This window comes from Bacillus cereus group sp. MG1 (genome assembly GCF_040460035.1).
GTDB lineage: Bacteria > Bacillota > Bacilli > Bacillales > Bacillaceae_G > Bacillus_A > Bacillus_A cereus.
The window spans coordinates 5,242,837-5,358,179 of the sequence record NZ_JARVGY010000001.1 but is presented as its reverse complement, the minus strand read 5'-3'; the positions used below and the strand labels follow the sequence as shown (position 1 = coordinate 5,358,179).

Sequence of the window (115,343 nt, the reverse complement as noted above, 5' to 3'; positions counted from 1 at the left end):
GAAGATATAACAAAACAGGCATTATTCGAAGGGAAAAAGGTAAGAGGCTATGTTTCTACTGTATTTGGATGTCCTTATGAAGGGGATATAAGTGTCGCAGCAGTTGACGAATTATGTAATCAACTATTTTCATACGGCATTTATGAAGTTTCTCTTGGGGATACAATCGGTGTAGCGAATCCATTACAAGTAGAACAAGTATTAGAACATCTATTAAAGAAGTATGATGCTTCGCAGTTTGCCATGCATTTTCATAATACGTATGGAATGGCTCTAGCGAATGTAGTTAAATCATTAGAATACGGTATTACAACGTTTGATAGTTCTTGTGGTGGACTCGGGGGCTGCCCTTATGCACCAGGAGCATCAGGTAATGTTGCCACTGATGACCTAGTACATATGCTCCATAAATTAGGAGTCCAAACGAATATAGACGAAGAAAAGTTATTGAGAGCTAGTCAATTTATTCAAAGTAAGTTGAATATCCAATTACCGAGTCATGTGTATAGAGCGCTTCAACATAAAACGATAAGTAGGTGAGAAGATGCTACAATTACAAAACATTTCAGTTGATTATGTAACACCTCACGTAGTAAAGATTTCGTTAAATCGTGCAAGACAAGCAAACTCATTATCTTTGGCATTATTAGATGAACTACAAACGATATTAACTCAAATAAGTGAAGATTCAAACGTACGTGTAGTTATTTTGACTGGTGCTGGTGAAAAAGCATTTTGTGCTGGTGCAGATTTAAAAGAGCGTGCCGGTATGAATGAAGAACAAGTTCGCCATGCTGTTAGTATGATTCGCACTACTATGGAGATGGTTGAACAATTACCACAGCCAGTTATTGCTGCTATAAATGGAATTGCACTTGGTGGTGGTACGGAATTAAGTTTAGCTTGTGATTTTAGAATTGCTGCTGAATCTGCAAGTCTTGGTCTTACTGAAACGACACTTGCAATTATACCAGGAGCAGGTGGTACACAGCGCTTACCGAGATTAATTGGTGTTGGTAGAGCGAAAGAATTAATTTATACAGGTAGACGTATTTCAGCGCAAGAAGCAAAAGAATACGGTTTAGTAGAATTTGTTGTACCAGCTAATTTACTTGAAGAGAAAGCGATTGAAATAGCAGAGAAAATTGCTAGTAATGGACCTATTGCTGTTCGATTAGCAAAAGAGGCAATTTCAAATGGTATTCAAGTTGATTTACATACCGGATTACAAATGGAAAAACAAGCGTATGAAGGTGTAATCCATACGAAAGATCGAATAGAAGGATTACAGGCATTCAAAGAAAAACGCAAACCGATGTATAAGGGGGAGTAAATATGTTAGACCAAAAACAACAATCTAATTCATTTGAAGAACGAGTTGAAACAATTAAACAAGGCGGGGCACCGAAATATCATGAGCAAAATAAAGCAAAAGGAAAATTATTCGTTCGAGACCGTTTAGCGCTTCTATTTGATAATGGCGAATATGTAGAAGATGCATTATTTGCTAACTGTGAACAAACAGGCTTACCTGCGGATGGCGTTGTAACGGCAACGGGTAAAATACATGGTCGTACTGCGTGTGTAATGGCCAATGATTCTACTGTAAAAGCTGGATCATGGGGATCACGCACAGTTGAAAAGATTTTACGTATTCAAGAAACAGCTGAAAAACTACGTGTTCCGTTATTTTATTTAGTCGACTCTGCTGGAGCGCGTATTACAGATCAAGTAGAAATGTTCCCAGGGCGCCGCGGTGCAGGAAGAATCTTCTATAATCAAGTGAAGTTATCAGGTAAAGTTCCTCAAGTATGCTTGTTATTTGGACCTTCTGCAGCTGGTGGTGCGTATATTCCAGCCTTTTGTGACGTTGTAATGATGGTAGAGGGAAATGCATCTATGTATTTAGGATCTCCTCGTATGGCTGAGATGGTTATCGGTGAGAAGGTAACTTTAGAAGAGATGGGCGGAGCTCGTATGCATTGCTCTGTATCAGGATGCGGAGATGTTTTATGTAAGACAGAAGAAGATGCGATTACACAAGCAAGACAATACATTTCATATTTTCCAAACAACTATTTAGAAAAGACTCCATTGGTTACACCTCAAGAACCGAAACAATTCGATAAAACGTTAGAACAAATCATTCCAGAAAATCAAAATGCTCCTTTCAATATGAAAGATCTCATTAATAGAGTTATTGATGAGGGTTCATTCTATGAAGTAAAAAAATTATTTGCTCAAGAGCTAATTACAGGCTTAGCACGTATTGATGGTAAGCCAGTTGGTATTATTGCAAATCAGCCGCGTATGAAGGGTGGCGTATTATTCCACGATTCAGCTGATAAAGCTGCTAAGTTTATTAATTTATGCGATGCATATCATATTCCATTATTATTCCTTGCGGATGTACCAGGATTTATGATCGGTACAAAAGTAGAGCGTGCCGGTATTATTCGCCACGGTGCAAAAATGATTTCTGCAATGAGTGAAGCAACTGTACCGAAGATTTCTATCGTTGTTCGTAAAGCATATGGCGCTGGTTTATATGCGATGGCAGGTCCGGCATTTGAACCAGATTGCTGTCTGGCATTACCGACAGCCTCTATTGCGGTAATGGGTCCAGAAGCTGCGGTTAATGCTGTATATGCAAATAAAATTGCAGCTTTACCAGAAGAAGAGCGTGCTAGCTTCATTGCTGAAAAACGTGAAGAGTATAAGAAAGATATTGATATTTATCATTTAGCATCAGAGATGGTGATTGATGGTATTGTTCATCCAAACAATTTACGTGAAGAGTTAAAAGGACGTTTCGAAATGTATATGAGTAAATATCAAGTATTCACGGATCGTAAACATCCTGTATATCCAGTTTAAAAGCCCTATTTAGGGCTTTCTTGCTCAAAAAGTTAAGGAGGGGAAAACATTGAAACAAGCAGTTTGGTTTCCAACAGAAGAGTACAAGGAAAAAACACGTTTATATGGTTGGATGAAATCATTGGGATATGAAGATTATGAAACTTTTTATAATAAATCTATTGAGGAAACAGCTTGGTTTTGGGGAGAGGCAGAAAAAGCAGTTGGCTATCAATGGATGAAACCTTATACAGAAGTATTAGATTTAGAAAATGGTACACCGTTTGCACAGTGGTATAATGGTGGAACATGTAACGTTGTAGAATCAGCTTTATCCCGCTGGCTTGCGGATGAAGAGACGAGAATACAGCCAGCACTTCAGTATGAAGGGGAAAATGGAACTTCAAAATCATTTACATATGAAGAGCTTGATAACTGGGTAAGCCGTGTTGCCAATGGTTTGAAACACGCGGGTATTGAAAAAGGTGACCGTGTAACAATTTATATGCCAATGATTCCAGAAACAGTTGTTGCGATGCTAGCTGTAATGAAAATTGGAGCAATTATTTCACCAATATTCTCAGGCTTTGCGTCTGATGCAGTTATGACACGTGTGCAAGCGGCAGGTTCAAAAATGATTATTACCGCAGATGGATTTTCACGCCGAGGTAAAATTGTTTCTTTAAAAGATGAAGTAGATAAAGCTTGTGAACATTGCCCAACTGTTGAAAAAGTGGTAATCGTTCGTCATGCAGGAAATGATTTTACACCACATAACTATGACTTTTCGTGGAGTACGCTAGAAAAAGAAAAACCATTCATACATGCCGAAGAAATGCAAAGCGATGATCCATTAATGCTCATTTATACATCAGGAACGACTGGTAAGCCGAAAGGAACAGTACACACGCATGCAGGATTTCCTTTGAAAGCAGCCTTTGATGCAGGATTTGGAATGAATATTAAACAAGGTGATCGTGTATTATGGGTAACTGATATGGGCTGGATGATGGGGCCATTTCTATTATTCGGTTCACTCATTAATGGAGCAACGATGGTTATGTACGAAGGTGTTCCAGACTTCCCAGAAGCAGACCGGTTATGGGAGACAGTTGATAAATATGAAATTACTCATCTAGGTATTTCGCCAACGTTAATCCGAGCATTAATGGCAAAAGGTGATGAGTATGTCAATAAACATTCTTTAAAGAGTTTGGAAGTATTCGCATCAACAGGAGAACCTTGGAATCCTGATCCATGGATGTGGCTGTTTGAAACAGTTGGAAAAGGAAATGTTCCAATCTGTAACTACTCAGGTGGAACTGAAATCTCTGGTGGGATTTTCGGTAATGTTCTTATTAAGCCAATCGCACCGATTAGTTTTAACGCATCTTTACCAGGAATGGCAGCTGTCGTACTGGATGATCAAGGTAAACCAATTCGAGATGAAGTCGGAGAATTATGCTTAGAGAAACCTTGGGTAGGTATGACGAAAAGCTTCTGGGAAGATGATGAACGTTACGTGAACACATATTGGTCACGTTTTGAAAATAAATGGGTCCACGGTGACTGGGTCATTTACGATGGTGAACAATATATCATCACAGGGCGTTCAGACGATACGTTAAATATTGCAGGTAAACGTATTGGACCTGCTGAATATGAATCTATTCTTGTGAAACATAACGATGTAATTGAAGCTGCTGCAATTGGTGTACCTGACGAAGTAAAAGGTGAAGTTTGTCATTGTTTTGTAGTATTAAGAGATCATGTAACATTCACAGGAGAATTAAAGAAAGAATTAATGAGTTTAGTAAACTCTCATATTGGAAAAGCGTTGTGTCCTAAAGATATCCACGTTGTAGAAGATTTACCGAAAACACGTAACTCTAAAGTAATGCGCCGTGTTATTAAAGCAGCTTACTTAGGAAAAGAGTTAGGTGATTTATCATCGCTTGTAAATCCTGAAGTAGTTCCGTTTATTCAGGGGTTACAGTCTAGTAAATTATAAAGTTAGAAAGGATCTCTGTATAAATAGAGATCCTTTTTTATGTTTATAAAAAGAAAAGAAGTGAATTTGATGAAGAAGAAAAATTCTACTATTAGTGTTAAGTATGTCTGTTTTATAGTTTTTATTAAAATACGATACTGTGGCATGTTTATTCATTGGAGTAATTAAATTTTGTTAAGGATGAAATTCAATAAAAGCGTTATTTTAATAGGCTGTTACGAAATTTAATTTGAAAGGCACATCCAAATGATAAAAAAAGAGCACTATAAAATCAGTGCTCTTTTTATTAGAAATTGCTTAGTTCTTAAAAATAAAATCATTACGGACAATTCACAATGGTAATAATGACGCTAGCCATTGTTCCAGGAGAATCAAGAAGTGAAGCAGTAACGGTTACTGTTCCAGGCCCATTAGCGGCTAGAAATACAGCGGTAAAGTTACCTGAGGCATTGGTAATGACAGCAAGAGGAACCATGAAAGCAAGAGATGGGTTACTAAACGAAAAACTGACCACTACCCCTGGAGTAGGAATACCGTTTACTAATACTTGACCCGAAAAAAATAAAGTATTATTTCCTTGAGTGGATACACATGCTGTGGTTTCGTTAGAAGTCAAGGTAATAGATGCAGGTCCAGCAGGAAGATTAAATCCAGTTGGTCCAGTTGGTCCAGTTGATCCGGTTGGTCCAGTTGATCCAGTTGATCCAGTTGATCCAGTTGATCCAGTTGATCCAGTTGATCCAGTTGGTCCGGTTGATCCGGTTGATCCGGTTGGCCCAGTCGGTCCAGTTGATCCGGTTAATCCAGTAGCTCCTGTAGAACCGGTGGGACCGGTAGGGAATTGAAAAGGTTGAACAGTTGGAAGTGTAGGTCCAATAGAACCGGGATTAAGTGCAGCAAAAGATAAAAACTCGTCCATTATTTATCACCTCTAAAAATCGTATTACTAATAGTAAATGTAATGATAGAGCAAAGTGAAACGGACAAGCGGTTTTATTTTAACAAATTAAACAAAGTAGTTATATGATAGAAAGAGAGATTAGTATGATTCCTTTAGAAATTAAATATAAAAAGGCGATTATCTTCAAATCGCCTTTTAGGTAATGCCGTGTAATTTTATTCAGTTATTTGAAATATAGTTTCATTCGGTTTGGAAAATCCATACAGTTTCCTTGCGAATTTTAAAATTTCTTCTTCACTACTTGTTAAAGCCTTGACATCCTTGTTAAGGGAATGACCATCCTTCTTTACAGAAGATAATTTTTGTTGTTCCGTATTAAGTGTGATTTGTTTTTCTTTAATCATTTCTTGTTGGTTATTCAGAGAATATTGAAGGACAAAAATTATAGGTAATATAAAAGCCAAAGTAGTTATAATACGGCGTCTTGTTTTTTTTATACTACCTTGTTGGGTATTAGGATTCACTTGCTGTGAGGGTATATTAGGATTCACTTGCTGTGAGGGTATATTAGGATTTGATTGGTGTGATGATACTTTTGGGATGTTTCCCATTAAAATGCCTCCATTACTGATTGTCGAATTTAAACCGTTTAATAGTATTATAAATGTTCAATAAGGATTTTAGAAGATATTTTAATATAGGTGAGTTTTGTAAAGTTTAAACAAAATCTTTATTTAAATAAAAGAAACCCCGCTTGTCTCTGGGGTTTCTGAAGGCAATGAAAGTACTCGACTAATTAAAGATTCCATGAATTTTTTGCTGAAAATACTGGTGAATTCGTCTGAAGTAATGAGGGCATCTAAAGCTTTATACGTACGTGAAGTAATTAAAAATCGATTTATAAGAGTTAGCTTGTTTTTTCTTAATAGCCCACCTAATCAGTAAAGACATATGTCTGTTGAAATCTTTACGTGTTCATTGATAAAAAGCTGATTATATTCAGTCAGCTTTTTGTATAATACATTCTAGTATTTATCGGTTCCAAAAGACATATTCTTTCCTTTAAGTTGGCATCGAAAATATTACCAATTTTTCCTTTTACAATGGCAACAAATAAAGAAACATTTACAACGACACTTATTTCGTTTAGAACTCCAATCATCATCACGATGACACTTTTCTTTAGATTTCCACCAATCATCATTACAATGTTTTTCCTGAGAACTCCAATCGTCATCACAATGACACTTTTCTTTAGATTTCCACCAATCATCATTACAATGCTTTTTCTGAGAACTCCAATTATCATCACAATGATGCTTTTCTTTAGATTTCCACCAATCATCACAACAATGCTTTTTCTGAGAACTCCAGCAATCATTTTTCCAGGACATTTATTTCTACCTCCTTTCAATAGTGTTCATATTATTCTATGTTTTAATAAAAAAATGGCTTGTTTATTAACCTACTATTTTATCTTTATATGATAGAGTGTCTTCTACTCGATATAGAATTCATACAAACTATGCTAATTTTTAAGAGAAAGTGGAGAGAACTACTACTAGTTATGGTATTTTTCAATAAACACTTGTTGAAGAAAATGTTCTAATTACAAATAATATCTTATTTTCGAGTACGCTTTTTAAATGTATATTTCACAATGAAAAATGGGAAATCCACAAATAAAGTCTATGTATATGTGAGTTAATGGGAAAATCTAGTGTGTTTTTAAGGGGCGTCTTATTTAAAAGAAAAAAGGTTTGTTTTAGAAAGTGGTGTCTAAACATTAAATGGAGTAGGACTAAATTCACGGCCGCTCATTAAAAAGCTTTTAATTAGGAGAAGTCTGTTTTTATAATGAATAATGAAAAGAAAGTTTGGTACAATTGTTTGTTTTTTTCTTTTTATGTGTTTGCCTCGTACCCTTTTAAGCTAGTGGACATACTTTACTAATAGAAAGGATTAGGGGGTGAGGTATTGGGTTCTCGATTTAATAATTGTAAAAAGAAGTGTACATGTAAACAAGATGATTGTTGGGAAGTATTCGAAGAGTGTAAAAAAGAACAGCATGAGAAATGTGATAATTCTTGTGTACAAGGAATTAGAGATGAACTTAAGAAATTAATTAATCGAACAGTTCAAATTAATACAGAGGGACGTACTTATGTAGGTACTGTTTCGTCTGTAAGTTGTGATGTAGTTAGGCTTGCGGCTATTCCTGGATCGGTTGGAGTAATTATTTCCATTTGCAAAATTGAAGCAATTTTCCCACCGGTTACAACGGTTACTGCTGACTTTGATTTTAATGGTATTGATGTAGCAAACAAAGCATAATTATGCTGCTTTTTTGTAAAGCCATTCACATGAATGGCTTTATTTTAATTTTATATAAAAGGAGAATATATTCTTTATATAGAAATAAGTTTGAGGTTATAAAGCATGATGTACGAAAGGAGCAAGGAAGTGATTAAACTAGAAAGCTTTAAGAAATCTGATTTTAAACAATTAATAAATTGGATTAATTCCGAAGAATTTCTAATACAATGGTCAGGAAATGCATTCACATTTCCTTTAGACGAACAGCAATTAGAGAAGTATATAGAAAGTGCAAATACACTCGCTTTCAAAGTGGTAGATGAAGAGACTTCAGACGTTATTGGACATATTTCGCTTGGGCAAATAGATAATATTAATAAGTCCGCTAGAATTGGAAAAGTATTAGTTGGTAATACGAAGATGAGAGGACGTTCTATAGGAAAACATATGATGAAAGCAGTACTTCATATTGCTTTTGACGAATTAAAACTACATAGAGTAACTCTTGGTGTGTATGATTTTAATACATCGGCCATTTCATGTTACGAAAAAATAGGGTTTGTAAAAGAAGGCTTATTAAGAGAGTCAAAAAGAGTAGGAGAAACGTATTGGAATTTATGGGAAATGAGTATGTTAGAATATGAATGGAAGAAGTAGCAACGATAGTGATTTATAATTATATTATGTTAACAAAGGGGTTTGGTGAGTATAGTGGATAATAAAACAAAAATAATTTCAATTGCAGCTGTTTCGGGGGGAGGTAAAACTACAATTACAGAAAGATTAAAGCATAAGTTTAAAAACTCAAAAGCTCTATATTTTGATAGTTACACATTTGATAAATCTCCTGCTGATATTTGTAAATGGATTGATGATGGGGCGAATTACGACGAGTGGGTATTAACACCATTAATTCATGATATTGAGCAACTTATACAAAATAATACCTTAGACTATATTATTGTAGATTATCCTTTTGCATACTTAAATAGTGAGATGCAAAAATTCATTGATGTAACTATATTTATTGATACGCCTTTAGATATTGCGATGGCTAGAAGGATTTTGCGAGATTTTAAGGAAGGTACAATAGATGAAATACATAATGATTTGGAACATTACATGACATATGCGAGAAAAGCTTATTTAGAGGCAATTCATACTGTTAAGCCGAATTCAGATATCATATTGGATGGTTCTTTATCTGTAAGTGAAATAATTAATCACGCTGTAGAGGAACTTGGCCGAAGAGAAGTGATTGTCAATGGTTAAATGTATAACAGATGCTGTTAGGTGGATAATTGAAGTAAGGGAGAGATAAATGTGTACACTTTATTTCAATATAATTGGCAAGTAAGAGATGATTGGTTTAAGTGGTGTGAACAACTTTCAGAGGAAGATTTACTTTGCAAACTGGGGGCATGTTAGAAACATTATTTCATATTGTAGATGTAGAGTATAGTTGGATTAGTGCTCTTCAAGGATAAGAAGATAGAGAACAGCAATTTAAAGATTATCAATCGATTCAAAAAGTGAAAGCGTTATTTAATTTATATAAACGAGAACTTGAAGTTTTTTTGCAGTCATAATTATCTAGCCTAGAATGCTAGCACACTTAAAATAAGCCGTATAAAAAGTTAATCATTGTGTGCTTTGATTATATAATGTCGGCGAAATAAATAGTGTGAAGGACAGCTATCTTAACAAGTGTTTCATGTAACGTTCATATACTTTAATTTTTATAATTAATTAAATTTGAATTTTGTTTGTTGTTAAGAAAAGGTGAGAAGAAAATAAAAAAAGAGGGCTAATGCCCTCTTTTTCTTTTAATTTGGTAATTAATCACAGATTGGTATCCCAAGCACTCTTAGAGCTAATGCTACTTGAAGGGAAATCTCTAATCTAGCAATTTCAATACCAGCTACTGAAAGAACTAGAAAAGGTTGTCCGTTTACAAATACAACGCAACTATCCATAGTTAAACCTCCTTTCTAGTAATTTACTATAGTATATGAGTAGAACTTTAAAATGTAATAGTTCAATTGTTGGATTTAATAGAATTAATAGATTAACCCATTTAAACTAAACAAACGAACACAACGAAAGGAAACAGAGATGGATGTATGCCTCAAAAAACATAGGTTTTAAGACATGTAATGGGATATGAAATTCATCATATTGGTCAGCTGTCTGTATGGGCGAGGAAGTTAAACTTGCAACCAGTTTCAGCAAATTTGAAGAGGATGATAGAATTAAAAACCGACTTGCATCTTAAGCGCAAGTCGGTTTTATATATATAAGAAGATTTCTTAATTGAAATCCTCGGATTTTTTCTGACGTATATGTAAAAACATTAAGGTGGTAATGATTAAAAAAATCATTATAGTTTGTATAATTAAATTTTTAAACTGAAGCAATATTGTCCAAGATGTAAGGGCGTCTTTAAAAGCTTGGAGTGCAGAGTACGAGGAAGGATCAAAACCATACTGTAGCAACTTTTTTGTTTCAATAAATGAAATGTTTTCTTCATCTGCATCTAATATTACTGAAATTAGTCTAGTATCTCCAAGTTTTGCTGTACTGACAAAACTATAATTACCGTTAGTTGAAAAACTAGTTTGTAAGCCATCAACACCTTGAAGTTTAATGTTTTCATTAAGGGAATATATCATTTTATTCGTATTGAAAACCTGGGAATCTTTGAAGGTAAATTGGTAAGAGGTTAGTTTCGTAATATTCAATACATCTGGAAAATCTTTTACTAATTTTGCTGCTAGTTTAGCTGCGTCTATCGCTGTTGTAGTTGATTGTTTATCTGTATCATTATTAATTCCAGTAGAGTTTAGAAATGGAGATGGTTGTAATAACTTTAGTTCTTTTGCTTTTTTATTCATTAATACTGTAAAGTTATCTTCATTTCCAGCAATGTGTTCTGCTAGAGCGAGTGCAGAACGATTATTCCCTGCCAGTAGCAATGCATGAAGTAAATCACGAACCGTTGTTTTATCATTCGATGTTACTTGTATAGGGCTTGTTTCTACTCGGAAAACTTCGTTACTTATTTGTACTAAGTCATCTAACTGTATCTTTCTATCATTTAGTTGCTCCAATACGATATATTCTGTCATTAATTTAGATAAAGCAGCTGATTGTACTGGAGTTTCTTCATTTTTTTTATAAACAATTTCACCTGAATTAGCATTTATTAAAATAGCTGATTTAGCTTGAATAATCGGACCATTTACATAAAGGTAAAAATATAAAACGATAAGTGCAGTAATGAAAAAAGATAATAATAAAATAGCGAATTTTTTTAAGAATTGCATAAGCGATCCTCCTATTATGACATCAATACTAGTATTGTAAAAAGGAATGCTTAATTAGGAAGAAAGAAAAGGTAAAGAATTTCTAAAGAATTATAAAGGATTATTAAATTTTGGGCATTAATGGAAAAAGTTCAATTTCTTATATGATAAGAAATTGAACTTTTTATTTATAATATTAACATTTGTATGGGAGTAGTTTTACAGTGAATGTTGTTTTTTCATCATCACTATATACTTCAATTGTTCCTTTATGCAATTCGACTATACTTTTTGCAATAGCTAATCCAAGTCCAGATCCACCAGTGTTTGTAGAGCGAGATTTCTCAACGCGATAAAAACGTTCAAAAATATGAGGTAAATCCGTACTAGGAATAGGTTGTCCGTAATTTGTTATATCAATTGTAATCATATTATTGCTTTCATAAGCAGTAAGGTCAATATAGCGACCTTCGCTTCCATAAGCGATAGCGTTTATAATAAGATTTTCAAACACACGCACTAATTTTTCACCATCAGCTAATACCATGAGCTTTTGAGATGGGAAAGAAGGTCGACATTCTATATTTGCTTCTTGAAATTGTATACGGAATTGAACAGTTAATTGTCCAAGTAACTCTACTATGTCAATAGGAACAGAATACAAGCTTAACTCTTTATTTTGAACACGTGTATATTCGAACAAGTCATTCATTAATGCATTAAGACGAGTTACTTTATCGTAAATGACTTGAATATAGTATCGCAATTCTACTTCATCTCTATAATTATCATGATGGATTAAATTTACGTATCCAACTATAGAAGTAAGGGGAGTGCGTAAGTCATGTGATACATTTGTAATAAGTTCACTTTTTGCTTGTTCCGCTTGTCTTTCTTCATCAATGGAGACTTTTAATTGTTCAACAATTTCATTGACCCCGATTGCTAATTCTTCTAGATAATTATGATTTACAATAGAAACTTTATGATTGAAGTTTCCATTTGCAATATAACGAATTTCTTCTATCATTTTTTTAATACAAGTTTCATAGTAAAGTTTTTTCTCGTGGCGATAAAAAATGTAAAGATAGGATGAAAAAATAGAAAATAAAAACAAATAAGATACAATCATCATCCATAACGATTCTTTAATCCCTTTATACTTTTCATAACCAAAAATTCGAATGAATTCTTTACCGAGTTCAGTTAGAGTAAGTGAACTCTCAATTACACTCGTAACGAGGCGATAAATAATTAATTCAGTAATAGGCGTGAGTGTGATAGCTAATAAGAGCCAAAAAATAAGTTTCCATTTAGGGATATCTTTTAATATATCAAATGCTTCATTTCTCAATTTTATAGCCAACTCCCCAAACAGTGTGAATAAATTTTTCTCCATTTATTACTGTTTCAAGTTTATCCCGTAAGTTGCTAATATGGACCATTACAGTCTTATTCGAACCGTAACCATCTTCATTCCAAACGCGTTCAAAAATTTCTTCTGAACTAAATACTCTTCCTGTATTACTTGCAAGCAAATATAAAATATCGAATTCAATAGAGGTTAGTTTAATATACTCTCCATTTACTTTAACAGTATGATTATGTTTGTGTATTTCAACAGAGCGAATACGAATAATACCATCTTCATTCTTTTGCGAAGTAGCGTTTTGGAAAGATGATCTTCGTAATAAAGCTTTCACTCTTGCTACTAATTCTAATGGATTGAATGGCTTGATCATATAATCATCGGCACCTGTCATAAGACCTAATATTTTATCCATATCTTCTGCTTTTGCACTAAGCATTAGAATTGGTACAGTATTATTTTCACGCACTTCCTGACAAACTTCTAATCCGTTTCGCTTTGGCATCATAATATCCAAAATCATAAGGTCAACTTCATATGTAGAAACCTTTTGCAATGCTTCATCGCCATCATAAGCTTTATAAATGTTATAGCCTTCATTTCGCAAATAAACAGCAAGTAATTCAACAATTTCTTTATCATCATCAATAATTAATATGTTTTTATTCATTGTGTAGTTCCTTTCCTTACAAATCATCAACATTACTATAATATCAAACATTTATGTACTTGTAGCGATGATTCTGTATAAAATTTCATGTAACGTATTAAAAAGGAGTAAAAAGATTAATAACGAATATAAAATAACAAGGATATTTAGATTCTACATTATAATGAAAGGTAGTTATAAGGGGATTTTCTATGTTATGTAATGATATATATTCATTTACTCAAACTGGAAAAATAGAAAATGATATTAAAGCTTTTCTACTAAAATATAATAAAGAGTTTACATATAAACATTCAATTCGTGTAGCAAATGAGGCAAAAAAGATTGCAGAAAAGTTTCACGTAGATAAAGAAAAAGCAGCACTTGCAGGATATTTACATGATATTAGTGGCATTTTTCCGAACGAGGAGCGGATTACAGTTGCTGAAGAATTTGGGATAGAAATAGTGGAAGCAGAAAGAAAGTTTCCTATGATTATTCATCAAAAACTATCGAGAGTAATCGCAAAAGAAATATTTAAAGTAGAAGATGAAGAAATTTTAAATGCAATTTGTTGCCATACAACGTTGCGTAAACATGCAACGAAGATGGATTTAGTATTATTTGTTGCAGATAAAATAGAATGGGATCAAAACGGGACACCACCATATTTAATAGAAATAAAAAAAGGATTGGCAAAATTTTTGGAAAAAGCAGCTTTTGTATATATTTCATATTTGTGGGAAAGGAAAGATACATTTAAAGTTATACATCCGTGGCTAGAAGAAGCATACTGGGATTTAAAAGGAATTGTACAGTAGAAAGGACAAGGAAATGCAATTAAAAGAATATATGAATCAAACATTTCCAGGAGTTACATTAGTACCCTACTTATATTCTTAGTGACAAATGTTTATAGATTTAAAAAGGAAAATATAAAAACTCCACAGAAAATAAATGTATACAATAAATATATTAAGAAAAGAGATTTAAGATTTCATATAAGATAAGAAACGTTACCGTTTTTATTTGAAGATGAAGAAGCAGATTTATATTGTACATATCATTTTTCTTTAAAATGCCTTGCGGAACATATTAAATATGAATCGCTTATACAAGTTGCTAATCATGAGGATTTCTTTGATTTATATCCTCGATTTGGACGAAAAAAAGAAATTTCTTATCCAAATGTATTTCTCATAAATGCAACGAAAGATATTGTCATGTTTATGTATGATGATAGAGGATGTGAAGTAATTGCGAAGAATAAAGAAATAATACGAGATTTATATAAGAAATACAAAGAATGGATTCCAGATTATGAATGAGAAAGTATAGATAACTCATTTAAATGACAATAGGGGAAGTGAAGCGTGTAATGAAACGTATTGCAATTGTATCTGCATGGGAACCAGAACTGACGTATTTGCATCAACATTATCCAAGTGAACGTGTTGAAAAAAGAGCAGCTTGGGAATTTCATTTTCATACTATTAATGAGCTGGAAATTATATCAGTTGTTACTGGTGTCGGTAAAGTAAGCTGCGCTAGTTGTGTACAATTGTTAATTAGTGAGTTTCAGCCAGATGAGTTGTTTATGACAGGAATATGCGGAAGTTTATCAAACAAGGTGCAAAACGGTCATATTGTAGTGGCACTAAGCGCAATACAACACGATGTTACTGCTGCTGGTTCAGGGGAAGATGTTTTTAATTTATATAACGGTAGAACAGCACCTATTGAAACAACAAAATCACTTGTAAGAAGAATAAAAAAAATACGATCGTATGATCCGATACATTTCGGCACATTTTTATCAGGAGATCAACGTATTCGTAGTTCGGAAATGAGATATTTACTCCATACCGTATATGGAGCATTGGCAGTTGATCAAGAAGTAGCAGCTTTCGCCTATGTGTGTCAAATAAATAAAAAACCATTTCTCTGTTTAAAAGCTGCTTCAGATCAGGCTAATGATAAAACGAAAGAAGAACAAAAAATCTTTAAAATGCTAGCATGCGAAAGAGCATGTGAGCATTTAATTGCTTTTTTGCGTGTTTATGAGATTAATGTAGTAAATAATAGATAGTTTGTTATAAAACAAATTAAAAGTGAGTTATATGTAGGGAAATGTCCGTTCATTTCAAATTAAGAGCTGAAATTTATAATAGATGGAATATATTATATGGGTACACGTTGAGGTTAATACAAGCAATTGGAGGGCAATTTTATATGATTCAATATAAAAGGTGTAGTGAAGTAAATATTGATTTAGTATATGAAGCTTTTAAAGATGGATTTTCCGATTATATTATTAAGATGGAAGTTTCAAAAGGGGATTTTATACACCGTTTTTTGGGACCAGAAGGTAATTTGCTAGAACATTCTTTTCTTGCTTTAGAAGAAGGCAAATCTGTTGGCGTAATACTAGGTGGCATAAAGGATTATGAAAGTATAAAGACTATGCGCTGCGGAACATTAGCGGTTCATCCTAATTACCGCGGTATTGGTGTGAGTCAAAAATTATTTGAACTGCATAAAGAAGAGGCGATTCAACATGGATGTAAGCAACTTTTTCTCGAAGTCATTGTAGGAAACGACCGAGCGATTCATTTTTATAATAAGTTGGGCTATGAAAAAGTGTACGATCTTTCTTATTATAATTTAAATGATTTGACTAAAATAAAGAATAAAGTTTGTAAGGATATTGAAGTAAAACAATTAGAATTTCCAACTTTTAAAGATGAAATTCAGAAATGGTTAAACTTCCATATAAATTGGCAAAATGATATTGATTATATCAAAAAAACAAATAATGTATTTTATGGTGCATATGTTGATAATGACTTAAAAGGCTCTCTATGCGTAACTGAACAAGGTAAAATTAGTTTTATTTTCGTAGACAAAGGTTATAGAAATATTGGTGTTGGGATGAAATTATTACAAGTAGCAAGAGAAGAATTAAATTTATCAAGTTTATCAATTGGGTTTCCTAACAATAATTTATTAGAGGGTTTTTTTAAGAAATGTGGATTTGAAAAGAATTCTTTAGCGCAATATGAAATGTATTTATTACTCTAAGAGCGGAAAGATTTATTCTTTTCGTTTTTTATTTTGCTGTTATGTTGGTAAATGCTCCGCAATTATAATTTATAATGAGAGGGATTTTGTTTATCCTTAAGTTATTTTTTTAATTGTCAATTTCTTGCTAATAATTTTCTTTGTATAATATTCTAATTTTATGTAGAATAGATACGATGGGAGGGGATGAAATGAATAATGGATTAAAGTTTAAGATTTTTGAATTGCATTGTCTCGTTCAAAAGACTTATTCTGATATTAAAATAGCATGTGATATTGCTATTTATCAAGAAAACACTTCTAAATATTTAATTTCATTAGGATTTTTAAATAAATCATATATGACTTATATAGAAGCAAAAAGATTCTATCGCGAAAATGAAGAGCTTGTAAGTGTAGAATTTGATAATTTTTTTGATATGTATGATAAATTAGAAAATGAATTAAAACAAGTTATTTCAACTGAAGATAAAAATCCTTCATCGCTTCATAACAGATTTGATCAGTTTCAGCAGAAAGTTGAAAATATAAATGACCTAATAAAAGTATTGCAAAATGCTCGTTAATGAATGCTTTTTTCTTTTTTGTATAGAAATTATGTATTAAAAACATTTTAGGGATATTATATATTGAAGAGGTGGCTTTTGTAGATTACAAAAGTCATCTTTTTATGTTAGGAATAGATTGTATACATTTTAGCAGTTTCATATAAATAATAGAAATTTATACGAGGTAAATACCATGAGAAATAAAAAAGAAATAGCTATAGTTGCATTAACAACAGGATTTGTTTTAACAAGTGTAACACCATATAGAGTAGGTCATGCAGAGGAACCTGGTCAAATGCAAGTTGAAATTCAAGAGGATTCGTTCCGTACAGGTGATCTTACACAACCATCAAAAAAGGCGCCAGAGAATGTAGTGAAAGATGCACTTAAGGAAAATACGGAGCATGCTTTGTCTCCAAAACAAGTTAGTGCAGAAACAGGAGTAGATTACAAGGTTCTTCAAAAACGTGGTTCTTATGATGGAACTACACTTGTGCGCATGCAACAAATATATGAAGGAAAAGAAGTGTATGGCCACCAGTTAACTGCTCACGTAGATAAAAAAGGTATTATTAAAAGCATTTCAGGAGCTAGCGCACAAAATTTAACACAAGAAGATTTAAAGAAACCTATTAATTTATCAAAAGAAGAAGCGAAACAATATATTTATAAAAAGTACGGAAACGACATTAAATTTATTTCTGAACCAGAAGTTAAGGCGGTTATTTTTGTTGATGAAAATCATGGGCAGGCTAGCAATGCATATCAAGTTACATTTGCTGCTACAACACCAAATTATGTATCTGGAACTTATTTAGTGAATGCTCATAATGGCGATATGTTAAAAGATATGGTACAAGAATCAAGTTTGAAAATAAGTGAAGAGTATGTTGAATCCGTTAAGGAAAATAAAACTAGCAATTTCACATCATTAACTGGAACAGGAAAAGATGATTTAGGCGTAACTCGTACATTTGGTATTTCTAAACAGACCAGTGGGAATTATGCGCTTGCTGATTACACAAGAGGGCAAGGAATTGAGACATATGATGTAAATTATAGAGATATTACAAATGAAGAAAGTTATTATCCTGGCATACTAGCAACTAGCGCTTCAACAACATTTAATGATCCAAAGGCGGTAAGCGCTCATTTCTTAGCAACAAAGGTATATGATTTTTATAAAGAAAAATATAATCGTAATAGTTTTGATAATAAAGGAAAAAAAGTAGTTTCAGTTGTACATGCATGGGATTCTGGAGGAACAAATGATCCTGAAAATTGGGAGAATGCATTTAGTACTAATATTAATAACATCAGTATGCTTTTATATGGAGATCCTATGGTAAAAGCGTTCGATATAGCCGGTCATGAATTTACACACGCAGTTACATCAAGTGAATCTAACCTTGAATTCTCAGGAGAATCTGGGGCAATTAACGAGGCATTATCGGATATTATGGGAACGGCTATAGAGAAATACATAAATAATGGGGAATTTAACTGGACAATAGGAGAGCAAACTGGATCGACTTTTCGTAATATGAAAAATCCAACTGCAATTAATTTTTCAGAAGGACTACCGTATCCCGATGATTATAGTAAATATAATGATTTAAATGGAGAGGATTATGGAGGCGTACATTTTAATTCAAGTATTATTAATAAAGTTGCGTATTTAATTGCACAAGGTGGTACTCATAACGGTGTAAATGTAAATGGTATTGGTGAAGATAAAATGTTTGATATTTTCTATTATGCAAATACTGATGAATTAAACATGACTTCTGATTTCTCTGAATTGAAATTGGCATGCCTTAAAGTTGCAGCTAATAAATATGGAACGAACTCAATTGAAGTTCAAGCAGTCCAAAATGCTTTTGATGCGGCAAAAATTACAGGAACGGTGAAAGAAAACGAAAAAACAGCAGAAAACCAAGCTCCAGAGTTAACTGTACCGTTTACGATTACACTACGTGTAGGTGATACGTTTGATCCAATGAGAAATGTAAAAGCTGTTGATAAAGAAGATGGTGATTTAACAAATAAAGTAAAGCATAAAGGCGATGTAGATACTTCAAAACCAGGTACATACATTGTGGAATACTTGGTTGTTGATTCTCAAGGGGGGAATGCAACGGCTACACAGACTGTAATTGTAGAGGGAAATGGCGAAACATCAGATTTAGAACCTAAATTAACAGTGCCTGTTGGAGCGACAATTCATGTAGGAGATTCATTTGTTCCAATGGCAGAAGTATTAGCTATCGATAAAGAAGACGGTGATCTTACTTCTAAAATCAAAGTTGATGGTGAAGTAGATACAAATAAAGCCGGTACTTACGTATTAAAATACACAGTTACAGATTCAAAAGGCCATGAAGTAACGGCGAAGCAAACTGTAACGGTCAAAGTTAGAGAAGAAGTTAAAAATGATAAACCAATACTAAAAGTACCTGCTACAACTTCAATTACTGAGGGTGATCAATTTGATCCGTTGATAGGAGTATCAGCTACTGACAAAGAAGACGGTGACCTTACTTCTAAAGTAGCGTATGAAGGAACTATAGATACAAATAAAGCCGGTATTTATGAAATAATATATAGTGTAAGAGATTCCGTGGGTAATGAGGTAAATACGATACAAAAAGTATTAGTGAAAGATAAAGAAACTAGCAAACCTAATGGTCTTGCTAATAAGACAAATAACAATAATATCTCAAATAACAGTAATACCGATAAAAAAGAATATACATATAAGGAGCTGCCAAAGACGGGTGTAAGTACAACTAACAGTGCAGCAATCGGCATATTGATGATTATTGCAGGTACAGTACTCACTTTGATTCGCAAATTTAGAAAGATACAAAAATAATAGTAGGGATCATTCGTTTGAAGAAAAGAGTTCAGTATTCAAAAGAAATAAAGTAGAAAGTAAATAAAACGAAATATGGATTTTTTACTTATTAAGATTTTAATAGTTAAGCGGTACATTTGGCTTTTATAAAAATTTGCAGTTGGATACTATTCTGTCTACAGAACTATATTACATAAAAAACACGTTACTATTCTCATTAAAATAAAAGAATAGTAACGTGTTTTTTAATTTGAAAATAGTATAAATCCTATAGCTCATGAATATAGGAGTACTTCTAATTTGCCATTGATAAGTTACTGAAAACACTTTGTTTTAATGGAAGTGTCACTCTAAATGACAACATGAGATTTCCGGTATTTACCAGGTGTTTCATTGGTGAATTTTTTAAAAATTTTAGTGAAATAACTTTGATCGCTAAAATTAAGCGAAGCGCATATATCTGATAAGGGATAGGTGGTGAAAGTTAATAATTTCTTTGCTTCTTCGACTCGTTCACGTTGAATGTACTCAATTAATGAAATACCGACTTCTTTTTTAAATAATATAGATAAATAATCTGAATTCACATTTGCAAATTTAGCAAGTTGTTTAACAGATATTGGATTGTAAATATTTTTAAAAATGTAGTTTTTACAAATAGCAATAGTCTGTGAATGTTGCTGTGTTTTTTGTGCCTTTACACGGTCTGCAAAGGTACAAAAAGCATTTTTTAATAAATCCCAAACAGATTCTTTGTCTTTTAAATCTTCTGTTCTTTGAATATGTAAATCATAAATTTTGTAAGCAATCCCAGATGGAAGTCCCCCTTTTATCGCATATCTAGTAGCGAGCGTGATGGATGAAATACAAATGTTTTTATGACGTCTTAATTGATGGAATGAAGATAAAGATGAAAGAGTCTCTTGTTGGAATTCGTAATAATATTTGAGTACGGTTTCTTTATCCCCGTCTTCTATAGAACTAAGTAGTTGCTGCTCTATATATAAATTATGATAAATGGATTCGTCTTTTTGCATTGAAATATATACATCTTCGTTTAAGATGCTGCTATGACTTATATGAAGTGAGTCACTGTTATTTGAAAAGGTGCTTACATCTGAATTTTTTTTATAGAGAATGTTATAGAACAATATCGCTATATTTACAAAGAAATTTTGATCTTTGACTGACAATGAAAAATAATGGTCTCTTGTTCTTTTATAATTTGGAATAAAATTAAGGTTACTATCCGCTTTACTTGTAGAAAAATTTACATGTGTCAAGGGCCCAATAATAACAGTACCGTTCACCATATAATCGCTCTTTATGTGAATTAAAATAAAGTGCCCTAGATATTCGTGAGTTCTGAAGATGGGGGAATTATATGTATCATTTCTCTGAAAAAGCATATGTAACTGTTCTATTTTTGATGTATATAACGAATGTGAATCATTTTTGGATTTAAATTCTAAAAGAATATTTTTGTTACAATCTAAAAAACAAACTGGAATTTCGAAAGATTGAAAAAACATATTGCAAATGTACTCTATCTCAACTAGACTGAGTTTTTTAGTCATATTCTTCCTCCTTACAGTTATGCGTAATAGTTAAATAAACATATATTCCTTTTTCATAAGTAGATACGGAAAACCTTTATCAATAAAAAATATAAATAAAAGTTATAAACTTCTAAGAATAATACCATAATTTAACATGAATAGCACATATTATTTGAATATACAGGTAATAGTTTTGGACAGTAACGTAAAATATGAATCGTCACACTTATTTGTTGGTTATTACTTATATGTATTAAAAAATGATTAAGATTGGATTTTAAATAGGGATAGGAAGTGAGATATGAATAGATTGACAGTAAGTGACTAGTCGAAATTAGCAGTGAAAGCTATTATGTAACAAATGTAATGATTCTTGAAATAGGGATATACGTGTAATTTAGGGGAGAAAATTACATATATCATGTGGAGAGACAACGTAATAATAGAAGATAAGAAAAGTGAATAAGTGATTGTAAACAATGGATTGTTGGACGACTATGTTTTATGTTATTCGTTTAAATCTGATACTTGGCACACTATTGCTTTTAAGAAGGTAATAGTAATAAAGAAATTTTTAAAATGATAGAAGTAGTAAAGGGGATAAGAGAAATGAAAAAAATATTTAGTGTGCTTTTAGTGTTATTCTTAACATTTTCTACATGGTCTAGTGTATTAGTAAAGGCAGATTCACCATCTAAAGGTACTTTAACGATTCATAAGTATGAACAAGAAAAAGATGGAGCGCAGGGACTAGAAGGTGACGGTTCTGCAAATCAAGAGGTGCCAAAAGATGTGAAACCATTAAAAGGTGTAACGTTTGAAGTGAAAAGGGTTGCTTCTTTTGAAAAAATTTCAAACGATGGGAAAATCGTAAAAGAAGACGTGAAACCTGTAATGGGAGCCACTCCAAATCAAGTAGTAACAGATGATAACGGACAAGCTGTATTAAAAGATCTTCCGCTAGGACGTTATGAGGTGAAAGAAGTGGCAGGACCTCCACATGTTAATCTAAATCCCAATACGTATACAGTGGATATCCCATTAACGAATAAAGAGGGTAAGGTGCTAAACTATGATGTTCACATGTATCCCAAAAATGAGATTAAACGTGGTGCAGTGGATTTAATAAAAACTGGTGTAAATGAAAAAGCATTAGCAGGTGCAGTATTCTCTTTATTTAAAAAAGATGGTACAGAAGTGAAAAAAGAGTTAGTAACAGATGCTAATGGTCATATTCGCGTGCAAGGATTGGAGTATGGTGAATACTATTTCCAAGAAACAAAAGCTCCGAAAGGCTACGTAATAGATCCAACTAAACGTGAGTTTTTTGTTAAGAACTCCGGAACAATTAATGAAGATGGAACTATTACTTCTGGTACAGTAGTTAAAATAGAAGTGAAAAACAATGAAGAACCAACAATTGATAAAAAAATTAACGGAAAATTGGAAGCGTTACCGATAAATCCGTTAACTAATTATAATTATGATATTAAAACATTAATTCCAGAAGACATTAAGGAATACAAAAAATATGTGGTAACAGATACTTTGGATAATCGTTTAGTGATTCAAGGAAAGCCAATCGTGAAAATTGATGGAGCAGAAGTAAATGCAAACGTTGTTGAGGTAGCTATAGAAGGTCAAAAAGTAACAGCTACAGTAAAAGATTTCACAAAATTAGATGGTAAAAAAGAATTTCATTTGCAAATTAAATCCCAAGTAAAAGAAGGAGTACCATCTGGTTCGGAAATTTTAAATACAGCAAAAATACATTTTACAAATAAAAATGATGTAATTGGAGAAAAGGAATCTAAACCTGTAGTTGTTATTCCGACAACTGGAATAATTGAGTTAACAAAAATTGATAGTGCTAATAAGAATAAATTAAAAGGTGCAGAGTTTGTACTTAAAGATAATAATGGAAAAATAGTTGTCGTAGCAGGAAAAGAAGTAACAGGTGTATCAGATGAAAATGGTGTTATTAAATGGTCTAACATTCCATATGGAGACTATCAAATTTTTGAAACGAAAGCACCAACATATACAAAAGAAGATGGTACAAAAGCATCTTATCAATTATTAAAAGACCCCATTGATGTAAAGATTAGTGAAAATAATCAAACGGTTAAATTGACGATTGAAAATAATAAAAGTGGATGGATTCTTCCGGTAACGGGTGGCATAGGAACGACTCTTTTTACTGTAATAGGCCTTACGTTAATGCTTACAGCGGCATTTGTTTTCTTTAGAAAAAAGTTTGCTAGAAATTAAGATTTTAGGAACATGTAACTATGGAAAAAGGGGAGAAGCAAAATGCTTCCCTCTTTTCGATATTTAAGCATATACAGAGGTGGAAATATGAAACGAAATCTTGTTTTGGGGGGTATTTTTTTATTTGGATTAGGTATTTTTTTATATCCTACTATTAGTAATTGGTTGGCGACTCGTGCACATTATTCTGAGATTAGCTCTTACGATAAGAAGATTAAAGCATTACAAAAGAAAGAAGTCGAACGTAGGGAAAAAGAAGCAGCCGAATATAATAAACAAGTTCAAACTTCTGCGAAAACATTTACAGATCCATTTTCTGAAAAAAAAAGTAATCATCAAGCGTATGCTGATGTGTTAAATTTAGGAGATGTAATGGGGTATATTGAAATATCGAAAATTAATATAAAACTGCCAATCTATCAAGGGACCTCTGAGGAAGTATTGGGTCGCGGGATAGGTCATTTAGATTTTTCTTCGCTCCCGGTAGGTGGAGAAAGTACGCATACTATTTTAACAGGGCATCGTGGTTTACCATCAGCAAAATTATTTACAGATTTAGATAAGTTGAGCAAAGGAGATCTTTTTTATATTCATTCTTTAGACAAAGTTCTTGCTTATAAAGTAGATCAAATTAAAGTAGTGTTACCACATGAAACGGACGATCTACAAATTGTAGAAAATAAAGATTATACAACTTTAATTACGTGTACGCCTTATGGAGTAAACACCAATAGATTGCTAGTTCGAGGTGAGCGCGTGGAGTTAAACAAGAAAGAAAAACAAAAAGTGAGTACAGAGATATTTATATTTAATAAGTGGACTGTAATAGTTACAATCCTATTGTTATGTGTGCTTCTAGTCGTAATTTATAAGAAAAAGTTAACTCGATAGAATGTATTTATCCTGCATTAATGGGAAGTGGGACCGGAAATTCAAAGATAAGTAAAGACGGTATATAGGGGATGAAGTAAATCATCATTAATAAAAATTCATTTTATTCGATTATAAAAAAATACGGTAAAGGTGGGAACAAAGGAATTGAGGCTACGATTAAAGCTGGTAAGTATTCATTTTATTGTTTTGTTAATGTTAAGTGTAAGTTTTGTCGTATATGTACCAAAAGAAGCATATGGTTCCACGACTACCTTAGAAGGTCTAGGAGATATATCGCGTTATAATGCTGTTGTCTTTGGTAACCATAAAGCAATAGGTGGCGACATTGAAGGAGCAATTGCAGTTCAAGGTGATATGGATGCATCGGGGTATACGATTGTAGGTGCAGCAGCAGGAACATCTAATATAGTAGGTGAAAAATGGGTTGATGAGGGATATCCGTCCTTGTTATTGTCTGGAAAACTAAAAAAATCAAGAGAAGAATCTTTTATCATTCAAAACGGAATAGTCGTAATGACAAAAGAGAGTGATCCAGATCGCATCATACAATCTTCTTATGATCGTATCGTTTATAAAGAAAAACTAGAAATTGACGCGAAATTTAATGAATTTCGCAATATAGTGAACCAAGTTAGTAAAAATGCAGGTCAATATAAAACGAATACCCCAATTCCAAATATGAGTCATGGAATCGGAAAAGATATAAACAATCCTAATATTTATGTTTCATCAGAATTGACAGGGAAAATCAGTGTAGATATAAGAGATGTATTTTTGCCCAATGCTAAGGACAAAGATTTTATTGTAATGTATTCAGATGCAATAGAGGTTACATTTAAAAATGGGTCTATTCTATATGACACGAACAATATTGGAAAGGCTACAGATATAGTTCCTACATCACAACCATATTCGCCTAATTCCCCGTTTACTGAGCTATATGGGAAAATGATTTGGGTTTTTCCAAATGCGAAAAAAATTACAACAGAGGGATATGGTGTAGTTGGGAGTGTGTTTGCTCCCAATGCTGTATTAGAAACAAAAGGCGGTTCGATTAATGGACAAGCATTTGTTGGTGCGGTACAACAAACTGGTGGATTTGAGTTTCACAATTTCAAATTTAACTGGAAACATTGGAACAAGCCTAGTACAGGAAAAGTAAAAATAAAAAAGGTTGATAGTAATAATGATAATAAAAAATTGGTGGGAGCAAAGTTTAAAATTGAAGATTTAAATGGGAAAATAGTTGGAGAACTAGTAACAAATGAAGAAGGAGAAGCGATATCAAAAGACTTACCAATAGGAAACTATACTTTAGTGGAAAAAGAAGCACCTAAAGGTTACGAATTATCAAAAGATAAAATAGCTGTAAAAGTAGAGAAAGATGCAGAAGTAGAAATTAAAATAGGAAATAAGAAATTGCCAGATCCAATGGGAAAAATGAAGCTTGTGAAAGTAGACATAAGTGATAAAAATAAAAAGCTAGCAGGAGCAAAGTTTAAAATTGAAGATTTAAATGGGAAAATAGTTGGAGAACTAGTAACAAATGAAGAAGGAGAAGTAATATCAAAAGACTTACCAATAGGAAACTATACCTTAGTGGAAGTAGAAGCACCTAAAGGTTACGAATTATTAAAAGATAAAATAACTGTAAAAATAGAAAAAGATGCAGAAGTAGAAATTGAAATAGGAAATAAGAAATTGCCAGATCCAATGGGAAAAATGAAGCTTGTGAAAGTAGACATAAGTGATAAAAATAAAAAACTAGCAGGGGCAAAGTTTCATATAGAAGATGCAAAAGGAAAAGTAGTTGGAGAGTTAATAACAGATGAAAAAGGAGAAATAATATCAAAGGACTTACCAATAGGAAACTATACCCTAGTGGAAATAGAGGCACCTAAAGGTTATGAATTATTAAAAGATAAAATAGCTGTAAAAATAGAAAAAGATACAGTAGTAGAAATTAAAATAGAAAATAAGAAATTGCCAGATCCGACTGGGCAATTTGAAATTGAAAAAGTTGATGATAAGGATAGTGAATTAAAGCTAAAAGGCGCTGTATTTCAAGTGTTAGATAAAGAAGGGAAAGAACTTAGTAGATTAATAACGGATGAAAAAGGAAAGGTAATTTCCAACCAATTAGCAATTGGTAAGTATACGATTAAAGAAATAAAAGCACCGAACGGATACATGTTACTTAGAGATCCAATAGAAATAGAAATTACAGAAGCAGTAAAGAAACAAAAAATAACAGTGAAAAATGCGAAGAATAATTGGGTAATTCCTAATACTGGTGGGAGCGGAACAACAATTTTTTACGTAATTGGTATTATGCTAATGTTTGGTGTGCTATATTTCTGTAAGAAAAATCGTATATTATGAACTGATTTTATAGAGTTAGACAGATTGTTGCGTTAGAGAGTTTTTAGGGCATGAGTTCGGTATTGTACTGGACTCATGTTACTACATTTGTTGAAGGAGGAAGGATAATAGTAAACATAGAATATATTAATGAATTAAAATGTTTAAGAGGTGAACATGGTGGCAATAAAACAAGACGAAATTAAAGTAGTTGTCGGAGCTGGAGTGTTTAATAATAATCCAGGCTGGATTCAAACGCAAGAAGATGAACTTAACTTACTAGATAAAGCTACGTGGGAAGAAAGATTTGAATACAACTCTATTTCAGCTATTTTAGCTGAGCATGTATGGGAACACCTTACTTTTGAAGAAGGTGTAAGAGCAGCTGAAATCTGTTATGAATTTTTAAAACCATCTGGTCATATTCGGTGCGGAGTCCCTGATGCATTCTTTCAGGATGAGGTATATCAAAATATAGTTCAAATAGGGGGACCCGGTCCGAAAGATCATCCAGCAGCAAGTCATAAAATCGTTCATAATTATAAAACATTAACGAAAATGTTTGAAACTGCTGGATTCGAGGTAGTTTTACTTGAATATTGTGATGAAAATGGTCAGTTTTATTACAACGAATGGGATGCAAACGACGGTGTTATTTTCCGTTCGAAAAGGTATGATTCTAGAAATAAAGGCGATAAACTTGGTTTTCCATCGCTAATTGTTGATGCGATTAAGCGCTAATCATTCAACCAAAAAAGGAGTTAATCCTATGATTTCATAAGTCGCAAATGCGGCTTTTTTATTTGTACGTAAATCTATATTTAATTTTCAATACTATATAACTCGATTTAGAAAATATTTAAGTTTTTCTCAGCGTCATTCACTTTAAATTAACACTTCGTTGACATAAATATTTATTTTATATTTATATTCGTGTAAAATAAAATGAGAACATATATTCTATATAAGGAGGCAATCAAAATGATAGCTGAAATTGGGAAACTAAATGATGGATATATTGTGAAATTTGAACGCCAATTTCCATATACGGCAGAAGAAGTTTGGTCTGTATTAACAGAAAACAGTAAGCTGAAAAAATGGATGTCCAATTTACAGATTGAAAGCCTTAAAACGGGTGGAATAATAAAGTTCGACATGATGAACGGTTCATTCATAAACATTGATATTTTAGAGTGTCAAGTAAACTCAGTACTTGAATTTACTTGGGATAAAGATCGTGTCCGATTTGAAATACATAAAGAGGAAAATGGTACTCTTTTATTCCTTAAAGAGTACATTCATGAATTAACAGATCATACACCGAGAGATATAGCTGGTTGGCATATTTGTTTAAATCTTTTTTCTTACGTTTTAGAAGGAGAAGAGAAAGAATTTTCTAAAGATGAATGGCAACAGTGGTTTGAAATATACAAGGATAAGATTCATGAAGTGAGAGGATAATTGCATAATAGGTAATATTCATTATGTAATTATTATATTGCAAATATGTTTTTAATGAGAAATAAGAATAGAGGTTCATATGAAGGTAAATCAATTGATTGCTAGTCGCGATCGAATCAATTAGTGAATTTTTATAACCTAAAGAAGGAAGAGGATATAAAAGTAAATAAAGAAATATAATTCAAACGTTATAAACAGTTGACTCTCACACAATGTCATTGTTTAAGATAAAGTTGAGCTTCAAAGTAGATGTAACTTATAGGAGGAAATCATGTTTAAAATAGGGGATTTTTCAAAACTATCTTCCATTAGTATACGAATGTTGAGACACTACGATAAAGTGGAATTACTACAACCAGTAAAAGTCGATGAGCAGAGTGGATATCGATTTTATTCAGCAGACCAATTAAAAAAAGTAAATCAAATTCAAACGTTAAAAGCTATGGGGTTTAATATTGCTACCATCAAAGAAATAATAGAATGCGATAATATAGATACCATAAAAGAGCAATTTTTAAATCGTAGTGCTCAAATTAAAGAAGACATGAATAACCTCCAAAAACAATTACGTCTCCTCGAAGACTCAATGAAAACGATGAGAGAGGATGTTGTTGAGATGAATTATCATGTTTCAATAAAAGAAATTCCAGAAAGAACTGTAGCTAGTGTTAGAAAGATTATTCCATCGTATAATTGCGAAGGTGATTTATGGAGTGTATTAATGCAAGAAATTCAAATGGAAAATATTAGCATTGCCCAACCGAGTTATAGTATTGCGGTTTTCCATGATCGTGAATACAAAGAAAATGATGTAGATATAGAAATACAGCTAAGTATTCTAGGTAAGCACGAAAATACAAAAGACGTTACATTTAAAAATATGGAATCGACTAATGTAGCTTCTATAACAGTTAATGGAAGTTATGAACAGATGACAGCTGTAAATGAGGCTGCGGCAAAATGGATTGAGACAGAGGGTTACAAATTAGCAGGCCCGATGTTTAATATTTATCATGTGAGCCCAGCGATGGAATCCGATCCTAATAAGTGGGTTACAGAAGTTTGTTATCCAGTTAAATGAAGATAAAGAAAAAAGGCATTATTTATATGCCTTTTTTCTTTATAAACTTATCCATAAATATCAAGATAAATTACTTCTTGATTTGATTCGTCAACTACTAGCACAATTTTATTTGCAAATGTACAAAATGAGCGGATTATAATGGATTCCTTTAATGAATCTTCTAAAAACCAACCTGTTGGTAATAAAGAAATGCAACCATTTTTTTGGAAATTTCAGCAATGTTTACATTAGCAACAAAAGCCACCGTAATAAGGGGCTTTTGTCTTAAATAATTTAATGATATGTGTACCCTCCATCTGGAAATAATACATTACCCGTAGTAAAACTATTTTGCATTAAATATAGAACAGTATGTGCAATTTCATTATTATGGCCAGGCCTTTTTACAAGAGAAAGAGATTTATAAGATTCATAAGCAGCTAGTCTATTTTCGTTTTGTTCATTCTCTCTTTGTATCGTTCCAGGAGAAACAACATTAACTCTTATAGGAGCTAATTCAACAGCTAAAGCTTTCCCTAAGCTTTCAATAGCCCTATTACAAGCTCCGTAAGCAGGCGCACCTTTAATTGGTCTTTGACTAAAGGCACCGGACATTAACACGATCGATCCAGAGTTTGAAAGAAAAGGGATGGCATATTTTACGGCATAATATTGAGGCCAAAACTTTCCGATGAAGCTACTTTCAGCAATTTCCTCTGTAGAGGTAATTGGTCCAAGTGTGTAAGAGGCTCCGGGTGTGAATAAATGATCAAAGTTCCCAACTGTCTTGAAAAAATTTTGTAATTGCTCTTTATTTTGATTATCCAATACGTAAGTGTGGAGATGATTGCTATTTATTAATTTTTTAGCAATCTTTAATTTTTCTTCCGAACGCCCTGCAATAATAATATGTGCACCTTGTTTAATTGCTTGTGTTGCCGTTGCTAATCCAATACCAGAACTCCCGCCAATGATAACAATACGCTTATCTTTTAATGTAGTAATAGACATATTTTAGCCACTCCTTTAATAAAAAACTTTAGAATATAACTTATGCTTTTATTATTCGCTAAAAGGGATCAAGTGAAAAGTACGCACTTTGTATGTACATAGTCGCAAATTTCGTACTAATCGCTATTTACGCGGATAAGTAATAAGAAAAATTGCTAAATATGGTTTATCCCGCATTAACGGGCAGTAAAACTCTCACCTCAAAGTTAGGAAAATGCGAGGAAGTTAGGTGAGAGATCAACTGCCCGTAAACGCCCGATTGGTTCAACTAATAAAAAGATTTATGATTATTGCTGTAAAATCTTAATGTATTTTATTGTAAAAGCTGCTTTTCGTTTAAGGAAAGGCAGCTTTTTTATATGGAAATAATGCAGGGGAAACTTAAAAAAATAAAAATAAGTAAAGTGTTAATCAAAAAAATGAAATATGGAGCATAATTGTTTTGAAACATTACTGTACTAGCAATGAAAGAAGCTAACATATTCATACTAAAGTTGTAGTTTCTATATAAAAAATCCATCCTTCCGTTTGATTTTATCTATTTATAAGTGTAATACAATACGAATAGATAATAAGAAATGAGGGAGAATGTAAAGTGATTACACATATATCAGATATAAAACTACAAACGGTTTCCATAGAAGGGGTAAAACAAGTGTATAAGGACATATTATCTTTTCCAATAAAAAAAGAAACAGCATCCTTCATTCAATTTGAAGTAACACCTTATACAACAATTAGTTTTCAAGAAGTGTATGAACCAATTGCACCTGCACATTTTGCTTTTGAAATCCCATATTCAAAATTTCATGAAACAGCAAGATGGCTTGAGGAGTCTGGATTACTCATTGCGAAATGGAAAGATGGTCATACAATTGATGAAGAGGATGGTCGATTCAATTTATACTTTAAAGACGGAGATGGAAATCTACTCGAAATTATCGCGCATAGTTATGTTAAAGAAGATGTATTAGTACCGCAGTCACCTTTAAACATTTTATATGTAAGGGAAATTGGTCTTCCTGTTAAAAGTGTACCTATTTTTAGGGAATGGCTGAAATCAAATCTAAATATGAAAACGATGGAAGACGGGGATATTTTTAACTTTGTAGTTGGTGGCACTGCTTATGTCGTCGCAACTTGGTGGCAGCGACCTTGGATTCCAATCGCGATGAAAGCTTTACCACCGAAAGTTCATGTTTCTTTCGGAACAGCGGATCTCGCATTTTTACAGCGAATCCAAATTAACTTTAAGAAAAATAATGTGCCATTTGAATGTAAACATAATGAAGTGTCATTTATTGTGCAGGGATATTCATTTTCTATTGTGTATACACCAGAGTTTCATTCCAATATTCCTAGCAAAATAAACTTACCGCTTTCTATATAGTTATAGAAAGCGGTAAGTTTATTTTGTTTTAAGGAAAATTAAAGTCTAGTTATTATGTTGATTTAACATTTGGGCTATTCCTTGACCAAATGACCAATTCTCCATAGGTGTCTCGTGTAGTGTAATGAAAACATCAGCAGTAGAGATTTGTAAAGTATTAGCTGTACTAGTGGCTATAGCTTTATATAAATCTTTTTTTTGATTAATTGTTCTCCCAGGTCCACATGTAATAGAAATATAAATCATATTATTGGATCGTTTTAATGAACCTTCTAAAAGATAAGATGAATTATAAAAAAGTTGATGAGAAGGATAAGGTAAAAACATTTGAAAATAATCATTTTCGGGAATATTGAAATGTTCAATTAACGAATGGTGAATTTGATTGCTTACATTTTTTAATAACTTATTATCGGATAATTTTTCAGGATGATAAACAGTGACAAATGGCATAATAGAGGACTCCTTTCCTTTTGATTTTATTTTACTTCCAATATTTCCATTTGTATAATTGAAAATATATTAACGAATTATCAATAAAATCGATGAAGATGGTGTATGAAATGGAAATGAAAGAGTTACTTACATTTAAAAAAATTATTGAAGAAGGAACGTTTTCACAAGCTGCTAAACAATTAAACTATGCACAATCAACAGTAACAACACATATAAAAAAGCTGGAAAATGAAATTGGTTTTCTGTTATTTGAAAGAGGATGGGATGCAAGATTAACAGAAGAAGGAAAACTTTTTGCAGAGGAAGTAGAAAACTTAGTAACACATTGGGAATATTCTATAACTCAAGCACAACGTATTAGTAATGAAGAAAAAGGGAGTTTGAGAATAGGCCTATTAGAATCCGTTGCTAAAAGGTTAATACCAATAATATTAAAGTTTTTAAATGCTGAAAAACCATATATACATTGTGATTTTGTAGTGGGAAATACAGCACTTTTATCAGAAATGATAGAACATAATAAGATTGATTTTGCGGTGTGCGGAAATAATGAAAATAAATCAAAGGTACAATTCACCCCAATATGTGATGAACAGATTGAATTTATAGTGAATAATCCCGAGCATCCTTTGTTACAAAAAGAATCCGTTGAAGCATTTGATATTATAGATTATCCAGTTATTGTAGGAGAAAGTAATTGTTATTCGTATCAATCTGTAAGTTCTCTCCTAGCGAAAAATAATTTATTTTTTAAAAGAGTTTATAATTGTAGTGCTTTAAACCTCATTCCAGAAATGCTTTTTGAAAATGTGATAGGAATTATCCCGAAAGGTACAATTTTGAATGAAGAAATACTATCTTTTAAGATTAAGGACTTTAATTCTAAAATCCCGATTGGTATATTAATTTCTACTAAAAATAACAATTATTTAAGTCAAACGAAACAAAAAATTATCAACATCATTAAAGTCGCCCTATAATTATGCTGAAAAATTATATGGCTGTTTTCGATACGTACTTTTCTTTTAGCATTTCAGAGATTTTTGTAATAATAGGATTTATGTGAGTAGAAGGATTTCCTAACATTGCAGTGAATTTAAAATAGGGGTGTAGAATACTATATGGTTTAAGGAGGGTGAAACTTGAACTTAGGTGAGCCAATGGCTAAAGGAAATACAGCGGAAATTTATCTGTATGATAATAAGATTGTGAAGTTATTTAAAGAATATCTTCCAGGTACAGAGTCTATGAATGAAGCAAAAAAACAAAAATATGCTTATTCATGCGGGCTGCCAGTTCCAAACGTATTTGAAGTGACAAAGATACACGATAGACAGGCAATTATTATGGAATACGTAAAAGGTGTCAGCTAATAACAATGAATTGCTAAATAAATTAATGCTTCAGTATTGTAATTAAATGAGTAAAATTATTGGATTTTGTTTACAAAGAATATAGTAGTAAAAAAGGAGTCTGTTTTATGAAAACTGATGAATCGATTTCATTGAATACCGAATTTGAGAAATCCGCTCCTGCGCTACAACTTTCGAAATTACATAAGCGATTCGGTGAATTTATTGCAGTAAATTGTATTGATTTAACTATTCCAAGTGGTTCTTTTTATGGAGTTGTTGGACCTAACGGAGCAGGAAAAACTACATCTTTATCAATGGCTGTTGGTTTGTTACGACCGGATGGCGGAAACGTTAAAGTTTTTGGGATTGATGTTTGGAGTAATCCAAAACAAGCTAAAACGTTGATTGGAGTATTACCAGATGGATTGGCTTTACCAGAAAGACTTACTGGTCGCGAATTATTAACATATATGGGGTTGTTAAGAGGAATAGATGCCAATGAAGTTGCTCAGCGGGCAGAAGAATTACTTGCAGTATTAGAGTTGAATAATACTGAGGGGACTTTAGTTATTAATTATTCTACTGGTATGCGTAAAAAACTCGGCCTTGCACTTGCACTTCTTCATGCGCCAAAATTACTCGTTCTCGATGAACCGTTTGAGGCGGTAGATCCTATTTCTGCAACTACTATTAAAAAGATTTTACAGAAATTTGTTAGTTCAGGTGGTTCTGTAGTATTTTCTAGTCACGTCATGGCATTAGTTGAACAACTTTGTGACCACGTTGCAATTATTTCGAAAGGGGGAGTACTTTCATCTGGAAAGATGGAAGATGTTTGTGGTGAAGAAAAACTAGAGGATATTTTCATTCGATTAGTAGGTAAACCCGCCGCTAAAGGAGGGGAATTGTCTTGGTTAATGTTTTAATTCAAATGAAGTTATCAATACTTAAACATTCAATGAATCGTGGCAGGGCAGTTCTATTTATTATGACAGGATTAGTTGGTTTGTTGCTAGCAATTGGAACTATTCTACTTTTTTCTTTTTATCCAACAGAACAAAATATATCAAAAAGCATTCTATATGTAACATTCGCCATTTGGACAGTAGGATGGATTATAGGTCCGATGCTTACTGGAGGAGACGAAATATTACGCCCTGAATATTTTGTGTTGCTTCCGCTCAATTCTTATAAACTAGCTAGGATGCTTCTCGGTGTAACTTTTATAGGAGTAGGACCACTGGTTAGTTTTTTAGCTTTTATAGGATTATTAATTTATGCAGCTAGAATTAGCATATATGCGATTATAGTAGCAGTTCCAGCAATTATTTTGCAGTTAGTTTTTGTAGTATTGTTATCCAAAGTAATAGTTAGTATTATGGGTGAGGCGATGAAATCAAGAGTCGGTATGGAAATGGGAGCGATGTTCATTGGTTTCATCATTGCATTTCTAAATGTCGGCTGGTATGCACTTCCTGTAATCAATAGAATCATATTTAGTGATACTACGCTATTTTACATGATTCCATCTAGTTGGACGATACTTGCTGTAGAGTACGCTAGTCAATCTAATTGGTTATTAGCTTTTATTTTCTTAGGTACAATAACAATATTTTGTGGGTTTCTTTTATTTATATGGACTATATTATTGACTAGACGTAAAGAGATAGATTCAAAAAAAGTTCAAGTGAAGATTATTAATAAGCATTATAGAAAGGCTTTTAAAATCTTTTTTGAAACTAAAATAGGAGCTGTTATAACTAAGGAACTTAAAAGTTGGAGAAGAGATCCACAACGAGGCCGTTTCCTGCGAATGGGCATATGGATAGGTGTATTTTATGGGATTTTAGTTACGATTGCTAATATACCTTACTTAATGCCTTGGGCGGGGGGAATTATGGTTGTATTTACAGGTATGTTTGCTTGTAATTTATATGGTTTCGATGGAAGCGCGTTATGGTTAACGTTGGTGACACCTGGCGCAGAAAGGATTGACGTGCGTGGCCGCCAATTAGCTTGGTTGATAGCTATTGGTCCTGTGGCAATTTTAACTACAATAATTTTCACTTTTTCTAGCGGACTTACTTTCGTTTATCCATGGGTATTTGCAGTAGTCCCAGCTTTACTTGGTGGGGCAGTCGGCCTTATTGTCTTATTTTCTGTAGTTAATTTAATTCCAATTACTGATCCACATTGCCGTGGAAGAGGAACGATAATATCTGGTGACGATATGAATGCGAGTAAAATGTTTATAACCACGTGGCTCATGCTGTTGATGGTGCTAGTAACAACGATACCTTCGTTACTAGTTATATGGTTGGGGACATCATTACATATACAATTCATACAATGGTTAGGTGTACCGACTGGGGCTTGTACGGGAGTGTTTTTAGCATGGCTATTTGGGCGTATCGCTTACAAAAAACTTGAAAGAAATGGCCCTGAGTTGCTATTTGAAATGAAAAGTGGGATGAAAATTAACAGTGATAATTACAAAAAGAAAATTCGTAATAAAGAAATGGAATTACCGAAGAAAAAACTTGCCGTTGTTATTCTTCTTGTGTTTATGGGAATCTTTTTCTTGGTGCACCAAAGTATAGTGCCGATTGTCTTTGAAATATTTGATGTGGATGAAAGAGTCCGTCTATTTTTTCTTCCGCGCTACCTTCCTCATATTGCCCGCATTCCTGTAAGTATCATTTTCGCTGTACTAGGTATAGTGTTTTTGTATAAAGCCATATTAATTAAGAAACAGCACGTAAAAGAATCACAACTAATAAAAGATGATATGTAAAACATTACCAATCGGTCAAGTTTTTAGCGGATGTTGTTCAACTATAGTTACGTAGTTAAACAACATTCGCTTTACATATTTATTAAAGAATAATTATTTTCAAGTTTTAACCTATAAAGATTTATTATCCGTACTTGTTCCTCCGTTAATTCTTCTTTATCCCAATACATATGCATTAAGCTATATTCAAAAATCTCCTTTAATTTAATAAATAATGGAAACTTGTCTATCATCTCTTTTGGTAGTTCATTTTCCTCTTGGTAGCCTTCAAATAGTGCTTTTGTAATAGAATGTTCATAGTCAATGATATTCCCATTTCCAGCAAATGAATATTCTATCGCACTATAAATAGGAACGGCTAAATTGAATATGTAAAAATATTTTTGGAATGAATCCAAGAGAATACCAACGAACAACATGCCTATTCAATCATTTGTTAAACTCAATATAAATAAAGAAGGGGAGTTCAAAATGAATATTTCTAGAAAATTAGAGGTTGAACAGTTACGTAATAAGAATAGTGAGCTATTTGATAAAGATGTACTTAACATATTGAATGGTCAAATGATGTATGAAGAATTTAAAACGGAGGAGCTAATGGGTGAGTCTGATTATGCCCCATTTAACGAGGCCATGTGTGTAAATAGCGTTACTGCACAAGTTTTTGATGAAGAGTTTATTAAAATAAGAGCAGAAGGTCATAACAGTTCAGTCGAAAATTATGCAAAAAAAGTTATAGATCCGTTAGAAAATCTATTTGCGAAAAAGTATAAATGTATTGTTTTATGGTTCGGTGAAGATATGTTTTGCCAAATGAATCTACTTACTTTACTTTCATACCTTGAGCAGTCGTGCTATGAAGGGAAAGTATACTTAAATAGTTTCAGGGAGGATGAATTTAAAGTAAATCAAATTGAACTTGAATTGGGGGATTATTCTACTATATACAATGAAGTATTAGTAAACCATAAAAAGACTTATCATAAAGTACCACCTGTAATGTATCAAGCTATAGATTTATATTTAGAAATGCTAAAAGAAGATAATATCGTAATGAAATTCATCTCTAAAAATAAAGGTTTATCAAATCAAGAATTATTAACAAAGTTGTTTTATCTTTTTCCAACAATCGGATATGGTGATACTCAGTACATAGAACTGATTAATAAAATGAAGAAGAAAACTACACCTAAAATATAGGTGTAGTTTTCTTCTTATAATTGCTCAAGTAATTCTAATTCTTTTTCTACAAATAGCATTAGTTCTTTAATGGTTTCACCAGAGAAATCAAAACGAATACCGGCTGCATCATATACTTCTTTTATAGATTGCGAGCTTCCTAGTGATAATGCCTTTTTATAATTTTCTAGTGTTTGCTTAGGATCCTCTTTATATTGTTTATACATTTGTAATGCCCCAAGTTGGGCAATCGCGTATTCAATATAATAAAATGGTACTTCAAAAATATGGAGTACAGGTAACCAACTCGTTGCTATCCAGTTTTCGTAGCCATCAATATGTATGACGCTAGATTGATAATGTTTTTGAAGTTGTAAGTATTTTTCATTTCTTTCTTCAGAAGTATGAATTGGATTTTCATACAGCCAGTGTTGAAATTGATCTACAATAAGCATAATAGGTAAATATGAAATAACATCTTTAAAGAAGTTAATTTTTGCTTGTTTTAAATCTTTTTTGTCTGTATAGAAGGTATCCCAATAATTAAGCGAGAATAACTCCATTGTCATACTGGCTAGTTCAGCTGTTTCAGCTGGAATTTCTATATACTGTCGTAATTCTAATGGCTTTATGAGTTCGTTATGAATACTATGACCCATTTCATGTATAAAAGTGATAATATCATCTTGTGTATAATTTAAGTTCATAAAAATATAAGATAATTGTGAAGCTGGTAAGTACTCACAAAAGCCACCAGCTGCTTTTCCTTTGCGGCTTGTTAAATCAAGACAATTGTGTTTATACATTCGGTTTAAAAGTGCTGAAAATTCAACATCTAGTTTATTAAAGATATGAGTGCTCTTTTCAATTAAATCATTTTCATTTGCAATAGGTTTAAGTACTTTTTGATCTGGAGTTACAGCTGATACATCCCAAGGGCGAAGTGTATCTACTTGCAGTTTTTCTTTTTTCTCTAGCATTATTTTATCTTTAAGAGGCACAACATACTTACGTATGGATTCGGCTAGTTCATAGCAATCTATCGCTGAATAATCAAAACGCTCGTATTTTTTGAACATATAATCGCGATAATTCTCTAGTTGAATATTTTTTGCTTTTTGATGGCGAATTTCAATTAATTGATTTAATATGTTTTGGAGTTCTTTTTCAACAGATAAAAATTGTTCAGAAATAATAGTTTTTGCCTTTTTACGGATGTCACGATTCGAATCTTGTAAATAGGATTGTAATTCTGTTATCGTTTTTTCTTCTCCGTCCCAAATGGCACTTAATCCTCCAGTGATTTCAAAGTACTCTGTGACTAATTTGTCTTCCTGTATTTCTAATTCAATATTTTCCTCACAAAATAACTTTTGAGCATTTTTTATTTTTGTATCTAATAAACCATATACGTTAGAATCTAATTCCATTCGAAAAGGTGACTCTAAATATTTATTATCCAATAAATTTTGGTACCGCTTTAAAAGTGGCTTTACAAATTGTTGATCATGTTCAAATGTATCCTTTATTTCTTCATCATCCGTATTACATTGAAAGGCGATGTAATGTAATCTTAATTGTTCTTCGATTTCCCAAATTACTTTTGACTGCTCTTTTAACCAATTTTCAAGGTCTAGTTTTGAAGAAATCATCTTATTTAATAAAGTCGAAAGAGTTTTTTCCAATTGTAGTACATTACTAATATCAATCGTATTTACACGTTGCATTATATATCCCTCACTTTTTATTTATTCATAGAGATATTCTATTTATTAATTGTAATTCCCTTGTTAAGTGGGGAAAATGTTAAATTTAATAATTATAGAAGGTATTTATATGTCAAAGTAAAAAGTTTATCGTAAATGAAAATGTGTGGAGGGGTGCTACATGAGAAAGGGAACAAAGGTACTTGTATTTTTAATTCCATTTGCTTTATTATGTGCCTGTGAGAATGAGATTGAAGATGCTAAAAGTGAAGATTCTATAGTGATGGATATTGCTACAGCAGCGGTAAAGGAGGAATCTTTTTTTAGTGCTGCTATATGGGATGAAAAAGCAAGAATAGTAGATTTAGAAATTGCTGATAGCGAAAATGCTAACGAAATAAAAAAGAAATTAATAAAAGATTGCAAATTCAAGGTATTATGTCCTATAAAGTAAATATATCTCAAAGAAACAAGGAGATTGTAAATGCAGAACATAGATGGGAGTTAGTTTTTGGACAGATATTTGATGACGTATTCAGGAAGAATGGATATGAAGGGTTTGGGATTCAGCAAATAAATTATAAAAAGAATCAACCTGTTACCATTGATATAAAAACTAAGATTAGCGATGATGAAGTAGGGGCGAGAGAACTTGGACAGAAAATAGAAAAAGAAGTTGAAGGGGTACTTAAAACAGAAGCAGTAAAGAAATGGATTGAAAATGATTCATACGCTATTGGGATTTACGATATAGATGATCGGAAAATTAACTAATTGAGGAATGAATGCTATATGAATATAAAATCGATATAATTAAATAGAAAATTGCTGAAGGAGGTGTAATATGTATAAGTATTTACATATTTTAAACGACATAGAAAATATGATTCAAAATGGAGAAATAAATGAAGGAAAGAAATTACCGTCTATACGGTCACTCGTTACGCAATATGAATGTAATAAGGCGACAGTTATACGTGCGCTTCATGAATTAGAAAAGCGTCATATTATATATTCTGTCCCTCAAAGTGGATATTACGTTGTTAAGAAATCTGGGAGTACCATAGAAAATAACGAGATAATTGATTTTGCTTCCTCAGCACCAGATCCAGATGTTTTCCCATATTTAGATTTTCAACATTGTATTAATAAGGCTATTGATACGTATAAAAATGATTTGTTTGTATATGGAACGCCGAAAGGGTTACCATCTTTAATACCAGTTATTCAAAAACAACTAGCAAATTATCAAGTCTTTACAAAAGAAGAAAATATTTTTATAACGTCAGGTGTTCAGCAGGCACTTGCTATATTAACTTCTATACCATTTCCGAATGGAAATGAAACTGTATTAATTGAACAACCAACATATCATCTATATATTGATTATCTAGAAATAAATAAAGTTCCTGTAATCGGTATTAAACGTACGAATGAAGGTATCGATTTGAATGAATTGGAGCAAATATTTCAAACCGGAAAAATAAAATTCTTCTATACGATACCGAGATATCATCATCCGCTTGGAACGTCTTATTCTAAAGATGAGAAAGAAAAAATCACACTATTGGCTAAGAAATACAATGTATTTATAGTGGAAGATGATTATTTAGCAGATTTAGAAACTGATTCAAAAGCAGATCCGTTATATAGCTTGGATAATTGTAGTCATGTCATATATTTGAAAAGTTATTCGAAGATTATTTTTCCAGGTTTACGGGTTGGAGTTGCGGTCATCCCACGATCCATTGCAAATGCTTTCTATACATACAAAAAAATACTAGATATTGATAGTCCGATGATTTCTCAAGCGGCTTTAGAAATTTATATAAAGAGTGGTATGTTTGAACGTCATAAAAGTAAAATTAATTCTTCCTACTACAATAGATCAATAAAACTAGCAGAAACATTAGAAAAAGTGCAAAATAAAAATTCATCATTATTTACATATAATAGACAAAACACACTTGGAATACACACTTGTTTAGAAATGCAGAAAAACATAGTTACAGAAACACTTATACAAAAATTAGGTGACATTCAAATAAGTGTCGATACTATTGATAAGAATTATATGAGGGATTTTCCTAAAGAAAAACTATTAAAATTAAATGTTTCGAATGTAAAAGAAGATAAGATTGAAGAAGGTATTCGTAAAGTAATTGAGGAAATCAAGCAATCAAGACAGTTGGATTTTCAGTTTAGAAAGTAATAATTTGAATTAGGAGGTTTGTTGTGAGATTGTTTTACAATTAGTTACTCCAGATGGAGAAGCCTATATGAGGAAATATGATAGGAAGCATATACCAGAGGTTATAAAGCTGAATAAAATGAAACGATTACGGAGAAAAGTAGCAGTTGTGGCCGGAGCAACTATATATGTAACTGAATAACTATATGTTTTTTAAGAGCACTCTTAGCAAAAAGTGCTCTTTTTCATTAATGTAAATATTTACTTAGCATCTTTTTAAAATGATTTTTATCATAATTTACATATTGCGTAGCTGTATTTCGTATTGAATCTCCCGCGTAAAATCTTTCGTATAATTCGTGTCTTGATCCTAATGGGCTTCCAATAATATCCCAGGCTAACTTAAATAATTTTGTGCGTTGTTCGGCATCTATATTTGTTCCTTTAAAGTGCTTTTTCAATAAATCATCTATTGGACTCTGGAAGTCATTCGAGCTCGAAGGAAGTTGAATGAAACCACCTGCTCCAATTAATTGTAAAATTTCTATTGCACGGGGATAATATTTGGAACCAAGATTCCTTGCAGTTTCGATATATTTAAATTTTGGCAAATAAGTTTTTGTTTCATTTGTAGTACCTTCAACTTCTGCAGCAATTAAAAGTGCGCGAATTGTTTCGATTTGCATAATTAATTCCCCAAGCTTCTCTTGAACATGCAAATAAGTAGTAGCACCGATTGCTTCAGCAATTTCACAAGCAATTGCAGTTATAAATTCTAGCTTTACTACTAATCGTACAATTGCTTGGTGATAAGCTAAACTACTAGAAGCTATATCTGACTTTATTGCCCATAACGCTTCAGGGTTGTTATATAGTAAGACACGTTCCCATGGTACAAATACATTATCAAAGATTAATAGTGCATCCATTTCATCGTACTGTGAGCTAAGAGGGGAATCAACTGTAATTGAATGTGTATTCGCAAATGGTTCTCTACAAACCATATGTAATCCAGGAGAATTGGCTGCCACAATGAGAAAGTGAGCTAAATCTTTTTGAGTATCAGTCAGTTTTGCTAATGGATAGATTAATAAATCATGTGAATAAGGAGAAGCAGTACCGATCATTTTAGCACCACTTAAATAAATTCCGTCAGAAGTTTTCTTCGTAACTCTTAGTAATCCTAAGTCATTTGTATTCAACATTGATTCTGTAGATCGATTTATTTGTGGATCACGTTGAACTACGCTTAAGAACAAGTGATTATCTCTCGCTTCTTCATAATAAGATGTAATTTTATCTGGAAACTGTACATCGAATTTTTTATAAAAATATTTTGATACGTACCAGCCGGTAAGTCTCGATCTTGCGTAATCAGATAGTCTACTCATTACACCGTCTGTAGCATAACTCCACGTTTCAAAAGCGGTTCTCCTCATTAATAATTCGTTATAGGAATTCGGAATTAAAAAGGCCGTATGGACAAATTCTTTCGTTTTTGGGCTAACATATCCAATAGAATCTCTTCGTATTGGATCATCAAACAATGAAAATAAATTAGAAATGGTACTTAATGTTCCTGCAAAATGTTTGTCTGTAGTTACATCTACTTTTTGTCCATAGAGCCAAACGTTACGACCATCTTGTAAGCTCTTTATATAGTAATCTTTCAAATTTTGCATATTTCCTCCTTCTAAAGACTATTCATATATTTGGACATCTTTTAATGGGGGGGAATATACGTGGAAAGTTATTACTGCCGAATCTGTAGCATTATACATTTTATGCACAGTATCTTTTTTTACTGTGAAAATATTTCCCTCTGTAAACTCTTCAATCCGCTCGCTATTATTTTCGTACGTTATATTTTGTAGCGTACCATTGACTATTAGTATACATCCTACAGATATTCCGTGATCGTGCACAAAAGTCTTTGCTTTGCTGGGGAAATTTAATACTAAAATCTCTACAAATTCAGACTGATAGATAACGTTCCGTCCGTATTCAAGATTAACTGGTGAAGTAATAAAAGGAGATATTTTATGAAGTGAAATATTTAATGATTGAATAGCGTGTATTAAATTGACCGTATCGTAGTTACATAGGTTATTAAACGTTTTTTGTATGTTATGAATCAATTGCATGTAAAACTTCCTCCTAAGCATGTACAGTAAAAGAAAACCTAATCTAATATTATATAGAGCGTATTGAATTACATAATATTGTATTGAAACATTTCCAAAAAGTTACTTCTTTTACTTAGGAAGTTCATTTAATTTGAAAATTCCGGTAATTAGTTCCGTTAAAATGATATGCTTGAACTATATATTTTTTATCCCGTTAAATCCCGACTGGTGAGGGCTGATAATCAGTGGAGGATGAACAACCCCCCCACTGATTAAAGTTTCACTTTATTGGAAAGGTGATGAAATAAATGGCAGTTCTTTTAGTGGAAAATCTATATCAAATGTCTATTGTTTTACTGATTTTATGTTCATTTTGTTTTTATAGATATTTAAAGAAAATAAAAAAGGTAAGAAAGCTTACAGGTTTTGAAATTACGATGTATATCGTTACGCAACTTGCGTATTTCATTTGGGCGGCAACAACTTTTCTTAAAATGTTATCAGAATAATAATGCTGTTAAACAATAGTGAAATAGAATAGGTTATCTATATTTTTCTAATAAAGAAAAAAGGGGGAGTATTTACAACTTCTACATTTAAAAGATTGGTTTTTAAGTGTTCTGATTTTGAATATTAAGTTTCCTTCTTTTTAATTAGAAATTATGAGCATCTTCTGATTTTAAAGACATCGATTATATTTGGATGAGATTACACATTCTTAATCTCTTATATTGTCTCTACCCCAATAATATACTTATTGAGAAGGGCAGAGATAAGTTTGTATTTAAGACTGATGGTTGGCTAGTTAGAATGACCGATTGAGATTCTTTTAGTTTACTCATTATAAGGAAAAGCTTTAAGATTCTGCATTAAATATATAATATTCGGATTCACTATGTTGGTTGTAATATGAGATTTTAATAAATCCTTGATAAAAGAGCACATTTTTATATGTGCTCCATCCCATTTAATTAGCATGTATATTCTGAATATATAAATTCAAGAAATTATATATTTTAAAGTGGCGTAAAGGGGTATTTGTATATGGTAAAATCTGTTTTAAATATGTCTTCAACTAATTGAGTAGTTTCGGCGTCATAAAAACTATCATATGTTGGGAGCCGTGGAAATAAGGGGTCTATTATGTTAGCGTCTGCGTAGTCCCCTTTAAAAATAGCATAGTCGTTCTGATGGTGCCATGATTTTTCCAATAAATCTAAAGGAGATTTTTTTAATCCATATTGATCTTCTAGTTTCGCGATTTCCTTAGAATAGTTTTCTAGGTAGATATAATTAGTTACAAAACGTTCTTCATTTTGTATATATTGTGGAGCATAGTGCGGGTTTATTATGTCTGAATTAGAATCAAAAGATTTTAAATAATATAGATAAAGTTTAAAGGAGATTTTCTTATTACAATTCTCATCCCTGTACAGAAATTGACGAATAGGTCTCCATTCCGGATGTTCTATATGGGGTGGTGAAAGGAGTGATAAGAAAGAACTGACAGCTCGTTTATAAGGGTTTCTAACAAGTTTGTACGCGTGTTTTTGTTTAAGCCTTAATTCTGTAGCTACTTGTATATAGTAAAAAAAAGAATTTTTGTATATATCATACTCGTAGTTATGAATAAACGGATCGTAATTAATCGCTTCTTCATATAATCCAATTTGATAAAAGAACCAATTTGCTAGTGAAGTGCAGCCACTTTTTTGGCTCCAGAATAAAATTAACGGAAATTCATCGTGGAAGTGTGGCATACGTCCATGTTTAATCATAAAGTTATAAATATCCGTCATTGTCATATACAACCACCCTCTGTTTTCTTTTATCATTATTTATTACTGTATGAAGTAGGCATTTAATATATGAAAATTGGCAATGATGCGGATTATACGTTTTTTTATTTAAACGTTAATTGAAAATAAAAAAAGAGTGTACAAATGAGGAGGTTCTGAGAAAAAAATAGGTTTTATTAGTGTTTAATTACTATATAGTGTAGCTCTGTATTGCGTAAGTGTATAAATATGAATATTCATAAATCCTTGTCACCTCCAGGGATATTGGGATTTTAATTCACATTTACATGAAAATGAATACACAGATTAAATAATTGTCACATACCTCACAAATGTTTCGTCACATTTATGATTACTAAATGAGGAGGAACATATATGAAAATATTTGTAGCAGGTGCAACTGGTGTAATAGGACGTTCTTTATTACCACTGTTAATAAAAAATGGGCACACGGTGTTTGCGATGATCCGTAATACTTCGCAAGTAGAAGCAATGAAAAAGGTTGGTGCCATACCAGTAATAGCTGATGTATTTAATAGAGAGGCTGTATTTTCTGTATTAGAAGAAACAAATCCCGATGTAGTTATTCATCAATTAACGTCATTGTCATCATGGAATTTTGAGGATAATGCAAAAATTAGAACAAAAGGCACTCGTAACCTTGTCGATGCAGCTAAAAATGTAGGGGTACAGAAAATAATCGCTCAAAGTATTTCATGGGCGTATGAACCAGGGGATACATTTACGACTGAAAAAGATTCACTACATATTACTGCTTCCGCGCCTCGGCAAGTCACTGTTAATGGCATATTAAAATTAGAAGAAGCTGTTACTGAGTTACCTGAATCGGTTATACTTCGTTATGGCACATTATATGGACCAGGAACATGGTATGCGGAAAACGGATTAATAGCAAATCAAGTTCGTAATAATGAGATTATCGCATCAGACGGGATAAGCTCGTTTATACATGTCGAAGATGCTGCAAGAGCTACTATGCTAGCCCTTAATTGGCCTTCAGGAATCGTAAATATTGTAGATAATTATCCAGCAACTAGTAAAGAATGGTTACCAATATATGCAGCAGCGATAGGGGCACCTAAGCCTAAAGTTCAAGATGGGAAAAATAGTTGGGAAAGAGGAGCTTCCAATAATAAGGCACGTAAAGAGTATGGTTGGATACCTTTATTTCCATCATGGTCTGAAGGATTTAACAACTTAATAGGTAAGTAAAACACAACTTTAATGGGAATGATAGTAAAATACACCATTAAAGGATTGGGTTATTATGAATATAATTTGGGAAAGTATTATATTAACTTTTACTGGAATAATTGTCTTGAAAATGACAGGTAGTGCATCTGTCAGCCAAATGACAAGAGCTGAAATCATTATAGTTGTATCAATCGGCCGTATTATTGTAGAACCTGTATTAAGTAGAAAAGTAGTCCCATCTATATTTGCGGCCATCATATTTGCAAGCATACTACTTATTATTCATTTCTTTGAATTGAAATCAAAGAAGGTGGAACAATTTCTAAATGGAAGTAGCATTATAATTGTTGAAAACGGAGAGATTGTAAAAGAGAATTTGATGCAGGCAAAAATGTCGGAGCAACAACTATATATGCAATTAAGAGAAAAAGGGATCCATGATGTAAAGAGTTTACAGCAAGTTACAGCGGAACCGAATGGGCGTATTGGTTATCGATTAATAAAAGAAGCAGAACCAATAACTTTAGAAATGTTAGAAAAAGTATTAGATAGGTACAATATAAAAAGATAATTTCTCGTGAGAAAAAGCCAATTTTTTAACGATAAAATGTAAGAGAGAACTATAATTAAAAGTTATTAAGAATTATTAAAGATGTTTATATATTGATTATGCACAAATAAAAAGGACAAGCATATAATAGAAGTACCTATTAACTTTAAGTAACCTTAACTTTCTTTAATAGGATATCTCAAAATCCCCAAAAAGAGCACTTGCGGAAACAAGTGCTCTTTTATTTGGAATTTTAAACCATAAATATTGAATAAAATGTTAAAATGAAAAGAGCAATTTTTGTAATTAAAACTGTAGTATATGAATGGAGTGTTATTGAATGCAAACAAGAAAAGCCTATCTATATGTATTTGACACGATGTCGGATTGGGAGTACGGACATTTAATTGCTGAACTTAATACAGGGAGATATTTTAAAAAAGATGTAGCGCCTTTTAAAGTAGTCACAGTTGGAATAAATAAAGAAATGGTTATTTCAATGGGGGGCTTGAATATACAGCCGGATATTTCCCTAGATGAATGTATCCTTGAGAGTAACGATCTATTAATTTTACCTGGAGGGAATACTTGGAGTGAAGAAATACATAAACCTATTTTGCAAAAAGTTGATGAGGCTTTAAAACTTGGTACAATTGTGGCTGCCATTTGCGGTGCAACTATAGGTCTTGCAAATTACGGTTACTTGGATTCTATAAATCACACAAGCAATAGTTTAGAGTATATGAAAATGGTTTGTCCTACTTATAAAGGAGAAAATTTTTATAAAGAGGGACCTGTATCATCCAGTGAAAACTTTATTACCGCATCGGGTGTAGCTCCTCTAGAATTTGCCATGGAGGTATTGAGAAAATTAGATGTATTTGCGCCGGATACACTTCATTCATGGTATAAACTGAATGAGACTCATGAAGCGGAATATTTCTTCCAGTTAATGAATTCAATTAATAGCTGATTAGTATTTCGAATGAAAATTATATTTTAGATGATACGAAAACTAATAACGAAATAATATTATGAAGATAAAAGGTAAGGGTGTTCCTATGAATATATGAGAAAATATCCTTACCTTTTATAGTATTATTTCTGAAAGGCAAAAGTAATAGCATTTGTTTTTAATTGAATGTGTCTTTCATTACGAACTATATTATAAGCTAATTCTTTTATTTCAACTTTTACTTCTTTCCATCCTTTATAAATGTTTTTTAATAGACGTATCAGTTCTTCGGTTGAGAGATTAATTTCAATTAAAGCTTCTAATTCTTCATTCGTTTTTAAATCAATTTCTTGTATGTTAGAGTTAATAATCAAACAATTAATACCGCCGTTTTTTGTCACTTTTTTCATAGAATGAAGTACGTTTTTAAAATCTTCTTCTGATTTGATATGTTCTAAACTGGATACTGCAACGATATAATCATAAGCGTTAGAGTCAATATGATAGTTTTCAATTGCTGCTTGTTCTGTTTTTATAACCTCGAATACATCATGTTCTTTGCTATAAGTTTGTAGCTTTGTTAAAGCGGAATTAAGTAACTCAACACATGTAACAGTGCTGCTAGTATTTCTTATCTTTTGTGCAATTGGAATGCTATTTCTACCGATGCCAGAGCCAAGATCAAGTACTTGCAAGTTGTTTTGTCCTTCAAAGTGACCCATCAAGTCCATAACTGTTTTAACCGGTTTGTACAGCCAAGAGCCAATTTCAAATAGTTTATATTGTTCATAGCAAAGGCCGTGATATTTCTTTTCTTCTTGTCTTATGTAATCGATACGGTTCACATTGTTTCAGCTCCAATATTTTTATTGCAAAATGAATAGGTGGGACAGCCTTTAACATTTGTTTGAATTCGAAAAATACCACCAGCATGTGGATACTCTTTTAATTCGTCATCAGTCATTCTTGTTCTGGCTGTTGTGATATATAAATCTGTTAAATTAGGTCCTCCAAATGTACATGATGTTACATATAAAGCTGGAATTGGAATGCTTAATATTTTTTCTCCAGTAGAGGGATTCCATCTAGTTATTTTTGAACCTCCCCAATGTGCAATCCATAAACAGCCGTCTTCGTCAATTGTCATACCATCAGGTAGACCATCATTTTCAGAGAAAATGATTACATCAATTGGATTATGAATGTCTCCAGTACGTATATTATATTGATAGCGAACCACTTTTTTAGTAGGTGTATCTATAAAGTAAAAGTATGTATGATCAGGTGACCAAGCAATTCCATTTGATGTATTTACATGTGAAACTTTTTTCTCTACACTTAAATTATGATGTAAACAATACAAGGAACCTGCAGTATTCATACCGTATGTATCTGTAGAACCTGCCCAGAAACGACCAGCTGGATCACATTTTCCATCATTGAAACGATTTTCTATTAAATGTGGTTCAGGGTCAAAAATATGTGTCAGTTTTTCGGTATTTATATTAATAGAATAAAAGCCTTTTTCCATAGCTAAGAGTAGTACATCCTCTAAATATGGAACAACACAGCCGATTTGTTGATTGAGTGAAATTACTCGGTTCGTATTAGCGGTAGGATTGTATATGCATAATTTTCTCTCCATAATATCAACCCAATATAAAAGTTGCTTTTTTTCATTCCAACATGGTCCTTCAGCTAAACTTGCTTTAGCATCTAAAACTAATTCTATATTACTGAACAAGATGTTCACCTCGCGTTATAAGATATTAATATAATTCGATAAGAATAGAGGTAAACCTTTTAGTCAAAGGATATTAAAATTTATGCTGTAGAAAAATGACCTTCTCACAAGTGATTAAAAAAGTGTATAAACAAGGAGAGGAAAATGCATATGATGTTTTATGAGATTGTTTGCTTTTCTTGTAAGAATATATTTCGTGTTTACGAAGGCAGTGAAAAATATAAGCGATTTAAAGAAAAACCAAAAGGGGTATATTGTTGTGATGAGTGTAGTCACAAAATTCAATTAGAAGCGATAAAGAATTTTTTTTAGGTAATTATATGTTTTTGATTCGGAAAAGTTTGACAATAAAAGTGTTATAAATTATCATATTAAAAAACTAATATTTAAAATGGCATGGAAGAGAAGAGTAGTTAAGAAAGAATACGTACAGAGAGCTCTGGTAGCTGAGAAAGAGCGGTATACATCTTAACGAAAAAAGACTTGGAGCTGCGCAAGGAACTAATTTATTTAGGGATGGTGCGACGGGTTCTCCCGTTATAGAGATAGGGTATAAGCATATTTTGCCGTACCTGAAGAGGTTAATATGGTGACATATTAACAAACTGAGGTGGTACCGCGAAGCTAACAACTCTCGTCCTCAAGATGAATAATCTTGGGGGTGGGAGTTTTTTTATTGCATAAAACTGAGAATACGAAAACAAAAAATAATTGAGGTGAGCAATAAATGCATTGGGCGTATGAAGTAGCACATGAATTAATTAGGAAACATCCAAATAAAGAAACGTTTGTTTGTGCATCTGGAATTAGTCCTTCAGGTTCTGTTCATATTGGGAACTTTCGTGAAATCGTAACGACTTATTTCGTAGTAAGAGCACTTCAAGGTTTAGGGAAAAAGACTCGTTTTATATTTTCGTGGGATGATTATGATCGATTTAGAAAAGTTCCAAAAAATATTGATCCATCTTTTGCAAAGTATATTGGTATGCCATACTGTGATATTCCAGATCCGTATGGATGTCATAACTCGTATGCGGAGCATTTTGAAAAAGAGTTTGAAACATCGCTTCAAGCATTTGGAATTGAAGTAGAATTTATTTATCAACATGATGAATATAGAAGTGGAAGGTATAACAAAAATATTTTAGAGGCTTTGTATAAACGAAAAGAAATATATGATATTTTAATGGATTTTAAAACTGGAGAGTGTAGTGAAGAAGAGCGAAACAATTTTTATCCAGCTACATTATATTGTGAGAGGTGTGGAAAAGATACAACAACTATTACACATTTTGATGAAGTATTAAAAACCGTCCGGTATGAATGTGAATGCGGAAATGAAAAAGAATTATCCGTATTAAATACAAATAAAATGAAACTAAACTGGAAAATCGATTGGCCGATGAGATGGATGATAGAGGATGTTATTTTTGAACCGGGTGGAAGAGATCACTCATCAGAAACGGGTAGTTATAATGTATCAAAAGAAATTGCAAGGAAAATATTCAATCGTGAAGCGCCTCATTACGTTGCTTACGATTTCATTGGTATTAAAGGGAATCATGAAAAAATGTCTAGTTCTTCAGGGAATAGCATTACACCAAGCGATTTATTGAAAGTGTATATACCAGAAGTAATTCTCTTTATGTTTGCCAAATACAAACCAGGCGCTGCTTTTCATATTGGGTTGGATGAAGATGTGATTCGTAATTATACAGAGTATGAACGATTGAAAGATAGCTATGAAAATAAAACGCTCAAAAATGAAGATTTATTTGATGCAATTAAACTCTCTAAAGTTGATAGGCAGTTTAAAGAATATCCGAGATTTAATCAAGTAGCAGGAACGTTACCGCTATTAAATTTTGATTCATCTATTTTACAAGATACATTAGAAAAAATAGATAGAAGTTATACATTAGATGCTATGATAGCGATATGTAACCGCGCAGAGTATTGGATAAAAAACTTTCAATCTGAAAAATTAATTGCGGTAAATCGAGAGAGAAATACAGAGTTTTACAACACATTAGATGAAAGACAGAAAGAATGGTTAGTAAAAGTTTGCAATATACTTCGTTCTAACAAAGATTACTCTAACTTAATGGAGCAATTGTATTCGATTTGCCATCATGACAATAAAAAAATAATGAAAGAAAATCAAAAACAATTATTTATTATTATTTATAAGCTCATTATGAATCAGTCTAGTGGCCCACGTATATCGTTATTAATACATGTGGTGGGCATCGAAAAATTCATCTCATTACTAGATTTCTAAAATAAAGCTAAAAGAAACGCAAGTACTTAGACCTCTAAGTACTTGCGTTTCAAATTTTGCTAGCGTGAATACATTTTTGGACATTCATCACCACTCGGTTCATAAAAACAATGGCTTTTAAACTGTCCTACAAATGGCTGATTATACCATTCAGGTGGACAAGCTCCAACTGGACGGAAATACCAAAGAGCCCATCGTGCAGGCCAGCGCCATTCACCTTGTAAAACTTTTCGTGCAATTTCTTTTTCTGATTCACGAGCGCGTTGATAAAAATATCCATATTGTACTGCTTCAAATCCGCCGGGGCTTTGATATACAGCGTCGCGTACGGTACGGAGTTGTTTAAAATCTAAGCAATCACAAAATACACGGTTTACTACAACGCATCCAACTAACTCCTCACCTTGGCGACCTTCGCCTTCAGCTTCAGCACGAATTAAACGAGCTAGTAAATCAACATCACTTTCGTTGTATGGAATAAGGGGCATAGTGATACCACCTTTCTGTTATAGTAAAGAGTGTATGTTATAAAACAATCTGCGTGCTTTTTTACATAAAAATAACATTTAATTTTAAGAGGAGCTTGTATAAAAAGAGCTAATTAGTAATAGTAGATAAATATAAAAGGGAGAGGTATTATGTATCGAATTCATAAAGACCATATCATTTACTCAATGTCACCAGAAAATAAACCTTGTATGGAAGTGGAAATTGGGAGCAGTCTTGTATTTGAAACATATGATTGCTTTGAAAATCAAATCGATTCTGAAGATGTTGTGTTTCAAGAATTAGATTGGAACCGAATTAATCCAGCGACTGGACCTGTATATGTTAAAGGAGCAGAACCTGGCGATATATTAGCCGTAACGATTGAAAAGATTAAAATTGCAGAGCAGGGCGTTTTAACTACAGGTGCAAACCTTGGTGTAATAGGGAATGAGTTAAATGAAAATACAGTGAAAATTGTCCCAATACATAATGAACATGTTTTGTTTTCAAGTGAACTACAAATCCCGATTAATCCAATGATTGGGGTAATTGGTATTGCACCGAAAGAAGAGAGCATTTCATGTGGCACACCGCATGATCACGGCGGGAATATGGACTGTAAAGAAATTAAAGAAGGAACAACATTACTACTACCAGTTAATGTCCCAGGAGCACTATTAGCGTTAGGTGATTTACACGCAGCAATGGGGGATGGTGAAATTGGGGTTAGTGGAGTAGAGGTTGCTGGTGAGGTAACTGTAACAGTTCAAATTATAAAAGGGAAAAAATGGCCACTACCAATGGCTATTCAAAAAGAAAAAGTAATGACGATTGCTTCAGAAAAATTGCTAGATGATGCAGCAAATCGTGCTGTACGTAATATGGTGACATTTTTACATGAAGAATTAGCAATGTCTAAAGCTGATGCAACGCTTTTATTATCGGCAGCAGGTAATTTAAAAGTTTGCCAAGTTGTGGATCCGTTGAAAACGGCGCGTATGGAATTAGGGATGGATTATGTGGAGAAACTAGGATTTACTTTTAGTAAATTTCATATTAAATAGATAAGGGACGAAAAAGGATACTTTTGTATAAAAGCATCCTTTTTTAATTTACGGATTTTGTGAAAAGAGGTAGTATTTATTTTATATAAGTATATTTGAGATTGTGGATTAAAAAGGAGTTCAATAATGGTCAAAATTATGATTGTAGAAGACGATATGAAAATTGCAGAACTATTATCGACACATGTTGGGAAATATGGTTATCAAGGAGTTATTGTATCGGACTTTCAAAATGTATTAAACATTTTTTTAGAAGAACAACCAGAGTTAGTTTTATTAGATATTAATTTACCGAGTTTTGATGGGTACTTTTGGTGTCGTCAAATTCGCGGAGTTTCTACATGTCCGATACTATTCATTTCGGCCCGTGAAGGCACGATGGATCAAGTTATGGCGTTAGAAAATGGTGGCGATGATTTTATTCCGAAGCCTTTTCATTATGAAGTTGTAGTGGCGAAAATTCGTAGTCATTTAAGACGTGCATATGGAGATTATGCACCGAAACTAGAAGAGCGAATGATTGAGCAACAAGGCCTTTGTTTATATCCTGAAAGACTTGTATTGAAACTTAGAAATGAAGAGATTGATATAACGAGAAACGAAGCTATTTTATTAGAGACATTAATGAAAAATTATCCGCGTGTTGTGAGTAGAGAAGTGTTACTTAATAAATTATGGGATAGTGAATCTTATGTTGATGATAATACATTAAGTGTAAATACAACACGTGTGCGTAAAAAGTTACAAACGTTACATATAGAAGGTGCGATTGAAACGATTCGTAGTGTTGGATATAGATTGCATATTACTTGGGATACTGGTATAGAAAAATGATAAGGTTGTTTATACGTGATCATATACCACTTATTTGCTTTACTATAATTCAACTACTAGCTATATTTCTCGTATATTGGTTTGATGGGCATAATCATATTACAACGGCGTTATATGCAATGTTTCTAGGGGCTTTCTTTATGGGAAGTTATTTAGTGTTTCGTTATTTTACACATCGTTCTTTTTATGAGCGCTTAGCAAACCCGATGCAATCTTTGGATGAATCTGTTCAAAAATCTGATTTTGCAGCTGTATCGGCTGCTCTTCAAGAACTACTTGAGGTGCAATATCGACATTATCAAAATCAGCTGCAAATGCAAGAGAGAAAAAATAATGACCATTTAACCTTTATGAATCAGTGGATTCATCAAATGAAAACACCTTTATCTGTAATAGAATTAATTACACAGGATGAAGTAGATTCACGTTTTGAAAGTATAAATGAGGAAACTGATCGATTAAAAAAGGGATTAGAAATGGCTCTGTATGTCGCACGTTTAGAAGCATTTACACAAGATTTTTATGTAGAAAGAGTACAACTACATAAAATAGTGAATGATTCGGTACATGAGCATAAACGGTTCTTTATCCGGAATTTTGTATATCCAGAGCTTGAAATTGATAAGGACATTACTGTAGAAAGTGATGCGAAATGGTTACAATTTTTAATTGGGCAAATACTATCGAATGCGATTAAATATTCATCAGGTAGTAGAGAAAAGATTAAAGTGAAAGCTTGTAAGGAAGGTAATACCGTTATACTTGAAATTGCTGATAATGGCGTAGGTATACCGAAGCAAGATTTACCAAGAGTCTTCAAACCTTTCTTTACAGGAGAAAACGGTAGAGATTTTAAAGAATCAACAGGAATGGGGCTATATCTCGTATATGAAATTACGAAGCAATTAGGACATAGTGTAGCAATCCATTCAGAAGTTGATAAAGGTACGGTAGTACGAGTAATGTTTTTTAATGTGTAAAAAGTGATCAAGGCTAAAGAACGTTGGAGATAAGTTTTTTAGCCTTGTTTTGTATTTTTTAAAAAGTTTTCATATGAATAAATGATACAAATTAGTAAAAATTAAAGATATGAGCACATGAAATTGTAAAAATAAACTTGAAGAAAAATAATTGCTTTTGAAGTACAAATAATAATATTTACGCATACAGTATTATCATGGTACAATATGGTTATTAATGACAGAAAGGAATGATGGGTGGACGATGATTAACTAATCTTATTTTTAAATGTTGAAATTCAATAAATTTCAATTTCTAAAAAATAGGATTAGTCTGCCCAATTTCCATAGAACGGTATTGCTATTTATGTTATGTAATAGCTTATTTGGGTGTAAATATTTTAACGACTAATCCTGCCAAATTTATTTGGGAGGATTTTTTTATTCTCCCTTAATGAAAGGGATCGGTATTATGAAAGAACTATTAACATTAAATGATGTTTATGTTGAAATAAAAGAAAATATGTTGTTAGAGAAAATGAATGTGACAGTAAAACAAGGGGATGTTATCGGATTAATTGGTAAAAACGGTGCTGGTAAATCAACGTTACTTCAATTAATAAATGGAAAGATTGAGCCTTCAAAAGGGATTGTTGAATGGCAGCAAATGAATATGACAACCGCATATGTTGAGCAAGAAATAGAATCTTTTATTAGTAATGATGTAATTGCAAAAGAAGCAGAACTTCTTGCGAAATGGGGCGTGCCAACGAACGATTTTCATACTTTAAGTGGTGGTGAAAAGCTGAAAATTCGATTAGCAAAAGGATTTGCTGAAAATCCTAATGTCTTAATATTAGACGAACCGACAAATCATTTAGATGAGATCAGTACGGGATTTCTCATTAAACAAATAAAAAACATGAAAGGTACAGTTATCGTTGTATCGCATGATCGATATTTTTTAGATGTTGTCGCAACAAAAATATGGTCAATTGAGGACAAAAAATTAATTGAGCATAGTGGTAATTATACGAGCTACATGAAAGCACGTGAGCAAAAAAGAAAGTTGCAGCAGCGTGAATATGAAAAACAACAAAAAAAGATAGAACAAGTAGAAACACATATAAAAGAATTGAGTTCATGGTCACAAAAGGCACACGCGCAGTCTACAAAACAAGAAGGTGTGAAAGAATTCTATCGTGTAAAAGCGAAGCGAATGGATGCACAAGTGAAGTCAAAACGAAAACGACTTGAAAAAGAGCTGGAGAAAACGAAAGTAGAACGTGTGAAAGAAGAGTATTCAGTTGAGTTTTCTATTCAAGCGAACAAAAAAGTAGGAAAACGCTTTTTAGAAGTAAAGCAATTAAAAAAAGACTTTCATGGGAAAGTATTATTTGAAAACGTTAATTTTACAATTCAGCACGGTGAGAAAGTTGCGATTGTTGGACCAAACGGTAGTGGGAAAACAACATTACTGAAGATGATTATGGGAACGGAAACTGCTGAAGGAGAAATATGGATTTCACCTTCAGCAAACATCGGCTATTTAACACAAGAAGTTTTTGATTTACCGCTTGATAAAACACCAGAAAATTTATTTTTTAAAGAGACGTTTGAAGAAAGAGGAAAAGTCCAAAATTTAATGAAACATTTAGGATTCCAAGCGTCTCAATGGAAAGAGCCGATTGAGCATATGAGTATGGGAGAAAGAGTAAAGTGTAAGCTAATGGCTTATATTTTAGATGAAAAAGATGTACTCATTTTAGACGAACCGACGAATCACTTGGATCTACCTTCACGTGAACAACTTGAAAATACATTAGCTGAGTATAACGGAACATTAGTAATTGTATCTCACGATCGATATTTTCTGGAGAAAACAACTAACACAAAACTCGTGTTTTCAAACAATACGATACAAAAGCAGCTAGAAGAACCTACTAAAACAAGAGATGATATTGAAGAGCTACGTTTAACGTTAGAAACAGAGAGACAAGAAGTATTAGGAAAATTAAGCTTTTTAACTTCTAAAGACAAAGAATATAAAGCACTGGATGAACGGTTTATGGAACTTACGAAGCAGATTAAGGAGCTATAACGTAAATAAGGGGGATTAACATGGGAGAAGAGAGATTCACTAAGTTATTTAAAATAGATTGTGGAGATATATACTTGCAAGAGTTTACGGTCAAAGATGCAGAGAGTATTTATAAAATAGCAAATCAACCGGAAATAGCAAAATTTTTACCAGACTGGAAATCAACGAAAGAACAAAGGGTGGATTGGATTGCAGATTATGAAATACCAGCAAACAAAGCATTTCTTGATGCAGTGAAAACTACGAATAACATAGATAATCATATGTTAAAGCTAGGAATATTTAAGAAAGCTACAAATGAACTCATTGGATGGTGCTGCACAGGTATGAAAGAAGAACTCCCTTCACCAAACAGAGAGATAATGTATGCTATCTCAAATGAATATCAAAATCATGGCTATGCTACAAAAGCGACTAAAGGTTTAATTGACTATTTGTTTAAAGAAACAAATTTAAATGTCCTTAACGCAATTGCTTTAATTAACAATGTAGCATCAAATAAAGTTATTGAAAAATGCGGGTTTATTTATAAGAGCCAACAGAGGATAGAAAATCAAATATATAATCATTATATATTGAGAAAATCTGAGTGGATAAAAATATAACGTTTGGTAGTAAAAGACCGATAGCAATCGGTCTTTTCTCATTTATATAATAAAGATTTATTATACATTATATTTCCTACTACTATACAATTATTATAAGATAGTTATGCGTTAATTTTAGTTTGAAATAATTATGTTGTCATTTTTTTTAGAAATCTTACAAGCGTGTAAGGTAAATGAAAGATGAATCAATATGAGCTGTAAGACAATTCATTTACACTTTATAGTGAGCAGTGGAAATGAAGGGAGAATATACATGGAAATTTTACATGCAAAAAGTATTAGTAAAGTATATAAAGGGAAAGTACCTTATAAAGCATTAGTAGATATTGATTTATCAATTCAAGAAGGTGAATTTGTAGGAATTATGGGTCCATCAGGTAGCGGAAAAACAACGTTATTGAATATGGTATCTACTATTGATTCTCCATCATCGGGAGAAATATTTATTAATGGCACAAATCCTTTTCAATTATCATCAGAAGAATTAGCGTTATTCCGCAGAAAACAATTAGGATTTGTTTTTCAATCATTTAATCTTCTTAGCACACTTACTGTAAAAGAAAACATCGTATTGCCGATGACTTTAGATGGTGTTTCCGTGCAAGAAATGAACAAGCGATTGGAAGAGATTGCAGAGAAGTTAAATATTACAGATATATTGAATAAAAGAACGTTTGAAATATCAGGGGGACAAGCTCAAAGAACAGCAATCGCTCGTGCAATTGTTCATAAGCCGCAATTATTACTTGCAGATGAACCAACAGGGAACTTGGACTCTAAATCTTCAAATGATGTAATGGAGATGCTGGATACTCTAAATAAAGAAGAAAAAGCAACGATGATGTTAGTTACACATGATCCGTATGCAGCGAGCTTTTGCAGCCGAGTAATCTTTATTAAAGATGGTCAACTATATAACGAAATTTATTGTGGTGAAAGTAGGCAAACTTTTTATCAAAAGATTATGGATGTCCTTTCTTTGTTAGGAGGGAAAAGGCATGACTTTTCGTCAGTTCGCATTTAATAATATTTTTCGCAATAAGCGTACATATGCTGCCCATTTTTTAAGTAGTGCATTTTCTATTATGATTTTCTTTACGTATGCTCTTTTATTATTTCATCCTGATTTACAAGGTGAGTTGAAATCGACAAGTGCAACAATAAGTGCATTTGGTACATTGGGATTTTCAGTTTCGCAAGGATTGATTTTTGTATTTTCATTTTTCTTCATTTTATATTCAGTTAGTTCGTTTTTTAAAACGCGTAAGAAAGAATTTGGCATTTTAATGATGCAAGGTATGTCAATGAGACAGCTTAAGAAATTATTATTAATTGAAAATATGTTGATTGGACTTGGTTCAATTTGTATAGGGATTTTCATTGGACTCATATTTTCTAAACTAGTCTTATTGATAAGTGCAAGTGTATTAATGATTAATAATGGTTTACCTTTTTATATACCAGTGCGGGCTGTATTATTAACTGTTATCACATTTCTTTTCTTGTTTTTAATTGTTTCATTATTTACATTTAAAATGATAAAAGTAACGGAACTTGTGGAACTTATTCGAGCAGAGGAAAAGCCAAAACCTGAACCGAAATCTTCAGTTTTATTATCGCTACTTTCTTTAATTAGTATAGGGTATGGATATTTTTCAGTATTTCGCTTCATACCAAGTACCAATTTTATTACGCTTGGAATAGGTGTGCTCCTAGTAATTATAGGAACGTACTTTTTATATACACAGTGTAGCGTGTATATATTGCGCCTTGCTAAAAGGAGAGAATCTTTCTTTTTAAAGAGAACAAATATATTAACATTTTCTGAATTAATTTACCGTATGAAAGATAATGCAACGATGTTTTTTATAGTATCTATTGTTTCAGCAGTTGCATTTACAGCAATTGGTACAACAGCCGCAATTGGAAATAGGGATTTAGTAAGGATGACAAATCCCTATACATTTTTGTATGGAAGTCTTGAAAATGACAAAGTATTGAATAAAAATCTTTCTATTATAAAAAAGCACCTTTCTGATGCTAATATTCCGTATCGAATGGCTTCATCTTCATATATATACACAGAAAATGGCGTAAATGTAATGAAGTTAAGTGAATACAACGATCTTGCTAAAGCACTAGGCTATCAACAAGAAAAAATTGAAAAAGAAGATGAAATTTTATTAATTCCTGGAGTCGTATCACAAAAACAAGAATTTAAAAATGGCGAGTATAAAAAGAATATAGAAGTCATTCAAGGTGACTGGACAAAGACATTTCATGTGAAAAAAGCTGTAGAAAATTTAGTTTTACCACACGATTCTAGAACTATTTATATCGCTGTTCAAGATCAGGTATATGATGGAATGCCTCTTACTAGTGACCCAGTTAATAAAGAAATTCCATATCGTACTTACGGATTTGTTGTAGATGATTGGATAAAAACGAAAGAGATTTCCAATCAATTAAAGAGTATATTCGATAAAGATCTTAGGGACAGAGATTTCTACTTTGAAGCTTTAACATTAAACTTGTTGGAAGCAAAGCAAAAGAATGGTTTATTACTTATGGTAAGTATTTTAGTCGGAATCGTCTTCTTTACATTCGCTGCTAGTTTTATTTATTTCCGATTATATACAGATTTGGATCGCGATCAGCAGCAATATAAAATGATTTCGAAAATGGGATTAAGTAAAGGTGAGTTAAAAAAAGTTGTAACGAGACAGTTATTATTAATGTTCTTTTTACCAATTGTCGTTGCAGTGATTCATACTGTAGTCGCTTATATAGCATTACAGCAATTAGTCGATTTTTCTATCATAAATAGCTCTATCGTTATTTTAATTTCATTTATATGTATACAAGTTTTATATTTCTTTATAACCCGTTGGCGTTATCTGCAAAAGCTTTATAAGGTTATGGAGCAATAGAATTTATTAGCTTGTAAGACTACAATAAAGTATGTAGAAAAATGAACTGTATGATGAAAGGAAACGAGATGAAAAGAACTTTAACTATTTTTATGTTAACGATACTATTATTAATAAGTTTTAGTGCATGTTCTAAAAAGGAAAATCCATTTCCTGCAAACGGTGTATTAATTATTGGAGATGAAAATAATATTTCACCAATTATTAATCGTTATCAGGAAATTACGGAAGAAAATGAAGTGTTTTCTGTGAAAAAAGGGGAAGTTGGAAATGGAAATGTCTTAATTTTAAATGAATCTACAGCACAAGCATTGATTAAAGAAAAACTTTTTCGAAAACAAGATAATGGCTCCAATTATATTATAGATACGTTACCGAAATTCCCCAAAGAAGGGGCGCTATTATTTACAAGTGAAGACAATAAGACTATGAAAAGTATTAAAATAGGAGAGGAAGAGATTCCTGTTACATACGATAGTGATGCTTGGATAGGTAACAATCGTAAATATTCAACGGAATGGTATATGATTGTAGCAAAAAATAGTGTTTATAAAGAAATAAAGGCAAATGAAATGAAAATGCATCTTCTTCATTTGAAAAAATCACTAGGTGACGAAAAACCTAAAATGTCGACAGATAATACATTGGTTAATGAAAATGTCAAAGTAAAAAAGTTAATTAAAGGTTTGGAAGGAGAAGTATCTTTTCACTTTGTAACGATTGGCGAAAAACCTTAAAAAAGAGTTCGAAGTTGATAAAAATTTCATCAGCTTCGAACTCTTTTTAGTTTATAGACAAATCAATTATTATGCTTTACATTACTTCATTTAATCGAGTCTCACTCGTTTCTTCAATCGCATTTGAATTTTGAACTGAATTATTTTGTGCTTCTTTTTCTTTACGAGCCTTTTGTAGCATTTCAAGTATAATCCATAAAGGAACACCTTTATCCTTTAACATCTTCCATAAATCTAATTCATTAAATTTATGCTCAGGCTGTTTCATTTCTTTTTCAGATGAACGAATATCAAACTTGATAGGATCATTTATTTTCTTACTTTCAAGTTTAGTAGAAGAGATAGTATTATGCTCAAGAGTAGATGAAGTTATTTTAGTAGGTTGAGATAATGTATGAATATTTGATCCGATTTGCATGCTTTTTCCTCCTTTTCAAGCAATGAGATTAGTTTTCTTATGGTTTTTAAATCTTTTTAACATGAGGCAACTATATCTAATTATAAATTCAAATAAACAGATTTACAAGTTGTATTGTAAAAAGTAAATATTTACTTGAATTAATATTTATCAACATTTGTATATGTTTTCTATATATACAACGTATATAAAATACTTTACATTATGTTTAAGTTGTTAAAGTATTCTGTTAATTTTTTTAAAAAAGAAAAATGTAAACGTTTTATTAGGGGGAGAAAGTATGGGGAAGTTATTTTTAAAAATATGTTTTTTCGCATTAGTGACCGTATGTTCATTCGCAGCGAAAATATCATACGCTGAAGAGAGGCAACAAAATAATTATCCAATCATATTGGTGAATGGATTTGCTGGATGGGGTAGAGAAGAAATGCTTGGCGTAAAATATTGGGGTGGTGTTCATGATATACAGGAAGATTTGAAACGCAATGGTTATACGGTACATACCGCAGCTGTTGGACCTGTTTCTAGTAACTGGGATCGTGCATGTGAATTGTATGCACAAATTAGCGGTGGGACAGTAGACTATGGTGCCGTACATGCTGAGAAACATGGACATAATCGTTTTGGCAGAACTTATAGTGGTTTTGCGCCGAATTGGAGTGAAACAAATAAAGTTCATTTAGTTGGACATAGCATGGGTGGACAAACGATTAGAACATTAGTACAGCTATTAAAAGAAGGTAGTTTTGAAGAAAAGAATTATGTGAAAAATCACCCAGACATCAAAATATCACCACTATTTGAAGGCGGAAAATCATATGTTCATAGTGTTACAACATTAGCAACCCCTCACAACGGTACAACACTTGCGGATGGTAGTCTTCTACTGCCGTTCGTTAAAGATTTACTCATTACAGCTGCAAGCTTTGGAGGAAACAATAATTTATCATTATATGATTTTAAATTGGATCAATGGGGTATAAAGAAAAATGCTGGAGAGTCCTTTTTCCAATATAGTAATCGTATTCTAAATAGTTCACTTTGGAAAAATACAAAAGATATAAGTCAATGGGATTTAAGTACAGATGGTGCAAAGGAGTTAAATAATTGGGTAAAGACGCAACCAGATGTGTATTATTTATCCTATAGTGGACATGCATCACAAGCAGCACCTATAACAGGTTTACATTTACCGCATATTACGATGAATAAATTGTTGATGGGGAATGCATTTTTCTTAGGTTCTTATGCGAGATATGAAGAAAACCGTCCGTTAGTTGATACTTCTTGGTGGCAAAATGATGGTGTAGTAAATACGAATTCTATGATTGCACCATCTTCTAATGTTGCTGTAAATAATAATGGGTCATTACAGATTGGAAAATGGAATCATATCGAAACGAAAGCGAATTGGGATCATCTCGATATGGTAGGATTAAGTGTTTCAGACTCATTAGGTTTTTCTAGCATTCAAGAGTTTTATAGAACAATTGCTGAAAAGCTATCACGTTTACCGAAATAGGTAATAATAAAGCGCTCTCGATGGAATTCGAGAGCGCTTTATATTATATTGAAAGAGGGATTTGGTAGAAAAATATGGGGGGATATTATGAAAATTCAAGTTGTATTATCAGGATACGGAACAGTAGGCAGAGAGTTTATAAAATTATTAAATGAAAAATATTCATATATATATGAAACATATGGGATTCAATTAGTTGTAAGTGGCGTATTAGGGAGAAATATTGCAATACATAATGAAGACGGCTTATCACTTCATCATTTATTGATGTATGGTGGCGGTACCGCTGCAATTGAAAAATATTTAGAGTATCATCCGAAGGAACGTGCAACAACTAGCATAAGTGGTACTGTATTGGTAGAATCAACAGTTACAAATCTTAAAGATGGAAATCCAGGGAAACAATATATGAAACAAGCGATTGAGAAACAGATGGATATAGTAGCAATTTCTAAAGGGGCGCTCGTTACAAACTGGAGAGAAATAAATGAAGCAGCAAGAGGCGCAAATGTACGAATTCGATATAGCGGTGCAACAGCCGCTGCATTACCGACCCTAGATATCGGACAATTTAGTTTAGCCGGTTGCAGTATTGAAAAAATAGAAGGAATATTAAATGGAACAACTAATTATATTCTTACGAAAATGTATGAGGAAGATATGACATTTGAAGAAGCATTGAAAGAAGCACAAGATAAAGGAATTGCTGAGACAAACCCTATATTAGATATAAGTGGTTCAGATAGTGCGTGTAAATTGTTACTTTTGACAAACAGCTTAATGGAAACAGAGAAAACACTTACTGATATACATATAAAAGGAATCGAGCACGTTACAAAACAGCAAATTAGAAATGCTAAGGAACAACATAAAATTATTAAATTAATAGCATCAACATATAAGGATGAGGGTGGCAATGTGAATTTAAATGTTGAACCGTGCGAAATAGAAAAAGATCATCCGTTAGCAAAAGTAAATGGGACCGAAAAAGGAATTACGTTCTTTACAGATACGATGGGACAAGTTACTACAATTGGTGGGGCTTCTAATCCACGAGGCGCTGCAGCTGCAGCTTTAAAAGATGTGATTAACTTATATCGAAAAGATTTGTAAGACCGTACCGCCCTTTATAAAAAATACATATGTCGTGGACCTTTTGAGAATGAAATAAATATGAAAAAATGATTGCAGGGGGTAAGGAATTGTTTAAGGATTTTAAAGTTGTTAAAGATCGTCCCGTTTATATTCAATTGAAAGATTATTTGAAGAAGATGATTATGAAAGGGCATTTGCTCGGGGATCAAAAAATCCCATCAACAAGGGAACTAAGTGAATTACTAAGTGTGAGTAGAAACACTGTACTCGCTGCTTATGCAGATTTAGAACAAGAAGGACTCATTTATGCAGTTAAAGGAAAAGGGAACTTTGTTGCGAAGGTGGATATATCTAACACTTCGTCTGTTGAAATAGATTGGAAAAATAAACTTAATACAGTGACCGCATTAGCGGATGAATTAGATTTAATGAAACATGGTGTTCGTTGGGAAAAGGGAATGATTGTCTTTAATAGTATAGCCCCGGATGAGAAGCTATTTGATGTTGAAAATTTCAAAAGAGCTTTTCTTACTCGTATGTCCATTGAAGGAGACATCGTATTGAACTACGGATATGCAAAGGGATATAGACCGTTAATGAATTATTTACTTCATTACATGGAAATGAAAGGTGTAGACATTTCGAATAAAGATATTCTAATTACAAATGGATTTACAGAAGGATTGGATATTGTACTCTCTTCTTTATCAAAAAAATCTGGTCGTGTCATTTGTGAGAATCCAACTCACCACGCTGCACTAAAGCTGTTCCGTTTACATGGACTTGAAGTTCATGGGATTGATATGAATGAGGATGGTATTGATACGAATAAAGTTGAAAAAAGCTTGCGTGAAAAAGATTTTGATTTTGCTTATTTAATTCCTTCTTATCATAATCCAACCGGTATTGTTACGAGTTCAGAGAAAAGAACGGAATTGATGAGGTTATTCTCAAAATACAACGTTCCTATTATAGAGGACGGATTTAATGAAGAATTACGTTATTCAGGTTCACATTTAGCTCCATTATTAACTTTTGCGGGAGCTGGCAATAATGTCATTTATATTAGTAGCTTTTCAAAGGTACTTTTCCCTGGTTTACGTGTAGGCTGGATTATTGCAGATAAAGAGCTGATTCATTATTTAGAAAGCGTAAAAAGAGCAAGAACGATTCACACATCTACGCTAGATCAAGCTGTTCTGTTTCAATATTTACATGAGGGATATTTTGAGAAATATTTAAAAAAGGCAAGATCTGTTTATAAGAAAAAATATGAGTTAGCTGTCGGGGCATGTAACCAGTACATTCATTTCAAAAGAATGACTGGAGATGGTGGACTTCATTTATTTATAGAACTAGAAGAGCATATGAATGCCCGCACACTTTTACAAAAGTGTTATGAGAAAGGCGTTACGTTTTCACCTGGAGATGTTTTTTACTCTGATGGAGAAGGAGCGAACACTTTCCGATTAGGGTTTTCGCGCTTGAAAGAAGAAGAAATAGTTCGGGGAATTAAAATAATTGGTGATACATTAAAAAATGAAATTTGGAGTTGAGAAAATGAAAATCGGTGTTATTATGGGCGGGGTATCGTCTGAAAAACAAGTTTCAATTATGACGGGGAATGAAATGATTGCTCATTTAGATAAAAATAAGTATGAAATAGTTCCAATTACATTAAATGAAAAAGTGGATTTAATTGAAAAAGCGAAAGACATTGACTTTGCGTTGCTCGCGTTACACGGAAAATACGGAGAAGATGGGACAGTTCAAGGAACACTGGAGAGTTTAGGGATTCCTTATAGCGGAAGTAATATGTTATCTAGCAGTATATGTATGGATAAAAATATTTCGAAAAAGATTTTACGTTATGAAGGTGTAGAAACACCAGATTGGATTGAACTTACAAAAATGGAGGATCTAAATCTTGATGAGTTAGATAAGTTAGGATTTCCATTAGTAGTAAAACCAAACTCTGGCGGATCGAGTGTCGGAGTGAAAATCGTTTATAATAAAAATGAATTGATCTCAATGCTAGAAACTGTATTCGAATGGGATTCTGAAGTAGTAATTGAGAAGTATATAAAAGGTGATGAAATTACATGTTCAATTCTGGATGGAAAACAGTTACCTATAGTTTCAATTCGACATGCAGCCGAGTTCTTTGACTACAATGCAAAATATGATGATACTAGTACAGTTGAGGAAGTCATCGAACTTCCAGCAGAAATTAATGAACGTGTAAATAAAGCGTCACTTGCTTGTTATAAAGCATTAAAATGTAGTGTTTATGCAAGAGTTGACATGATGGTGAAGGACGGAATTCCATATGTAATGGAAATTAATACATTACCAGGGATGACACAATCAAGTTTATTGCCAAAAAGTGCAGAAGCGGCGGGAATTAGTTATAGCGAACTATTAGATATGATTATTGAAACATCATTAAAAGTTAGAAAAGAAGAAGGGTTTTAAGGGAATTATATAACTAATTTTTTGACAGTTTCACGAAGTATGCTATGATGAATACATTATAAAAACAAAATATTTATCCACTAGGGGGGCCTTTTATAGGCTGAGATCAAATGTGATTTTGAGACTCTTAGTACCTGATCTGGTTAATGCCAGCGTAGGGAAGTGGGAAAGACGTTGCTATTTAATGAGTAAATAAATACTGTCGATTTCACTTTCTTTACGCCTGTAAAGAAAGTTTTTTTATTTTACAGCTTTAATAATTGTGGATAAATACTTATATTTTATACATTATTGGAGGGATTTAAATGACTTTTTCACAATCGTTACGTAAAGAAGTAGATTCAATTTGGGAAGCGAGTTTTAACCATCCTTTTGTAAAAAAACTTGGTGAAGGAACGTTAGATTTAGCTAGTTTTCGTTATTATGTGCTTCAAGATTCATATTATTTGAGCCATTTTGCTAGAGTACAAACTTTAGGAGCTGCGAAAGCTCTTGAATTAGAGACGACAGCTCGTATGGCACATCATGCTCAAAATACATATGAGGCAGAGTTATCTTTACATGAGAATTTTGCGAAGAAATTAGGGATAACAAAAGAAGAAAAAGATAATTTTATTCCTGCGCCAACTGCATATGCGTATACTTCACATATGTATCGTGCTGGGTATGAAGGGCATTTAGGAGATATCATTGCAGCAATTTTACCTTGCTATTGGTTGTATTATGAAATTGGCGAACGCTTAAAAGAGTGCCAGCCGGAAGAGCCAATTTATAACGAATGGATTTCTGCTTATGGATCTGATTGGTTCCGTACGCTAGTTGAAGAACAAATTACACGTTTAGATACTATCGCTGAAAAAGTAACAGAGGCAGATCGCAAACGTATGAAACAGCATTTTATTATTAGCAGTCAATATGAATATTCATTTTGGGAAATGGCTTATACATTAGAAAAGTGGCCAGTGGATACAGACGTAAAAGACGTAATTGGATAAAGAATAGAAGTAATGTTATAGCTAGGTATGGATCATACCTAGCTATATATTTTTTCTTGTCAAATTTGCGTAAAGTCATTAGTGCTACGGAAATGGCGAAATAGAATATCGATAATTTAGCTCATTTACTTGTCTACGCATTAACTGGATAAACTTCTGTCACATTTATTTTACAATCAAAGAACGTAAATGTTGGTGGTATGAAGTTAAATAAGAAAAGAAACCCGAGCTGTTAGCTGTAACGGAGTTGTTTTTTCTTTGCAGGAATTTCTAAATTATCATGGAGTGTTGTTAATACGATATGCAAATATGCATATCGTATTTTTTTGAGTTCTTTATGTGTTAAAATTAGATATAGAGATATGGAAATATAAAGAAGCAAAAGCAGGAATAACCAATGAATTTTGAGAGGTGTTATATGTTTACAAATAAGAAATTAATTCGATTTGGTTTATCGTTGTTTGTATTTTTAGGGATAATTAATTTTACAATCAGCTATTTCCAAACATATCTTGAAACAGCAGCAGATATTAAATGGGTAATTCCAGAAATTTGGAAAACTATTTTGCTAGATGTTCCTCAAGGGATACTTGTTCTTTTAGGCGCAATTGCTTTATATGATTTCACAAAAGAGGCATCAAAAAAAGACGCATCAATCTAAATGTGTCTTTTTTCAATTAGCAATTTCATATAGAGATTTGCTGGAGAAATAGAATGAAAAGCCCTAATTAGGGCTTTTTTTTGTTGGAATTTCTTAACCGTCATAGAAACCGGTCACTTGGAGGTGTTATAGCGAAAGCCATTTACAGTACAGAAAAATCTAAGCAGCAGACGGAAATATATAGGATATGGCATCATAATTGTTGAGAAATTAATTGAACTTAGTAAGTATGAAGATATGACGCTAGAATTCATATTTTTTAATTTTTATTTATCCCGCTATTTGCCGGGCAGTAAGCCCCCCACCTCAAAATTCAGCGGAAGCAAAGAAGTTAGGTAGGGGATGAACAAAACCCCACTGATTAAAGTTTCACTTTATAAAAATGAGCCCATAGTAAAAATAGGTATATGAACAAGGTGCATCATCTAGTGATAAGTCATACTTTGTTGGTGTACGTATTGAACTTAGTTTATAGCGCTATTTCTACTTAGATGTAACGAACAGGAATATAGGGAAGTATCGATGAGGTTGTATTTTATAAACGGAGGTTATGAAAATGAATCAGTTTCAACAAGAACTACAAGCGTTAAGCCTTAATGATTACCGGTCTGGAAATATTGTCTATTGGGACCAGCAAAACCAATATCCATATTACTATATTGAAGATGCTGCTCGTCGCTGTGGCGGTTGTGGTCGTTGTGGCGGTTGTGGTGGAGGTCGTTGTGGCGGCTTCCGTTGTGGTGGCTTCCGTTGTATTGGTTGCTTCGGTTGTTTTGGTTGCGGAGGCTGTGGCGGTTGTGGCGGCTGTGGTGGTTGCTCTAACTGTTTTGATGGTTTTACTGATACTACCGGTACTATTGTAACGTATGAATATTGATAACATCTATCTTGCTAGTTGCGGGCAGTAACATCCCCAAAAAAATTCAGCGAGAGCAAAGAGAAGTTAGGTGGCGGACTGCCCATAAAAGCCCGATTGGTGAGAGCTGATTAAAGTTTCACTTTATCAATTAAAAAACATTAGTTATATGTACGTGCCGACAAAGAATATAGCCATTATTAATGGATATATTCAATCATTCAAGTGAAAGAGTAACAATAAGATATATAGATGTAATCAAGATGTGATGGATAAAGCAATGACTAGATTTAAAATCTAATCATTGTTTTTTTCTTATGGTTTTATCATTAAATATCTGTCTAGTTTGGGCATTGATTCCTTCTAGCTAATGATTTTATTACAACCGTGTAAGGTTAATGTAATGTTAATCGATAGTAAAATAAGTTGCTTAAGTGTATTTTAAATAAGATTAAAAAGTACTGTTTATCTACAAAATAATAGGGTAAATACTATGTAATTAGGAAGTGTATGAATATGGTTGAACTAAAATCTATTTTCCATTCGTATAAACTAAAGAGAAAAATAGCTAAAGATTTATACGGAAAAAGAGATGAATTATCACTGTTATTAAATGAATTTAATAATATGAAATGTACAGTAACATCTGAAAAGAAGAAAAATAATATATTATCTCGTTTGCAACTAATTTATCAAAATATGAAATCGGATAAGCAGTACCCTCTAGCAGTTGCTTTTGATAGTAAATTATTGGAGCGATTAGAAAAAGAATCTGTACATACTATTGAGGATGGTGTAACATGTCTACATTTAATGTTAGATATGAATTATGAGAAGATAAAACAATATGGTTCGGGTACAAGTAGGTCATTCGTTCCATTATCGCAGTCTTCTATTTGTCTTGCTGATTGTATTTGTTTAACAGGATTTGTAGTAGGTTTACTAGGAACAATTTCATTTGGAGGATTACTGTTATCTATATGTTCAATTACATAACGCTTAATATTTGTAAAGAGAGCGCCGATTTAAGGTGTTCTTTTTTAGTTTTTTGTAAATTTTTTGTAAATGATAAGTACAATACATTATATAAATTGTATAATTTAAATGTATTAAAATATAAATATAATGAGGTGCTGTATATGATAATTACTTTTAATTGTTAAAAGAGTCGATTTGATAATGTTTTATTCAGATAAATAGTTTTTACTTTTCTTTTAAATACTTGATTTAAATGGATTAGATTAAGTAACTATTGTTCTAGCTTTTTGATAATCAAGACAACTGAAGAAAGGAAGGAATCATTTTATGAAAAAATTAAGGCTGCTAACATTTGAAAATATAGTAGAACCCCTTTTAAATGAAAAGGTATCATTTATATACTTTCCTATTGAATGGCTGGACATCGTAGAGATACATGTGCGCCCATAAGGGCCTTGTAAACTCTGATTTAGTAAATCAGCGGGTGAAGTGAAACAAGATAACAACCCGACACCGGTAGCCTTATCCGTAATCGAAAGTGAGCGGGGAGTGTAGCATGGCTGCAACGGGATAAGTCACTCTAATGTCATGAGTGCGACTGAATTTCTAGGTGTACCGTGGTAAACAAGGTTGAATGCTAAACTGCGTGAAGGATAAATCAAGGGGTCTTATCGACGACCATATCGAAATAGACATTGAAACGATATGTCTCTAGTTCAGCTCATCTATTTTTTGTGGAGAGAGGTGTGTTTCACACTAGAGAACCAACTAAAGTACATTAGTAAAGATTGAAAGTCCCAACCGACATTACTACAAACTATTTACAAGGTACTAAATGGGGATTACCTAAGTGGAAGCGCCATTTATGGCTATAGAGGATGATTTCAAGGTAAAAACCAAGAAATGTGGCTCTTGAATATTCCATATGGTAACGGAGCCTTCGTAGTAGTCAGAGATAGGGAAAGCCTATCACACTAACGTATGACAAATTACGTTAGGTCATGGTTGTGAAATCAGGATGGCGAAGGAAGGTAGTCAATTAGTTCATGATGATAATAAACAGGAAGGAAGCGAGATGCTGATGAGAAATCCAGTTTATGTATTGAACACCTTGTCGAAGAATACTATTAAAGAAAACTATAAGTTCAAAAGATTATATAGAAATCTTTATAATCCAGAATTCTACTATAAAGGTTATCAAGAAATATATGCCAATCCAGGTAATATGACCAGAGGAACCATAAGTAAAACTGTTGATGGCTTCTCAAAAAATAGAGTATCTAAAATCATCAACAACATTAAAAATGGTAACTATAAACCTACTCCTGTTAAGCGAGTATATATTGATAAAAAAGGGAGTAAGAAAAAACGTCCTCTTGGGGTACCGACATTTGACGATAAACTTGTCCAATTAGTAATAAAGTATATCTTAGAAGCAATTTATGAACCAAACTTCTCTGAGAACTCACATGGATTCAGGAAAAATAGGGGTTGTCATACAGCTTTGAAACAAATTAAAAAGAGTGGTAATGGAACTAAATGGTTTATTGAAGGTGATATTCAAGGTTTCTTTGACAATATCGACCACCATATCCTAATTAACCTACTAAGAAAACGTATCAATGACGAAACACTCATCGGATTAATATGGAAGTTCCTAAGAGCTGGGTACATGGAGGATTGGCAATTCCACAAAACATTCAGTGGAACACCACAAGGAGGGATTCTCAGTCCTCTTCTTGCCAACATATATCTAAACGAACTAGATATATACATGGAAAAATACGCTGAAAAGTTCGGAAAAGGTCAACCAAAAGACAGAGAAGTTGATAAAAGATATCAATACTTACACCTCAAAATAAAAAGAGGGCGTAAGAAAGCAGACTTACTAAGAGAACAAGGTAAACACAATGAAGCTCAGGAATTAATCGAGCAAGTCAACGAATGGGTTAAGGAAAGGGGACAACGTCCCTACTACAATCCAATGTCGGATAAATTTAAGTCACTAAAATATGTTAGATATGCTGATGACTTTATTGTAATGATAATCGGCAGTAAAGATGATGCCAAAGCCATTAAATCTGATATAGCTCAATTTCTCAATGAAGAATTAAAATTAACTTTATCAGAAGAAAAAACACTTATCACCCACTCTAGCAAGAAAGCAACATTTCTTGGGTACAACGTCAATATCACTAGAAACGAGTTATTTACCAAATACTCGGTGAAAGGTGCAAAAAGAAGACATCACAATCTAAAAGTAAGACTTGAAATCCCCCATGAAACATGGCGAAATAAATTACTTGCCCTGAATGTTTTAGAAATGAAGTATGTGAATGGGAAAGAAACTTGGAAACCAAAGCATAGACCGGAAATGGCACACCTAGATGATTTGGAAATACTACATAATTATGTATTACAGATCAGAGGGATGTACAACTACTACAAATATGCAGTTAATTCAACGGTACTCCAAAAATTCAGTTACGTTCTAGAATACAGCATGTATAAAACATTCGCCAATAAATATAAAAGCTCAATCGGAAAAATTAAGGGGAAATATTGCAAAAACGGTGTATTCATAGTCAATTACAAAGATAAAAAAGGCAAACAACACTCTCATTCTTTCTACAGGGAAGGATTTAGAACGGTTGATATAACTAAGATGAAAACACAAGAAAATAACATCGACAACTTGTTAGCCTCAAGAGTTCATATGTCAACAACTAGTCTTATGGATAGGTTGTCAGCCAACAAATGTGAACATTGTGGTAAAACCGATTCTAACTTAGTAATGCACCATGTCCGAAAAATGAAAGATGTTGAGAAAGGCAAAGCCAAATGGCAAAAATTAATGATTGCCCGTAGACGCAAAACATTAGCCGTATGTGAGGATTGCCATAATGAAATTCACTATGATATGAGAGTAGAACTTATAGCGAAAAACAGAAAAAAATAACTTTGACAAGCAATTGATGGAGAGCCGTATACTCTGAGAGGAGTACGTACGGTTCGGTGAGGGGTTTTGAGAAACCTATCATAGCAATATGACAAGGCGCTCGCTTCCTACTCTACTATAAGACATTTTTATTAACGAGTAAGTTGAAACGTTTGAATGAAAGATTGTATGATATGTTTTCAGATATATTGTTTATTCAGCATAATCCGTACGTATTAAATGAAAATACACCATGGATTGTATCAAAAGAACCTATTAAACAAGAGCAGCTCGATTATATTTTTCAAAGTTGGTATGAGATTATTCATGATTGGAAGCCAAATAGATTAGTAGAACCACCAAAATATGAATGGCAATCCGATTTGATTTCTAATTTGCCAGTACTACATGATAATGAAACGTATTCTAAGTGGATACCCGCTTTAATCTCACATATTTTTTGTGAGCGTCCTATATATTTAGAAAATACAAATGAAGAAGAATTCTATTTTTCTCCTCTGAGATCACAAAATATTTGTGAGGCGATGTCAGAGCCGATAAAAGATGAAAAAACACAAGATTTTTTCTCCTATGTATATCGATTTCAATGCATAACCCGCGGTGGTGAGAACGCTCCATTATTAAATATTTCAATAGGGATTCGGAGATTTTATCAAGAATATAATCATCCAGATATTCCTTTACTTTTAAGACGGAAACGAGGCATGATATTGATTTCTACCTCAGAGTTTGCGTCAAATAATAAAAAAATACGGTTTGTAAAACTAAAAATACAACAAGCTACAACCGGTATGAAATGGATTAAAATATTTAGAAATTTAAAAGATGATTTTCAAATAGGGGGAGAGGTGGATTTAGACCATATTCTCCAATATCCGAAAGATTATATTGTAGGGGAAAATAAAAGGGTGTTATTTCCATACAATGAGAGAATTTATAAAGTTCAAGGTACTAAAATAGAACCGGGTATAAAAGTAAAGGAAAGAGAGTATTTATTTAAAGAATTTCAGCGTAAATTCTCTTATTTCACAATACTTCCAGAATGTAAAAAGGTAGCAACAAATAACAAAAATGAATTATTTCCTTTATTTGCACCAAAAGGATTAGAGACATTAACATTAGAGGTTTGGTCTGAAAATATAGTGCTGGAAATAGAACAAGCATTACTTGATAGTGAAATTATTTTGACTAAAGTTGGTGAAAATACTTACGTATTGAATACAGATTTTCCAGTGTTATTAAAGGTTGTGAGATACAATATTGAAAAGGTGTTACAAAATCCATATAAAATGCAATATTGCCAAAAATATAAAACAAATCTTGTAGATGATGTTACGAAAGCTGTCTATGCTACCGCGGGCGAGCGCAGTGATGCGACATTAGCATTAATCGCATTGAAAAATTGTGATGGACGAGAAAAAATTGATCCAAAACAAATCATTAGAGAGGGATTTGCACGAGCAAACCGTATTTCAACATTTATTAATTTATTTATAGGCCAAAGTGTATCGCGTAAAACAATTGTAAATAGTGTTTTTAGTTTATTAGAGCAAAAAGGATTTTTGAAGCGTAGTTGGAATAAGATAAATTTACCTTGTATATATGTTAATTTATCAATTGAACGAATATCGAAATTTGATTTCTTACCTATTCTTTCAAAAATAAAAGGAAAAGAAATTTTATATAAATTATATGGGAATACAGAATGGCAAACGATTGATTACGTATTATTAAATATAAATAAACATAATGCATTTTTACCACAACCATCAAAGAGAAATGATATGGGAGCTCTTTTTAAACAATATGTTTCCGAAACATTAATGGAAATTGTACAATATGCAAAAGAACAAAATGAACAAGTTTACTTCATTGTAGATGCAAATTTGAGAAGGTATTGGATAAAAAAGTTACAAAATAAAGAAATTAATACAGATATTTTACCTGATATTGTTCCAGAGGTGTTAAAGGTTCCAAATTTAAATATTATTAGAATAAATACAGGTTTTGATGTACCAAGTTACGGTGTAATAGAATGTGATGATGCTCTAGATAGCATTGGCTTATATGCAGATCAAAAAGGGATGTATTATAGCACTGGTGAATATTCACTTAATTGTAGTGGGATTTTTCAGCGATATATACTTGAAATTCTACCATTAGGTGTAAAACCTGTAGAAAGGGATTATATCGCTAAAATGATACATTACATGTGCTGTAATTCTAGTATGCTTTCGAAAAAGAATGTACACATGACATATTCCATGCATATGGAAAAGGTAATAAAGAGTTATATTACTGACATAGATGCAAGAGAGTTTAAAGAATTTGATGATGAATTGGATGTAGATGTAGTAAAAGTAGAAAAGAAAGATTCAATTATTCTACTTTAAATACTAGTAAACAAATCCTGCTCGTTATATCGATCAGGATTTGTCATTTTTTCATGTAAATAAGGATATCCTTTGTCAAGTATCTTTTCGTTTACATATTTACTTTATGTGCAGACAGGATTAATATGTTTTTTAGAAATACAAAAACTATTTCATATGGAAAAACGATTTTTATTAATTGAAAAAATTTGAAAGGAATGGGGAATTGTGAAGAAATTAGATGTGCTCTTAATGCTACTGAGCGGCCTCTTTCCAATTGCAGGACTTACAAAGCAAATCCCTCTAGAACAATCTATATATATTGGAGGGCTTTTATTTTTTACTAGTTTCGGTAGTTATTTTGCTAAAAAGATGTATTCACGTATATGCAGTTGGATAGCGTATGCGCCATTTATAACATTACTGTTAGTTATTTGGCATCAAGATATTTCAACAAGCTCAATCATAGCAAATGCGAAAATTGCTGCATGTGTCGCGTTAATTCCATGTTTATTCCGTTTTCGTACATATGGACTTACTTTGGGCTTATTCTCATTATGGGCCGCTTTACTATGGGATATAAAAGAAGTACAGTCGTTAGTCATACTTGAACGCATAACGAGTTTAATGACAAGCCATTATGTATATATATTACTATTAATTGGAGGACTTGTAATAGGAGGATTACTTGCGATGTTCATTCACCGCAAAGAGAAAGATAATAATAAAGAAAATATAAATCTACTTGGACCAAAAAAGAAACGCAAAAGATTATCATTTAAGATTCGTCTTCCAAGATTACCGAAATTAAAGATGAAACTATTTAAGTTTGGTGGGAAAGAATCTAAAAGTAAAATGCCAGAAAAAATCCATGAATATAAGTACGAAGAACCAGTTGCAACGTATGAAATGACAGAGAAAATAGATCCATACAAAGAAAATGCAGTTCAAGGTCAAACAAGGATGGAACGCCGAAGAAATAGGTATAATGCATAATGAAGTTTAATAACCCCGTAATGACTTATCTTAATATTGATAAATCATTACGGTTTTTTTATGTAATAAAATGAAGGTTGCTATTGCGGAGGGGAATAGCATATTTTATAGATAGGAACTAAAATAAGGGGAGGATAAAATGCTTATCATTACATATATATCTGCTTGCATATTATTCTTAGTTAGCTTTTTACATGTATATTGGGCTTTCGGAGGTAATTGGGGGACAAATAGTGTTATTCCAACTAAATCAGGGGAAAAGGCGTTTACACCTCGCGCCCGAATGACATTGTTCATTGCATTATTATTAAGTATGGCAGCAATAATTTTGTTGCAACAAGCAAATATTGTTCATTTTGCAGTTCCTAATGTTATTATTCAAGTCGGTTCCTGGATTTGTATGATTGTCTTTTCTATTAGAGTGATTGGTGAGTTTAACTATTTTGGTATCTTTAAACGACAAAAAGATACGCACTTTGCAAGAATGGATACCGGTTTATATATTCCACTTTGTGCATTTTTATCTTTATCTTTCCTATTAGCGATAATTTTGTGAGTGAATAATAGTAGTTTCTTTTCTCAACATATATGTAAACGTGAGAAATCTAAGAGTAAATAAAAAGGATGTAAGCGCCTTCTTGTCGAAATGTAAATTATTATGAAAGGCGGTGACACTATGAAGTATGTAAAAGTTAGTATGAATGGTGGAAGTGAACATAAATTCTCAATGACTTTAGATCGGTTTAAAGAACTTATTACTACAGAGAATGGGATATTAGAAAATAAATTAGTATGTATTGAAAATGTAATGATTAATCCTACTAATATATCTTCTGTAGTTGAAAAAATTGGTGTACCGGCTAAGTTTATGGAAGCTTAAAATGTTAGATAAAAAACATCCATTAGGGATGTTTTTTAATTTATAAATATGATAATCGTACAGTAAATATTTGAGTAGATTTTATAGCAATGACTATGCATATATTAAGTACCTGAACATGGTTCTTAATACATGCACGAAATAATAAGTACAAGCATATATTATATAGTAGGACAAGATCTTCGTGTCCTACTTAATACTCAGAAAAAACCTCTAATCACATAAGAGCATCCAATTGCAGGGTGCTCTTATTTTTTATGAAAATCTACTACGAGTCTTATTTTATAGTAGGATGCAATAATAAAGGGCTATTTTGAAATAGTGTTCTTTAGTCTTTAATGTTAAATTTATCTTTAACGTTAATAAATATTAAAAATAATATGATAGCAGAAATTAAGTTAGATAAGTAGAAATTTTGATGAAACAGTAGTTCGAAGATGACATAGAAAGTAACGAATAAGGCAATAGCAGGTAGTATGCAAATAAATATAAATCTCCAATTTTTTAAGTAATGTTTATAATTAGTAAGTACTTTCTCCATAAATATAGCTCCTATATTTTTGTTTTTATATAATTATACATTTAGATACAGAGATTTTCAAAGTAAAATATTTAGCAATTCAAAAATATAAGGAGAGCTTTTGTTGAAAATCCAGATTGCTGTAGCAATCTGGATTTGACTTTAAAGAACTATACTAAAATGATACACTATAATCTACGTTATTTTTGAAATGAATAGAGGGATTTGTGTGATAGATAAAATTAAAAATGCTGTAGAGGATATGTACGAAGATGAGGCTAAAGATTTACTTCAAAGTATTCTCATACAGTTAAACTTATTAGAAGAAAACTATAGTGAAGATACAATTAAAAATTTGATGGATATTCCGAAACAATTAACGAGTAATCCTACTTATAAAGGGAATGTAAAAGAAAGTACGCACGTACATATTGCTTTTGATGATTCAACGGCTGGTTGCTTAAAATATATGTTAAGTCAAGAAGAATTATTTGAAGAGAGTGTTGTTGCTTTTTCGGAATTCTTTTCAATTGGACCGATATATAGGTTGCATACGAATGAGGGGCAACTAGTAAGACAGAAGTGGTTAATAAATAACTTAACTGCTTATGATAGTTATTTTGAAGAAGAATATTTATCAAGATTTATAGCAACTATAGAAGAACTACATACTATTCCTGTTGAAACGCCTATTACAATTTGGAAGGCTGATAATGCACATGAACATGTAGGCCTAAGTTTTGTAATGGCACAATTAAAGGATAAGAAAAACATTCGAGTTATTAATACGTCTGAAGCAAGTAGAGAAATATTAAAACAAGAGTATGATATTCGTGGAACGGGAGAATTACCACCTGAAAGTTTAGCTCTATTCCAAAAAAGTTTTATAAAGCTACCTTATTTAACTGAAGAGAAGCGCATGAAGTTTGAAAATGAGTGGGATAGATTATCGGAAAGCATAGAATGTTTAAGAGTTTGGAAAGAAAATGAAGTGCATTCTGTACAGGAAGATTATTTTGATCAATTTATAATTGAATGCGCGAAAAGTGTGGGTGCTGATCGAGAGTTCCTTAAAGCTCCTAGAGTAATTGGTGAAGCACTTGGTCTTGTTGAACAGTTAGTTGGAGATACTTTCTTAGAATATCGCTTGAAACAATTAATTAAACAAGAAGTATTTGAATTTGAAGGTTCGTTAGATGAAATGCGTTTTTATAGTGTGAAGTTAAGGAAATAATAAACACATTCTATTTTTGAAAGGCTCGTATTTTTAATAATACGAGCTTTTTAAGTTGAATTTGGGCTATACATAAGCTTCCCAGAGAGGGCATATCACATATGAATGGTAAAGGTAATGAATGAAAAGAAGGTGATTTGTTAATATGTATAACCAACAAAATTATCCATATGATCAAGCGATGTATTATAATCCACATGACTACGGGTATGAACCTACAAATGAAGTGAGAGATATTGAACAAGAAGATTACAGACCAGATGATGCAGAAGATGCTCCAACGTCACCACCTCCGTCACAAGCGCCGTCGTTACCGTCTACATTTGCTTCTCCAGCACAACCAGGTAATATGAAATCATGGATGTGTAACTGTCTAGGAAGATGGGGCTATTTACGCTTACATCGTCCTGGTCCTTTCGGAAGAGATTTATGGTTCTTCCCGACTGAAGTGAGAAGAAATGGAGTGTCAGGTTACACGTGGCAAGGTGGTCGTCGTCGTAAAGTAAGTTATCGCTATCAACAAATTAGTAATTTTATGTGCTTCGCATAAAGAGAAGTGGGAGAGTGAAACGATTTTACTCTCTCACTTTTTTATTTTTCAATATACGAAGTAAGATTTTGATTAAAAATTTACAATTTTCACGTTTTTATTAGAGTATAATGCATATGTTGGGTTGATTTTCAAAAACAAATGAGAGTGAGGGAATACAATGTCAATGAAAAACAAAGTTGGGTTAAGCATAGAGGATGGCATTAATTTAGCTTCAGCTCAGTTTAAAGAAGATGCGTATGAAATTTATAAAGAATCGCGAAAAAAACAACCTATATTATTTGTAAACCAAGTTGAAATCGGTAAAGAATGGCTCATTACTAGATATGAAGATGCTCTGCCACTTTTAAAAGATAATCGTTTAAAAAAAGATTGGACAAATGTGTTTTCTCAAGATATAAAGAACATGTATCTTTCCGTTGATAATAGTGACCACTTAACAACACATATGCTAAATTCAGATCCACCTAACCACAGTCGTTTACGATCTTTAGTTCAAAAAGCTTTTACACCGAAGATGATTGCACAATTAGACAAAAGAATTGAGAAAATAGCAGATGATTTGATAAGTGATATAGAGCGAAAAGGTACATTAAATCTTGTGGATGATTATTCATTTCCATTACCGATTATTGTAATAAGTGAGATGCTCGGTATTCCAAAAGAAGATCAAGCGAAATTTAGAATTTGGTCTCATGCTGTTATTGCATCACCAGAAACACCTGAAGAAATAAAAGAGACCGAAAAACAACTATCTGAGTTTATTACATATCTTCAATATTTAGTTGATATTAAACGAAAAGAGCCAAAAGAAGACTTAGTGAGTGCTTTAATACTTGCAGAGAGTGAAGGGCATAAACTTAGCGCTCGGGAACTATATTCAATGATAATGCTATTAATTGTAGCAGGACACGAGACGACAGTGAATTTAATTACAAATACGGTATTAGCACTTCTTGAAAATCCAAATCAATTACAGTTATTAAAAGATAATCCAAAACTAATTGATTCGGCTATTGAGGAAGGATTGCGTTATTATTCTCCAGTTGAGGTTACAACTGCAAGATGGGCAGCGGAACCTTTTCAAATTCACGACCGAACAATCGAAAAAGGAGATATGGTTGTCATTGCCTTAGCTTCTGCAAATCGTGATGAAACTGTATTTGAAAACCCAGAAGTATTCGATATTACTCGGGAAAATAATCGTCATATTGCCTTTGGTCATGGTAGCCATTTCTGTTTAGGCGCTCCACTTGCGAGGTTAGAAGCAAAGATTGCTATTACTACTTTGTTTAATCGAATGCCTGAACTACAAATAAAAGGGAATCGTGAAGAAATTAAATGGCAAGGTAACTATTTAATGCGTTCTTTAGAGGAATTGCCTTTAACTTTCTAGAATAGTTAAAAGGAGACATGCATACATCGAAAATGATTTACATAGAGTATGTATGTGTTATTTAAATTCGAAACGGAAGGGTGAAAACATCCCAATGATCAACTAATTCTATTTGTAAGAGATCTTCGTTAAAAAACGAAATATTCTTCTGAATAGGGTTAGTCTGTACATTTATAGAAAAGGGATGTATTTCGCTCTGCGAATATATAGTCTTTTTATATGATTTGTGCTGCCTCCTGTTCAGAACATGAAATAGGAGGCTTTTTTATGTCGACAAATGTAGTAACGAAACAAAACAATGGGGTATCACAAGTATTAAAAAATCGGTTTGTTCAAGGGATTTTAGCATCAGCATTATTTTTACAAATAGGAATATGGGTTCGAAACTTTGCGGTATTACTATATGTAATGGAAATGACAAAAGGTGATGCTTTTGCTATTTCGATGATTTCAGTTGCTGAATTCGCTCCAATTTTTATTTTTTCATTTATTGGCGGTACTTTTGCTGATAGGTGGAAGCCAAAGAAGACAATGATATGGTGTGAAACGTTAAGTTCCATTTCAGTATTCGCTGTATTAATTACGCTTATGTTTGGAACGTGGAAAATTGTGTTTTTTGTGACACTCATCTCTGCAATCCTTTCACAGTTTTCACAACCATCTGGAATGAAGTTGTTTAAACAACATTTATCAACGGAACAAATTCAATTAGCAATGTCTATATATCAAACGATATTTGCAATATTTATGGTATTAGGACCAATACTAGGGACATTTATCTTTCATAGTTTTGGAATTTATATTTCAATCATCATAACAGGTATTTCGTTTTTACTTGCGGCAGTTGTATTGTTATTCCTTCCGAAAGATCTTGAAAACGACGTAGAAAAGAAGGATATCACTCTGTTGCAGGAGATGAAGGATGGTATTAAGTATGTCAAAAAGAAAAAAGCATTAACTTTGCTAGGGCTTTGTTTTATGGCTGCAGGACTAGGTATAGGATTAATTCAGCCATTAGGTATATTTATTGTGACTGAGCAGTTAGGATTATCAAAAGAGAGTTTACAGTGGCTACTAACAGTAAATGGTGCGGGAATGATTGTTGGCGGAGCATTAGCAATGGTATTTGCGAAAAACGTTGCTCCGCAAAAGATGTTAATTATCGGTATGCTTGGTCAAGCAATTGGTATTGGCATTATAGGATATTCTACAAATTTATGGGTGACACTTACAGCGCAGCTTTTTAGTGGTTTAGCTCTTCCTTGTATCCAAATTGGTATTAATACGCTTATTATTCAAAATAGCGATACCGATTTTATAGGTCGTGTAAATGGTATTTTAAGTCCGCTTTTTACCGGTTCAATGGTAGTAACGATGAGTATAGCTGGCTCATTAAAAGAGATGTTTTCATTAAGTATGATGTATGAAGGGACGGCTTTACTTTTTATAATTGGATTATTGTTTATTTTACCTATATACAATTTAAAGCCAGTAATAGCGGTAGAAAGTGAAATAAGTGGTAAAGGAAGTGCTATACAAAATGAATCCTAATCCAAATGTTAAATACCCTATTGAAGGCAATCAAAACGTTCAATTTATAAAAAATATAATAACAAAACCTAATATACTTGTTGGTGACTATTCTTATTATGATGCGAAAGATGGAGAAACATTTGAAGATCGAGTATTACATCATTATGAATTTCTTGGAGATCGCCTTACTATTGGAAAGTTTTGTTGTATTGCATCTGGAGTTAACTTTATTATGAACGGAGCCAATCATCGGATGGATGGATTTTCGGCATATCCATTTAATATATTTGGAAATGGGTGGGAGAAGTATACACCTAGTTTGTCTGATTTACCTTATAAAGGTGATACAGTTATAGGAAATGACGTTTGGATTGGTATGGATACAACAATTATGCCCGGAATAAAAATAGGGGATGGTGCAATCATTGCAGCTAAATCTGTTGTGACTAGAGACGTCGCACCATATACAATTGTTGGTGGAAACCCTGCAAATAAAATAAAAGAGAGATTTTCAAATGAAATAATTCAAGAATTATTGCAAATTCAATGGTGGCATTTTGATATTGAAAAAATAACTGGAAATATTGATGCTATTGTACGCGGAGATATTGAACCATTAAGAAAGCTAAAAAGGGAATGAAAAATGGATGACAAATAGTATCATACCTCCGAATTTTGTTAATGATAATAGAACAAGGAGGTGTGATACTATGGCACAAGACGTTTTATGTGAAGTAAACAACTGTAAATTTTGGGCGAACGGTAATAAATGTAGTGCAGAGGCAATTTACGTAGTAAGTCATAAAGGTAAACATGCATCTACAACGGAAGAAACAGATTGCAAAACATTTGATCCAGAAGTGTAAATTCTTTAAGGGTAGCCAAATCGTGGTTGCCCTTTTATTAATGATAGTATTGATAATAAATATCATTTTCATTCATTAATTTTAGCTTTTTTTGTTATTTTTTCATATTTTCTTCATAAGTGATGTAATCCAACTCAATTCATGTTCAATTCGTGATTTACTAAATTCAATGACTTCAGTAATAAAGGCTGAGGTAACCTCTAGAGACTGAATAGCGGTAAGTTGACTATGTAGTACGTTTTGACGTACAGTCAAAATCTCTTTTCTAGCTTCATATTCAAGTTTTTCAAATAGCGCGATACGAACAAGAAATTCTGCATTATTTGTCGCAAGTTTTTCGGGAAACTCTCGTAACATTTCAGAAAAAATTTCTTCTCCTGTTTCTGTTATATCGTACATATTTCGGTTTGGTTTTCCAACTTGTTTATGTATTTTTTTCGTTATAGCACCCATATTTTCAAAGCGCCGAAGGGCAGGGTAAAGCATGTTGTGATTTAATTCAAAATTCTCACCTAAACGATTTTGAACATTTTTTTTGATTTCATATCCATGTTTTGGTCCGGTCGTTAATTCTGCTAGTAGTAAAATATCAACGTACATAAAAATCCCCCTTATATATTTCTCAAGTTCTCTAATGAAAAATCCCCTTTAGTATATGTTAAAATAACATATGATAGTTTATACAACTTTGAACTGCCGACCTATCACTTTTATTGTAAAAGAAAAGGGAGGAAAGAACTATGGCTTCACCTGAAAATGTTATTTTAGTTCATGAAATTTCAAAGCTGAAAACAAAAGAAGAATTATGGAATCCATATGAATGGTATCGTTTGATGAGGGATAATCACCCAGTTCATTATGATGAAGAGCAGGATGTATGGAATGTTTTTTTATATGATGATGTAAATCGTGTTTTATCAGATTATCGCTTATTTTCAAGTAGAAGGGAGCGCAGACAATTCTCAATCCCTCCTTTAGAAACTAGAATAAATATAAACTCTACAGATCCACCAGAACATCGCAATGTACGTTCCATTGTTTCTAAGGCATTTACTCCAAGAAGTTTAGAACAGTGGAAACCTCGAATACAGGCTATCGCAGATGAACTTGTACAACATATCGAAAAATGTAGTGAAGTTAATATCGTTGAACAGTTTGCTGCACCTTTACCTGTTACCGTTATTTCTGATTTATTAGGAGTCCCAACAACAGATCGTAAAAAAATTAAAGAATGGTCTGATATTTTATTTATGCCGTATAGTAAAGAAAAGTTTAATGATCTGGATGCTGAGAAAGGGATAGCATTAAATGAATTCAAAGCATACCTTCTACCGATTGTTCAGGAAAAGAGATATCATTTAACCGATGATATCATTTCTGATTTAATTCGAGCTGAATATGAAGACGAAAGATTAACCGATGAAGAAATTGTAACCTTTTCATTAGGTTTACTAGCAGCTGGGAATGAAACCACTACAAATTTAATTATTAATAGCTTTTATTGCTTTTTAGTAGATTCACCTGGAATTTATGAAGAGTTAAGAAAAGAACCTAACTTAATTTCAAAAGCGATTGAGGAAGTATTACGCTATCGCTTTCCTGTTACATTAGCCCGGAGGATTACAGAGGATACAAATATATTTGGTTCTTTAATGAAAAAGGATCAGATGATTGTTGCGTGGGTTAGTGCAGCGAATTTAGACGAGAAAAAATTTTCACAAGCCTCTCAATTTAATGTACATCGAACAGGAAATGAAAAGCATTTAACCTTTGGGAAAGGTCCTCACTTTTGCTTAGGAGCACCACTTGCACGTTTAGAGGCTGAGATTGCATTAACTACCTTTATAAATGCTTTTGAAAAAATAGAGCTATCTCCATCTTTCTGTTTAGAAAAATGTATATTGGAAAATGAACAAACATTAAAATACTTACCTATTCGATTGAAAGCTAAATAAAAATCTTAACAAGGTGCATACATTTGCATCTTGTTTTTTGTTTCTCAATTGTGAGTTTTCGGTAATCACCTTAATATGGAATTGTATAAAACGTAGAGGAGGATTCTTATGTTGACTTGTAATGGAAGTAAATCATTTCAAAAGTTTATTAAAGGTGTTACAGATCTTATGGAAAACGGTTTATTTGAAGAAGAAATAGTGTGTGGCATTGAAAAGTTACTAGAAGAACTTTTAGAAAAGAAAACATGGCTTCCGTTAGATAAACAGAAGGCCAATTTGACTCAATATGCACGACATTTATTGTATGAAGATCCGCTCAAACGTTTTGAAGTACTAGCTCTCGTATGGAAAGATGGACAATCTACACCTTTACATGATCATGACGGCACATGGGGAGTAGAAGGCGTTTTTTCAGGAAGGATTATGGTGCAGAACTTTATACAAACGAAACAACTTGGAAATTCACTTGTTTATTTAACACATACAGGAAATCTTTATTTGGGAGAAGGAGAAACAGATAAAGTAATTCCACCAGCGGATTGTCATATTCTTGAAATTAGCAAAAATGAAAGCGTTATTACGATTCATGTCTATGGAAAACGGTTAGAAAAGTTTAAAGTATATATACCAACTGAAGAAAAAAATGTGTACATGTGTGAGACAAAATACATTAGTTATAATTCATAGTTTAAAATCCAAAGCTTTTTTAAAAAGAAAAGCTTTGGATTTTATTTTTAATTATTTCTTGACCTGAAACGCTTTTCATAAATTATAAATAAGAAGTACCTCACGAGGATTGTATGAAAACGATACCTAATAATTAATTAGAACTCGTGTATTTATAGAAAGTGGTGAAGAAATAATGAAATTAATCGCAATTGATTTAGATGGAACTCTTCTTTCGGGGAATAAAATGATAAGTAAAGAAAATGCAGAAGCAATTCGAACATGTCAAGAAGCTGGCCATGTTGTAGCAATTTGTACAGGACGTTCAATTGTTGACATTGAGCGATTATTGTTAGAAGTTGATTTAGAGTGTCCAATCATTGCGGAAAATGGTGCTCTTATATATAAAGATAAAAAAATGATGAAGAGATATCCAATTCAAAATATGCAGGCACTTGAAATTGTAGAATACCTTGAAGAGAATGGTTTATATTATCAGCTCTATACCGATAAAGGTGTGTATGTACCGGATTATGGAGTAGAGAGTGTACGTAATGAAATTGAGCATGTGAAGAATTCAAAAGAAAATTTCGACTTGAAAGAGTTAGAAACAATCGCAGCATTATATCTTGAGCATACAGCGTTTCATAGTGCGGAAAGTTGTAAACCAATTGTAGAAACAGATATACATGTGCATAAACTATTACCATTTTCTTATGAAATTGAGAAATTAAAAAAACTCAAAGAAACATTTCTTCATAATACAGATTTAGCAATTACATCTTCATATTGGCACAATTTAGAGATTAATCATCGAGATGCTCAAAAAGGGAATGGATTATATACTTTAGCAGAACATCTTAATATTCCGGTTGAAAACACTGTAGCGATAGGTGATGGGCTAAACGATGTTTCTATGATGGAAAAAGCGAACATATCAATTGCAATGGGGAATGCAGTAGAAGAAATAAAAGCAATGTGTAAATACGAAACGTTATCAAATGAAGAACATGGTGTGGCACATGCTTTATATAAATATGTAATGTAATTAAAAAAGAAAAAAGAATCCAAATGGATTCTTTTTTCTTTTTTATTAGGGGTAAGGTATTCTATGAGATTCATAGAAGCCTTATTACATTTTATTATATAGAATATATTGGAATAAATGTTTATATTTTTCATAAAAATTGTGAATATTTTATGAACTTTATACTTATTGCATGTTTATACCGCTATTAGTAACGTGTATGACTCTCAAGTGAAAATTCAGTGAATTGTAAGAAGGAATTCAAGTTACCTAGACAATAAGTGAGGAATCAACGAAATATATACTAATTAAAGGTATATTCAGTATATATATTCTTTTCTTATTTTAATTGAAAAATAAAATTTGTTCGAATAATTATTCTACAGCTATATACCTTCACTAGCTTTCTTCGTATAATGGAGAAGTATGAATTTTAGATTTGTATTAATTTTACATATTGAGGTGAAAAAGGAATGAATTCGCGGCTAATGGAACTTATTGATGTGAGTACAATAGAAACCATGGCAGAACAATTTTATAAATTAACTAACATATCACATCAGCTTCTTGATGCTGAAAAAGAGTGTGTTTTTTCATTCGGAATGAATGAGATAAAAAAGAGTAAACTTCCAAAGATTGAAATCCCCATTTTCTTATACAATCAACATTTAGGATCTTTTGTTGTGTGGTCCAAAAAAAGCGAAATTTTCAGTTGTCAAAAATACTTTGAAATGCTCTCAAGTTTAATTTTAGATGGCGCAATAAAAGTATTTCAAAGTAAAAATACAACGTTGCTTTCTCGGAAAGAGGAGGAACTACATACGATTTTACAAAACATGCCTGTTATGGTCGATGCGCTTGATTATAATGGAGATTTTGTTTTGTGGAATCGAGAATGTGAAATTGTAACAGGTTATACCGCTGAAGAAATAATTGGAAATCCCAACGCACTGCAATTACTGTATCCTGATTATAATTATCGCCATCAAATACAAAAGAAATTTTTAACTTGTGGAAAAAATTTCAGAGATTGGGAAATGCACTTAACATGTAAAAATGGTGAAATCAAAACAATAATGTGGTCGAATATATCAGAACAGTTTCCTGTAACAGGATATAGTTATTGGGCTGTTGGTGTAGATATTACACATTTAAAAGCGATAGAAGAGCAGTTAAAACAACAAACATCTGAACTGGAATTAATTTTTAAAGCTTTACCAGATTTATGTTTCTTAACAGAAGATGATGGCACAATTATAGATTACAAGGCAGGATCTCCTACAAAGTTTTACGTACCCGCAGAAGCTTTTATGGGAAAAAAGTTTTACGAAGTATTACCATCTTCAGTAGCACAGCAGTTTCAGGAAGCCATTAATCAAGTGAAGGAAAAAGGAACGAATGTAATTGTAGAATATCCACTCACACTTAATGGAAGTATTAATTTCTTTGAGGCTAGGTGCTTACCATTATTACATGATAAAATTATGATTATTGTACGCGACATTACAGAGAGAAAAAAGACAGAAGAATTGCTAAATAAATCAGATACGCTTGCAGCAATTGGTCAATTAGCAGCTGGCGTGGCTCATGAAGTAAGAAATCCTTTAACTGTAATTAAAGGTTTTATACAGTTATTTCAAATTAATAAAGAAGATCAAGAAAAATATTTTGATCTTATGCTCTCTGAAATTGAAAGGATAGAAGCGATCCTGCAAGAATTTCTGGCAATTGCTAAAACAGATGAGATAAATACAGAAAAGAAAAATATTTATCAAATTTTTAAAAATGTCGTATCGTTAATGAATACAAAAGCAATTATGACAAATATTCAAGTTGAACTATTTACGGATGACAAAGATATAATTATTGAATGCTCAGAAAATCAATTGAAACAAGTATTTATTAATATTTTGCAAAATTCAATCGAAGCTATGCCAAATGGTGGGGAAATTTCAATTCACATAAAAGAAATAAATGATGATGGTGTCATCATTCATGTAATAGATGAAGGAATAGGAATACCTGAAGAAAGAATTAAGAGATTAGGTGAACCTTTTTATAGTACGAAAGAAAAAGGGACTGGTATTGGATTAATGTTAAGTTATAAAATTATTGAAAGTCATCAAGGGACAATTAGTATCATGAGCGAGGTTGGTGTCGGGACAACAGTAACTATTTACTTACCGAAAGTACTAAGTAAACAATCTCTTTCTAATTGTGACGACAAATGTATAGCAATACGCACTAGTAGTAATTCTTAAATCAATTAATACCCAATAACAAAGCGATTAGTGAAAACTAAGCTTTTTGTTATTGGGTATTTTTTATATTTAATTTAGTAAACTTTACCTTTTCTTTACCTTTGTTTTAATTTCTATTAAGTTTTAAACATTATATTAATATTTGTACAAAGCAATGTATAGAAATTGTACATTACTTTTAATATAGAAATGTGATTATTATTTGAAATATTGTAAGGAGGAGATTATGACAAGGTGAAAAAGCAAGAGAAGAAAAGTGGTAGAGTAGTACCTCTCCGGTTAAATATTTTATTCCTTTGTGTATTTTTATTATTTTCTGGCATTATTATTCAGTTAGGGAAAGTGCAAATTTTTGATGGAGAAACATATAAAAATGAAGTAGAGAAGAGAGAAAATGCAACCGTGGGCCTTTCTGTACCACGTGGGAAAATATTTGATCGTGAAGGAAATCCAGTAGTTGATAATAAGTCTTTACGTACGATTACATATACAAAGGTGAAAGGTGTAAAACAAGAAGAAATATTAAAATCAGCAAGACAACTTGCAGATATTATTGAAATGCCACAAGAAGATATAGATAAGTTAACGGAGACTGATAAGAAAGACTTTTGGATGCAATTAAATCCAGAACTTGCTCAAGACTTAGTATCAAAAAAAGAAATAGATAAGTTCCGAGATAAGGATATTACCGGAAAAGAGCTAGACAAAAAAATAGAAGATTTAAAAAGGAAACGCGTTACAGATAAAAATCTTCAAGAACTAACGGCTAAAGATATAGAAGTGTTAGCTATTAAAAGTAAAATGACCTCAGGTTTTCAAATGGCACCTCAAATTATTAAAAAGGACGTTAGTGAACAGGAATATGCGGTGATTAGTGAAAATTTAGCGAACCTTCCAGGAGTAGACGCATCAGTTGATTGGGAGAGAATCTATGTAAATGATGGATTATTCCGTTCTGTCCTTGGTAACGTCTCAAATGCTGATGAAGGATTGCCACGTGAACGATTAGATTATTATTTAGTGCGTGATTATAGCCGAAATGATAGGGTCGGCAAAAGTTATATCGAACAGCAATACGAAGATGTACTTCATGGTACAAAAAAAGAAGTAAGAAGCATTGCTGATAAACAAGGAAATACTATTAGAACGGAAACGGTTTCGGAAGGAAAAAGCGGTAAAAATTTAACTTTAACAATAGATATGGAATTGCAAAAAAAAGTAGAGGAGAGCATAGAAAAAATATTAAAACAATATAAAGGGTCAGAATCAATGTTAGACCGTGCTTTCGTAGTGATGATGAATCCTAAAAATGGCCAAGTATTATCAATGGCTGGGAAAAGACTTGTAGAAAAAGATGGGGAAATGGAAGTAGAAGATTATGCTTTAGGCACGCTGACAAGTTCATATGAGCTTGGATCAACGGTTAAAGGTGCAACAGTGTTAACAGGGTTTGAAACAAATGCAATAACTCCTGGAACACATTTTTATGATGCACCTATGAAGTTTAAAGGAACTAAGGAAAAGAAGTCTTGGAAAAATTTTGGTGATATAGACGATCTAAGAGCGTTACAAGTTTCTTCAAACGTTTATATGTTTAATATCGCATTAAAAATTGCTGGTGTGGATTATGTGAAAAATAGTTCACTAGATATTAAACAAGAATATTTTGATAAAATGAGATATTATTTCAGGCAATTTGGACTAGGCGTACAAACTGGTATTGATTTACCGAATGAGACTGCAGGGCAAATTGGAAGAAAAGATAATCAGCCTGGTTTCTTATTAGATTATTCTATTGGACAATATGATACATATACACCACTTCAGCTTGCACAATATATTTCGACTATCGCAAATGGAGGGTATCGAATGAAACCACAAATTGTTCAAGAGATTAGAGAACAAACCGTTCAAAAAGATGAGGTTGGTAAAGTAGTACAATCAATAGAACCCGTTGTTTTAAATAGAATCGATATGAAACAAGAACATATTAATCAAGTAAAAGAAGGATTTAGAAAAGTATTTCAAGAAGGAGATGGAACAGGAGTAAGAGCGTTCCAAAAAGCACCATATAAACCAGCTGGTAAAACAGGGACCGCACAAACTGTATATGGTGGAGAAAATGAAATTGGGCGAAATGCGAAAGGCGATCGTAGAGAATGTTATAACTTAACATTAGCTGGATATGCGCCATATGATGATCCAGAAGTAGCATTTTCTGTTGTAGTACCGTGGGTTGAAAATGATAAATCGGGCATTAACTCCGATATTGGAAAAGAAGTTTTAGATGCTTATTTTGATTTGAAAAATAAGCGAGTAACTGGTGAAGCGCCAAAAACAGATGCCTCTAAAGAGAATTAAAATGTACGAAACGTCTCTAGCATGTCTGTAAACTAGAGGCGTTTTTATCTGGGAATAGATTAGAAATGAGGTGTATATGAAGCTGTTTATTCTAAAATATTGGAGGAACATATGTAGTTACATATTAATTATAATAGGGGTTATTTTTATTAATAAGTCCTTTTTATTTTGTATGGTAGAAGGGATTTCGATGCAACCTACTTTGAATGAAAAAGATTATATACTTGTTAATAAGGTAAACGTCTGTTTATCGTCTTTTCATCATGGAGATGTTGTCATTATAAAAAAAGAAGACGAGCCTACTTACTATGTGAAACGAATTATTGGATTATCGGGGGATAATATACAACTAAAAAAGGATGAGGTATTTATTAACGGTAAAAAGCGTGATGAGTCGTATATACATTTAGATATGTCACAAGTATCCAATCGTTTTTCAAATTTTAGAGAAATAAAAGTTCCTACGCATAAATTATTTGTGTTAGGTGATAATCGTAATCATAGTAAAGATAGTAGGAATACACTTGGACTTATTGATGAGTCAAATATAATAGGTAAAGTAGAAATGGTATTTTATCCATTTGATCATATAAAATGGATAAAATAATTCTATTAACTATTCACGTTTTATAAAATCAATCATATATTAATAGCATAGGACAAGCAGAAAAGCTTGTTCTAACCTCACAGAACACTCCTTATCACGGTTAGGCATCTACATAGGTAGATGCTTTTTTTTATGTTGATGACTGAAAATTATTTATCAATATAATGTAGCAAGCATATTAGGACTATTAGGGGAAGATTACTTGTACAAATAACAGTATGCTTAATTAAAACAATGAAATGTAAGGAGTGAGGAATAAGTGCTAAATATTTTAGTGGTTAATTTTCCAGCAGAGGGACATGTAAATCCTACATTAAATTTAGTAAAAGCCTTTACTGAACGAGGAGATAATGTACATTATATTACAACGGCAAACTTTAAGGATAGAATTGAAGATTTAGGAGCTACTGTACATACTCATCCGGATCTATTAAAAGAGATTTCTATTGATGCTGAAACCTCATCTGGGTTAAATGCTTTTTTTCATGTGCATGTTCAAACTTCTTTATATATATTAGAAATTACGAAACAATTATGTGAAAGTATAAATTTTGATTTCGTAATTTATGATATATTTGGCGCAGGAGAGTTAGTAAAAGAGTATTTACAAGTTCCAGGTGTAGTGTCCTCACCTATATTTTTAATTCCGCCAGAATTTTTGAAGACATTACCTTTTCATCCAAATGCAGATATGCCATTCCAACCAGAGGAAATCTCTGAAAAATTACTAAATCAGATGGAACATAAATTTGGAGTAAAACCAAAGAATAATCTTCAATTTATGAATAATAAGGGTGATGTTTGTCTCGTATACACAAGTCGCTATTTCCAACCTAATAACGAATCGTTCGGAGAAAATAACATTTTTATTGGACCGAGTATTTCAAAGCGTAAAACAAATATAAAGTTTCCACTGGAATCACTTAAAGAAAAGAAAGTTATTTATATTTCAATGGGAACACTGCTTGAAGGACTCGAACCATTCTTTAATACTTGTATTGATACTTTTTCAGATTTTGATGGGATAGTTGTAATGGCAATTGGTGATAGAAATGATATTTCTAAAATTAAGAAAGCACCAGATAATTTTATAATTGCTCCATACGTACCTCAATCAGAAATATTAAATGAAGCAGATGTTTTTATTACACATGGTGGTATGAATAGCGTACACGATGCCATTCATTATAATGTCCCATTTGTAATAATACCGCATGATAAAGACCAGCCAATGATAGCGCAAAGATTAACTGAGCTTGAAGCGGCACATAGACTATTGAAAGAACATGTTAATGTGCACACTTTAAAAGAGGCCGTAACAGATGTTCTTTCAAATGAAAAGTATAAACATGGTATAAGAAAACTTAATGATAGCTTTTTAAAATGTGGTGGTTCAAAAGAAGCAATTGCAGTTATTGAATCTCTTTTAAATAAAGTAAAATTTTAATCAGTAGGGATTTTACTACCCATAAATAGCGGGATAAATAGTCGTAACTGTATACAAGCATAGAGGTTCTCACCTTTATGCTTGTATATTCTTATCCAGCAAATTGCACAGCAGTATTTGCGTGTAAAAAAGCAGTATCAAAAACGGGAACAGTAAGATCATTTTGGGAGATAAGTAAAGGTATTTCAGTACAGCCTAATAATATACCTTCAGCGCCGTTTTGAATTAATGATTTTGTAATTTGTAATAACTTTTCTTTAGATGTTTCTGAAATGATCCCTCTACTTAATTCATCTAATATGACATGGTGGATAAAGGTTCTTTCCTCTTCATTTGGGATAATTGTCTCAATGTTATATTTCGCTAATCGTGATTTATAGAAATCTTGCTCCATCGTTTGTTTTGTTCCTAATAGTCCGATACGTTTTATACTCTGTTCTACCATTTCTTTAGCACTTACATCACCAATGTGAAGAAGCGGGATAGATATTGCTTGTTCTACTTCTTCGGCAAATAGATGTACGGTATTTGAACACATTAATAAACATTCAGCCCCAGATTTTTCAACTTTCTTTGCAACTGTAACTAGTTCATTTTTCACTTCTTCATATTGATGGTTTTGTAATAAAGTAGTTACTTCACCAAAGTCCATACTATATAAAACTAACTTTGCATTTTGATCGTATTGAGAGAGTGTAAGTGTATTAATATGTTTATAGTATAATGATGTAGATTCCCAACTTAATCCTCCAATCAAACCAATAACTTTCATAATGCATTCCTCCCGAAACGATTTTGAATTTATTATTTCACAATTCCGATAAGAATACAATGATTTAAATGATCTATTTAATAAAAAATAAAAATAGTGAGAAAAGTATTGAAATTTATACTTTTTAGTGCCATAATACGAATTACAAATTAATACTTATCCAGAGAGGTGGAGGGAACGGCCCTAAGAAACCTCAGCAACCCCTATGCAATTTTATAGGAAGGTGCTAATTCCGCAGAGGACACGATGTGTTTTTTGAAAGATAAGAGGATTCTTGAATGTGAAAGAAAATGACCTCTTATGTAAGAGGTCATTTTTTTGTTGTATAGAAAGGGAGTGTCGATGCATAATTCATTTTTAAATTAAATATAGAGTAATAAAAGTTGACTAATATGAGAGGGGAATTGTCATGAACAAATTATCAACAAAGTTAGTAGTAGCAATCGGTATTGGAGCAGCATTATACGGGATATTAGGACTTTGGGGATTTTCCATTGCACCGAATACATTTATTAAACCAGCATTAGCTATATTAACTGTTTTTGGAGCATTATTTGGTCCAGTGGCAGGACTGTTAATCGGACTTATCGGTCATACCGTAACAGATACGATTGCTGGCTGGGGTATTTGGTGGGGCTGGGTTATTAGTTCAGGTATTATTGGTTTTTCAATGGGGCTTATTCAAAAAAGAGTTGGTTTTAGTGTGAAAAACGGGTCATTTAACAAGGGGGATATTTCTTATTTAGCAATTACTGGGCTAGTTGGTATTGTCATTGCTATTATATTTGCTGGGGCATTCGATATTATTGTGATGGGAGAACCATTTGACAAAATTGTTATACAAGTATTAGGAGCAACAATTTCCGATGTCATCGTTTTCTTAGTACTTGGATTGCCACTTACAATTGGTTTGGCGAAATCCAATAAGAAACATACACATTTAAAAATTGAAAAGTAGGGATGTTAACATGCAACCAATTATTTCGTTTGAACAATTCACCTTTCAATATGGGCATGCTGTGCAGCCTACTTTAAGTGATATTACCTTTCATATATACCCTGGGGAAAAAGTGCTAATTGCTGGACGAAGTGGCTCAGGAAAGTCGACATTAGCTCATTGTATAAATGGGCTAATCCCATTTTCTTACGAAGGGAATAGTACAGGTAACGTTTTAATTGCCGGTAAAGATCCGAGGGAAGGAAGTATTTTTGAACAAAGTAAACAGGTAGGAACAATTTTGCAAGATCAAGATGCTCAATTTATTGGTCTGACAGTAGAGGAAGATGTAGCTTTTTATTTAGAAAATGAATGTGTAAAGCAAGATGACATGAAAAAGATTGTTTCGGACTCATTAAGAAAGGTGAAGATGCATACGTTTCATAAACAAAGTCCATATGAATTATCAGGAGGTCAAAAGCAAACAGTTTCTCTAGCGGGTTTATTAACAACAAATGCGGATATATTATTGTTCGATGAACCGTTAGCTAATTTAGATCCACTAAGCGCCTTACATACGATAAAACTTATGAAAGATATACATGAACAATATAATAAAACGATTGTTATTATCGAACATAGAATAGAAGAAATTTTAAACCTGGATTTAGACAAAGTTATATTAATTGATGAAGGTAAAGTCATTGCGATAGGAACACCAAAAGAAATCTTAGCGTCAAATATATTACCACGTATCGGCTTAAGAGAGCCTATTTACATCGAAGCATTAAAGAGATTACATTTTGATAGTAATAATGACGTAATATATCCAATGGAAAACCTTCAAAAAGAAAAGGTAAGCAACGTTATAAAAGAGTGGATGGAGAAACAAGTCATATTAAAAGGGAATACTAAAAACAAGGAATTACTTAAAGTGGAGAATTTATCATTTTCATACTCTAATAAACAAAAAGTATTAGAAAATGTAAACCTTTCAATATATGAAGGAGAAATTGTGGCACTGTTAGGACATAATGGAGCAGGGAAATCAACATTAGCTCATAGTCTTATAGGCATAAACAAAATGAAAAATGGGAAAATCTTGTTAAAAGGTGAAGATATTAGTTCTTGGTCTATTCGTAAACGTGGGGAAATCATATCTTACGTGATGCAAAATCCAAATCATATGATTACACAGCCTACTGTTTTTGAAGAAGTTTCATTTACATTAACATTACATAATTTTTCTAAGGAAGAAATTAAGAATAGAGTAGAAGGAACTTTAAAAATTTGTGGTTTATATCCATTTCGTAATTGGCCAATTCAAGCACTAAGCTATGGGCAAAAAAAGAGATTAACAATCGCATCTGTATTAACAACAAATCCTAAACTTATCATATTAGATGAACCGACAGCGGGACAAGATTATTATCACTATAAACAATTTATGTCTTTTATTAAAAACCTAGCTAAAAAGGGAATTTCATTTGTTTTTATCACTCACGATATGAATCTCGCGCTAGAATATACAGACCGTGCAGTAGTTCTACATGAAGGGAAAATTATTGCGGATAATACAGTGTTTGATGTATTAGGCGATCAAGAAACGTTACAAAGAGCCAACTTAAGAGAGAGTTCTTTAACCAAGCTTGTTAAATTTAGTGGGATTGCATGTCCAGAAAAATTTATGGAGCTTTATTTAGACAGTAATAGGAGGGAGGAAGGTGCATAGTACATATTTTCATCGTATGGATGGGATAGTGAAATTGTTTTTATTTATTTTTTGTATGACGCTTACTTTTTTGTTTTTTGATTTTCGGGTGTTGCTAATATTATTTATTATTGGGTGTATCGGGCTCAGCATTGCTAAAATTCCATTTCGTAAAATTTTAATTGTTTTTAGTGTCATATTTACATTTAGTTTATTAAACTCTGTCATGATTTTATTGATTACACCAACTCATGGATCTGAATTAACTGAATCATATACCGCGTTTTTACATGTTGGATATGCAACGATTACATATGAAACATTATTTTATGCAGCTACACTTTCATTAAAGTATTTTACGTTATTACCATTTACACTTCTTTTTATTTACACGACAGATCCAAGCGAATTTGTAAGTAGCTTAAGTAAACTTGGTATTCATTATAAGATTACTTATGCAATAAATATTGCACTACGTTATATTCCTGACATCCAGTCTGAGTATAAAATTATTAAACACGCGCAAGAAGCGAGAGGAGTGGCTTTTGAAAAAGGAGAAGCAAGTTTATGGGTTCGTATGAAGAACCGTGTTTTAATTTTCTGGCCACTAATCATTCATTCTCTAGAAAGAATAGATACGGTTTCAAATGCAATGGATTTAAGAGGATTTGGAAAGAAGGATAAACGTACATGGTTTTATACAAGTAAGGCGAAACGTGAAGATTTCATCGCTTTATTTGCCGGTATTTTCATATTTATTGTTGCGGTATATTTAAAATTAAACGTATTTCAAAACTTTTGGTATCCATTTTAAAGCACTCTTTAAACGAGTGCTTTTACTTATTTTTATGTAGACATGCTCAAAAAAGGGATATATACATAATGTATAATACGAACCAGTTAAAATGATCAACTACCTATTAGTTTTCAAACCAAAAGGAGGAGAAAATATGAGTTACGGTGGTTCTTGTGGTTTTGGTGGAGGTTTTGCTTTACTAGTTGTGTTATTCATTCTATTAATAATTGTAGGATGCAGCTGCTGGGGCGGAGGATACTAATTTTTAATTAGTCTTCACAAATGTAAACTAAAAAAACATTGAAGATACTTATGTATCGAAACAAATAAAAAAGGAGCGACTATGCTCCTTTTTTATTTGTTTTAATGCGTATTCTTATTATATTTCGGGAACGTAATCGTTAAAGTCGTTCCTTTACTAACGATACTTCGAATTTTTAAACTTCCATGCATCGTCTCAATAATCTTAACAGCAACCATCGTACCTAAACCGGTTCCTTTTGTTTTTGTACTAAAATACGGTTCACCGAATCGATGTATTTGCTCCTGTGACATTCCAACTCCGCTATCTTCAATTCGTATTTCAACTTTACTATTATTGATAGATGAGGAAATATTTAAGGTACCACCATTAGGCATTGCTTCAATACTGTTCTTTATTAAGTTTAAAAAACATTGTTGAAAGTGCTGTTTATTACCAACAATGGTTGCCTCAGAAAAATCCTGTGTAATATGTATCGTATTCATATTACACAATGGCAATATCATATTAATAACCCGATTTAACTCTTGTTTTATTGAAATTTGATCTAATTTTTCTGGAGCAGGTTTGGCAAACGTTAAATAATCATCGATAATTTCTTGGGCACGATTTAACTCTTCAAGTATATGTTTAATATATTCGTCTCTTGACTCAGGAGTTAAATTTGGTGTTTTTAAAAGCTGTGTAAATCCTTTTACAACCGTTAAGGGATTCCTTACTTCGTGCGATATACTTGCAGCGAGTTGGCTAACAATCTCCATTTTTTCCATTTTAATTAATTTTGAGCGCATTAATACAGCATCTTTTATAACTTCATTTATATAAACAATAAATAACATCAAAGTAGTCGGTAATACCATGAAATAAATAATATACAAATTATTCACTTCAAAATCTGATAAAGTTAATACAATTAAAGTTGTAAATATGGCTAGGAAAAAGGTTAAAAACATGGAAAAAGCTACTTTAAGTTTTCTATTATATGTATTAAATTTTGAAGATGCGAGTGCTGTAACGATGAACATTATTCCGTAAACAACAACGGTCAGCATGTTAAAGCCATAAAATAAAAATCTTGTAATTAATAAAATTGTAAACAATATGATACCGACAGGGAATCCACCATAAAGCGTACCTATTATGACCGGAATTTGTCTTAAATCATGAATACAACTTTCATCCATATAGATAGGGTATCGCATACATAAAATAAGCGGGATACTAGAACAAAGGGTAATCAGTAGTATTTTATATTTCTTTAAATAGCGCCCGCTATCATATATGAAATAAAAAACAAATATACTACATAAAATGTATAGAAGATTATTTAATACGTTTTGATTAATATAAACAAAGTCCATAATATTTGCCTCGTTATTCTGAATTTACTTAACATATGTATTATACATAATAACATATGTTAAGGTGAATAAACCTTGTTAATACAAGATTTGTTTGGCTTTTTGTTATAAAATGCAAACATTTTTCAAACGTTAGCTATCCAAAGATACTTTTACTAAAATTTTTTACTCCTTCTTCCTGCATGTTCGGTAAAACATGAGAATAAATCCTAAGAGTTAATGAAATGTCTGTATGACCTAATCTCTCACTGATAATTTTAGGATTAACTCCTTGTTTCAATAGTATAGTTGCGTGTGGATGTCTTAAATTACGAATTTTAATTTTTTTCACTGCTGCATTTTTTATTTCCTTATAAAACTTTTCCCTGAAAGCATTTCTGCATAACCCCCCACCTGATTTATTACAATTAATTAAATCTAAATCTTGATAAGCAGAACTGATTGGTAATAAGAAACGTTTGCATGAGATTCTAAATAAATATAAAAATACTAAAGGAAAGTAAGGTATGAAAAAACAGGTGTTTCAAGAAAAGTGGACGAGCTAGGTCGTGTAGTAATTCCAGTAAGAGTTTATTTGGGAGGTGGCTTTTAAAACTGATGTTGTTGAGTACATGTGGTAGTAAAAGGTAGATGGACATATGAAAAAAGTAGAAATTGATGTTAGTAGCAACAAACTTTTAATAGTGCAGGACGGGAATGTGACAGTAGTCAATCCACCAATGAGCGGATTTGGTGAGCAAGTCGCGGTTTAGATAAACGGTAAGGTTGATCGTGTAGATACTAAGTTTACTGAAAAGATAAAATGATTATTTTTAGAAAGATACCCAGACGGATTTAGTCGAGAAGCTAGTCAAAATCGCGTAGATGTGAAGTGAAAATCGTAAAAAAAAAGAGTCATGAGTGGAAAGGCTCATAGCTCTTTGAATAAGGGTAATGGTTTTATAGGTGAATATTATTATTAAATTCTAAAAAATTCAATGTTAGTAAATTAATTGGTATGTGATTTGAGTTTTATAGAAAGAGATCAGCTAACAACAGCTAGCTGATCTGCAGGTTCTGTAAGACAAAACAGAAAAGAATATTAACAGAATATAGAGGTTTATTCTGGTTGTTTGAACGTAGTTAAAGAAAGAATATCACATACTATCAATTTTAATAAAAACTATCTGTGGCTTTCACTTCTTTATTTTATTCACAAATAGTTCCAGTAGCTATTCCGGTTGGAGCGACACCTACTGGGACATTAGTGATAACAGTATTCGTAGCAATATCAATAACGGAAACAGTATTACTAGCTTGATTTGTAACATATGCTCGAGTGCCATCAGGTATGATGGCTACTTGATCAGGGGATAAACCAACAGAAATTGTATCAATCACAGTATTTGTCGCCACATTTATTACCGATACATTATTGCTAACTTTATTTACAACGTAAATAAGGTTTCCACCCGGTGTAATATCTATGCCAACAGGTTCGGTACCTACGTTAATTGTATTAATAACTGCATTGGTAGCGGTGTTAATAACAGAAACCGTATTGCTGTTTTGATTCGTGACATACGCACGAGTACCATCTAGTGTAAACACGATTATTCTAGGACGAATGCCAACAGGGATGGTATCAATAACTGTGTTGGTAGCAGTATTAATGACAGAAATTGTGTTGCTTAATTCGTTTGCAACATATGCAAGGGCACCATTTGGGGAAACAGTAATTCCTTGTGGAGCGATGCCAACAGGAATGGTATTAATAACTGTGTTTGTTGCCGCATTAATGACAGAAACAGTATTATTGCCATGATTTCCAACATAAACAGTTGTGTTATTTGGAGAAACAGCTACACCTATTGGGTTAGTTCCAACAGGAATGGTAGCGATAACGGCATTAGTAGCAGTATCAATAACGGAAACGGTATTAGAAAAAATATTAGTAACATAGGCACGAGCTCCATTTGGTGAAACGGTTACTTCAAGTGGTGCATTACCTACAGTAATTGTATCAACTACTATATTTGTTCCGGTGTTAATTACAGATACTGTATCATTTGTAGGGTCATCTATGAGTCCTGCATTTGTAGCATATACTAGGAAATTACATGCAGGTCCGGTTGGCCCGGTAGGTCCAGTCGGTCCCGGTGGACAATCACAATCTCCAGTAGGTCCTGGTGGTCCTTCAGGTCCTTGAATACCTTGCACACCTTGAGGTCCAGTAGGTCCCGGTGGTCCTTCCGGCCCTTGAATACCTGACACACCTTGAGGTCCAGTGGTTCCCGGTGGTCCCGGAGGCCCTTGAATCCCTTGTACGCCTTGAAGTCCTTGAGGTCCCGGTGGTCCTTCCGGCCCCTGAATCCCTTGCACGCCTTGAGATCCTTCCGGTCCCTGAATCCCTTGCACACCTTGAGGTCCTTCCGGTCCTTCTGGTCCTTCCGGCCCCTGAATTCCTTGCACACCTTGAGAACCCTGAGCGCCTCTAGGTCCAGGAAATCCTCTAGGTCCAGTGGCTCCAGTCGGCCCCGGTATTCCGATGTTACTTAATAGCGAACTATTTAAGATTCCTTGTAAAATTAAGTTGAATGTTTGCTGTAATAAGGGGTCCGATATATTTGAACAACTTATAAGTGAAGACAAGCTTTGGAATAGAAATTGGAATAATGCTGAGATTTGAGTGAGGGATGCAGTAGGTAAGGAATTAATTAATTGATTTATAGTTCTTATAACTAAATTTCTATTTGGTGTATTTGGTTGTACTGTTATTAATAAATCATTTAATGCCTGTAATGCTGATTGGAGTATTTGTATAGTTGTTGGATTTGGTGTTGTGAAAAAAGAAAGGATGGCTTGATTTAATTGATTTATTATTTGTAATAATTCTTGTTGTTGAGAATTCGAGAAAAAAACAGGTGTACAGCAATTACTTTGATCACAAGGGGATATAGAAATAAAGCAGGGTTGCTGAAATTTATCACACGGATTTTTGGAATTTGATTTTCGATTATATCTCATAAATACCTCCTTTTAAAAATTGAATATTAAGTAATTTTTGGTAAATTATTAGCAACTGACTTTGTAGGTATATGTTTAATGTGAAATGTTTTTTCCTTCAAAGTATATGCCAATAAAATAGAGGTGTTCATATGGGATATATAACCAATACTTGGTTGTTAGGAGGATGTTGTAATCATAGGAAAGAAAATGAAGGTTACAAAGTTTATAGGCAAGCGATTGTATTTTAAAAAAGCGTTATTGTAATAAAATTTGAAGTTTATTAAAAAGAAGGAATGAAGGAAGATGTAAAAGATTTTGAAAGATCCATAAAAAGAATTCAGTAAAACACTGAATTCTTTTACACGTATTTTTATTTGTTAATCCATTTAGAAATAATAGGAATTTGTTGTGCCTATTAAAATATGTACTGTTGGTAATTATAACATGAAAATGGATTGTAATAGAATAATGCATAAAAAAGAACAAGTAATAAATTAAACAAAAGCTTTATTTTATTATAGATAAATAGGTGACTCAGCAATTGTGCTAGCCGAGTCACCTAGTACTATGGAACCAAATAATGTTCTTTTTCTATATGTAGTTATGTGGAGTTCTTAGAGGCTAGCCCAATAGACAGTTAAGGGATAAATAAAATCATTTTAGAGAGTTTTACATTTTATTATGTTAATGCTACAACAGCAAGAGTTAAGCCCAATGTATTTAATGTATTAGAATATGGTCCTACATTAACAGTAAGAGTACTTGTTATACCTAAAGGTGTAGTGAAAATAGCGGGTGCTGATACAGAAGTGAATCCTGCAGTATATCCCAGAGAAGTACCAGAGCCAATGATTGGATTATTATTAAGATACATAGTGATACCTGCCGAATTACCTCCTGGTTGAATGATAACTTGCACTTCATAGATTGCCAAATAGGTTCTTCCACCTTCAAGTAAAACAGTTGTTGGTGGTGTGAATGAGATTGCCGTACCATTAGAATTTACCACGGTATCTAGTGGAATCGCAGAATTTACAGAGACTATTGATGGGGTAGTTTGAACAACATTTAAACTGTTAGCCGTGGGGGATGGACAAGTGCAAGGTTTGTGAATGTTAGGGTTATTATCATTTTGGTAATTCACAAATAATCAAGCTCCTTTGCGTAAGATAATTTTTTATCCTATATAAAACGTAGCTTTTTTGTATCTAAGTTATTTTTAAAGAGAAGTTGAATATTGTTGGTCAGTTAACTTTTAAAAGCATTTGATACTCTGGGATTTAAAAGTGCATCTGATAAATATATATGAATGTTTTTTAAGGACATTACTGTAAGTTTGGAAACATAATAAAATCGTTATTTGAAACTGTTCATGAAAAAAGAGCACCATCGAAAGTGCTCTTAGAAAATACATTTTATATTCTGTTTTGAGCTACGATTTTAATATTCTCTGGTGGAATGATATCTTGAATTTTTTCTTTTAAATCTACTTGGACCATTTCTTCAAGATGTTCAAGTGAAACTTCAAAGTTTATACATTCCGCAGATGCGATGCTTAATAAAGAATAATTTTCATTCTTTTTAACGACAAGATATTGCGATTGATCTGTTATTACTATACACCCTTGTTGAATGCCTAATTTACGATCGTCTTCAAAAGTCATAAATGTTTCTCCTTTTATATGTATTGCCGATAAATAGTTTACTACATAAATACATTGGCTCATATTGAGAAACCTTACATTAGTATTACAATTTCATACGGTTTCTGAATATCTTATGGGCTAGTAATACGGAGAGTGTAAGAAGGTTCAATTGAATATTTAACAAAATCCTTATTTGAAAACAAGAAGCCCTAGAGTTAGGGCTCTAGGGCTTCTTGTTTTGGTATTCTCACATGGTTTTTCAAAAAGAATAGAACATATTGAAGATAACATGTGAATGTTTCATAAATGTATCAAACAAGTGAACAAAATTGTTATTGTAGAAGTAGTAGAAATGAAGTTTCTATTAGTTAAGTGCGTAAAAGGTATTATTTCCAGTAGATAAAATGCGCATGGGGCACCTAATCATTATTATACCAGAGGAAAAGAATATGTTATGAACTTCGGTGAATGAAAAAATGAATATTTCACTTTAAGCGAAGTTAATGAAAATAAAAACTTCATTTTAGTAGGTGAGGAGGATGAATGATGGTTGTAGAAGCAAAGGTGAAATTTGAATTAGATGAAGAACAAAAATTACAGTTTCAAAATATAAGAGAAAATGAAGGGGAACAAGAAGCGTTTTACTTTCTAGAAGAATTGATAATGAAAGAGATTAATTTAGCTGAATTTTTGGAGATGGAGTATAAGGATAAAGAATAGCATTTCAGTCAAATCAAAAGGGGGAACCTGTGATGGAAGTAGTGGAAATCGAAGGCCAGTTATCAATATTTGATATAGGTTAAACAAAATTTAAACTGTACGAAGTCTTAGAAGCGAAATACCTAGAACATCATAACAAATATAGTTGACTATGTTTGTCAAATTTTGTTGGATTCTTTAGAAAAGTAGTATTGCAGAGAGAAACACAATGATTTGGAAAAGATTATTATACGGGACTTATTAAGAGAATGTAGGAATTGATAAAGCTTAACAAAATAGTTATTTTGCATAAAAAAACAGGAGTGCGTGACCAAAGCACTCCATGTCGCTAATGACAACACCTATAAAAGTATATGAATGATTTTCATAAATATGTTGTTAAAACTTGAAACAAAATAGTTAGTTATTTGAATAGAAAGAGATTCAAGAATTATAAGGTGAAAAGCGTCATGTATTATCCATTGTAATTAAATATTCATAGTATGAAAGATGGAAGACAAAATATTTAAAGGATGAGGTGAATATAGGATGTTTTTTGATTTTTTTTATAATAAAACGCAAATGCGCCCTTTAGGAGGATCGGGGCCTGCACAAAGTACTATTCAAGCAGTTCATCAGGCTATACAAGCACAACAACAAGCGCTGCAATCACAGCACACGCAACAAAGTTATACCCCAGCACAATCATATTATTCTTTACAACCTTATACCCCAGCACAATCATATTATTCTTTACAACCTTATTACCCAGCACAATCGTATTACCCAATGTAGATTATCCAGAATAGAATATTCTTTTTATTGATTTCGTATGAAACTATATATTTTTATAGTAATAAAAATAATAAAGTGGATTTAAATAAAAAAGGGTACACATATAAGTGTGCATTTAGATTAACAGGATTGAACGTATGGACTGGATTGCCCTATACAATATGCTTGTCTAATTAGAAGGTGAAGTTTTTTTATAATATCAACGGAAAATCAACAAAAACGCTATAGTAGTAAATAAATAAAAAAGGACCTGCTGTGGGAGAACAGGTCCGTTACAAAAATGCCTATGAGGAAAATCAATGTCACCAATATAGTATCAATAAACGAGAATTCATTTCAGGTGCTAAGTATTGAGAAATAAAAAATATTTGGCGCAACAAAGTGGTCAACTTTATTAGCTAACCACCTGTTACACAAAAGAAAATTAGGCCCTGCAAGTTAGGATGTGTAACTTAAAGTTACAGTTATAGTGTAAGCCAGATTTGAAATGTTATACGAAAGTTATTTTGATAAAAACCTCATTTTGTAGAAATAAGGAAAATAAAAAAAGTACTATGCATAAGTGCTCTTTAAGAAAGGAGGTAACTCTTTAAGCGGAACGTTCAGGTTAGAAATATATGATGTGAAAAGGAAATGAGAACAAAATTTCATTTTAGATTTAATACAAAAGAGCAGCTAGCAAAAGCTAACCGCTCTTCAGAAAAACATTAAGAAGGAAGTTCAGAACTCAAGTGTATTTATAGTATGGACATAATTTGAAGGTCTATTCAGAAAAAAATTATAAAGAGCAACCACTCAGGTTGCTCTACAGATAGGAGATAACTCAGTGAACAAAATGAACACGTTAAAAATGTATGTAACAAATAGAAAAATAAGAACAAAAAAGCAGCTAGCAAAAGCTAACTGCCCTGGTGAATAAGAAGAACACAATGGTCATTCGTATTCAACCTTGGTGTACTTATATTGTTAACACTTTTTAGAAATTTATTCAATAAAAGAGCAGCTAGCAAGAGCTAACTGCTCGACTCTCGACCAAGAGAGCTAGAGTGGGAAGAATTTAAAGCTGACTTTTTAAAGTCGTATATAGTATCGGTGAAATTTAGAGATTTATTCGTGTAAAGCATAAAAAGAGCAGCTAGTAAAAGCTAGCTGCTAAGCCTTCGGGTATGAAGGGGAATCAGAAACTGTATATACATTATTAACGGAATGTTGTGTTTTATTCAGTAGTAGCCTAATTTGCTACTACTTGATCTTGATCTGCAACATCAGAATCAAATGTATTCGTTGCACTAACACCATTAAAATTATTAACGATAAAAGCGGCATTGGAACCGCCCGAGCCATTATAAGATTTTGTATTTGCTTTTGGAGAAACGTTATAAAAATCACCTAAGTTGAAAGAACCGTTACTGGTTTGTAAGACAAGGTTTCCAAGAATAGCTGGCATAGCTTTCACCTACTTTCTTAGGGAGTATTTAAATTAGTATATGGTGTATGTGTCTAGAGGTTCATTTGAAACGGAGAATTTTGAAATGAAGTTTGATTGAAAACTCAATAAAATAATCACTTGAATAGAAAGCGAGTTAAAAGAATAGAAAAAGAACGCCCAGGAAAGCGTTCCTTGATCAAGACTCATATCGAAAAAACGAAAATGTGACAGCGATATATATTATTTAAGTTTTGAGTGTATGTGCAAGTTTAAAACAAAATCCTTATTTGAACAGAAAAAAAGACCGCATGGGAAAGCGCTCTTTGACCAAGATATATTAAAAAGTATCGGCAATTAAATTTTATGTATATTTTCAGTTTATGTGCAAGTCTGAATAAAATCTTTATTTTATCAATTTATAGGTTGATACAGTTCCCCAAACGAAAAGAACCAAGTAAAAAAGTCTTTGTAGTAGACCTGCAGGTAAGGGGAAAAGAAAAACAAGTGAGATAAGGATAGTTATTACTATTAAGCTTAGTAAACAGAAATATGTCCATTTTCTAGTTTTTTTAAGATTCTTAGCAAAAATAAATAGTCCTGGAAATACCGTAAGCATGCCTATCCAAACTAGAATGGAATGTCCAATTAGGTTTACATCTGCAGGAATTAATCCTGAAACTATAGTAGAGATTCCTATTATAAGTATAAAAAATGTTGCTATTCTATTAATTCTTGTTTTTTCTAGATGTTGTGAAATATATAGTACTCCAATACAAAATGTTATTCCATTAACAATAAAGAGTATATTCATCCCAAAATGATTAGGGGAGCATATTTCATACGGAGCTATTTCGTAGGTGAATTCTCCGCAGGTTGTTACACCTAGATCACTCATTGCATGATGCAAATAGTTATAAGGTGCTGTAGAAGTGAAAATAAAGAAAGGTTCAATTAAAAAGTATAGACAAGTTGCAATCCAGCTAAATAAGCCAATTTTATTTGATATATACATTAGATACCTCCTTTGAAAAAAGTATATTTCCATTATAGGTGGTTACATCATCAAAAGTAAAAATTTTCAAGTTGAAAGTCGATAACTCTGTTCAATAACATAGGATTTTCTAGAAAAATGTGATTAGCGGAAAGACGTATAAAAAATGGATGGGGCAGAACCTAACAAAATAGTTATTTGAATTAGTTTTATTAATAAAAAGAGCACACTTGTATATGTGCTCTCAATAAGGTAGATGAATGTCTCATGAAACAGAAAAATCCCAAAAGTTGTAATCAGATTTTCATGAGTAAATTTTTAATATTGTATTCCTTATGTGAATTTATGGAGCCTGTCATTAAAGAAACGATACGAGTTGGAGTTTTAACCCAAACGATATTTCATAATAAGCGAAAAGGAGCACACATATAAGCATGCTCTTTAATAAGAAAGGTAGATCTCTATGAGCGCAGAGACTACATACAATATCCATATGTTTGTTTCTTTTAAATGTGAAGAAAAAATCAACAAAAGGTCAATGTAAACTCAATAAAAATTCAACAAAAACGCTATTTTATTAGACTGCGAGATGGTGATATGAGTCTTACTTTTATAGAGATATTTGTAGGTCGTGAGAGTAGTACCTTCACGACCTACAATATCCCTAATTCCTTTAATGGCGTTTCTAGTTATTTTAATAAAATTTCATGTTCTGGTTCTAAATGGATTAGTATGTGAGCACGATTAAATTGTTTCTTAATATTTTTCTCTATCCGATCACATAATTCATGGGCAGTTTCAATGTTATAGTGAGATGAAACGACAAGATGAAAATCTATGTATTCAGTTGGACCAGAACGTCTTGAACGAAAATCATGAAACTCAATATATTCATCTCTATAAGATTCTATAATTTTTATGATTTTTTGTTCCTCTACTGGTAATAAACGTGCATCAATTAATGGGGGAAAGGACTTCTTCATTAATTCGAAGGCTTCAGTCATGATATAAACAGCTAAAATAATTCCAATGATTGGGTCTAGGAAATACCATTCTGTTATACTAACTAAAAGTAAGCTGATTGCAACACCTAAAGAAGTGTATACATCAGTGAGTAAATGTAGTGCATTAGATTTCATTGCAATAGAATTTGTTTTTTCAGCAGTTCTGTTAACAATTCGTGATACTACAAAATTGATGAGTGCTCCAATCAACATAACAACTATTCCTAAAAATGGGAGATGAATGGGTTCGGGGTGTATCAATTTAAGGGTACATTCATAAATAATCCAAAAACCAGCTATAAAAATTAATAATGTTTCGATTGTTCCAGAAATATTTTCTACTTTTCCATGTCCATAGGGATGTAATTTATCCGCCGGTTTATTTGAAATTCGGACAGAAAAGAAAGCGATGATTGAAGCTAATAAATCTAAAGAGGAATGAATTGCTTCGGAAAGAATAGCTACTGAACCAGTAAAAATACCAATAACAACTTTTAAAATGACGATAAAAGTGTTACTTAATACTGACGAAAAAGCTACTTTTGATGAATTCATTGTTACATATCCCCCCTACCTTTTATTAATTATTTTTTATGTTATCAGTTCAATATACAGTGGGTCTATAGCAATCTTTTTGCAAAAGACAATAAAAATTGAAAAGGTTTCAATATGTTTCCCGTGGGCATATTTAATTGTTAACCAAAAAATTGAAATATAAGTTAATAAAATGAATTAAAGACAGGGAATAAGAGGTGCCTAGTGCTTTTGATAAGTTATCTTCGGTGCAAAACTAAAAGCAGCTAGCAAAAGCTAGCTGCTAAGCCTTCGGGTATGAAGGGAAATCAGAAACTGTATATACATTATTAACGGTATATTGGGTTTTATTCAGGTGTAGAGGGAAATAAATAAATTTAGGCTGTTCCAACTTGGCTTTGGTCGGCAACATCAGAATCAAATGTGTTTGTTGCACTAACACCGTTAAATGTATTAAGAACAAAAGCGACATTAGATGAACCCGAACCATTATAAGCTTTTGTATTTTCTTTTGGAGAAACGTTATAAAAATCACCTAAGTTGAAAGAACCGTTACTATTTTGTACAACCATATTTCCGACAATAGATGGCATAGCTTTCACCTTCTTTCTTAGGGAGTATTTATATTAGTATATGGTGTATGTGTCTAGAGGTTCATTTAAGTTTGAAAATTCAAAGATATAGCTTGTGAAAAACTTAATAAAATAATCCTTTTGTTTATAGAAAAACAAGCTACCACGTTTCATTGATTGTGAATCTTTTCTAAGGTGTGCTTAAGGGGATGGGAATAAAAAGAATATTTTCGAGAGGAAAGGGATTAATTTATGTTAGGAAATTAGTTTGATAAATTAAAAGAACCTAAATGTATACATAGATATAAACTTAATAAAAGTTATGACAATGAAGATTTTAGAACTGGTAAGATGGGGATAGTTAGTTATTATAAATGTGAAAAGTGTGGGAAAGAGAAGGAAATCAGCAAATATACTAATGATGTTAATAGTGACTATTGGGATGTTTAAAATAACATTCGAATATAGTCCGGCTAGAAAACTAGAGAACACCAATTCATTAAAGTAGCAATTAAAGCTGTTTTAGGAATAGGTGTCCTTTTTATTTCGTTTTAAAATTAGAACACAATAATATGAAATGCTCATAAAATCATTCTTGCTATACATGATAATAGTATAAACTCTATATTTCTTTTAATAATTTAGGGTTATATCTTTTCTGCATCAGCCGCTTTTAACCACGCTTCGTAGAATTCTGTAACTGATGCATACCGTTCTGCCCGATTGTCATTTACAGCACGATACGCTACCTCATATAATTCCTTACTTGCTTCCCATTTTATAAAAGAACGATCTTTTTCACCGCCTAAGAGTGAGAAAGCCATTGCTCCCATATTAAATACATTTGTTCTTTCATCAATTATAGCGTTTAGTTCAAATTCCTCTGGTGACATAAAACGGGAGGAACCCCATAGCCGGCCCATTTTATTTATGTAAGGTTTCTTACTGTATAAATCTATATCACAAATTTTTGTTTCGTTTGTATTAAAATTATATAAAATACTACCGTCATAAAAATCTATCGCTACATAATTTTTCTTTTCTACATAAGTATAGAAAGAAAAAATGGAATGTAAAGAATGAATTCGTTCTATAACAGGTAAATGTCTAAATTTATAAAATGGAGAGTTTGGATTTTTATATTTCTCAGGAGGTGGGAAGCGCCAATGCGAATGAAGACATTCACCATCAAACCAATCGAAAATTAATACATATCCAGATTGAACTGGAAAATGATCAATTAATCTTATGAGCGATTCATGCTTTAAATCTTCATAAATAGTAACTGAATTTTTTAGCCTTTCAATAGCATCACCCGTTGTTCCTTCATATGCAATTGTTTGTGCTCCTGCGTATTTGATAAATTTCTTATGCCCATTTTTTTCTACACCAAAACTTATATTACCTGAATCTTGCTGGTCAAAAACTGCAAATACGGTACCTAATTTAATAAGCCAATCAAAATTATGATGTTCTTTTAATTGGAATATTACACTATTTAACTGAACTTCGACGGAATTATCTTTCATAGATTACCTCACATTTAATATAATTAAGTTGTACATTCCACTATTCGACATATTTTGTGGAAATCCTATGCTAACAACATAAAATTTTATAAATATAATGATAAACACTTATAGAGAGGTGAGTACAATGGACCAACAAATTGTTATTAAACCGTATCAAAAAGACTGGGTTGAAGAGTATATAAAAGAAGAAGAGAAGTTCTGTTCCTTGTTAGGACAAGAAATAATCGCTGTTGAACATATAGGGAGCACAGCAGTAGAAGGATTAGGAGCTAAACCTCTTATTGATATGATGATTGGCGTAACAGACTTACAAATTACTGAAAACTGGATTGAGATTCTATCGGAAATTGGATATGAGTATGTTCCAAAAGATGCAACCAATTGGCGTTTTTTTAGAAAGGGAAAATGGAGAGCAGGTACTCATCATTTGCATGTTTATATTTATAATAGTGACGAGTGGAGAAACAATATTTTATTTCGCGACTTTCTAATAAGCCATAAATGGGCACGTAAAGAATATAGAGAATTAAAAGAGAGGCTTGCTATTACATATGCTTTTGATCGTGTTTCATATACAAAGGCAAAAGCGCCGTTTATTCAAAACATAATAAAGTTAGCTGAAAAAAATCAATAATAGTTGTCAGTGATATTGAAATTCTCATTTTATTTTAATCTTTCTCTCATTTTATTTTCTTTTTTATTTGATAGACTGCTTGTTACAAAGCCTTTATTAGTAAGGAGATTAAATAAAATGGAGAAGATATTAAGAAATAAATATTTCCATGTGTGTGTTAAAATTATAGGTATTACTATTATTATTTGTAGTGTAGAGATGCTATTTATTAATGTTATGTACGGCAATGTTCTGAATGTAAAATGGTTAAATAAAAAATTAGGCTCTTTTGGTGAATATGGGGCTATTATCGCTGCTTCATTATGGTTTTTACGCCATATATGGATGTTTTTAAAGAAGAAAAATATACAAGGGTTTAAAAAAGTTAAAGAAGTGTATCTATTTGCAAAAAAGTTTCATGTATTAATTGGATACGCTATAATAGCTGTTGCAATTACTCATGGTGTTTACTTTTTTATAAAAGGGAGTCGTCATATTTTACTCATATACAGTGGTATATTTTCTCTATTAGCCTTAATTGTACTAGGGGTTTTTGGGTTTTCTTTACAGCAAGTAAATAAAAAAGAAAAATTTATGATGTATAGAAAAGTGCATCAAATCATTGTAATTATATTTGGAATAGGATTATTTATTCATTTAATTGTCTAGGAGGAACTATCGTTGCAACACATTTTAATTATTGAGGATGAGGAAAGTTTAGCAGATTTTCTAGAATTAGAACTAAAATATGAAGGGTATAAAGTAGATATACAACTAGATGGAAGAAAAGGGTTAAGCGCAGCACTTGAAAAGAATTACGATCTCATTTTGCTTGATTTAATGCTGCCTGGATTAAATGGACTAGAGGTATGTCGTCGACTAAGAGCGACTAAAAATACACCCATTATTATGCTGACTGCTCGTGATAGTATTATGGACCGTGTGACAGGTTTAGATAGTGGAGCGGATGATTATCTTCCGAAACCATTTGCAATTGAAGAACTGTTAGCACGTATGAGAGTGATATTTAGAAGAGAAGAACATATTGAAAACAAGCAGGTTTCATTTCTTACATTCAAAGATTTGCAGCTTCAGATTGAATCTCGAACTATAACTAAAGGAGATGAAGAAATTGAACTTACAAATAAAGAATTCGAGTTATTGCTTATGTTTATGAAAAATATTAATCGCGTACTTACTCGTGATGTTTTACTGGATCAAGTATGGGGATATGATGCAATTGTTGAGACAAATATTGTTGATGTATATGTTCGTTATTTGCGAAATAAGTTACATAGTGTAGATAAGGAGGAGTATATCCAAACAGTGCGTGGTGCGGGATATATAATGAAATGATAAAAAATATTATGTTTCGAATTCGAAATCTACCTATAAAGTGGAAACTAACACTTTGGTCCACTACACTAGTATTTATTTTATTCATCTTATATAGTGCTTTGCAGTTTATTGTAATTAATAAGTGGACTATAGATTATGAACAGAAACAAATAAATAGGCAAGTTACGGAAATAGCGGCATATTTCCAAGATAAAAATGATACCCTTTCGAGTAAAACATTTAAAAACAGTAAAGATTTTCTAAACAATATGATTGATAAGCATCAAATGATTCGTATTATTGACATGGATGGGGAGCCGATTATTACTGTTTCACGAGATTTTAATGAAACGTGGATAAAGCCGAAACAGGTTATAAAAGATGAGTCATTTATAAAAAGGCATTTAGAAGATCGAATATTAGTTAAGCGCATACCAATTAAAACGAAAGAGTTTACTGGAACTATTGAACTTACGAAAAACCTAGAGACATTTGATTATTTATTAAAAGTTATTTTAGTGGTAATGCTTATTGCTGGAATATTTGGATTGATATTTAGTTTTTTAGGTGGGATTCTTATAACGAAGAAACTATTATCAAGTGTTCAAAATATAACAGATACGATGAAACGTATTAAAAAGAATGGACTAAATGAACGGGTTCCAGTACGAGAAAATAATGATGAGCTTGCAAAATTATCATTTCTCTTTAACGAGATGATGGATGAAGTAGAAACTTCTTTTACACAACAGAAACA

Annotated in this window: 106 protein-coding genes, 10 pseudogenes, 2 riboswitches and 1 other annotated feature (2 of these 119 only partly in view); of the genes and pseudogenes, 84 read left to right on the top strand and 32 right to left on the bottom strand. The window is 32.4% G+C overall.

What is annotated here, in order from left to right; translation table 11 throughout:
- The 6 genes from mvaB to QCI79_RS27905 form a co-directional block, all read left to right on the top strand.
- On the top strand, positions 1-540 hold the 3' portion of the coding sequence (gene mvaB / locus QCI79_RS27930; protein ID WP_000775433.1) for a hydroxymethylglutaryl-CoA lyase. It extends 372 nt beyond the left edge of the window; 540 of the gene's 912 nt are visible here — the last part of the coding sequence; the start codon falls outside the window, past its left edge; the stop codon is at positions 538-540.
- A 4-nt stretch (positions 541-544) separates the two neighbouring features.
- Positions 545-1,333, top strand: coding sequence for an enoyl-CoA hydratase (locus tag QCI79_RS27925; RefSeq protein ID WP_000939798.1), 789 nt, complete (start codon positions 545-547; stop codon positions 1,331-1,333).
- Positions 1,334-1,335: 2 nt separating this feature from the next.
- On the top strand, positions 1,336-2,877 hold the full coding sequence (locus QCI79_RS27920) for an acyl-CoA carboxylase subunit beta (protein WP_000886744.1): 1,542 nt from the start codon (positions 1,336-1,338) through the stop codon (positions 2,875-2,877).
- Between the two features lie 49 nt (positions 2,878-2,926).
- A complete protein-coding gene (locus QCI79_RS27915; RefSeq protein ID WP_000806481.1) occupies positions 2,927-4,867 on the top strand; it encodes an AMP-binding protein in 1,941 nt (646 codons plus the stop codon).
- A 335-nt stretch (positions 4,868-5,202) separates the two neighbouring features.
- Positions 5,203-5,418 (top strand): hypothetical protein, encoded by a 216-nt coding sequence (locus QCI79_RS27910; RefSeq protein WP_000236250.1) that lies wholly within the window; start codon positions 5,203-5,205, stop codon positions 5,416-5,418.
- Positions 5,419-5,463: 45 nt separating this feature from the next.
- Positions 5,464-5,712 (top strand): hypothetical protein, encoded by a 249-nt coding sequence (locus tag QCI79_RS27905; RefSeq protein ID WP_021727710.1) that lies wholly within the window; start codon positions 5,464-5,466, stop codon positions 5,710-5,712.
- A gap of 17 nt (positions 5,713-5,729) precedes the next feature.
- Here QCI79_RS27905 and QCI79_RS27900 read toward each other — a convergent pair.
- From QCI79_RS27900 to QCI79_RS27890, 3 genes and pseudogenes are all read right to left on the bottom strand, one after another.
- A pseudogene (locus QCI79_RS27900) lies at positions 5,730-5,786 on the bottom strand (exosporium leader peptide-containing protein); the annotation flags it as partial.
- Between the two features lie 197 nt (positions 5,787-5,983).
- Positions 5,984-6,379 carry an FtsB family cell division protein gene (locus QCI79_RS27895; protein ID WP_021727709.1) on the bottom strand — a complete coding sequence of 132 codons (396 nt, stop codon included), beginning with the start codon at positions 6,377-6,379 and terminating at the stop codon, positions 5,984-5,986.
- Between the two features lie 392 nt (positions 6,380-6,771).
- Positions 6,772-7,182 carry a hypothetical protein gene (locus QCI79_RS27890; protein ID WP_170857909.1) on the bottom strand — a complete coding sequence of 137 codons (411 nt, stop codon included), beginning with the start codon at positions 7,180-7,182 and terminating at the stop codon, positions 6,772-6,774.
- Positions 7,183-7,745: 563 nt separating this feature from the next.
- On the opposite strand from QCI79_RS27890, the gene QCI79_RS27885 reads away from it, so the two are divergent.
- From QCI79_RS27885 to QCI79_RS27870, 4 genes and pseudogenes are all read left to right on the top strand, one after another.
- Positions 7,746-8,102 (top strand): hypothetical protein, encoded by a 357-nt coding sequence (locus tag QCI79_RS27885; protein ID WP_000535577.1) that lies wholly within the window; start codon positions 7,746-7,748, stop codon positions 8,100-8,102.
- 105 nt (positions 8,103-8,207) lie between these two features.
- Positions 8,208-8,741: a GNAT family N-acetyltransferase gene (locus tag QCI79_RS27880; protein ID WP_000990082.1), complete on the top strand. Its 534-nt coding sequence runs from the start codon at positions 8,208-8,210 to the stop codon at positions 8,739-8,741.
- A 54-nt stretch (positions 8,742-8,795) separates the two neighbouring features.
- Positions 8,796-9,356, top strand: coding sequence for a nucleoside/nucleotide kinase family protein (locus tag QCI79_RS27875; RefSeq protein ID WP_000369204.1), 561 nt, complete (start codon positions 8,796-8,798; stop codon positions 9,354-9,356).
- Positions 9,357-9,407: 51 nt separating this feature from the next.
- Positions 9,408-9,667: pseudogene (locus QCI79_RS27870) on the top strand (DinB family protein); the annotation flags it as partial.
- Between the two features lie 255 nt (positions 9,668-9,922).
- Here the strand turns inward: QCI79_RS27870 and QCI79_RS27865 are convergent.
- Positions 9,923-10,060 carry a DUF3956 domain-containing protein gene (locus QCI79_RS27865; protein ID WP_000376554.1) on the bottom strand — a complete coding sequence of 46 codons (138 nt, stop codon included), beginning with the start codon at positions 10,058-10,060 and terminating at the stop codon, positions 9,923-9,925.
- Positions 10,061-10,225: 165 nt separating this feature from the next.
- Between QCI79_RS27865 and QCI79_RS27860 the strand changes: the two are divergent.
- A pseudogene (locus QCI79_RS27860) lies at positions 10,226-10,384 on the top strand (DinB family protein); the annotation flags it as partial.
- Between the two features lie 9 nt (positions 10,385-10,393).
- Here QCI79_RS27860 and QCI79_RS27855 read toward each other — a convergent pair.
- The 3 genes from QCI79_RS27855 to QCI79_RS27845 form a co-directional block, all read right to left on the bottom strand.
- The gene (locus QCI79_RS27855) at positions 10,394-11,410 is read right to left on the bottom strand and encodes a D-alanyl-D-alanine carboxypeptidase family protein (protein WP_001160052.1); all 1,017 of its coding nucleotides are present in this window, start codon (positions 11,408-11,410) and stop codon (positions 10,394-10,396) included.
- 175 nt (positions 11,411-11,585) lie between these two features.
- Positions 11,586-12,743: a sensor histidine kinase gene (locus tag QCI79_RS27850; RefSeq protein ID WP_001243309.1), complete on the bottom strand. Its 1,158-nt coding sequence runs from the start codon at positions 12,741-12,743 to the stop codon at positions 11,586-11,588.
- Complete coding sequence (locus QCI79_RS27845) at positions 12,733-13,428, bottom strand: response regulator transcription factor (RefSeq protein ID WP_001038807.1); 696 nt, start codon at positions 13,426-13,428, stop codon at positions 12,733-12,735. The genes QCI79_RS27850 and QCI79_RS27845 overlap by 11 nt, the downstream gene beginning before the upstream one ends.
- 191 nt (positions 13,429-13,619) lie before the next feature.
- Between QCI79_RS27845 and yqeK the strand changes: the two genes are divergently transcribed.
- The 6 genes and pseudogenes from yqeK to QCI79_RS27815 all read left to right on the top strand — a co-directional run bounded on the left by yqeK (position 13,620) and on the right by QCI79_RS27815 (position 19,911).
- Entirely contained in the window at positions 13,620-14,228 is a 609-nt protein-coding gene (gene yqeK, locus QCI79_RS27840; RefSeq protein ID WP_021727707.1) for a bis(5'-nucleosyl)-tetraphosphatase (symmetrical) YqeK, read from the top strand.
- A 13-nt stretch (positions 14,229-14,241) separates the two neighbouring features.
- A pseudogene (locus QCI79_RS27835) lies at positions 14,242-14,735 on the top strand (DUF3885 domain-containing protein).
- A gap of 23 nt (positions 14,736-14,758) precedes the next feature.
- Positions 14,759-15,496, top strand: a complete 738-nt coding sequence (locus QCI79_RS27830; RefSeq protein ID WP_002101023.1) for a phosphorylase family protein — start codon at positions 14,759-14,761, stop codon at positions 15,494-15,496.
- Between the two features lie 143 nt (positions 15,497-15,639).
- Entirely contained in the window at positions 15,640-16,488 is an 849-nt protein-coding gene (locus tag QCI79_RS27825; RefSeq protein ID WP_000617069.1) for a GNAT family N-acetyltransferase, read from the top strand.
- Positions 16,489-16,679: 191 nt separating this feature from the next.
- Positions 16,680-17,054, top strand: a complete 375-nt coding sequence (locus tag QCI79_RS27820) for a hypothetical protein (protein ID WP_001059023.1) — start codon at positions 16,680-16,682, stop codon at positions 17,052-17,054.
- Positions 17,055-17,229: 175 nt separating this feature from the next.
- Positions 17,230-19,911: a M4 family metallopeptidase gene (locus QCI79_RS27815; RefSeq protein WP_001244672.1), complete on the top strand. Its 2,682-nt coding sequence runs from the start codon at positions 17,230-17,232 to the stop codon at positions 19,909-19,911.
- A 332-nt stretch (positions 19,912-20,243) separates the two neighbouring features.
- On the opposite strand, the gene QCI79_RS27810 is transcribed toward QCI79_RS27815, so the two are convergent.
- Positions 20,244-21,470 (bottom strand): AraC family transcriptional regulator, encoded by a 1,227-nt coding sequence (locus QCI79_RS27810; protein WP_000162832.1) that lies wholly within the window; start codon positions 21,468-21,470, stop codon positions 20,244-20,246.
- Positions 21,471-22,061: 591 nt separating this feature from the next.
- Here QCI79_RS27810 and QCI79_RS27805 point away from each other — a divergent pair.
- The 6 genes from QCI79_RS27805 to QCI79_RS27780 all read left to right on the top strand — a co-directional run bounded on the left by QCI79_RS27805 (position 22,062) and on the right by QCI79_RS27780 (position 29,520).
- Positions 22,062-23,723, top strand: a complete 1,662-nt coding sequence (locus tag QCI79_RS27805) for an LPXTG cell wall anchor domain-containing protein (RefSeq protein WP_000719305.1) — start codon at positions 22,062-22,064, stop codon at positions 23,721-23,723.
- An 87-nt stretch (positions 23,724-23,810) separates the two neighbouring features.
- Positions 23,811-24,614 carry a class C sortase gene (locus QCI79_RS27800; RefSeq protein WP_003284325.1) on the top strand — a complete coding sequence of 268 codons (804 nt, stop codon included), beginning with the start codon at positions 23,811-23,813 and terminating at the stop codon, positions 24,612-24,614.
- Between the two features lie 147 nt (positions 24,615-24,761).
- Positions 24,762-26,999, top strand: a complete 2,238-nt coding sequence (locus QCI79_RS27795; protein ID WP_001239480.1) for an MSCRAMM family protein — start codon at positions 24,762-24,764, stop codon at positions 26,997-26,999.
- Between the two features lie 156 nt (positions 27,000-27,155).
- On the top strand, positions 27,156-27,719 hold the full coding sequence (locus QCI79_RS27790) for a class I SAM-dependent methyltransferase (RefSeq protein WP_000225725.1): 564 nt from the start codon (positions 27,156-27,158) through the stop codon (positions 27,717-27,719).
- A gap of 240 nt (positions 27,720-27,959) precedes the next feature.
- Positions 27,960-28,439 (top strand): SRPBCC family protein, encoded by a 480-nt coding sequence (locus QCI79_RS27785; RefSeq protein WP_000559838.1) that lies wholly within the window; start codon positions 27,960-27,962, stop codon positions 28,437-28,439.
- Between the two features lie 271 nt (positions 28,440-28,710).
- A complete protein-coding gene (locus tag QCI79_RS27780; protein ID WP_000472633.1) occupies positions 28,711-29,520 on the top strand; it encodes a MerR family transcriptional regulator in 810 nt (269 codons plus the stop codon).
- A 276-nt stretch (positions 29,521-29,796) separates the two neighbouring features.
- On the opposite strand, the gene QCI79_RS27775 is transcribed toward QCI79_RS27780, so the two are convergent.
- Positions 29,797-30,513, bottom strand: coding sequence for an SDR family oxidoreductase (locus QCI79_RS27775; protein ID WP_000029095.1), 717 nt, complete (start codon positions 30,511-30,513; stop codon positions 29,797-29,799).
- Between the two features lie 595 nt (positions 30,514-31,108).
- Between QCI79_RS27775 and QCI79_RS27770 the strand changes: the two genes are divergently transcribed.
- Positions 31,109-31,903 carry a VOC family protein gene (locus tag QCI79_RS27770; RefSeq protein WP_000627926.1) on the top strand — a complete coding sequence of 265 codons (795 nt, stop codon included), beginning with the start codon at positions 31,109-31,111 and terminating at the stop codon, positions 31,901-31,903.
- A gap of 45 nt (positions 31,904-31,948) precedes the next feature.
- Here QCI79_RS27770 and QCI79_RS27765 read toward each other — a convergent pair whose 3' ends face one another.
- Positions 31,949-32,356 carry a tautomerase family protein gene (locus QCI79_RS27765; protein WP_001117408.1) on the bottom strand — a complete coding sequence of 136 codons (408 nt, stop codon included), beginning with the start codon at positions 32,354-32,356 and terminating at the stop codon, positions 31,949-31,951.
- 110 nt (positions 32,357-32,466) lie between these two features.
- Between QCI79_RS27765 and QCI79_RS27760 the strand changes: the two genes are divergently transcribed.
- The 4 genes and pseudogenes from QCI79_RS27760 (at position 32,467) to QCI79_RS27745 (ending at position 36,508) form a co-directional block, all read left to right on the top strand.
- Entirely contained in the window at positions 32,467-33,339 is an 873-nt protein-coding gene (locus QCI79_RS27760) for a LysR family transcriptional regulator (RefSeq protein ID WP_000425263.1), read from the top strand.
- A 162-nt stretch (positions 33,340-33,501) separates the two neighbouring features.
- Positions 33,502-33,729: pseudogene (locus QCI79_RS27755) on the top strand (aminoglycoside phosphotransferase family protein); the annotation flags it as partial.
- Positions 33,730-33,839: 110 nt separating this feature from the next.
- Positions 33,840-34,640 (top strand): ABC transporter ATP-binding protein, encoded by an 801-nt coding sequence (locus QCI79_RS27750; RefSeq protein WP_000845233.1) that lies wholly within the window; start codon positions 33,840-33,842, stop codon positions 34,638-34,640.
- A complete protein-coding gene (locus QCI79_RS27745) occupies positions 34,625-36,508 on the top strand; it encodes a hypothetical protein (protein ID WP_000248567.1) in 1,884 nt (627 codons plus the stop codon). Before QCI79_RS27750 ends, QCI79_RS27745 begins: the two co-directional genes overlap by 16 nt.
- 71 nt (positions 36,509-36,579) lie before the next feature.
- On the opposite strand, the gene QCI79_RS27740 is transcribed toward QCI79_RS27745, so the two are convergent.
- Positions 36,580-36,927, bottom strand: a complete 348-nt coding sequence (locus tag QCI79_RS27740) for a hypothetical protein (protein ID WP_000899730.1) — start codon at positions 36,925-36,927, stop codon at positions 36,580-36,582.
- Between the two features lie 52 nt (positions 36,928-36,979).
- Between QCI79_RS27740 and QCI79_RS27735 the strand changes: the two genes are divergently transcribed.
- Complete coding sequence (locus tag QCI79_RS27735; protein WP_002101028.1) at positions 36,980-37,708, top strand: hypothetical protein; 729 nt, start codon at positions 36,980-36,982, stop codon at positions 37,706-37,708.
- Positions 37,709-37,722: 14 nt separating this feature from the next.
- Here the strand turns inward: QCI79_RS27735 and QCI79_RS27730 are convergent, their stop codons facing one another.
- Positions 37,723-39,414, bottom strand: a complete 1,692-nt coding sequence (locus QCI79_RS27730) for a M3 family oligoendopeptidase (RefSeq protein WP_001190034.1) — start codon at positions 39,412-39,414, stop codon at positions 37,723-37,725.
- Positions 39,415-39,574: 160 nt separating this feature from the next.
- On the opposite strand from QCI79_RS27730, the pseudogene QCI79_RS27725 reads away from it, so the two are divergent.
- Positions 39,575-40,167 (top strand): annotated as a pseudogene (locus tag QCI79_RS27725) (DUF4030 domain-containing protein).
- A 70-nt stretch (positions 40,168-40,237) separates the two neighbouring features.
- Positions 40,238-41,605 carry an aminotransferase-like domain-containing protein gene (locus QCI79_RS27720; protein ID WP_000280116.1) on the top strand — a complete coding sequence of 456 codons (1,368 nt, stop codon included), beginning with the start codon at positions 40,238-40,240 and terminating at the stop codon, positions 41,603-41,605.
- A 227-nt stretch (positions 41,606-41,832) separates the two neighbouring features.
- Here the strand turns inward: QCI79_RS27720 and QCI79_RS27715 are convergent, their stop codons facing one another.
- Together QCI79_RS27715 and QCI79_RS27710 are read right to left on the bottom strand one after the other, a co-directional pair.
- Positions 41,833-43,266, bottom strand: a complete 1,434-nt coding sequence (locus tag QCI79_RS27715; RefSeq protein WP_001180374.1) for a 4-hydroxyphenylacetate 3-hydroxylase family protein — start codon at positions 43,264-43,266, stop codon at positions 41,833-41,835.
- An 18-nt stretch (positions 43,267-43,284) separates the two neighbouring features.
- Positions 43,285-43,728: a cysteine dioxygenase gene (locus QCI79_RS27710; RefSeq protein ID WP_001176004.1), complete on the bottom strand. Its 444-nt coding sequence runs from the start codon at positions 43,726-43,728 to the stop codon at positions 43,285-43,287.
- 290 nt (positions 43,729-44,018) lie between these two features.
- On the opposite strand from QCI79_RS27710, the gene QCI79_RS27705 reads away from it, so the two are divergent.
- Entirely contained in the window at positions 44,019-44,219 is a 201-nt protein-coding gene (locus QCI79_RS27705) for a hypothetical protein (protein ID WP_000279695.1), read from the top strand.
- 507 nt (positions 44,220-44,726) lie between these two features.
- Here QCI79_RS27705 and QCI79_RS27700 read toward each other — a convergent pair.
- Positions 44,727-45,515: a sulfotransferase family 2 domain-containing protein gene (locus tag QCI79_RS27700; RefSeq protein WP_000178874.1), complete on the bottom strand. Its 789-nt coding sequence runs from the start codon at positions 45,513-45,515 to the stop codon at positions 44,727-44,729.
- Between the two features lie 369 nt (positions 45,516-45,884).
- Between QCI79_RS27700 and QCI79_RS27695 the strand changes: the two genes are divergently transcribed.
- The 3 genes from QCI79_RS27695 to QCI79_RS27685 all read left to right on the top strand — a co-directional run bounded on the left by QCI79_RS27695 (position 45,885) and on the right by QCI79_RS27685 (position 48,247).
- Complete coding sequence (locus QCI79_RS27695; RefSeq protein WP_000689414.1) at positions 45,885-46,742, top strand: NAD-dependent epimerase/dehydratase family protein; 858 nt, start codon at positions 45,885-45,887, stop codon at positions 46,740-46,742.
- 55 nt (positions 46,743-46,797) lie between these two features.
- Positions 46,798-47,295 (top strand): DUF421 domain-containing protein, encoded by a 498-nt coding sequence (locus QCI79_RS27690; protein WP_001021697.1) that lies wholly within the window; start codon positions 46,798-46,800, stop codon positions 47,293-47,295.
- A gap of 319 nt (positions 47,296-47,614) precedes the next feature.
- Entirely contained in the window at positions 47,615-48,247 is a 633-nt protein-coding gene (locus tag QCI79_RS27685; RefSeq protein ID WP_001194775.1) for a type 1 glutamine amidotransferase family protein, read from the top strand.
- 125 nt (positions 48,248-48,372) lie between these two features.
- Here the strand turns inward: QCI79_RS27685 and QCI79_RS27680 are convergent, their stop codons facing one another.
- Both QCI79_RS27680 and QCI79_RS27675 read right to left on the bottom strand, forming a co-directional pair.
- A complete protein-coding gene (locus QCI79_RS27680) occupies positions 48,373-49,074 on the bottom strand; it encodes a class I SAM-dependent methyltransferase (protein ID WP_001079477.1) in 702 nt (233 codons plus the stop codon).
- A complete protein-coding gene (locus QCI79_RS27675; RefSeq protein ID WP_000492427.1) occupies positions 49,071-49,973 on the bottom strand; it encodes an SMP-30/gluconolactonase/LRE family protein in 903 nt (300 codons plus the stop codon). The genes QCI79_RS27680 and QCI79_RS27675 overlap by 4 nt, the downstream gene beginning before the upstream one ends.
- Before the next feature lie 144 nt (positions 49,974-50,117).
- Here QCI79_RS27675 and QCI79_RS27670 point away from each other — a divergent pair, with 144 nt between their 5' ends.
- Together QCI79_RS27670 and lysS are read left to right on the top strand one after the other, a co-directional pair.
- Positions 50,118-50,285 carry a DUF2197 domain-containing protein gene (locus QCI79_RS27670; RefSeq protein WP_000551045.1) on the top strand — a complete coding sequence of 56 codons (168 nt, stop codon included), beginning with the start codon at positions 50,118-50,120 and terminating at the stop codon, positions 50,283-50,285.
- A 76-nt stretch (positions 50,286-50,361) separates the two neighbouring features.
- Positions 50,362-50,618 (top strand) — a binding site (T-box leader).
- 82 nt (positions 50,619-50,700) lie between these two features.
- Positions 50,701-52,254: a lysine--tRNA ligase gene (gene lysS, locus QCI79_RS27665; RefSeq protein ID WP_000558626.1), complete on the top strand. Its 1,554-nt coding sequence runs from the start codon at positions 50,701-50,703 to the stop codon at positions 52,252-52,254.
- Between the two features lie 59 nt (positions 52,255-52,313).
- Here the strand turns inward: lysS and QCI79_RS27660 are convergent, their stop codons facing one another.
- Positions 52,314-52,742 (bottom strand): cell wall hydrolase, encoded by a 429-nt coding sequence (locus QCI79_RS27660; RefSeq protein WP_001128398.1) that lies wholly within the window; start codon positions 52,740-52,742, stop codon positions 52,314-52,316.
- 150 nt (positions 52,743-52,892) lie between these two features.
- Here QCI79_RS27660 and QCI79_RS27655 point away from each other — a divergent pair, with 150 nt between their 5' ends.
- The 8 genes from QCI79_RS27655 (at position 52,893) to QCI79_RS27620 (ending at position 61,976) form a co-directional block, all read left to right on the top strand.
- Positions 52,893-53,807: an acetamidase/formamidase family protein gene (locus tag QCI79_RS27655; RefSeq protein ID WP_000285663.1), complete on the top strand. Its 915-nt coding sequence runs from the start codon at positions 52,893-52,895 to the stop codon at positions 53,805-53,807.
- 126 nt (positions 53,808-53,933) lie between these two features.
- Positions 53,934-54,641: a response regulator transcription factor gene (locus tag QCI79_RS27650; RefSeq protein ID WP_000239000.1), complete on the top strand. Its 708-nt coding sequence runs from the start codon at positions 53,934-53,936 to the stop codon at positions 54,639-54,641.
- Positions 54,638-55,621, top strand: a complete 984-nt coding sequence (locus QCI79_RS27645) for a sensor histidine kinase (protein ID WP_002101031.1) — start codon at positions 54,638-54,640, stop codon at positions 55,619-55,621. The genes QCI79_RS27650 and QCI79_RS27645 overlap by 4 nt, the downstream gene beginning before the upstream one ends.
- Positions 55,622-56,072: 451 nt before the next feature.
- A complete protein-coding gene (gene abc-f / locus QCI79_RS27640) occupies positions 56,073-57,701 on the top strand; it encodes a ribosomal protection-like ABC-F family protein (protein WP_021727705.1) in 1,629 nt (542 codons plus the stop codon).
- 20 nt (positions 57,702-57,721) lie between these two features.
- Positions 57,722-58,306 (top strand): GNAT family N-acetyltransferase, encoded by a 585-nt coding sequence (locus QCI79_RS27635; RefSeq protein ID WP_000503527.1) that lies wholly within the window; start codon positions 57,722-57,724, stop codon positions 58,304-58,306.
- A 256-nt stretch (positions 58,307-58,562) separates the two neighbouring features.
- A complete protein-coding gene (locus QCI79_RS27630; protein WP_000404276.1) occupies positions 58,563-59,333 on the top strand; it encodes an ABC transporter ATP-binding protein in 771 nt (256 codons plus the stop codon).
- Positions 59,308-61,239 (top strand): ABC transporter permease, encoded by a 1,932-nt coding sequence (locus tag QCI79_RS27625; protein ID WP_021727704.1) that lies wholly within the window; start codon positions 59,308-59,310, stop codon positions 61,237-61,239. Before QCI79_RS27630 ends, QCI79_RS27625 begins: the two co-directional genes overlap by 26 nt.
- A gap of 50 nt (positions 61,240-61,289) precedes the next feature.
- Positions 61,290-61,976 (top strand): lipoprotein BA_5634 family protein, encoded by a 687-nt coding sequence (locus QCI79_RS27620; protein ID WP_000975419.1) that lies wholly within the window; start codon positions 61,290-61,292, stop codon positions 61,974-61,976.
- Between the two features lie 76 nt (positions 61,977-62,052).
- On the opposite strand, the gene QCI79_RS27615 is transcribed toward QCI79_RS27620, so the two are convergent.
- The gene (locus tag QCI79_RS27615; protein WP_001165522.1) at positions 62,053-62,394 is read right to left on the bottom strand and encodes a DUF3914 domain-containing protein; all 342 of its coding nucleotides are present in this window, start codon (positions 62,392-62,394) and stop codon (positions 62,053-62,055) included.
- A 280-nt stretch (positions 62,395-62,674) separates the two neighbouring features.
- On the opposite strand from QCI79_RS27615, the gene QCI79_RS27610 reads away from it, so the two are divergent.
- The 15 genes and pseudogenes from QCI79_RS27610 to QCI79_RS27540 all read left to right on the top strand — a co-directional run bounded on the left by QCI79_RS27610 (position 62,675) and on the right by QCI79_RS27540 (position 78,183).
- The gene (locus QCI79_RS27610; RefSeq protein ID WP_000517064.1) at positions 62,675-63,916 is read left to right on the top strand and encodes an esterase/lipase family protein; all 1,242 of its coding nucleotides are present in this window, start codon (positions 62,675-62,677) and stop codon (positions 63,914-63,916) included.
- 87 nt (positions 63,917-64,003) lie between these two features.
- Positions 64,004-65,029: a homoserine dehydrogenase gene (locus tag QCI79_RS27605; RefSeq protein ID WP_000701762.1), complete on the top strand. Its 1,026-nt coding sequence runs from the start codon at positions 64,004-64,006 to the stop codon at positions 65,027-65,029.
- A gap of 89 nt (positions 65,030-65,118) precedes the next feature.
- Positions 65,119-66,567 (top strand): MocR-like pyridoxine biosynthesis transcription factor PdxR, encoded by a 1,449-nt coding sequence (pdxR, locus tag QCI79_RS27600; protein ID WP_000471614.1) that lies wholly within the window; start codon positions 65,119-65,121, stop codon positions 66,565-66,567.
- A 4-nt stretch (positions 66,568-66,571) separates the two neighbouring features.
- Positions 66,572-67,486 carry a D-alanine--D-alanine ligase gene (locus QCI79_RS27595; RefSeq protein WP_002063153.1) on the top strand — a complete coding sequence of 305 codons (915 nt, stop codon included), beginning with the start codon at positions 66,572-66,574 and terminating at the stop codon, positions 67,484-67,486.
- Positions 67,487-67,558: 72 nt separating this feature from the next.
- Positions 67,559-67,664, top strand: a riboswitch (TPP riboswitch).
- Positions 67,665-67,791: 127 nt separating this feature from the next.
- The gene (tenA, locus tag QCI79_RS27590) at positions 67,792-68,481 is read left to right on the top strand and encodes a thiaminase II (protein WP_000144519.1); all 690 of its coding nucleotides are present in this window, start codon (positions 67,792-67,794) and stop codon (positions 68,479-68,481) included.
- 397 nt (positions 68,482-68,878) lie between these two features.
- Positions 68,879-69,142, top strand: a complete 264-nt coding sequence (locus tag QCI79_RS27585) for a DUF3937 family protein (protein ID WP_002101034.1) — start codon at positions 68,879-68,881, stop codon at positions 69,140-69,142.
- A 556-nt stretch (positions 69,143-69,698) separates the two neighbouring features.
- Complete coding sequence (locus tag QCI79_RS27580) at positions 69,699-70,019, top strand: heterocycloanthracin/sonorensin family bacteriocin (RefSeq protein ID WP_001071364.1); 321 nt, start codon at positions 69,699-69,701, stop codon at positions 70,017-70,019.
- A 145-nt stretch (positions 70,020-70,164) separates the two neighbouring features.
- A pseudogene (locus QCI79_RS27575) lies at positions 70,165-70,299 on the top strand (site-specific integrase); the annotation flags it as partial.
- A 209-nt stretch (positions 70,300-70,508) separates the two neighbouring features.
- Complete coding sequence (locus tag QCI79_RS27570; protein ID WP_002063155.1) at positions 70,509-70,994, top strand: hypothetical protein; 486 nt, start codon at positions 70,509-70,511, stop codon at positions 70,992-70,994.
- A 309-nt stretch (positions 70,995-71,303) separates the two neighbouring features.
- A pseudogene (locus QCI79_RS27565) lies at positions 71,304-71,420 on the top strand (pPIWI_RE module domain-containing protein); the annotation flags it as partial.
- Between the two features lie 637 nt (positions 71,421-72,057).
- A complete protein-coding gene (locus QCI79_RS27560; RefSeq protein ID WP_309009745.1) occupies positions 72,058-73,935 on the top strand; it encodes a reverse transcriptase domain-containing protein in 1,878 nt (625 codons plus the stop codon).
- Positions 73,936-74,045: 110 nt separating this feature from the next.
- Positions 74,046-76,328 (top strand): annotated as a pseudogene (locus QCI79_RS27555) (RNaseH domain-containing protein); the annotation flags it as partial.
- Positions 76,329-76,535: 207 nt separating this feature from the next.
- A complete protein-coding gene (locus QCI79_RS27550) occupies positions 76,536-77,303 on the top strand; it encodes a DUF3959 family protein (RefSeq protein ID WP_000732183.1) in 768 nt (255 codons plus the stop codon).
- 139 nt (positions 77,304-77,442) lie between these two features.
- Complete coding sequence (locus tag QCI79_RS27545; protein ID WP_000905575.1) at positions 77,443-77,859, top strand: DUF3995 domain-containing protein; 417 nt, start codon at positions 77,443-77,445, stop codon at positions 77,857-77,859.
- Between the two features lie 120 nt (positions 77,860-77,979).
- The gene (locus QCI79_RS27540; RefSeq protein ID WP_000878372.1) at positions 77,980-78,183 is read left to right on the top strand and encodes a hypothetical protein; all 204 of its coding nucleotides are present in this window, start codon (positions 77,980-77,982) and stop codon (positions 78,181-78,183) included.
- 328 nt (positions 78,184-78,511) lie between these two features.
- Here QCI79_RS27540 and QCI79_RS27535 read toward each other — a convergent pair whose 3' ends face one another.
- The gene (locus QCI79_RS27535; RefSeq protein ID WP_000416827.1) at positions 78,512-78,724 is read right to left on the bottom strand and encodes a hypothetical protein; all 213 of its coding nucleotides are present in this window, start codon (positions 78,722-78,724) and stop codon (positions 78,512-78,514) included.
- Positions 78,725-78,932: 208 nt separating this feature from the next.
- On the opposite strand from QCI79_RS27535, the gene QCI79_RS27530 reads away from it, so the two are divergent.
- The 6 genes from QCI79_RS27530 (at position 78,933) to QCI79_RS27505 (ending at position 84,282) form a co-directional block, all read left to right on the top strand.
- Positions 78,933-79,937, top strand: coding sequence for a DUF1835 domain-containing protein (locus QCI79_RS27530; protein WP_000565679.1), 1,005 nt, complete (start codon positions 78,933-78,935; stop codon positions 79,935-79,937).
- Positions 79,938-80,082: 145 nt separating this feature from the next.
- Positions 80,083-80,487 carry a hypothetical protein gene (locus tag QCI79_RS27525; protein ID WP_000282680.1) on the top strand — a complete coding sequence of 135 codons (405 nt, stop codon included), beginning with the start codon at positions 80,083-80,085 and terminating at the stop codon, positions 80,485-80,487.
- A gap of 160 nt (positions 80,488-80,647) precedes the next feature.
- Positions 80,648-81,883: a cytochrome P450 family protein gene (locus QCI79_RS27520; protein ID WP_000062125.1), complete on the top strand. Its 1,236-nt coding sequence runs from the start codon at positions 80,648-80,650 to the stop codon at positions 81,881-81,883.
- 267 nt (positions 81,884-82,150) lie between these two features.
- A complete protein-coding gene (locus QCI79_RS27515) occupies positions 82,151-83,434 on the top strand; it encodes an MFS transporter (protein WP_000106395.1) in 1,284 nt (427 codons plus the stop codon).
- Positions 83,424-84,056, top strand: a complete 633-nt coding sequence (locus tag QCI79_RS27510) for a Vat family streptogramin A O-acetyltransferase (protein ID WP_001069249.1) — start codon at positions 83,424-83,426, stop codon at positions 84,054-84,056. The genes QCI79_RS27515 and QCI79_RS27510 overlap by 11 nt, the downstream gene beginning before the upstream one ends.
- 70 nt (positions 84,057-84,126) lie before the next feature.
- A complete protein-coding gene (locus QCI79_RS27505) occupies positions 84,127-84,282 on the top strand; it encodes a DUF1540 domain-containing protein (RefSeq protein ID WP_000046095.1) in 156 nt (51 codons plus the stop codon).
- 102 nt (positions 84,283-84,384) lie between these two features.
- Here QCI79_RS27505 and QCI79_RS27500 read toward each other — a convergent pair whose 3' ends face one another.
- Complete coding sequence (locus QCI79_RS27500) at positions 84,385-84,882, bottom strand: PadR family transcriptional regulator (protein ID WP_000289122.1); 498 nt, start codon at positions 84,880-84,882, stop codon at positions 84,385-84,387.
- Between the two features lie 140 nt (positions 84,883-85,022).
- Between QCI79_RS27500 and QCI79_RS27495 the strand changes: the two genes are divergently transcribed.
- The 7 genes from QCI79_RS27495 to QCI79_RS27465 all read left to right on the top strand — a co-directional run bounded on the left by QCI79_RS27495 (position 85,023) and on the right by QCI79_RS27465 (position 94,606).
- A complete protein-coding gene (locus QCI79_RS27495; protein WP_000168011.1) occupies positions 85,023-86,237 on the top strand; it encodes a cytochrome P450 in 1,215 nt (404 codons plus the stop codon).
- A 108-nt stretch (positions 86,238-86,345) separates the two neighbouring features.
- On the top strand, positions 86,346-86,924 hold the full coding sequence (locus QCI79_RS27490; protein WP_000954437.1) for a cysteine dioxygenase family protein: 579 nt from the start codon (positions 86,346-86,348) through the stop codon (positions 86,922-86,924).
- A 175-nt stretch (positions 86,925-87,099) separates the two neighbouring features.
- Entirely contained in the window at positions 87,100-87,951 is an 852-nt protein-coding gene (locus QCI79_RS27485; RefSeq protein ID WP_000766385.1) for a Cof-type HAD-IIB family hydrolase, read from the top strand.
- Between the two features lie 452 nt (positions 87,952-88,403).
- A complete protein-coding gene (locus QCI79_RS27480) occupies positions 88,404-90,191 on the top strand; it encodes an ATP-binding protein (RefSeq protein ID WP_001088556.1) in 1,788 nt (595 codons plus the stop codon).
- Between the two features lie 234 nt (positions 90,192-90,425).
- Positions 90,426-92,552 (top strand): peptidoglycan D,D-transpeptidase FtsI family protein, encoded by a 2,127-nt coding sequence (locus QCI79_RS27475; RefSeq protein WP_021727985.1) that lies wholly within the window; start codon positions 90,426-90,428, stop codon positions 92,550-92,552.
- Positions 92,553-92,628: 76 nt separating this feature from the next.
- Complete coding sequence (gene lepB / locus QCI79_RS27470; RefSeq protein ID WP_000765192.1) at positions 92,629-93,159, top strand: signal peptidase I; 531 nt, start codon at positions 92,629-92,631, stop codon at positions 93,157-93,159.
- Between the two features lie 259 nt (positions 93,160-93,418).
- A complete protein-coding gene (locus tag QCI79_RS27465; RefSeq protein ID WP_000932147.1) occupies positions 93,419-94,606 on the top strand; it encodes a macrolide family glycosyltransferase in 1,188 nt (395 codons plus the stop codon).
- Positions 94,607-94,697: 91 nt separating this feature from the next.
- Here the strand turns inward: QCI79_RS27465 and QCI79_RS27460 are convergent, their stop codons facing one another.
- Positions 94,698-95,378: an aspartate/glutamate racemase family protein gene (locus QCI79_RS27460; RefSeq protein ID WP_000864399.1), complete on the bottom strand. Its 681-nt coding sequence runs from the start codon at positions 95,376-95,378 to the stop codon at positions 94,698-94,700.
- Between the two features lie 153 nt (positions 95,379-95,531).
- Positions 95,532-95,647: riboswitch (SAM riboswitch) on the top strand.
- Positions 95,648-95,787: 140 nt separating this feature from the next.
- Between QCI79_RS27460 and QCI79_RS27455 the strand changes: the two genes are divergently transcribed.
- From QCI79_RS27455 to QCI79_RS27440, 4 genes are all read left to right on the top strand, one after another.
- Positions 95,788-96,336 carry an ECF-type riboflavin transporter substrate-binding protein gene (locus tag QCI79_RS27455; RefSeq protein WP_001038210.1) on the top strand — a complete coding sequence of 183 codons (549 nt, stop codon included), beginning with the start codon at positions 95,788-95,790 and terminating at the stop codon, positions 96,334-96,336.
- A 10-nt stretch (positions 96,337-96,346) separates the two neighbouring features.
- Positions 96,347-98,047 carry an ABC transporter ATP-binding protein gene (locus QCI79_RS27450; protein ID WP_001182524.1) on the top strand — a complete coding sequence of 567 codons (1,701 nt, stop codon included), beginning with the start codon at positions 96,347-96,349 and terminating at the stop codon, positions 98,045-98,047.
- Positions 98,040-98,840, top strand: coding sequence for an energy-coupling factor transporter transmembrane component T family protein (locus QCI79_RS27445; protein WP_000556363.1), 801 nt, complete (start codon positions 98,040-98,042; stop codon positions 98,838-98,840). The genes QCI79_RS27450 and QCI79_RS27445 overlap by 8 nt, the downstream gene beginning before the upstream one ends.
- Before the next feature lie 136 nt (positions 98,841-98,976).
- Positions 98,977-99,084: a YjcZ family sporulation protein gene (locus QCI79_RS27440; protein WP_000120182.1), complete on the top strand. Its 108-nt coding sequence runs from the start codon at positions 98,977-98,979 to the stop codon at positions 99,082-99,084.
- A gap of 101 nt (positions 99,085-99,185) precedes the next feature.
- Here the strand turns inward: QCI79_RS27440 and QCI79_RS27435 are convergent, their stop codons facing one another.
- Positions 99,186-100,445: a sensor histidine kinase gene (locus QCI79_RS27435; RefSeq protein ID WP_000348327.1), complete on the bottom strand. Its 1,260-nt coding sequence runs from the start codon at positions 100,443-100,445 to the stop codon at positions 99,186-99,188.
- A 136-nt stretch (positions 100,446-100,581) separates the two neighbouring features.
- Positions 100,582-100,887 (bottom strand): annotated as a pseudogene (locus tag QCI79_RS27430) (tyrosine-type recombinase/integrase); the annotation flags it as partial.
- Positions 100,888-101,083: 196 nt separating this feature from the next.
- On the opposite strand from QCI79_RS27430, the gene QCI79_RS27425 reads away from it, so the two are divergent.
- The gene (locus tag QCI79_RS27425; RefSeq protein WP_000754943.1) at positions 101,084-101,197 is read left to right on the top strand and encodes a DUF3954 domain-containing protein; all 114 of its coding nucleotides are present in this window, start codon (positions 101,084-101,086) and stop codon (positions 101,195-101,197) included.
- A 436-nt stretch (positions 101,198-101,633) separates the two neighbouring features.
- Here the strand turns inward: QCI79_RS27425 and QCI79_RS27420 are convergent, their stop codons facing one another.
- The 3 genes from QCI79_RS27420 to QCI79_RS27410 form a co-directional block, all read right to left on the bottom strand.
- Positions 101,634-103,451: a YVTN family beta-propeller repeat protein gene (locus tag QCI79_RS27420; RefSeq protein ID WP_021727984.1), complete on the bottom strand. Its 1,818-nt coding sequence runs from the start codon at positions 103,449-103,451 to the stop codon at positions 101,634-101,636.
- A 661-nt stretch (positions 103,452-104,112) separates the two neighbouring features.
- Positions 104,113-104,577, bottom strand: a complete 465-nt coding sequence (locus QCI79_RS27415; protein ID WP_001109240.1) for a hypothetical protein — start codon at positions 104,575-104,577, stop codon at positions 104,113-104,115.
- A 271-nt stretch (positions 104,578-104,848) separates the two neighbouring features.
- Positions 104,849-105,097, bottom strand: a complete 249-nt coding sequence (locus tag QCI79_RS27410; protein ID WP_000141879.1) for a hypothetical protein — start codon at positions 105,095-105,097, stop codon at positions 104,849-104,851.
- A gap of 525 nt (positions 105,098-105,622) precedes the next feature.
- Here QCI79_RS27410 and QCI79_RS27405 point away from each other — a divergent pair.
- Both QCI79_RS27405 and QCI79_RS27400 read left to right on the top strand, forming a co-directional pair.
- On the top strand, positions 105,623-105,799 hold the full coding sequence (locus QCI79_RS27405) for a hypothetical protein (protein ID WP_153580417.1): 177 nt from the start codon (positions 105,623-105,625) through the stop codon (positions 105,797-105,799).
- 528 nt (positions 105,800-106,327) lie between these two features.
- The gene (locus tag QCI79_RS27400; protein ID WP_000464621.1) at positions 106,328-106,573 is read left to right on the top strand and encodes a DUF3947 family protein; all 246 of its coding nucleotides are present in this window, start codon (positions 106,328-106,330) and stop codon (positions 106,571-106,573) included.
- Between the two features lie 1,231 nt (positions 106,574-107,804).
- Here the strand turns inward: QCI79_RS27400 and QCI79_RS27395 are convergent.
- From QCI79_RS27395 to QCI79_RS27375, 5 genes are all read right to left on the bottom strand, one after another.
- Positions 107,805-108,020, bottom strand: coding sequence for a spore germination protein (locus QCI79_RS27395; protein ID WP_001110933.1), 216 nt, complete (start codon positions 108,018-108,020; stop codon positions 107,805-107,807).
- A gap of 385 nt (positions 108,021-108,405) precedes the next feature.
- On the bottom strand, positions 108,406-109,014 hold the full coding sequence (locus tag QCI79_RS27390; RefSeq protein WP_000275956.1) for a DUF998 domain-containing protein: 609 nt from the start codon (positions 109,012-109,014) through the stop codon (positions 108,406-108,408).
- Positions 109,015-109,682: 668 nt separating this feature from the next.
- Entirely contained in the window at positions 109,683-110,552 is an 870-nt protein-coding gene (locus QCI79_RS27385) for a cation diffusion facilitator family transporter (protein WP_001088919.1), read from the bottom strand.
- 356 nt (positions 110,553-110,908) lie between these two features.
- The gene (locus QCI79_RS27380; protein WP_001139346.1) at positions 110,909-111,124 is read right to left on the bottom strand and encodes a spore germination protein; all 216 of its coding nucleotides are present in this window, start codon (positions 111,122-111,124) and stop codon (positions 110,909-110,911) included.
- A gap of 626 nt (positions 111,125-111,750) precedes the next feature.
- Complete coding sequence (locus QCI79_RS27375) at positions 111,751-112,632, bottom strand: protein kinase domain-containing protein (RefSeq protein WP_021727538.1); 882 nt, start codon at positions 112,630-112,632, stop codon at positions 111,751-111,753.
- 127 nt (positions 112,633-112,759) lie between these two features.
- Here QCI79_RS27375 and QCI79_RS27370 point away from each other — a divergent pair, with 127 nt between their 5' ends.
- The 4 genes from QCI79_RS27370 to QCI79_RS27355 all read left to right on the top strand — a co-directional run.
- Positions 112,760-113,269, top strand: a complete 510-nt coding sequence (locus QCI79_RS27370) for a GrpB family protein (RefSeq protein ID WP_000372684.1) — start codon at positions 112,760-112,762, stop codon at positions 113,267-113,269.
- A 117-nt stretch (positions 113,270-113,386) separates the two neighbouring features.
- Entirely contained in the window at positions 113,387-113,917 is a 531-nt protein-coding gene (locus tag QCI79_RS27365) for a hypothetical protein (RefSeq protein WP_000411451.1), read from the top strand.
- A gap of 12 nt (positions 113,918-113,929) precedes the next feature.
- Positions 113,930-114,604: a response regulator transcription factor gene (locus QCI79_RS27360; RefSeq protein ID WP_001163827.1), complete on the top strand. Its 675-nt coding sequence runs from the start codon at positions 113,930-113,932 to the stop codon at positions 114,602-114,604.
- On the top strand, positions 114,601-115,343 hold the 5' portion of the coding sequence (locus QCI79_RS27355) for a HAMP domain-containing sensor histidine kinase (protein WP_000594475.1). It continues 673 nt past the right edge of the window; only the first 743 of its 1,416 coding nucleotides appear in the window; the start codon lies at positions 114,601-114,603; its stop codon lies off the right edge, out of view. Before QCI79_RS27360 ends, QCI79_RS27355 begins: the two co-directional genes overlap by 4 nt.

Excerpts from the sequence above, each read along its gene's own strand:
- QCI79_RS27925 (WP_000939798.1), top strand. The coding sequence starts at position 545 with ATGCTACAATTACAAAACATTTCAGTTGATTATGTAACACCTCACGTA.
- QCI79_RS27920 (WP_000886744.1), top strand. The coding sequence starts at position 1,336 with ATGTTAGACCAAAAACAACAATCTAATTCATTTGAAGAACGAGTTGAA.
- QCI79_RS27910 (WP_000236250.1), top strand. The coding sequence starts at position 5,203 with ATGGTAATAATGACGCTAGCCATTGTTCCAGGAGAATCAAGAAGTGAA.
- QCI79_RS27895 (WP_021727709.1), bottom strand. The coding sequence starts at position 6,379 with ATGGGAAACATCCCAAAAGTATCATCACACCAATCAAATCCTAATATA.
- QCI79_RS27880 (WP_000990082.1), top strand. The coding sequence starts at position 8,208 with ATGATGTACGAAAGGAGCAAGGAAGTGATTAAACTAGAAAGCTTTAAG.
- QCI79_RS27865 (WP_000376554.1), bottom strand. The coding sequence starts at position 10,060 with ATGGATAGTTGCGTTGTATTTGTAAACGGACAACCTTTTCTAGTTCTT.
- QCI79_RS27855 (WP_001160052.1), bottom strand. The coding sequence starts at position 11,410 with ATGCAATTCTTAAAAAAATTCGCTATTTTATTATTATCTTTTTTCATT.
- QCI79_RS27845 (WP_001038807.1), bottom strand. The coding sequence starts at position 13,428 with ATGAATAAAAACATATTAATTATTGATGATGATAAAGAAATTGTTGAA.
- yqeK (WP_021727707.1), top strand. The coding sequence starts at position 13,620 with ATGTTATGTAATGATATATATTCATTTACTCAAACTGGAAAAATAGAA.
- QCI79_RS27830 (WP_002101023.1), top strand. The coding sequence starts at position 14,759 with ATGACAATAGGGGAAGTGAAGCGTGTAATGAAACGTATTGCAATTGTA.
- QCI79_RS27825 (WP_000617069.1), top strand. The coding sequence starts at position 15,640 with ATGATTCAATATAAAAGGTGTAGTGAAGTAAATATTGATTTAGTATAT.
- QCI79_RS27820 (WP_001059023.1), top strand. The coding sequence starts at position 16,680 with ATGAATAATGGATTAAAGTTTAAGATTTTTGAATTGCATTGTCTCGTT.
- QCI79_RS27815 (WP_001244672.1), top strand. The coding sequence starts at position 17,230 with ATGAGAAATAAAAAAGAAATAGCTATAGTTGCATTAACAACAGGATTT.
- QCI79_RS27810 (WP_000162832.1), bottom strand. The coding sequence starts at position 21,470 with ATGACTAAAAAACTCAGTCTAGTTGAGATAGAGTACATTTGCAATATG.
- QCI79_RS27805 (WP_000719305.1), top strand. The coding sequence starts at position 22,062 with ATGAAAAAAATATTTAGTGTGCTTTTAGTGTTATTCTTAACATTTTCT.
- QCI79_RS27800 (WP_003284325.1), top strand. The coding sequence starts at position 23,811 with ATGAAACGAAATCTTGTTTTGGGGGGTATTTTTTTATTTGGATTAGGT.
- QCI79_RS27790 (WP_000225725.1), top strand. The coding sequence starts at position 27,156 with ATGGTGGCAATAAAACAAGACGAAATTAAAGTAGTTGTCGGAGCTGGA.
- QCI79_RS27785 (WP_000559838.1), top strand. The coding sequence starts at position 27,960 with ATGATAGCTGAAATTGGGAAACTAAATGATGGATATATTGTGAAATTT.
- QCI79_RS27780 (WP_000472633.1), top strand. The coding sequence starts at position 28,711 with ATGTTTAAAATAGGGGATTTTTCAAAACTATCTTCCATTAGTATACGA.
- QCI79_RS27775 (WP_000029095.1), bottom strand. The coding sequence starts at position 30,513 with ATGTCTATTACTACATTAAAAGATAAGCGTATTGTTATCATTGGCGGG.
- QCI79_RS27765 (WP_001117408.1), bottom strand. The coding sequence starts at position 32,356 with ATGCCATTTGTCACTGTTTATCATCCTGAAAAATTATCCGATAATAAG.
- QCI79_RS27760 (WP_000425263.1), top strand. The coding sequence starts at position 32,467 with ATGGAAATGAAAGAGTTACTTACATTTAAAAAAATTATTGAAGAAGGA.
- QCI79_RS27750 (WP_000845233.1), top strand. The coding sequence starts at position 33,840 with ATGAAAACTGATGAATCGATTTCATTGAATACCGAATTTGAGAAATCC.
- QCI79_RS27740 (WP_000899730.1), bottom strand. The coding sequence starts at position 36,927 with ATGTTGTTCGTTGGTATTCTCTTGGATTCATTCCAAAAATATTTTTAC.
- QCI79_RS27735 (WP_002101028.1), top strand. The coding sequence starts at position 36,980 with ATGAATATTTCTAGAAAATTAGAGGTTGAACAGTTACGTAATAAGAAT.
- QCI79_RS27730 (WP_001190034.1), bottom strand. The coding sequence starts at position 39,414 with ATGCAACGTGTAAATACGATTGATATTAGTAATGTACTACAATTGGAA.
- QCI79_RS27720 (WP_000280116.1), top strand. The coding sequence starts at position 40,238 with ATGTATAAGTATTTACATATTTTAAACGACATAGAAAATATGATTCAA.
- QCI79_RS27715 (WP_001180374.1), bottom strand. The coding sequence starts at position 43,266 with ATGCAAAATTTGAAAGATTACTATATAAAGAGCTTACAAGATGGTCGT.
- QCI79_RS27710 (WP_001176004.1), bottom strand. The coding sequence starts at position 43,728 with ATGCAATTGATTCATAACATACAAAAAACGTTTAATAACCTATGTAAC.
- QCI79_RS27705 (WP_000279695.1), top strand. The coding sequence starts at position 44,019 with ATGGCAGTTCTTTTAGTGGAAAATCTATATCAAATGTCTATTGTTTTA.
- QCI79_RS27700 (WP_000178874.1), bottom strand. The coding sequence starts at position 45,515 with ATGACAATGACGGATATTTATAACTTTATGATTAAACATGGACGTATG.
- QCI79_RS27695 (WP_000689414.1), top strand. The coding sequence starts at position 45,885 with ATGAAAATATTTGTAGCAGGTGCAACTGGTGTAATAGGACGTTCTTTA.
- QCI79_RS27690 (WP_001021697.1), top strand. The coding sequence starts at position 46,798 with ATGAATATAATTTGGGAAAGTATTATATTAACTTTTACTGGAATAATT.
- QCI79_RS27685 (WP_001194775.1), top strand. The coding sequence starts at position 47,615 with ATGCAAACAAGAAAAGCCTATCTATATGTATTTGACACGATGTCGGAT.
- QCI79_RS27670 (WP_000551045.1), top strand. The coding sequence starts at position 50,118 with ATGCATATGATGTTTTATGAGATTGTTTGCTTTTCTTGTAAGAATATA.
- lysS (WP_000558626.1), top strand. The coding sequence starts at position 50,701 with ATGCATTGGGCGTATGAAGTAGCACATGAATTAATTAGGAAACATCCA.
- QCI79_RS27660 (WP_001128398.1), bottom strand. The coding sequence starts at position 52,742 with ATGCCCCTTATTCCATACAACGAAAGTGATGTTGATTTACTAGCTCGT.
- QCI79_RS27655 (WP_000285663.1), top strand. The coding sequence starts at position 52,893 with ATGTATCGAATTCATAAAGACCATATCATTTACTCAATGTCACCAGAA.
- QCI79_RS27650 (WP_000239000.1), top strand. The coding sequence starts at position 53,934 with ATGGTCAAAATTATGATTGTAGAAGACGATATGAAAATTGCAGAACTA.
- QCI79_RS27645 (WP_002101031.1), top strand. The coding sequence starts at position 54,638 with ATGATAAGGTTGTTTATACGTGATCATATACCACTTATTTGCTTTACT.
- abc-f (WP_021727705.1), top strand. The coding sequence starts at position 56,073 with ATGAAAGAACTATTAACATTAAATGATGTTTATGTTGAAATAAAAGAA.
- QCI79_RS27635 (WP_000503527.1), top strand. The coding sequence starts at position 57,722 with ATGGGAGAAGAGAGATTCACTAAGTTATTTAAAATAGATTGTGGAGAT.
- QCI79_RS27630 (WP_000404276.1), top strand. The coding sequence starts at position 58,563 with ATGGAAATTTTACATGCAAAAAGTATTAGTAAAGTATATAAAGGGAAA.
- QCI79_RS27625 (WP_021727704.1), top strand. The coding sequence starts at position 59,308 with ATGACTTTTCGTCAGTTCGCATTTAATAATATTTTTCGCAATAAGCGT.
- QCI79_RS27620 (WP_000975419.1), top strand. The coding sequence starts at position 61,290 with ATGATGAAAGGAAACGAGATGAAAAGAACTTTAACTATTTTTATGTTA.
- QCI79_RS27615 (WP_001165522.1), bottom strand. The coding sequence starts at position 62,394 with ATGCAAATCGGATCAAATATTCATACATTATCTCAACCTACTAAAATA.
- QCI79_RS27610 (WP_000517064.1), top strand. The coding sequence starts at position 62,675 with ATGGGGAAGTTATTTTTAAAAATATGTTTTTTCGCATTAGTGACCGTA.
- QCI79_RS27605 (WP_000701762.1), top strand. The coding sequence starts at position 64,004 with ATGAAAATTCAAGTTGTATTATCAGGATACGGAACAGTAGGCAGAGAG.
- QCI79_RS27595 (WP_002063153.1), top strand. The coding sequence starts at position 66,572 with ATGAAAATCGGTGTTATTATGGGCGGGGTATCGTCTGAAAAACAAGTT.
- tenA (WP_000144519.1), top strand. The coding sequence starts at position 67,792 with ATGACTTTTTCACAATCGTTACGTAAAGAAGTAGATTCAATTTGGGAA.
- QCI79_RS27585 (WP_002101034.1), top strand. The coding sequence starts at position 68,879 with ATGAATTTTGAGAGGTGTTATATGTTTACAAATAAGAAATTAATTCGA.
- QCI79_RS27580 (WP_001071364.1), top strand. The coding sequence starts at position 69,699 with ATGAATCAGTTTCAACAAGAACTACAAGCGTTAAGCCTTAATGATTAC.
- QCI79_RS27570 (WP_002063155.1), top strand. The coding sequence starts at position 70,509 with ATGAATATGGTTGAACTAAAATCTATTTTCCATTCGTATAAACTAAAG.
- QCI79_RS27560 (WP_309009745.1), top strand. The coding sequence starts at position 72,058 with ATGAGAAATCCAGTTTATGTATTGAACACCTTGTCGAAGAATACTATT.
- QCI79_RS27545 (WP_000905575.1), top strand. The coding sequence starts at position 77,443 with ATGCTTATCATTACATATATATCTGCTTGCATATTATTCTTAGTTAGC.
- QCI79_RS27540 (WP_000878372.1), top strand. The coding sequence starts at position 77,980 with ATGAAGTATGTAAAAGTTAGTATGAATGGTGGAAGTGAACATAAATTC.
- QCI79_RS27535 (WP_000416827.1), bottom strand. The coding sequence starts at position 78,724 with ATGGAGAAAGTACTTACTAATTATAAACATTACTTAAAAAATTGGAGA.
- QCI79_RS27525 (WP_000282680.1), top strand. The coding sequence starts at position 80,083 with ATGTATAACCAACAAAATTATCCATATGATCAAGCGATGTATTATAAT.
- QCI79_RS27520 (WP_000062125.1), top strand. The coding sequence starts at position 80,648 with ATGTCAATGAAAAACAAAGTTGGGTTAAGCATAGAGGATGGCATTAAT.
- QCI79_RS27515 (WP_000106395.1), top strand. The coding sequence starts at position 82,151 with ATGTCGACAAATGTAGTAACGAAACAAAACAATGGGGTATCACAAGTA.
- QCI79_RS27510 (WP_001069249.1), top strand. The coding sequence starts at position 83,424 with ATGAATCCTAATCCAAATGTTAAATACCCTATTGAAGGCAATCAAAAC.
- QCI79_RS27505 (WP_000046095.1), top strand. The coding sequence starts at position 84,127 with ATGGCACAAGACGTTTTATGTGAAGTAAACAACTGTAAATTTTGGGCG.
- QCI79_RS27500 (WP_000289122.1), bottom strand. The coding sequence starts at position 84,882 with ATGTACGTTGATATTTTACTACTAGCAGAATTAACGACCGGACCAAAA.
- QCI79_RS27495 (WP_000168011.1), top strand. The coding sequence starts at position 85,023 with ATGGCTTCACCTGAAAATGTTATTTTAGTTCATGAAATTTCAAAGCTG.
- QCI79_RS27490 (WP_000954437.1), top strand. The coding sequence starts at position 86,346 with ATGTTGACTTGTAATGGAAGTAAATCATTTCAAAAGTTTATTAAAGGT.
- QCI79_RS27485 (WP_000766385.1), top strand. The coding sequence starts at position 87,100 with ATGAAATTAATCGCAATTGATTTAGATGGAACTCTTCTTTCGGGGAAT.
- QCI79_RS27480 (WP_001088556.1), top strand. The coding sequence starts at position 88,404 with ATGAATTCGCGGCTAATGGAACTTATTGATGTGAGTACAATAGAAACC.
- lepB (WP_000765192.1), top strand. The coding sequence starts at position 92,629 with ATGAAGCTGTTTATTCTAAAATATTGGAGGAACATATGTAGTTACATA.
- QCI79_RS27460 (WP_000864399.1), bottom strand. The coding sequence starts at position 95,378 with ATGAAAGTTATTGGTTTGATTGGAGGATTAAGTTGGGAATCTACATCA.
- QCI79_RS27455 (WP_001038210.1), top strand. The coding sequence starts at position 95,788 with ATGAACAAATTATCAACAAAGTTAGTAGTAGCAATCGGTATTGGAGCA.
- QCI79_RS27450 (WP_001182524.1), top strand. The coding sequence starts at position 96,347 with ATGCAACCAATTATTTCGTTTGAACAATTCACCTTTCAATATGGGCAT.
- QCI79_RS27440 (WP_000120182.1), top strand. The coding sequence starts at position 98,977 with ATGAGTTACGGTGGTTCTTGTGGTTTTGGTGGAGGTTTTGCTTTACTA.
- QCI79_RS27435 (WP_000348327.1), bottom strand. The coding sequence starts at position 100,445 with ATGGACTTTGTTTATATTAATCAAAACGTATTAAATAATCTTCTATAC.
- QCI79_RS27425 (WP_000754943.1), top strand. The coding sequence starts at position 101,084 with ATGAAAAAAGTAGAAATTGATGTTAGTAGCAACAAACTTTTAATAGTG.
- QCI79_RS27420 (WP_021727984.1), bottom strand. The coding sequence starts at position 103,451 with ATGAGATATAATCGAAAATCAAATTCCAAAAATCCGTGTGATAAATTT.
- QCI79_RS27410 (WP_000141879.1), bottom strand. The coding sequence starts at position 105,097 with ATGACTTTTGAAGACGATCGTAAATTAGGCATTCAACAAGGGTGTATA.
- QCI79_RS27405 (WP_153580417.1), top strand. The coding sequence starts at position 105,623 with ATGATGGTTGTAGAAGCAAAGGTGAAATTTGAATTAGATGAAGAACAA.
- QCI79_RS27400 (WP_000464621.1), top strand. The coding sequence starts at position 106,328 with ATGTTTTTTGATTTTTTTTATAATAAAACGCAAATGCGCCCTTTAGGA.
- QCI79_RS27395 (WP_001110933.1), bottom strand. The coding sequence starts at position 108,020 with ATGCCAGCTATTCTTGGAAACCTTGTCTTACAAACCAGTAACGGTTCT.
- QCI79_RS27390 (WP_000275956.1), bottom strand. The coding sequence starts at position 109,014 with ATGTATATATCAAATAAAATTGGCTTATTTAGCTGGATTGCAACTTGT.
- QCI79_RS27385 (WP_001088919.1), bottom strand. The coding sequence starts at position 110,552 with ATGAATTCATCAAAAGTAGCTTTTTCGTCAGTATTAAGTAACACTTTT.
- QCI79_RS27380 (WP_001139346.1), bottom strand. The coding sequence starts at position 111,124 with ATGCCATCTATTGTCGGAAATATGGTTGTACAAAATAGTAACGGTTCT.
- QCI79_RS27375 (WP_021727538.1), bottom strand. The coding sequence starts at position 112,632 with ATGAAAGATAATTCCGTCGAAGTTCAGTTAAATAGTGTAATATTCCAA.
- QCI79_RS27370 (WP_000372684.1), top strand. The coding sequence starts at position 112,760 with ATGGACCAACAAATTGTTATTAAACCGTATCAAAAAGACTGGGTTGAA.
- QCI79_RS27365 (WP_000411451.1), top strand. The coding sequence starts at position 113,387 with ATGGAGAAGATATTAAGAAATAAATATTTCCATGTGTGTGTTAAAATT.